The 115,343-nt window shown below is 57.3% G+C and carries 93 protein-coding genes, 1 tRNA gene and 1 pseudogene (1 of these 95 running past the window's edge); 36 read left to right on the forward strand and 59 right to left on the reverse strand.

All coding sequences use genetic code 11. The annotated features are described in order from the left end of the window. Together ACWKV5_RS15480 and ACWKV5_RS15485 are read left to right on the forward strand one after the other, a co-directional pair. A partial coding sequence (locus tag ACWKV5_RS15480) for a transposase (RefSeq protein ID WP_483842175.1) occupies positions 1–124 on the forward strand: 124 nt, incomplete at its 5' end. A gap of 110 nt (positions 125–234) precedes the next feature. After that, a complete protein-coding gene (locus ACWKV5_RS15485) occupies positions 235–450 on the forward strand; it encodes a hypothetical protein (RefSeq protein ID WP_483841937.1) in 216 nt (71 codons plus the stop codon). Positions 451–559: 109 nt separating this feature from the next. Here ACWKV5_RS15485 and ACWKV5_RS15490 read toward each other — a convergent pair whose 3' ends face one another. The 6 genes from ACWKV5_RS15490 to ACWKV5_RS15515 form a co-directional block, all read right to left on the reverse strand. Then, positions 560–1,924 carry a reverse transcriptase domain-containing protein gene (locus ACWKV5_RS15490; protein WP_483841938.1) on the reverse strand — a complete coding sequence of 455 codons (1,365 nt, stop codon included), beginning with the start codon at positions 1,922–1,924 and terminating at the stop codon, positions 560–562. Then, positions 1,921–2,487 (reverse strand): SLATT domain-containing protein, encoded by a 567-nt coding sequence (locus tag ACWKV5_RS15495; protein ID WP_483841939.1) that lies wholly within the window; start codon positions 2,485–2,487, stop codon positions 1,921–1,923. The genes ACWKV5_RS15490 and ACWKV5_RS15495 overlap by 4 nt, the downstream gene beginning before the upstream one ends. A gap of 420 nt (positions 2,488–2,907) precedes the next feature. Then, positions 2,908–5,130 (reverse strand): hypothetical protein, encoded by a 2,223-nt coding sequence (locus ACWKV5_RS15500; protein ID WP_483841940.1) that lies wholly within the window; start codon positions 5,128–5,130, stop codon positions 2,908–2,910. Between the two features lies 1 nt (position 5,131). Continuing rightward, entirely contained in the window at positions 5,132–6,271 is a 1,140-nt protein-coding gene (locus ACWKV5_RS15505; protein WP_483841941.1) for an ATP-binding protein, read from the reverse strand. 510 nt (positions 6,272–6,781) lie between these two features. Beyond that, positions 6,782–7,984 (reverse strand): XRE family transcriptional regulator, encoded by a 1,203-nt coding sequence (locus ACWKV5_RS15510; RefSeq protein WP_483841942.1) that lies wholly within the window; start codon positions 7,982–7,984, stop codon positions 6,782–6,784. After that, positions 7,981–8,619, reverse strand: a complete 639-nt coding sequence (locus ACWKV5_RS15515; RefSeq protein ID WP_483841943.1) for a hypothetical protein — start codon at positions 8,617–8,619, stop codon at positions 7,981–7,983. The genes ACWKV5_RS15510 and ACWKV5_RS15515 overlap by 4 nt, the downstream gene beginning before the upstream one ends. Before the next feature lie 205 nt (positions 8,620–8,824). Between ACWKV5_RS15515 and ACWKV5_RS15520 the strand changes: the two genes are divergently transcribed. Continuing rightward, on the forward strand, positions 8,825–9,847 hold the full coding sequence (locus ACWKV5_RS15520; protein ID WP_483841944.1) for a hypothetical protein: 1,023 nt from the start codon (positions 8,825–8,827) through the stop codon (positions 9,845–9,847). Between the two features lie 129 nt (positions 9,848–9,976). Here ACWKV5_RS15520 and ACWKV5_RS15525 read toward each other — a convergent pair whose 3' ends face one another. The 4 genes from ACWKV5_RS15525 to ACWKV5_RS15540 form a co-directional block, all read right to left on the reverse strand. After that, complete coding sequence (locus ACWKV5_RS15525; RefSeq protein ID WP_483841945.1) at positions 9,977–11,503, reverse strand: RNA-directed DNA polymerase; 1,527 nt, start codon at positions 11,501–11,503, stop codon at positions 9,977–9,979. 519 nt (positions 11,504–12,022) lie between these two features. After that, complete coding sequence (locus tag ACWKV5_RS15530; protein WP_483841946.1) at positions 12,023–12,691, reverse strand: HNH endonuclease; 669 nt, start codon at positions 12,689–12,691, stop codon at positions 12,023–12,025. A 123-nt stretch (positions 12,692–12,814) separates the two neighbouring features. After that, positions 12,815–12,979 carry a hypothetical protein gene (locus tag ACWKV5_RS15535; protein WP_483841947.1) on the reverse strand — a complete coding sequence of 55 codons (165 nt, stop codon included), beginning with the start codon at positions 12,977–12,979 and terminating at the stop codon, positions 12,815–12,817. Between the two features lie 393 nt (positions 12,980–13,372). After that, positions 13,373–14,044, reverse strand: coding sequence for a 3'-5' exonuclease (locus ACWKV5_RS15540; protein ID WP_483841948.1), 672 nt, complete (start codon positions 14,042–14,044; stop codon positions 13,373–13,375). A 190-nt stretch (positions 14,045–14,234) separates the two neighbouring features. Between ACWKV5_RS15540 and ACWKV5_RS15545 the strand changes: the two genes are divergently transcribed. Then, positions 14,235–15,062, forward strand: a complete 828-nt coding sequence (locus ACWKV5_RS15545) for a pentapeptide repeat-containing protein (RefSeq protein WP_483841949.1) — start codon at positions 14,235–14,237, stop codon at positions 15,060–15,062. Positions 15,063–15,292: 230 nt separating this feature from the next. Continuing rightward, positions 15,293–16,030 (forward strand): hypothetical protein, encoded by a 738-nt coding sequence (locus ACWKV5_RS15550; RefSeq protein ID WP_483841950.1) that lies wholly within the window; start codon positions 15,293–15,295, stop codon positions 16,028–16,030. Positions 16,031–16,196: 166 nt separating this feature from the next. Here the strand turns inward: ACWKV5_RS15550 and ACWKV5_RS15555 are convergent, their stop codons facing one another. From ACWKV5_RS15555 to ACWKV5_RS15565, 3 genes are all read right to left on the reverse strand, one after another. Next, positions 16,197–16,388, reverse strand: coding sequence for a DUF7693 family protein (locus tag ACWKV5_RS15555; protein ID WP_483841951.1), 192 nt, complete (start codon positions 16,386–16,388; stop codon positions 16,197–16,199). A gap of 97 nt (positions 16,389–16,485) precedes the next feature. Continuing rightward, complete coding sequence (locus ACWKV5_RS15560; protein ID WP_483841952.1) at positions 16,486–17,103, reverse strand: 3'-5' exonuclease; 618 nt, start codon at positions 17,101–17,103, stop codon at positions 16,486–16,488. Positions 17,104–17,281: 178 nt separating this feature from the next. Continuing rightward, positions 17,282–18,259, reverse strand: a complete 978-nt coding sequence (locus ACWKV5_RS15565; protein WP_483841953.1) for a ParA family protein — start codon at positions 18,257–18,259, stop codon at positions 17,282–17,284. 212 nt (positions 18,260–18,471) lie between these two features. Here ACWKV5_RS15565 and ACWKV5_RS15570 point away from each other — a divergent pair, with 212 nt between their 5' ends. The 4 genes from ACWKV5_RS15570 to ACWKV5_RS15585 are packed head-to-tail and all read left to right on the forward strand — an operon-like array spanning position 18,472 to position 25,301. Further along, positions 18,472–19,929 carry a DUF3375 domain-containing protein gene (locus ACWKV5_RS15570; protein WP_483841954.1) on the forward strand — a complete coding sequence of 486 codons (1,458 nt, stop codon included), beginning with the start codon at positions 18,472–18,474 and terminating at the stop codon, positions 19,927–19,929. Next, positions 19,926–20,723, forward strand: a complete 798-nt coding sequence (locus ACWKV5_RS15575; protein WP_483841955.1) for a DUF4194 domain-containing protein — start codon at positions 19,926–19,928, stop codon at positions 20,721–20,723. The genes ACWKV5_RS15570 and ACWKV5_RS15575 overlap by 4 nt, the downstream gene beginning before the upstream one ends. 1 nt (position 20,724) lies before the next feature. Then, complete coding sequence (locus ACWKV5_RS15580; protein WP_483841956.1) at positions 20,725–24,105, forward strand: ATP-binding protein; 3,381 nt, start codon at positions 20,725–20,727, stop codon at positions 24,103–24,105. Next, complete coding sequence (locus tag ACWKV5_RS15585; protein WP_483841957.1) at positions 24,105–25,301, forward strand: DUF3322 domain-containing protein; 1,197 nt, start codon at positions 24,105–24,107, stop codon at positions 25,299–25,301. Before ACWKV5_RS15580 ends, ACWKV5_RS15585 begins: the two co-directional genes overlap by 1 nt. 527 nt (positions 25,302–25,828) lie before the next feature. On the opposite strand, the gene ACWKV5_RS15590 is transcribed toward ACWKV5_RS15585, so the two are convergent. Next, positions 25,829–27,016, reverse strand: a complete 1,188-nt coding sequence (locus tag ACWKV5_RS15590; protein ID WP_483841958.1) for a phospholipase D family protein — start codon at positions 27,014–27,016, stop codon at positions 25,829–25,831. 458 nt (positions 27,017–27,474) lie between these two features. On the opposite strand from ACWKV5_RS15590, the gene ACWKV5_RS15595 reads away from it, so the two are divergent. After that, positions 27,475–29,532, forward strand: coding sequence for an AAA family ATPase (locus tag ACWKV5_RS15595; RefSeq protein WP_483841959.1), 2,058 nt, complete (start codon positions 27,475–27,477; stop codon positions 29,530–29,532). Continuing rightward, positions 29,529–30,389, forward strand: a complete 861-nt coding sequence (locus tag ACWKV5_RS15600) for an HNH endonuclease family protein (RefSeq protein WP_483841960.1) — start codon at positions 29,529–29,531, stop codon at positions 30,387–30,389. The genes ACWKV5_RS15595 and ACWKV5_RS15600 overlap by 4 nt, the downstream gene beginning before the upstream one ends. 36 nt (positions 30,390–30,425) lie before the next feature. On the opposite strand, the gene ACWKV5_RS15605 is transcribed toward ACWKV5_RS15600, so the two are convergent. Next, entirely contained in the window at positions 30,426–31,403 is a 978-nt protein-coding gene (locus ACWKV5_RS15605; protein WP_483841961.1) for a tyrosine-type recombinase/integrase, read from the reverse strand. A 197-nt stretch (positions 31,404–31,600) separates the two neighbouring features. Between ACWKV5_RS15605 and ACWKV5_RS15610 the strand changes: the two genes are divergently transcribed. After that, positions 31,601–32,671 carry a DNA-binding protein gene (locus ACWKV5_RS15610; protein WP_483841962.1) on the forward strand — a complete coding sequence of 357 codons (1,071 nt, stop codon included), beginning with the start codon at positions 31,601–31,603 and terminating at the stop codon, positions 32,669–32,671. A 405-nt stretch (positions 32,672–33,076) separates the two neighbouring features. Here ACWKV5_RS15610 and ACWKV5_RS15615 read toward each other — a convergent pair whose 3' ends face one another. Genes ACWKV5_RS15615 through ACWKV5_RS15625 form a run of 3 tightly spaced genes read right to left on the reverse strand, consistent with a single transcriptional unit; the run spans position 33,077 to position 38,680 of the window. Beyond that, positions 33,077–36,085, reverse strand: coding sequence for an AAA family ATPase (locus ACWKV5_RS15615; RefSeq protein ID WP_483841963.1), 3,009 nt, complete (start codon positions 36,083–36,085; stop codon positions 33,077–33,079). Further along, positions 36,082–36,681: an ABC-three component system middle component 1 gene (locus ACWKV5_RS15620; protein ID WP_483841964.1), complete on the reverse strand. Its 600-nt coding sequence runs from the start codon at positions 36,679–36,681 to the stop codon at positions 36,082–36,084. The genes ACWKV5_RS15615 and ACWKV5_RS15620 overlap by 4 nt, the downstream gene beginning before the upstream one ends. A gap of 1 nt (position 36,682) precedes the next feature. Next, entirely contained in the window at positions 36,683–38,680 is a 1,998-nt protein-coding gene (locus ACWKV5_RS15625; protein WP_483841965.1) for an ABC-three component system protein, read from the reverse strand. Between the two features lie 717 nt (positions 38,681–39,397). On the opposite strand from ACWKV5_RS15625, the gene ACWKV5_RS15630 reads away from it, so the two are divergent. Next, on the forward strand, positions 39,398–39,730 hold the full coding sequence (locus ACWKV5_RS15630) for a hypothetical protein (RefSeq protein WP_483841966.1): 333 nt from the start codon (positions 39,398–39,400) through the stop codon (positions 39,728–39,730). Beyond that, on the forward strand, positions 39,720–39,989 hold the full coding sequence (locus tag ACWKV5_RS15635; protein ID WP_483841967.1) for a hypothetical protein: 270 nt from the start codon (positions 39,720–39,722) through the stop codon (positions 39,987–39,989). Before ACWKV5_RS15630 ends, ACWKV5_RS15635 begins: the two co-directional genes overlap by 11 nt. 1,029 nt (positions 39,990–41,018) lie before the next feature. Here ACWKV5_RS15635 and ACWKV5_RS15640 read toward each other — a convergent pair. Continuing rightward, positions 41,019–41,396 (reverse strand): hypothetical protein, encoded by a 378-nt coding sequence (locus ACWKV5_RS15640; RefSeq protein ID WP_483841968.1) that lies wholly within the window; start codon positions 41,394–41,396, stop codon positions 41,019–41,021. After that, positions 41,396–41,758, reverse strand: a complete 363-nt coding sequence (locus ACWKV5_RS15645; RefSeq protein WP_483841969.1) for a KGG domain-containing protein — start codon at positions 41,756–41,758, stop codon at positions 41,396–41,398. Before ACWKV5_RS15645 ends, ACWKV5_RS15640 begins: the two co-directional genes overlap by 1 nt. 263 nt (positions 41,759–42,021) lie before the next feature. Between ACWKV5_RS15645 and ACWKV5_RS15650 the strand changes: the two genes are divergently transcribed. The 4 genes from ACWKV5_RS15650 to ACWKV5_RS15665 all read left to right on the forward strand — a co-directional run bounded on the left by ACWKV5_RS15650 (position 42,022) and on the right by ACWKV5_RS15665 (position 47,107). Continuing rightward, complete coding sequence (locus ACWKV5_RS15650) at positions 42,022–42,579, forward strand: ATP-dependent Clp protease proteolytic subunit (RefSeq protein WP_483841970.1); 558 nt, start codon at positions 42,022–42,024, stop codon at positions 42,577–42,579. A 105-nt stretch (positions 42,580–42,684) separates the two neighbouring features. Next, positions 42,685–44,847, forward strand: a complete 2,163-nt coding sequence (locus ACWKV5_RS15655; RefSeq protein WP_483841971.1) for an ATP-binding protein — start codon at positions 42,685–42,687, stop codon at positions 44,845–44,847. 165 nt (positions 44,848–45,012) lie between these two features. Beyond that, the gene (gene tcuC / locus ACWKV5_RS15660) at positions 45,013–46,305 is read left to right on the forward strand and encodes a tricarballylate/proton symporter TcuC (RefSeq protein ID WP_483841972.1); all 1,293 of its coding nucleotides are present in this window, start codon (positions 45,013–45,015) and stop codon (positions 46,303–46,305) included. A gap of 25 nt (positions 46,306–46,330) precedes the next feature. Further along, entirely contained in the window at positions 46,331–47,107 is a 777-nt protein-coding gene (locus ACWKV5_RS15665) for a substrate-binding domain-containing protein (protein WP_483841973.1), read from the forward strand. Here the strand turns inward: ACWKV5_RS15665 and ACWKV5_RS15670 are convergent. Together ACWKV5_RS15670 and ACWKV5_RS15675 are read right to left on the reverse strand one after the other, a co-directional pair. Continuing rightward, positions 47,097–48,002, reverse strand: coding sequence for a LysR family transcriptional regulator (locus tag ACWKV5_RS15670; protein WP_483841974.1), 906 nt, complete (start codon positions 48,000–48,002; stop codon positions 47,097–47,099). The genes ACWKV5_RS15665 and ACWKV5_RS15670 overlap by 11 nt on opposite strands. Before the next feature lie 87 nt (positions 48,003–48,089). Further along, entirely contained in the window at positions 48,090–48,731 is a 642-nt protein-coding gene (locus ACWKV5_RS15675) for a dTMP kinase (RefSeq protein ID WP_483841975.1), read from the reverse strand. 179 nt (positions 48,732–48,910) lie between these two features. On the opposite strand from ACWKV5_RS15675, the pseudogene ACWKV5_RS15680 reads away from it, so the two are divergent. From ACWKV5_RS15680 to ACWKV5_RS15700, 5 genes and pseudogenes are all read left to right on the forward strand, one after another. After that, positions 48,911–49,100, forward strand: a pseudogene (locus tag ACWKV5_RS15680) (hypothetical protein); the annotation flags it as partial. Between the two features lie 152 nt (positions 49,101–49,252). After that, entirely contained in the window at positions 49,253–49,909 is a 657-nt protein-coding gene (locus ACWKV5_RS15685) for an MliC family protein (RefSeq protein WP_483841976.1), read from the forward strand. A gap of 344 nt (positions 49,910–50,253) precedes the next feature. Continuing rightward, positions 50,254–52,854 (forward strand): bifunctional aconitate hydratase 2/2-methylisocitrate dehydratase, encoded by a 2,601-nt coding sequence (acnB, locus tag ACWKV5_RS15690; RefSeq protein ID WP_483841977.1) that lies wholly within the window; start codon positions 50,254–50,256, stop codon positions 52,852–52,854. A 281-nt stretch (positions 52,855–53,135) separates the two neighbouring features. After that, positions 53,136–53,396: a hypothetical protein gene (locus ACWKV5_RS15695; RefSeq protein WP_483842176.1), complete on the forward strand. Its 261-nt coding sequence runs from the start codon at positions 53,136–53,138 to the stop codon at positions 53,394–53,396. 24 nt (positions 53,397–53,420) lie between these two features. Continuing rightward, entirely contained in the window at positions 53,421–53,645 is a 225-nt protein-coding gene (locus ACWKV5_RS15700) for a hypothetical protein (RefSeq protein WP_483841978.1), read from the forward strand. Positions 53,646–53,866: 221 nt separating this feature from the next. Here the strand turns inward: ACWKV5_RS15700 and ACWKV5_RS15705 are convergent, their stop codons facing one another. The 3 genes from ACWKV5_RS15705 to ACWKV5_RS15715 form a co-directional block, all read right to left on the reverse strand. Further along, positions 53,867–54,094 (reverse strand): hypothetical protein, encoded by a 228-nt coding sequence (locus ACWKV5_RS15705; RefSeq protein WP_483841979.1) that lies wholly within the window; start codon positions 54,092–54,094, stop codon positions 53,867–53,869. 89 nt (positions 54,095–54,183) lie between these two features. Then, positions 54,184–54,342 carry a hypothetical protein gene (locus ACWKV5_RS15710; protein ID WP_483841980.1) on the reverse strand — a complete coding sequence of 53 codons (159 nt, stop codon included), beginning with the start codon at positions 54,340–54,342 and terminating at the stop codon, positions 54,184–54,186. Between the two features lie 198 nt (positions 54,343–54,540). Further along, a complete protein-coding gene (locus tag ACWKV5_RS15715) occupies positions 54,541–55,209 on the reverse strand; it encodes a DUF72 domain-containing protein (protein WP_483841981.1) in 669 nt (222 codons plus the stop codon). A gap of 262 nt (positions 55,210–55,471) precedes the next feature. Here ACWKV5_RS15715 and ACWKV5_RS15720 point away from each other — a divergent pair, with 262 nt between their 5' ends. After that, entirely contained in the window at positions 55,472–55,924 is a 453-nt protein-coding gene (locus tag ACWKV5_RS15720) for a short chain dehydrogenase (RefSeq protein WP_483841982.1), read from the forward strand. A gap of 39 nt (positions 55,925–55,963) precedes the next feature. Here ACWKV5_RS15720 and ACWKV5_RS15725 read toward each other — a convergent pair whose 3' ends face one another. The 5 genes from ACWKV5_RS15725 to ACWKV5_RS15745 all read right to left on the reverse strand — a co-directional run bounded on the left by ACWKV5_RS15725 (position 55,964) and on the right by ACWKV5_RS15745 (position 61,716). After that, positions 55,964–57,310: a glutamine synthetase family protein gene (locus ACWKV5_RS15725; protein WP_483842177.1), complete on the reverse strand. Its 1,347-nt coding sequence runs from the start codon at positions 57,308–57,310 to the stop codon at positions 55,964–55,966. 23 nt (positions 57,311–57,333) lie between these two features. Further along, entirely contained in the window at positions 57,334–57,891 is a 558-nt protein-coding gene (locus tag ACWKV5_RS15730) for a helix-turn-helix domain-containing protein (RefSeq protein ID WP_027923171.1), read from the reverse strand. 25 nt (positions 57,892–57,916) lie between these two features. Then, positions 57,917–59,206 carry an NAD(P)/FAD-dependent oxidoreductase gene (locus ACWKV5_RS15735; protein WP_483841983.1) on the reverse strand — a complete coding sequence of 430 codons (1,290 nt, stop codon included), beginning with the start codon at positions 59,204–59,206 and terminating at the stop codon, positions 57,917–57,919. Between the two features lie 220 nt (positions 59,207–59,426). After that, positions 59,427–60,611 carry a patatin-like phospholipase family protein gene (locus tag ACWKV5_RS15740; RefSeq protein WP_483841984.1) on the reverse strand — a complete coding sequence of 395 codons (1,185 nt, stop codon included), beginning with the start codon at positions 60,609–60,611 and terminating at the stop codon, positions 59,427–59,429. A gap of 25 nt (positions 60,612–60,636) precedes the next feature. Then, entirely contained in the window at positions 60,637–61,716 is a 1,080-nt protein-coding gene (locus tag ACWKV5_RS15745) for an AI-2E family transporter (protein WP_483841985.1), read from the reverse strand. Between the two features lie 202 nt (positions 61,717–61,918). Here ACWKV5_RS15745 and ACWKV5_RS15750 point away from each other — a divergent pair, with 202 nt between their 5' ends. Both ACWKV5_RS15750 and ACWKV5_RS15755 read left to right on the forward strand, forming a co-directional pair. Further along, positions 61,919–62,572 (forward strand): hydrolase, encoded by a 654-nt coding sequence (locus tag ACWKV5_RS15750; RefSeq protein WP_483841986.1) that lies wholly within the window; start codon positions 61,919–61,921, stop codon positions 62,570–62,572. A 54-nt stretch (positions 62,573–62,626) separates the two neighbouring features. Further along, positions 62,627–63,961, forward strand: a complete 1,335-nt coding sequence (locus ACWKV5_RS15755; protein WP_483841987.1) for an OprD family porin — start codon at positions 62,627–62,629, stop codon at positions 63,959–63,961. A gap of 9 nt (positions 63,962–63,970) precedes the next feature. Here ACWKV5_RS15755 and ACWKV5_RS15760 read toward each other — a convergent pair. From ACWKV5_RS15760 to fdnG, 7 genes are all read right to left on the reverse strand, one after another. Further along, positions 63,971–64,066: transfer RNA gene (locus ACWKV5_RS15760), tRNA-Sec, on the reverse strand. Positions 64,067–64,072: 6 nt separating this feature from the next. Further along, a complete protein-coding gene (gene selB / locus ACWKV5_RS15765) occupies positions 64,073–65,980 on the reverse strand; it encodes a selenocysteine-specific translation elongation factor (RefSeq protein WP_483842178.1) in 1,908 nt (635 codons plus the stop codon). Continuing rightward, entirely contained in the window at positions 65,977–67,407 is a 1,431-nt protein-coding gene (gene selA, locus ACWKV5_RS15770; protein ID WP_483841988.1) for an L-seryl-tRNA(Sec) selenium transferase, read from the reverse strand. Before selA ends, selB begins: the two co-directional genes overlap by 4 nt. Before the next feature lie 53 nt (positions 67,408–67,460). Continuing rightward, positions 67,461–68,387: a formate dehydrogenase accessory protein FdhE gene (fdhE, locus tag ACWKV5_RS15775; protein WP_483841989.1), complete on the reverse strand. Its 927-nt coding sequence runs from the start codon at positions 68,385–68,387 to the stop codon at positions 67,461–67,463. 4 nt (positions 68,388–68,391) lie between these two features. Further along, on the reverse strand, positions 68,392–69,045 hold the full coding sequence (locus ACWKV5_RS15780) for a formate dehydrogenase subunit gamma (protein ID WP_483841990.1): 654 nt from the start codon (positions 69,043–69,045) through the stop codon (positions 68,392–68,394). Next, entirely contained in the window at positions 69,042–69,977 is a 936-nt protein-coding gene (gene fdxH, locus ACWKV5_RS15785; RefSeq protein ID WP_483841991.1) for a formate dehydrogenase subunit beta, read from the reverse strand. The genes ACWKV5_RS15780 and fdxH overlap by 4 nt, the downstream gene beginning before the upstream one ends. Further along, a complete protein-coding gene (gene fdnG, locus ACWKV5_RS15790; RefSeq protein ID WP_483841992.1) occupies positions 69,978–73,043 on the reverse strand; it encodes a formate dehydrogenase-N subunit alpha in 3,066 nt (1,021 codons plus the stop codon). Between the two features lie 309 nt (positions 73,044–73,352). Here fdnG and ACWKV5_RS15795 point away from each other — a divergent pair, with 309 nt between their 5' ends. From ACWKV5_RS15795 to ACWKV5_RS15810, 4 genes are all read left to right on the forward strand, one after another. Continuing rightward, the gene (locus ACWKV5_RS15795) at positions 73,353–74,507 is read left to right on the forward strand and encodes a MalY/PatB family protein (RefSeq protein ID WP_483841993.1); all 1,155 of its coding nucleotides are present in this window, start codon (positions 73,353–73,355) and stop codon (positions 74,505–74,507) included. Positions 74,508–74,733: 226 nt separating this feature from the next. Further along, positions 74,734–75,591, forward strand: a complete 858-nt coding sequence (locus ACWKV5_RS15800) for an SDR family oxidoreductase (RefSeq protein WP_483841994.1) — start codon at positions 74,734–74,736, stop codon at positions 75,589–75,591. 186 nt (positions 75,592–75,777) lie between these two features. Beyond that, complete coding sequence (locus tag ACWKV5_RS15805) at positions 75,778–77,121, forward strand: cation:proton antiporter (protein WP_483841995.1); 1,344 nt, start codon at positions 75,778–75,780, stop codon at positions 77,119–77,121. 21 nt (positions 77,122–77,142) lie between these two features. Beyond that, positions 77,143–77,604, forward strand: a complete 462-nt coding sequence (locus tag ACWKV5_RS15810; RefSeq protein WP_483841996.1) for a hypothetical protein — start codon at positions 77,143–77,145, stop codon at positions 77,602–77,604. 54 nt (positions 77,605–77,658) lie between these two features. Here ACWKV5_RS15810 and ACWKV5_RS15815 read toward each other — a convergent pair whose 3' ends face one another. Then, the gene (locus ACWKV5_RS15815) at positions 77,659–78,882 is read right to left on the reverse strand and encodes a zinc-dependent alcohol dehydrogenase (RefSeq protein WP_483841997.1); all 1,224 of its coding nucleotides are present in this window, start codon (positions 78,880–78,882) and stop codon (positions 77,659–77,661) included. A 344-nt stretch (positions 78,883–79,226) separates the two neighbouring features. Between ACWKV5_RS15815 and ACWKV5_RS15820 the strand changes: the two genes are divergently transcribed. Then, positions 79,227–79,703: a PA2171 family ribosome-binding persister protein gene (locus tag ACWKV5_RS15820; RefSeq protein WP_477804704.1), complete on the forward strand. Its 477-nt coding sequence runs from the start codon at positions 79,227–79,229 to the stop codon at positions 79,701–79,703. Positions 79,704–79,772: 69 nt separating this feature from the next. On the opposite strand, the gene ACWKV5_RS15825 is transcribed toward ACWKV5_RS15820, so the two are convergent. After that, the gene (locus ACWKV5_RS15825) at positions 79,773–81,695 is read right to left on the reverse strand and encodes a hybrid sensor histidine kinase/response regulator (protein ID WP_483841998.1); all 1,923 of its coding nucleotides are present in this window, start codon (positions 81,693–81,695) and stop codon (positions 79,773–79,775) included. 147 nt (positions 81,696–81,842) lie between these two features. Between ACWKV5_RS15825 and ACWKV5_RS15830 the strand changes: the two genes are divergently transcribed. Further along, positions 81,843–82,595 carry a DJ-1/PfpI family protein gene (locus tag ACWKV5_RS15830; protein WP_483841999.1) on the forward strand — a complete coding sequence of 251 codons (753 nt, stop codon included), beginning with the start codon at positions 81,843–81,845 and terminating at the stop codon, positions 82,593–82,595. On the opposite strand, the gene ACWKV5_RS15835 is transcribed toward ACWKV5_RS15830, so the two are convergent. From ACWKV5_RS15835 to ACWKV5_RS15845, 3 genes are all read right to left on the reverse strand, one after another. Continuing rightward, on the reverse strand, positions 82,576–83,475 hold the full coding sequence (locus tag ACWKV5_RS15835; protein ID WP_483842000.1) for a zeta toxin family protein: 900 nt from the start codon (positions 83,473–83,475) through the stop codon (positions 82,576–82,578). The genes ACWKV5_RS15830 and ACWKV5_RS15835 overlap by 20 nt on opposite strands. Positions 83,476–83,603: 128 nt before the next feature. Further along, the gene (locus ACWKV5_RS15840; RefSeq protein ID WP_483842001.1) at positions 83,604–85,883 is read right to left on the reverse strand and encodes an ATP-dependent DNA helicase; all 2,280 of its coding nucleotides are present in this window, start codon (positions 85,881–85,883) and stop codon (positions 83,604–83,606) included. After that, entirely contained in the window at positions 85,880–87,547 is a 1,668-nt protein-coding gene (locus tag ACWKV5_RS15845; protein ID WP_483842002.1) for a VRR-NUC domain-containing protein, read from the reverse strand. The genes ACWKV5_RS15840 and ACWKV5_RS15845 overlap by 4 nt, the downstream gene beginning before the upstream one ends. A gap of 171 nt (positions 87,548–87,718) precedes the next feature. Between ACWKV5_RS15845 and ACWKV5_RS15850 the strand changes: the two genes are divergently transcribed. Continuing rightward, the gene (locus ACWKV5_RS15850; protein ID WP_483842003.1) at positions 87,719–87,943 is read left to right on the forward strand and encodes a YgdI/YgdR family lipoprotein; all 225 of its coding nucleotides are present in this window, start codon (positions 87,719–87,721) and stop codon (positions 87,941–87,943) included. 133 nt (positions 87,944–88,076) lie between these two features. Here ACWKV5_RS15850 and ACWKV5_RS15855 read toward each other — a convergent pair whose 3' ends face one another. The 12 genes from ACWKV5_RS15855 to ACWKV5_RS15910 all read right to left on the reverse strand — a co-directional run bounded on the left by ACWKV5_RS15855 (position 88,077) and on the right by ACWKV5_RS15910 (position 104,371). Further along, the gene (locus ACWKV5_RS15855) at positions 88,077–89,921 is read right to left on the reverse strand and encodes a polyurethane esterase (RefSeq protein WP_483842004.1); all 1,845 of its coding nucleotides are present in this window, start codon (positions 89,919–89,921) and stop codon (positions 88,077–88,079) included. 91 nt (positions 89,922–90,012) lie between these two features. Then, positions 90,013–93,060: an autotransporter domain-containing protein gene (locus ACWKV5_RS15860; RefSeq protein ID WP_483842005.1), complete on the reverse strand. Its 3,048-nt coding sequence runs from the start codon at positions 93,058–93,060 to the stop codon at positions 90,013–90,015. A 122-nt stretch (positions 93,061–93,182) separates the two neighbouring features. Continuing rightward, positions 93,183–94,547, reverse strand: coding sequence for a TolC family outer membrane protein (locus ACWKV5_RS15865; RefSeq protein ID WP_483842006.1), 1,365 nt, complete (start codon positions 94,545–94,547; stop codon positions 93,183–93,185). Between the two features lie 2 nt (positions 94,548–94,549). Then, complete coding sequence (locus ACWKV5_RS15870) at positions 94,550–95,899, reverse strand: HlyD family type I secretion periplasmic adaptor subunit (RefSeq protein WP_483842007.1); 1,350 nt, start codon at positions 95,897–95,899, stop codon at positions 94,550–94,552. Continuing rightward, positions 95,896–97,671: a type I secretion system permease/ATPase gene (locus ACWKV5_RS15875; protein ID WP_483842008.1), complete on the reverse strand. Its 1,776-nt coding sequence runs from the start codon at positions 97,669–97,671 to the stop codon at positions 95,896–95,898. Before ACWKV5_RS15875 ends, ACWKV5_RS15870 begins: the two co-directional genes overlap by 4 nt. Before the next feature lie 211 nt (positions 97,672–97,882). Beyond that, entirely contained in the window at positions 97,883–98,305 is a 423-nt protein-coding gene (locus ACWKV5_RS15880) for an AprI/Inh family metalloprotease inhibitor (RefSeq protein ID WP_483842009.1), read from the reverse strand. Between the two features lie 98 nt (positions 98,306–98,403). Then, complete coding sequence (locus ACWKV5_RS15885) at positions 98,404–99,834, reverse strand: serralysin family metalloprotease (RefSeq protein ID WP_483842010.1); 1,431 nt, start codon at positions 99,832–99,834, stop codon at positions 98,404–98,406. A 404-nt stretch (positions 99,835–100,238) separates the two neighbouring features. Next, positions 100,239–100,490 (reverse strand): hypothetical protein, encoded by a 252-nt coding sequence (locus ACWKV5_RS15890; protein ID WP_483842011.1) that lies wholly within the window; start codon positions 100,488–100,490, stop codon positions 100,239–100,241. A gap of 103 nt (positions 100,491–100,593) precedes the next feature. After that, positions 100,594–101,679, reverse strand: coding sequence for a polyamine ABC transporter substrate-binding protein (locus ACWKV5_RS15895; RefSeq protein WP_483842012.1), 1,086 nt, complete (start codon positions 101,677–101,679; stop codon positions 100,594–100,596). 47 nt (positions 101,680–101,726) lie between these two features. Next, complete coding sequence (locus tag ACWKV5_RS15900; RefSeq protein WP_483842013.1) at positions 101,727–102,068, reverse strand: cupin domain-containing protein; 342 nt, start codon at positions 102,066–102,068, stop codon at positions 101,727–101,729. A gap of 30 nt (positions 102,069–102,098) precedes the next feature. Beyond that, positions 102,099–103,505 (reverse strand): NAD(P)/FAD-dependent oxidoreductase, encoded by a 1,407-nt coding sequence (locus ACWKV5_RS15905; protein WP_483842014.1) that lies wholly within the window; start codon positions 103,503–103,505, stop codon positions 102,099–102,101. A gap of 50 nt (positions 103,506–103,555) precedes the next feature. Beyond that, positions 103,556–104,371 carry a helix-turn-helix domain-containing protein gene (locus tag ACWKV5_RS15910; protein ID WP_483842015.1) on the reverse strand — a complete coding sequence of 272 codons (816 nt, stop codon included), beginning with the start codon at positions 104,369–104,371 and terminating at the stop codon, positions 103,556–103,558. 264 nt (positions 104,372–104,635) lie between these two features. On the opposite strand from ACWKV5_RS15910, the gene ACWKV5_RS15915 reads away from it, so the two are divergent. After that, positions 104,636–104,911 (forward strand): DUF1652 domain-containing protein, encoded by a 276-nt coding sequence (locus ACWKV5_RS15915; RefSeq protein ID WP_483842016.1) that lies wholly within the window; start codon positions 104,636–104,638, stop codon positions 104,909–104,911. A 61-nt stretch (positions 104,912–104,972) separates the two neighbouring features. Here ACWKV5_RS15915 and ACWKV5_RS15920 read toward each other — a convergent pair whose 3' ends face one another. Beyond that, positions 104,973–107,447 (reverse strand): UvrD-helicase domain-containing protein, encoded by a 2,475-nt coding sequence (locus ACWKV5_RS15920; RefSeq protein WP_483842017.1) that lies wholly within the window; start codon positions 107,445–107,447, stop codon positions 104,973–104,975. A gap of 234 nt (positions 107,448–107,681) precedes the next feature. On the opposite strand from ACWKV5_RS15920, the gene ACWKV5_RS15925 reads away from it, so the two are divergent. Beyond that, a complete protein-coding gene (locus ACWKV5_RS15925; RefSeq protein WP_483842018.1) occupies positions 107,682–108,377 on the forward strand; it encodes a pirin family protein in 696 nt (231 codons plus the stop codon). Positions 108,378–108,439: 62 nt separating this feature from the next. On the opposite strand, the gene pgm is transcribed toward ACWKV5_RS15925, so the two are convergent. The 4 genes from pgm to ACWKV5_RS15945 all read right to left on the reverse strand — a co-directional run bounded on the left by pgm (position 108,440) and on the right by ACWKV5_RS15945 (position 114,706). Continuing rightward, positions 108,440–110,086: a phosphoglucomutase (alpha-D-glucose-1,6-bisphosphate-dependent) gene (gene pgm, locus ACWKV5_RS15930; RefSeq protein ID WP_483842019.1), complete on the reverse strand. Its 1,647-nt coding sequence runs from the start codon at positions 110,084–110,086 to the stop codon at positions 108,440–108,442. 110 nt (positions 110,087–110,196) lie between these two features. Further along, entirely contained in the window at positions 110,197–111,597 is a 1,401-nt protein-coding gene (locus tag ACWKV5_RS15935; protein ID WP_483842020.1) for an aminotransferase-like domain-containing protein, read from the reverse strand. Positions 111,598–111,664: 67 nt separating this feature from the next. After that, complete coding sequence (locus ACWKV5_RS15940; protein ID WP_483842021.1) at positions 111,665–113,125, reverse strand: hypothetical protein; 1,461 nt, start codon at positions 113,123–113,125, stop codon at positions 111,665–111,667. A 558-nt stretch (positions 113,126–113,683) separates the two neighbouring features. Then, the gene (locus tag ACWKV5_RS15945; RefSeq protein WP_483842022.1) at positions 113,684–114,706 is read right to left on the reverse strand and encodes a zinc-dependent alcohol dehydrogenase family protein; all 1,023 of its coding nucleotides are present in this window, start codon (positions 114,704–114,706) and stop codon (positions 113,684–113,686) included. A 267-nt stretch (positions 114,707–114,973) separates the two neighbouring features. Here ACWKV5_RS15945 and ACWKV5_RS15950 point away from each other — a divergent pair, with 267 nt between their 5' ends. Next, positions 114,974–115,343, forward strand: the 5' portion of a protein-coding gene (locus ACWKV5_RS15950) for a LysR family transcriptional regulator (protein WP_059182990.1). Its footprint extends 548 nt past the window's final position; 370 of the gene's 918 nt are visible here — the first part of the coding sequence; the start codon lies at positions 114,974–114,976; the stop codon falls past the right edge of the window.

Genomic DNA, 115,343 nt, shown 5'->3' on the forward strand with positions numbered 1-115,343 from the left:
GCACACAGGGCAGTTGGAAGGTATAAACAATCGAATAAAGGTCATCAAACGGATGGCGTACGGTTACCGGGATAGCGTATTCTTTTTCATGAAGATCAAGAGCGTCTTTCCCGGTAATCCGTGAAGAACCTTAAATCAGCCCGAGCCGGTAATTAAAACCTGTTCGTACAACTGAAACATTGACGAAACATTCCGGCCATATGATTCGCCCACCGAAATCTAGGAGGGTTGGAGATGAATCGGCCATCAAGAAGCATGCGCAAACTACTCGACTCCGTCGCCTCTAACAATGAGGCAGCGGCGCTCGATGTGATGCGCGCAGCAGAGCAGCTCCAGGACGAGGTGCTTCGTCAACGGTTACTCAACATGATTCACCGGCTCAACCAAGACGCCCATGATTTGCGAATGGCGCGTGACGAAATCCAAGGCGGAGCGATACAGCTCGCGTGATCGGTTTCGCAGGCGTTTTGAGTTCGTTCCTTCGGGCCAACGAGGCCCGGCTAGAATCTGTTTTCTGATGCAGGAAGCCAGGCCAGATGAGGTTGATTGCATAGGGTGGTCAGGAGGTTTGAGCGATATCCTCTTCAAGCTCCCGCACAGCCTTGCTGGCTTTGATTTCAAATCGGCGCTCCACCTCTGCGTCACTCAGCTTAAGCGCATCATCGCCGAGCCACATGGCAAGTTTCTCGCGCTTCTGGCTGATCGTGAGAGCATCGAGGTTCGGTATGTAGCCGTTATTGGCTTTCATGCCCCGCTGCAGCTCGTAGAAGGTCTTGATCAGAGACTTCGGATGGATCTCACCGCTTGGGCAAAAGCGGTCTGTGAGTTTCCTGACCGTGTGATTAATGGCACGCAGCTGGGAAGTTGTGGTGATCTGGCAGAAATAGGCAGCCCAGCCGAGGCGCTTACCTTTGAATATGCAGCCAGTAATCCTCAGGTTTAGCTTCCACTGGCAGTAGGCCAAGGCGCGCTCCTTATCAGCAGGACGTCGGGCTGTCGCGAGTTTGTGCCGGTATGCCGTGAAGATTTTGGCGATCGATGACTCGAATCTAAGAATGCTCTCGTGCCGAATAAGCACTTGGTCGCCCTCGATCTGGTAACCCAGAAAACTGAAGGGGTCGGTTAAGCTCTCTACCTTGGACTTCGATCCCGGTTCAAAGTCATGCGGATTGAGCTTCAATGCCTTCAATTCCGCGATGAGCTCATTAGCCGTAGAGCGCGCTACTCCTGTCGGCCCCAAGATCAGGATGTCGTCTACGTAACGCTTGTACCAAATCCCCGTCCGAGACTCGAAGAGGGTATCAATGCCTTGCAGCGCAATCTCCGCGAGCACATTAGAAATCGCGAGGCCTTGGGGAACGCCGACTGTAGGACGATCGGCTCCTTTACCTCCCCTGGATTCAGGCACCGTGGGCGTTGTGAGCGCGTCGGTAATCAGCTGTCTGAACTCGGGTTTCTGAATTTTTTTTCGCGTGGCGGCGGCGACCAATTCGTGAGGAATGGATGGGTAGAAGCTTTTAAGATCAATTTTGGCGTATTCGGCATACACACCGGAATTTAGCGCAGTTTTAAGGGAATCGATGACGGTCTGGGGGAGGGTGAGTTTCGCCATGGGAAAAACGTCAGATAGGCAATTGCACAACGCACGTAGGACGATTCTGTCTCTGGCAGTTGGAATGGATATCTGTCGAGGCGGCGACGAGGCCCCCTTGAGAATCAGTTTTTCCTTGTAGGCAGTGAAGCGATATTCACCCTTGTGAACCTTCTCAATGATGTGATCAAGCTCCGCGCTTAACTGCTTATCGAGGTTAGCCGGACGCATTCGGTCGAGGCCGATGGCCCCGGAGTTTTTGATTTTATCGGTGTAGATTTCCTGGAGACGCTTTCGGGTAAATACCTTTTTAAAGCTTCTCGCCGCGCTCATGGCTTGTTCCAGAAAGAGTAGAGGCCTGCCAGTACCGGGAGTGCATAGAGCAACGCTGTGATCAGTAATCGCATCGTCAGCCAAAATATGGCAGCAAAGTATTCAAAGCCTGTGGGCATTCGAGTGGTGAGGCCGCTGGCAAAAACGCGTGCGATCCGATCATCGATTTCCCGATGATTTTCCGATTCAGCCAACAGTTCGTCATATCTGGTGACCTGTGCCGGCGTTGGCGCAGGGGATGTGGCGGTCGGTGAGACATCAGGCAGTCCCCGATGGAGCTTCTGCAGCTCCAGATAGTTGGTGCGCATTAGCATTGCTCGGCCACGAAAGTCGCGGTTCGCAACCGCAAGCGAAATACCGAGCAGCGCAACCGAAAGGATCGTCGCCATGACATCTGTGTCTGGGCCAAGGATCGTGCTGTGTCTGATTGTCAGCACACCCAGCGCTGTGCTGAGGATCGCGTACCATACCAGCAAGAGTTGCGAGTGAAAGTCCAGCCACTCCAGACGCTTATGAGCCTGAATGCGTGCCTTGTAAGTGAACCAGACGCTGTCCTTATTCACGCACATCTCTCCATAGAAAAGGGTGAAGAGGCGGGGGGATTTGAGTACCGTTGAACATCCCGTAGGGATCAGTGGGCCGAAACCCAACAGCCGAAGCTGTTAATTATCAGAACCGCCCTCGTTTGCACGAGAGGAAATACCCACCCCTTCACGGCTGATTCTACAGTGCCGTCACCTAGCGTGGAAGCCACCCAATTGCTCGACCTTACCGTGACGAAGAATGCCTGCGTGCCGATACATGCATGCGCAAAGCTGATGGCCGAAAGTCGCGTCAGAGAGGGCAATCAACTGAACCCTCGGCATTGATCCGTACCGGTGGGACTACCTGGGGAGCTTGGGAGTACACTTTACGCAGGTCAGACCGGCGGCTGCTGATGTGGCAACCTCCGGTCGATCTCACGGGCTTTCTGCGTAAGCAGATTAGAAAGGAGAGGGTTCACCATCCAGTAGCAAAGCGAGGTCAGCTATCTGAGTCCCCAAAGCCTCTTTCAGCGTGGCTCTAAGTTTCTTGTCCACCTCTTTATGCAGTCGAATCTTCTCTATCGCCAAAGCGATTATAAACTCCATTGCCGCCTCGCCGCGCTCGTACGAGTAGCCCTTCGCCACGCGCAGAATGATATCCGCCATTGCTGTGCTGTAGATTTCGTGAGCGCTGTAATCCAACTCCGTGGGTAGAGCCGCCCTGAGAAAAGCCGCCTGGATGATTCCGTCGTCATATCTGGAGAACACATCCGGCGCCAGCAGCACCTGTTGCAGTTCCCCAGACTCCAGTCGTTTCGCGTCCTTGATTTTTGCGCCCTCCCGGGCATTCTGCAAAATCCAAAGGATGGTCAAAAAGATGTCTACAGTGGAAGCCTTTTTAACGTCCTCTTTTCCGTTCACGAACGCGAAGCCATCGGTAAGCTTCATCTCTTCTTTCGTGGAACTGCTTGGCCAGAAAGCCTGAGTGGACAGGCCCGAGGCTTCCTCGGCAGCCAACTGGTCGGCACGGTTGTTGATCAGGAGCAAGCTCTCGCCACCAAAGGCGACCAGCTTGTTGAGCATATCCTTTTCCCTAGCCCAGTGATTACTGCACACAGCGCTGCCGGCGGGGATCTCCATAAAGGCTTTGAAAACGTATCGACGTTCACCTTTTGGCGGTTGCGTTAGATTGGAGCTGAGGTCTTTCATCAGCTCGTAAGTTCGACCGAAAAGTGCGCCGACGATATATAGGCGGGTTCCTGATTTCTGTGCGCTGCGTAGCCGCCTGCTTATTCTTTGCAGAACGGTTCCACGCTCTGCTGCAGCTGCAACCACAATGACGGATCCATGAAGCTCTTCGTCCTGATTGAAGTCTTCTTCGCTGACCTTGGCGCAGCTTAGGCCTCGATCCGTTAGATATTTAAGGGCTTGGGTTGCGAGTTTCTCACTCGCTGAGTCTTTGTCATGGATGATCAGCTTGGTCGAGGCAGGTGACTCTTGGTCGAGACACTTTTTGAACCAGTCCTTGAAGCCATCAGTTTCGACCAGTTTTTCCTTATCTACGTGTACAGTGCGGCGTCTTTCGCCGCCCTGGATGGGCTTAACACATCTGAAAAGCCCCTTGCCTATGAAGGAGTCAAATTTCGTCTGAAGGCCATCCGGCAGATGATCCATGCTGATGTTTAACAGTCTTGTCTCAGTGTGTTCTGCGATGAAGCGCTCGCCGTGAATTCGTATGGTCTGCCGTGCTTCTGATGTTTCGGACTCAGCGAGCATTTCGAAATCCTGCGGACGTTCCAGAGTATGCACAATAGTGCAGCTTTCAGACTTCTCCAGGAACGACAAGACCGTGGCGACGCGTGATGGAGGCGCGCTGTTGACTCGAGTCCATTGCTCGGCCAATCCACAACTTGTTGAGGCTGAGATCAGACAAAGGGCAGCATTGCCGCCAGGCAAACGCCCATCCTTCAGCCCCTCGTGGGAATGGAAGGATTTGATGGTTTGGATGGTCGGGTTCCCAAATCGGGCTTGATAAAGTTGCATCGATAGGGCGATGGGTAAGAAAGCCATCGTGTCGAGGTAGATCGTATCTGGCTCACCCATCGTGCTTGTTGCAGCTTGCTTGAGCATCTTCAGTGAAGCAAATGCGAGAAAGTGCGCGTGCAAGGTCTCGGAGAGAAGGTTTTCAGCTCGAATGAAATAATTGGCAGAGCGGGAGGAGGGCTTCGAAAACAGAAAACCAGCCGGTGCTTTGGTCAATACTGAAGTGCATCTGACTAGCTTCTCCATGCCCGCCTTGACGAGTTTCGCGGTGCCGTTCTGCAGCAGTTTGGGAATGTTCTTCGGAGCACCGGAAATATTCTGGTACTTGGTGATGCTGCCATGGCCATCGTGATACGCAAATCCATAGCTCAGCGAAGATCTAGAATCGCGACGCTGTAAGGCGCTGGATAGTGGAGAAGCCCTATCCTGACACTGTTTCTGAATCTGTTCCTCAAAGCACTGCGGTATAAGAAAAATTAGGTGATCGGGCAGAATATAACCGGGTAGGCGCTTCTGCAGTGCATCCGTCACCTGGATATCCGTGATGGACTCAGGGCCAGTGAAGAACACCACAACCTGTGCAGGCTCTGCCTCAGATGAAGGCGCAAGAGATACTTCAAAATCGTAAAGGTCAGACATGTCAGTTCACCGGAATGCAGATGGTGAAGACAGTCCCTTCAGCGGCGTCCAGCTCTCCACCGCCGCTCCATTTTTTGGGGTTGTAGGCCACTTCTCCCTCGTTCCCTTGAAACGCCTGTGAGAGGCAAAGTCTGCCTGTGCGTAGGCGAACATAGGCTTGCAGCTTGTTGAAAGCCTGAACGGCATTATGCAGGCCCATACCTGATTCCTTCGACGGCTTGGTGGTGACGTGTTTTTTGAAGCAGTCGAGGGTGGCCTGAAGCTCCTCATCAAGTGTCAGCTTGTCCAGGGACTCAAGAGGTGCACCTTCTTTCATTGAAAGCCAACGTCGCGCGAGGCCAGGGCCGCTGTCGATGATGGAAATTTCCAGGAAGTCGAGCGCATCGACATTTTTGACCATGTGCCTGATAACGAAACGCGCAAATTCGGGTTCAGTGTGGGAGTAGTTCGTAATGTCCGTTTTGCTGATGCGACTTGCTTTGACAGTCATGCCCCGCAAGCCCTTTTTGTATTTGTCGCCTTTCAAATCGTATGACGCATGTTCGTCCGCGTTCGATATCAGCTCTTCAAGGACAGTACCCAGGGCGGTAAGGCCGCTGCGCATTAACGCATTGCGCTCATGCCTGGTGTGCATGACTGATGACAGGTCTTCGATCAAGGTTGAGAAGGTTGGCCATTTATGGACTTCAGGTTCTCTTTCCCCATAGTAGAAGGGCTTGATGTACTCCATCTGCGCGTGGTTGATGCTGAAGAGGTTGATGACCTTGGGGCGAGCCCCTTTGCCTCCTGACGTGTGTTTCAGATCACTTTCGAACATTGCTTCAATCAGTGGTCGAATGACAGTCAATGCTGCGCGACGGTCAATCGGATCATGGTTTTCCGATTCAATGTCTGAGCTCATCACCAGCGCTGCTAAACCAGCGGCCGTTTTTGCAAGCTGCGAAACGTGTTCGAAGGCGTTCTCGGTGTCTGCGTACAGATGCAATGTGCTTTTGTTCTGGGCTTTCGCCCAAGTGATCACGAGTTGCGCGAGAGATGCGTCGACCCCCAGGAGTCCTCCATGGCTCATGGAAACGGGCAACCGCAATTGCTGATCTGTATGACAAAGGGGGTAGAGCTCCTCTATGTCATACGTATTCATACTCCGAGTTATTTTCATCAACACCTCTGACATTCCATCGATTGGGTGCTGAGCCACGCTAGAAGCAAGGAGCACGGGGAGCTGTCACCAACGGAAACTTCCAAGCAAGAGCAGGGAATGAAACGTATACGGAGAGACAGGGACAATGACTTTACGTAACGATGCGGCCGCTTGGAAGGTGGCGAGTGCAAAATGTCGGTATTCGTGCATTGCTCCAAAGGAATCATGATGAGTTACGATCCGCGACACGGAAGTGCTGGGCTGATCGAGTCGGTACTGGCGAGCCTCTGCACAAAAGTGGCGTTAGCATCTGTTATGCAGAGCTCGGAGTGCAGGGAATGGGCCATTGCTGATACCAGAAGGCCAAAGCGAATCGACCATGATTGCAATGCTTCAATCGGGCCCGGAGGCCCTTTGCAGCTAAGGTATGGCCCTGCAGAAAAACACAAAGGGGAGGAGGCGAGCTGCATCCATCAGCACCTAGTGGCTTACCTGGGCTGAGCGAGCAGGTCATTTACCCCGATTGAAGGGGAGCACTACAGCACCGTCGTCAGACTTAGCCACCGAATCGCCGCTCACCATGGACTTAAGCTTCGCTAGATGGAAAACAGAAGCCTTCCCCGACAGATAACGCTCCGGCAAGCCCGCCAGCTTTTCGACATCATTTGCAGCCAAACCGATATAGCTCGATACCGACTCGATCGGCATAACCCCAGAAGACGACAACAACTCAATGGTGCGCTTGAGTAGCCGAGGTTGTTCAGGCGCGCGTGCATCATCACCTGGCTCGGATTTAGCTCCCCATCTGGCAGAGCGGCGCTTGAACAAAACAAGCTTTTCGTCAGCATCTATGATCTTGAGCGCTTCGAGGCGCATGATCATGGCCGCAACGGAGACGCCCCAGCGCTGCTTGAGCAACAGTAGGCTATCAAGTGTGACCGGAGTCCTCACATCGGCTGCAAACGATTCTGCTGGCAGTAGGAAAGCTCCGGCGAACCGGTGAGCCTGTGACTCCATCAACTTGTAGCGCTCGGGATCCGTTGAGCGGTCTATGCCTTTGTGAAGGATGAGGTGGCCGAGCTCGTGCGCCAAGTCAAATCGACTGCGAAAGCCATTACCTTTGTCGGCTGACAGAAGTATCAGTGGCCGTTGAAGTTCGTAGCTCCATGCAGAAAGGCCTTCAATCGGCGCGATACCCGTTTCCTCCCGTACTACGATAACGCCGGCACCCTCCACAGCCATTGCCAAATCAGGAATTGCACGACGGCCAAGACTCCAGAGGTCTCTGCATTCACTGGCAGCTTCCTCGATGTCGGAATTGGCGATTTGCTGAGGATCGGTGAACGACCTGACCGGAAGATTTACGTCCGGAAAGTCCACGAATTCGTTCATAGCCAAGACAATGTCCTGCGTCCATTCTAGCCGGGCTTCCAGCATCGCCCTCGCGGAGACGTGTGCAGACGCATTGCTTCGAAAAAGAGGCAACGACCCCTTCTTAGGAAGAGGGCGGGTAAACCATTCAGGGCTAACATTGATGACCTTGGAGAGGCTGTCTAGCGCCTCCGCTTCAGGCGCCTGCTGCCCTGACTTCCACTTGCTGATCGTGGCCGGAGATACACCGACCATGGCAGCGAGCTGTACTTGCGAAAGCGCGCGGGCAGCCAATGCTTGAATCAATCGACCTGGCTGGAAATCTGTAATGCCCCGGCTCATGTTTCTTCCTGTCCTCCGAGCTCGATGAAGCCCGCTTTGAGTTTTACTGTTGCGTTGTCGGCCTGTTTCGGAGCCGCATCATAGCGATCCAGGAACTGGCTCAAAGGTTCCCGAAACAGCCACCCGTCCATTTTCGGATTAGGTACTGCGATGTAAACCTGCAGTGGCTTCTCGGGATGTTGATGAAGTGAACCACTGAAGCGTGCGACGAAGAAAAACGCCCCCGAGGTCACATCCTGTGGCCCAAAAAGAGACGGTTGCACCAGTTGGCTAATGGCTTCATTTGCTTCAGCCAGCTCACGTCGGGTAGTGCTACGAGTGAGGCTATTCCAGTTCGTCGTACTCATGTTCAAGCGTGCAAATTTGAACATCCCTGCCACGCCCACGATCACGCGGTTGCCCTGGGAGGAAATCAGCTCAGCGTTGGATGCTTCCAGCAAATCACTGAAGCGCTCGTTCATCTGGATGTGCCGCATGTACCCCAGCGCAGTTTTCTGCTGCTTTTTACTGACCTCCTTCGTCAACCCAAAGGCTTGTAGCGCACCGGCGGCGAAGGCGTCTTCGACACCCATCACAAGGTCACGCGGAACGTTGGCGATTAGCAAAGCGGCGAGAGAATCCGGGTTTGGGGTCATTTACTCGTACTCAGGTTTCGGTGATCGAGATTATATACCTGAAAAATTTCGTGTGAATAGATGGTCGTGGTGTTTTAATAAAGTTCGGCGCCTTATTATTGGTTTTTCGCCTGCCGCTTGAATAAGGTCGTAGATGAGTCGTGCTTATTATTTAGCCTTGGCCGTCTGGGCATCACGAACCACGCATTTTCAGGACACGCGACTCATGCAAAAAAAGCCTCTATCGGTGACGGTCTGCAATCCCTACATTCCGGCGAATGAATATCGTCAAGGCGTGGTGGAAGCCTTGGAGTGCATCGGGCCATTTCTTACCAAGTCAGATTTTGAAGCCCTGGTGCAAAAAAAGCTCCGGCTTGAAGACCCTGAGCCTAGCGAAAAGCAGTACCTGCAGGCGGCAGTTGAGCTCACGGTATGCACCCACTACGCGCGCTTTTTCCCAGAGGGATTTGTGTACGAAGACAAGGTGATGCCGCCGCGGGACGTGGATTGCTCCTTCACGAGTGAAGGTTACAAATTTAACGTTGAGGTGAAGTGCGCTGACTACACCATGAAGCAACAGATTGATGAGAGCGGTGCTTTCATCATGAGGGCCGTGGGGCGGATGGACGACTATGGCGACACGGCCGCCATGCTGCAGGAAGTATTTGCGAGCGGTGGCAATCAGCTCCTAAAGGGCCTGCACATGGACAACAAGCTAAAAGCCTATCTGATGGACGCTCATGGCAAGTTCCCGGATGCATCACGTGAGAGTGAGTACAACGTGTTAGTCGTTGGCTGTGATGATCCGGTCGACATCATGCAGTGGGAGGGGTACCTCACCGGCGCTCAGGGGCTGTTTACAGATCAATCCTATGCACCAGCTGATGAGTACTCCAATGTCGACATGGTCGTCCTGACCAACCTTTACCACCGTCATAAGGCAGTGGATAAAAAGGACAAACTGACCTCTCATTGGTGGTTCGGTGAGTCATTTTCACTGTTGTACGCAAATCCAAGTTCTACCAAACCTGAATCAATGGCGCTGGCCTTCGCCAAAACCCTGCATTTCTACAACAACGACCTGGTGCAGTACCGGATGGAGGGTGATGTCCCCGAGCTCGATTTGCAGAGTCTAGCGATCCCGCATTTCGTGGGTAAGGTGTTGTTGGCTAACGGGCGTTACCTGTTTCAACCGGGTAAGCCAAGAAAGCTAGAGCCAGGTGAGGGAACGGTGCAAACCGAAACCTAACGGCCTGGCGATCTGGACTGGGACGTGGTTGATGGCAAGCTGACTCGCTTGCCATCAACCGTCCCTTGGCTTGAGATTTTGGTGATGTCGGGCTGATCATCCCATCAAGGTCGAGGCGATTGCTGGATCTCAGAAGCCCGGAGCGCCATCTTGCACCCATTTGCAGACCCAGCTATCCAGCTTGGTCAAAGACACACTGTTCTTCAGCAGTTGCAGACTCACTTTTCGTTCATCTTCAGACAGTCCGCTGAGCGCCAAGATGAAGGCTCTTCGATCCCAGGAAGCGGTACCGGATACCCTCTGCTTTGCTTCCTTCGACCACGCACGATTTCCTCTGGAGAGCTCAGCCGTAGTCGTGATGGCGATACCGCACCGCTGGACGTACTGCTTCAACGCTGGGGTATGTGCAGCAACATGCCGGGCAAGATACCAGCCGATCCAAACCCTTGCGCTTTGGCTTTCAAGATGGCCCTGAACGCATGCGTGGGATAGAGCGGGCGCCAACACCAGGTGATCCATCGAGGGCAGGGAATCAAAATAGAGTGCTACGTCATTGATCACCGGAAGGTAAAACTCGAGGTCTTCAGAGAGCAGGGGAGCGATCGTATAGTCTTGGGCATTCTTCGCCCGTCTGATGATGGCTCGCATCACACCGAGGTCGATCACGCCTGAATCTTTTGCGCGCGTCAAGGCCTCAGAGAGGCGCTCCCCAAGGCTGGTGTCATCGCTGTCGTCGTCGTCGTCTTCGTGTTCTTCCTCTACCTCCTGATACTCTCCATACTGATTGCCGGCCTCGATGCTGCGCATCAGATCAAGTTTCTCCAGTTGGTAGGCGTTCTGCAACTCCACATGGAGGAAGGTTGCTGAGTCCTGAATCTTGGTTTTCTCTGAGACCAAACCAAGCCGGTGCTGTTGGTGCAGGTACACCACCAGGTCTTCCAGGATGGTCTTCAGGTCTGCTTCGTCGTCGCTGAAGATTCGGTAATCATCCACGTAACGAACATGCTCAAGTCCCCTTTGTGCGATGAACTGATCGACGTCTATCAGCGCTGCTTCCGCTAGGATGATTGAGGCCGCAGGGCCCACAGGCAAACCTTGGGATGACTTGATATTTAGCCGCATCAGGAACGATTCGATTTCCTTAGCGAGGGCGGCGCCGGTGCCGATTTCCTCCAGCCCATTACGGATGCGGTGCAGGTAAATCTGATTGTAGAAATCGCTGATGTCTGTGGACAGCACGTAGCTGTGTTGGCTTGCCAGCCGCTCACAGTTTTCGCGATACGTGTCAAAGCCTGATCCTCGTGAGAAGAAACTGTTGTGACTGACCTCGATCCGGTAGGCACAGGACACTTCTGGCCCCATACGCGCCTGCTCGACCTTCTCGGCCACCAGGTAGACGAGTCCGGTATAGATCAGCGCATCGAGTGGTTCGAGCTGATGCACAACCCGACATCCGCCTCGTGCTTTGTGCCAGGGGAGTACGCGCGGCTGGCTGCTCAGAACGTCTTTGAGTGGCGTTGCCAGTAGGTAAGCTTTGATCTCGTCCCAACAATGCCAAACTGCAAGAAATTCAAATGGCTTAGGGAAGAAGTCAGTATCGTAGTATGCACCGATGTGCCGGCGGGCAAATTCAAGCGCGTCTTCCGTGAGCAACATTCTATTAACCTTGAGCTTCATTAGGTGGAGGTCATCTGCTGCTGAGCATATTCGGGATGCTCAGTGGTCACCAGCCTTTGCTGCGTATAGCGCCAAAAACGGACATCGTGCGATGCCCGCGAGGGTAGCCACGCTATCCGCTCCACAGGCAGCACCAAAAAACGAAAAAAGCCTAACAATGAGCGGCCTCAGTGCGTCCGCAGGAATTGGTCTGCCGACAGAGCCAAGAAAACCTTCATTGAGCCTTATCAAGGTCTGTGACTGGCCGTTTATTTCGTTCGCGTACCCGGTTAAACCAAGCCCATCGACTCTACCGTTTGTATAAGTCCTTTCGGTCACAACCGGGGACTTCAGTGTCGATAGTACGAAAGGGGCAGCATGGTTTTGGATTGCTGTAGAGGAATCCACATATCAACTGCTAGCCGGTTTTAGTGAACCCGGCATTTGGAGGTCAGAGATTTTTTGCCGCGAGATGCTGCTCGATATGAAGCGCCTTACCCTGTAAGACTCGCTCTAGGTTCAGCGCTCTTTCTTCTTCGCGTGTTGTTTTTTGGCAAACTTAGCTGCGTCACCACTATCAATAAAGTCGAACGCAAAATTTTGAGCGTCCAGCACATTCGAGAATCTCTTTCGTCCAGACACATGATTGATAATCAATTTATAGTTGTGTTGATCTGGCACGATTGCGACATTGAGCCCGCTGTGTTTGGTATTCAAAAAGTCGCTGCCACGTTTCCATTTCGTCGATGACATGAATCGCCTGTAACGCCCAAGACGTCGCCGCCCTTCAGCTGCCTCTCTCGTCCCAGTGAGGTTGTCGCAGCAATGCGTTCCGACCCCCATTTGCTCCCAGTGCTCATGTTGAATGTAGTGCACGTAGCGAATGGCGTTGTCGCACAATTCGCAGTTGCCGCTCAGGTCGCCTAGGTCTTCTTCTCCGACGTACTTCCACCCTGTATCTGGTCGTATTTCGCCATGGTGTCTTGCATGGCAGCCTCGACACAACGTTTCGCAATCAGACGTTTCGTATTCCCAGGGTTTGCGGGTGCTGATGTAGCGTTTATGGTGAATCTGCAGGACAACATCATCATCCCTTGATCGCCCGCACTCCACACATCTCCCATCATCGAGGGTGATGATCCGTTCTCTGAATGCTGACCAGAGTTTGTGTGCATAGAGATTTGCCATGGCGTACCTCCAGTCCTTGGATTACGTCTAGTTGTACTCAATACGATTTCGCCAGCGGTTTAGTGGCTACAGAGCCACACCCAGTCTTGCGCTGGATTGAGGGGGCTTTTGCGAGCATGCCTTTTACTCGGCAAGCGGAGGCCCATAAATATGTACCAATGCACCCAGTACCATAACGCTTGCAATGATCGCCATAAATAGAGGCGTTTGGGCCGCCTGAGGCCCCTGTACCAATCCAAAGCTTAAAGCACTTATCAGTACCGTTAACGCAACAGCAATTTTACCCATGAGTAACCTCCAGATTTGTAGTGGCTTAACGGGGTTGAAGTGCCACTAGTTTCTTCAGAGTAACTGAGCTGAATAGAGTTTTCACTACTCGAATGCGGTAAAAGCCGCCTGCAAAAGGCTCACCCTGGCCATGCAGGCAATTAGGTGGGGAGCAACATTTCCTAGAGCGTTCGGCTGAAGAACGGCGAGGTAGGTTTCCGATGATGGGGTCAACCTTAGAGAACTGGATGCGGTAAGGGAGAACATAGCCCTATTCAGTGGAAGCAGCAGTTGATCTCTAGGCTACCTTTAGGTTTGAGGTAAAAAGGGGAGGAGTTTGTGCAGTGCACCAGGTGATCAGTCGAACACAGTGCCTGTATTTTTTGCTATCGATCATTCGAGCCGTAGGCTCGGCTAAGCTAATAAGCCGAGCATCTCCTTGATGATGGATGCAACGTTCCTGGCATCGTCGATTCCTCGGTGATAGGTACCCAGCCAAACCAAACCCAACGACTCTACCGTTTGCTTAAGAGATTTAGGTCGATCGTCGTATAAGCCGGCATGCCATTTCCTGGTATTGAAATGTGGCAAGTCATCGAGCAGGGAAGGGCAGGCAGCAAAGCGAGCATCGCGCTCAAGCTGTCTTGCGTCATAGTCTCCCCAAGATGCCCACGCCGCGTTTGGATAACTCGCAGCAAATGTTCGTAGCTCTTCGCCAACCTCTTGATAGGTTCGGGCGCCGTCCACGTCTGCTTGTTGGAGGGAGGTGAGTTTTTTGCAGAAAGCCGTCAGGGTAGGGGTGATCTGAGGCCGAACGAAACGCTGGAACTCATCGACGATCTCAAGTGACTCCAAATCGATCACCACCAGGCCATTCTCAATCGTTTCCATCTGATCGGGGACGACTACAAGCTTTCTTGCTGACTCCGATTCGTCCACTTCATCGCAGGTTGCCTCAAGGTCTACGCAATAGAGGTAGCGGTATGGCGCGAGGAGGTTTTGGATGGTTTGTAAATGACGAAGCTTCGCTTCAATGCTCATGGCAAAGATGTCCGAAATTTGATCTGTCCAAGGTACATCGCTCAAGAGCATTCATACACGACGTTGCGGGCCTTGACGAAGGCTAGTTTTTTTTTCACTATGTGTCCGCGCCACCGACGTTGGCGTTCAGCCCTAGCTAGGTGAAGCCTCTGCGACGTCGTTCCAACACCTCTTATTGCCACCTTTAATGGTCAACAGACACTAGGGTTTAGCGTTGATCGTGAGAGGCTAGGCTATGAAGTTCCCTGACACTCCTTCGCTTGCTGCTTTTAAGTCAGATGCAGCTGTTCTGCATCGTGATTTACGCAGTGGCTGCCGCATTGCGCTTGACAGAGCAATTAGTGCTCAATTGATCAGTTCGGGCCCCGTGAAGCGTGATACCTGCCTGCGTATCGTTGCCAATGAGCATGGTCTGCCATACCCCAAAATTGCTGCTAGAGATCAGATGATTTCCCGGTATGCGGATCACTGTGCTTCTAAAGGGTTTTGGCGAAAACCGTATGTAGGCGAATTCCGAAGGGCACGATTCCTTTTGCAATTCGATGCGCTTGTCGAGTGTCTTCGTGACCAAGTTCCACTTGCATCTGCTGCAGATAAACGGGGCGTCGATTTCAGCGGATTTCATTTCAGCTCGTTGTTATTTAGCAGAATTCGTCGTGTCCTTAAGCGCTTAAAAGTCCCTGATTTCAGCTACCTGCAGGCGCCCGGAAGCCTCGTGCATTACGACTGGCTCCAGGACGTGAAACAGGCAAGTCACTGCAACTTCAGTGATGCAAAGTTCTACTGCATTACGGCTGATCCCGTGATTCAACCTAGTGCCTACGGATGGGAAACTGATTTTAGCTATGCAGATTTGCGAGGCGTCGACCTTCGAGGGGCGTACCTGCGAGGAGCTTGTTTTAAAGGGGCTAAGGTCGATGGCGCTGATCTGCGCAACGCAAATATTACTGATTGCATATTCACTGGTGTCACAGGGACATTTCTGAGCGGTGAAATCCTTTATCACAACTGGGATGTTGGCCCTCAGGGCGTCGTCCCTTGGTTACCAGACGACGAAGACTAAACCGCAACCTCTATATGTTGTTTCCCGCTCATACGCCTAGATGGAGTTGTGGTGAGCGGGGGCGGGCGAAGAAAAGTTTCGATTAAAGAACGCTTTGCAAGCCAATCATACAACGCTAGTACGAATATTAAGTATCACTTTGAAGTGATGCCCTATCCGTGTACCTGTTTTTTTCAATTCCGTCTTTTCGAGATGAGAGGGCAAGGATTGGATCGTCAGCTATTGGGTGAATGGCCATTGAAGTTAAGGGGAATAAGAAGATGGAAAAAATAATAGGGTTTTTCTTGGAGAAGATTTGGCCAGCCTTGGGCGCATCCGCTCAGGACGCGCGGGAGCTCATTCAGTCGAATTCATCCTTTTTCGCAACCATGAGAGATCGCAAGGGAATTTGCTCGAATGCCTGGCTATTCGGCATCTTCGTGGCGATTGGCTTGGGGGTACTAGGGCTACCAGCGTCTCGGTCTGCCGGCATTACTCCAAACCTTGAATTTGCGGTCGTGATGACAATGATGAACTTGCTCCTCGTTGCGTTCTACGGGGTTTGCTTCGCGATAGGATCTCGGCTACTCGGAAGTGACCGCGAGATGTTGGTCAGCGTTAACACCTTCTTTTACGTTTCGGGTTGGCTGGTGGTACTAAAGTTATTCGAAATGCCCGCATTGGGTGCACGATTTAAAGCGATGGCTCAGAGTTGTAGTGCTTTCAGCTATGACGAGGCGGTCACCTTGGCAATCCAGCAAAGCTCAATGGCCAAGACTTCAGATGATATAGTGCTGATCGGTTATATAATGTTCATCGGCTTTGCCATCGCCAAAATGCAGCGTTCAGTGCACGACTTCGGTTGGATTCGTGCGATCCTTTCAACAGTGATTGGTATGGCGCTGCTGAGTGCGATGGTCTCGTATGTTCAAGAGCCGATCATCTCGCACCTGATATGCAGCTATGTAAGTCATCCACTTAAGGGTTAATAAAGTCTAACATTTATCGGGCGAGCCACTTCAAATCTGGCTCGCCACGATGCGAATAAATGCTCGTGATATTTACGTTTTCAAGCTCCAAACAGATCGCCGGGATCGTTTCCGGCACGCTATCCAAGTTTGAGTGCCCCGAATCTGCGATCGGCGATCCGCCGTATTAGCAGTAGCCCAGGGCGTCACAGTCATTGAAGACTCTGAGCTGCCAGCCATCGATTTCTACGGGCATGAGGCCGTGATAGATCTCATTCCATGACTGGATGGAGCTTCGCATCATGATGCGTTTGCCGAGGGCGACGTTCGTCAGCACCTGGCAGACATCGAGGGCGGGGAGAGGAGAGGTTGTGTTCAAATCATTCTACGCTCGAGTCATCGCTTAACCGGCTATGCGGTGGTGTGCAGTGGATGGAGAGATCGCTCCTTCGGGCCAATGGGCCCGGCTCACATAATCAGCCGAGTATCTCCTTGATGATAGATGCAACGTTGTTGGCATCGTCGATTCCTCGGTGATATGTACCCTGCCAAACTAGGCCCATAGTCTCTACCGTTTGCTTAAGACCCTTCTCTTGATTGTCGTATAGGCCTTTATGCCATTTCCTCACGTTGAAGTGCTGCAGGCCGGCGAGCAGGGAAGGGCACGCAGCAAGCCCAGCATCGCGTTCAAGCTGCCTTGCATCATAGTCACCCCACGATGCCCAAGCTGCATTTGGGTGTCGCGCAATAAACGCTCCTAGCTCCTGGCCAACCTCCGCATAGGATGCTGCATTATCCACATTTGATTGTTGAATGGATGTCAGATTTTTGCAGAAATCGGTAAGGATGGGGTTGATTTGAGGACGGAAGAAACGCTGAAATTCATCGACCATCTCGAGTGTTTCCAGATCGATCACGACCAGGCCAATTTCGATCGTTTCCATCTGATCAGGGACAACTGCAAGCGGCCTTGGTGATTTCGACTCGCTTACCTTATCGCAGGTTGCCTCAAGGTCTACGCAATACAGATAACGGTATGGCGCGAGGAGGTTTTGGATAGCTTGGAGATGAAGGAGTTTTGCTTCAATGCTCATGGCAGGGTAAACCTTACTTGGAGTCTGTTCAGGTTACACCGTGCTATCTACCCGATGCAGCATTGGCGCAAGGGAAAAACTATAGAGCAGTAAGCAAGTTCGCTCTTCCATGCCTTTGGCGGGGCACCTCCCCGAGTAACACCCGCATCCACGCTCGCCCGTTACTATCATCGCAAGCTTATCCAGTCACGATATCCAGGAGGCCTTCAAGATTCATGGTTTTAACCTCATCCATCAGCTCGTCCACATTGAGCAAGGTGAAGTCGAGGAGTTCGACGATGTGAGTAAAAAGCTGGTGGTGATAGTGCTCCTGGACTTCGTCCCGCCAACCGCTCATGAAGTCTACGGGGATGTGCCTGCTATTGAAGGGGCTGGTTGGAATGAAAAACGGGCACACGATGTCGCTGTTGAGATCGAGGCCGCTTTTCGAAGCCGTTGCATGAAAATCCATGCTCATGAACCGAGGGCGGTGAAGAACCTGTAGCCTGGCCTTCAGTGCCCCTGAGTTGATCAGGCGCATTGTCGAGTCCATGTCGGTGAGACTTTCTACATTGGTTGGTACGATATAAATGTCGGGCCGAAACCGGTTGAGGAAACCATTTTCAATAGGAATGAGGTTATCCCCATCGACGTCAAGCGAATCCCTGACCAGCCCGCCACATACGTCGACGATCATCACCTCATTTGGAGCAGGGGTGTAGGCCAAAATTTCTTCAGGCTCGAAATCAGGGCACTTGATGTATAGGCTCTTCATCGAGTCGATAGAGTGACTCGCATACTTGCGATTTTCCGGGGTCGCGGCATAGTGAAAGCTGGTAGTGAGCCCGAAGGTGAGCTTTGAGATCGCTGCCAGGTTTTCTGCCACGGTGGTCTTGCCGACGCCGCCTTTCATGTTCGTGACAGCAATGACCACACCTTTATCCTCAGGGAAGGTCAACCGCGGCTTGTTGATCTCTCGAACCTTGGCCCTAACCCGTTCGGTCACCCAACCCATCAGGCAAGGATCGACAGGGTTGGTTCCATTCAGCCACCGGCTGATGGTTTCTGGGGCTGTACGCTTCCCGTCTTCGCGCAATGCCGTGACCTGATCAGCGAGAGCAACTCCGGTCAGGTTGAGGCACTTCATGGCTTGTTTCAGCAAATCTGCGTTTTTCATAACTTGACCCATAATCAATTCTTAAAGAATGATATTGACATTAAGTCAATGTGTGCTGGAATGCAAGGGAGGAAACGCAGGTTGTTGAGTGGCTCAATCCCTAAAATGTTGCACCTTGTTGGCTGATCTATGGCGTAGGCTGCCCAACCGTGAATTGCGACTCAAATCAATCCTGTAAAACGCGCTGCAAGACTGCCGGCTAGGGAGGTTCGATGAGTTTGTACGAGAAGCAAGCGCGTTATCGTCGTTTGCATAGTGAACAGTCCGCCTGGCGCTTGCTGCGTGCAGATTCGGCACCGATCATCCTGGCGTTCATCGACAGCCTGTTTGTTGACGAACAGGAGGTGTTGTTCGCACGGGCAAAAGCCGCCCTTGAGGCGGAGTTGCCGACCTGGCAGGAAGCGTATGGCATGCAAGACAACGCCAACTCGCACCTGCGCAACTGGATCCATGCCGGCTGGATGCGTGAGCATGATGACCACCTGACCCGTACTGACGCCTTTCATCAGGCACTGCGATTTGTCGAGGGTCTTGAGAGCAGGGATACCACGACATCAGCCACCCACCTACGCCGAGTCCAAGACGCTGTACGAGACCTAGCAGTCGCTCTCAACCCGAGTGCTGAAGAGCGTTTGCTCGTACTGCGTGAACGGTTGGCAGAACTGAATGAAGAAGTCTTGCGGCTGGAAGCAGGCATCGTGTCCGAGCTATCCAGTGCCGAACAGCGTGAGCGAGTACGCGGTGTCTACCAGATGGCCTCCGAGCTAACCGGTGATTTTCGCCGTGTTGAGGATGACATCCGTCAACTTGACCAGAGCATCCGTGTTCAGATGATCGAATCGGAAGGCGGTCGTGGCCTGGTCATCCAGAACCTTCTGGATAATGAAGATGCACTTTTGCAGACAGACGCTGGTCAGGCGTTTGACGGCTTCTTCAGACTCCTCTGCGACGAGAACCGGAGCGTAGAATTCCGCGAGCAAATCCGGTCGATTTTGGATCGTCCGATTGCCAGATCCCACCTGAATGCACAAGAAATCCGTTTTCTCACACATCTGGTGCGTGAGCTGAGTCGCGAAAGTCAGCGGGTAATTTCGGTACGTCGCCGCACCCAGGAAAGCCTCAGGGCGTTTGTCGAAGCTGGTGCTCAGAGCGAACGCAGGGCAGTCGAGCAGGTGTTGCGCCAACTGGAAAAACTGGCCGTCACCTTTAAGGATCAAGACATTGGCCCACGCACCTCACTGAAGGTACATGTAGCCAGCGGGCCATTCTCGGTTAGCTCGCCATCGAGCATTCGACTGATGCAACCGCAAGCCAGCCTGGATACCAGCAAGGTGGTTCCGCAAAGTAACCAGACCACTGTGAGTGACACCATTCTTGAGTGTCTGGAGGCTGTGAAGATTCAGGAGGTGGCCGAAGCCATGCGCGACCTGCTCAAAAGCCAAGGGCCGATGAGTCTGGCCCAGATCGCCGAGTTGCGCCCTATTCAGGGCGGGCTTGAGGAGTTGGTCGCCCTTGTCCGCATCGCCAAAGCAATTGAAGCGGTTTCCCTCGAGGGCGTAGAGCATCTGGTGGTCGCTGACCGACAAGGCCAGACCATACGTGCCAAAATTCCGGTGCTACTCCTGAGCGCCGACCTGTTCCCGGAGAATTTAGAGAGCCTCCCCCTATGAACCGTGAAGCCCCAAACAACGATGCTTTGGCACCGTCGCTCTTCGACACTTACCGCCAGGTGGCAGTCCCGGCCCTGGCCACTACAGAACACCCGGAAGATGGACTGGCGGAGCAGGAGGAGCCCGGCGAACTTGACGAGGTGGCCGTCCAACGTGAATCAGAGGTTGTCCACGGCATCATGCCAGCGGAGGCTCGCCGGGCCCTGAGGCTACTGTTGAACACGGGTGTTGTGCGGGCGGAAAAGAAACGCCTGGCTTTTGAAGCGCTGTGCCAGCACCAAGCACTCATCGCCGCTCATCTGACCAACATGTTGCTGTGTATGACGCTAGACCAGAAAGCAGGCATTGCTATCCTGCTCGAGCAGGACTTGAGTGAATCCGAGTTCGAGGATCTGACAGACGAGGATGGCTCAAGCCTGGTTGGAAAACGCACCATGCCGCTTTACGACACCTTGGTGCTGCTGGTGTTGCGCAAGTACTACCAAGAGCGGGAAGTCATTGGTGAGAACAAGGTGATGATCGATATCGACACCATTGCCGAACTCATGACCCCTTTCTTGAAGCTGACCAACAGCAGCGCTCTTGAGCGCAAGACCCTCAATGGCTCTATAGCCAAGCTGCGCGAAAAGCGCCTGCTGGCGAATGTGCGCGGCGACGGTGACCGATTGGAAATCACCCCGGTCATTCGGTACGTGGTCAATGCCGACTTCCTGAATACCCTCCTAAGCGAGTACCAGCAGCTGGCTGACCAGGGAAGTGTGATGGATCAACAAGAGTTAGAAGACGATGTCTGACATGACCAATACCAGCTTCGGCGATCTATTCTCTACAGGACAGATCCGCCTGGCGGAGATCTCGGTTTACAACTGGGGTTCCTTCCACGGGTTGCACACGGCAGTGATCGACCCTGAAGGCACCCTGATCACCGGTGATAACGGTGCGGGTAAGTCGACGCTCATCGATGCGCACATGGCGCTGCTCAACCGACCTGGGCAAACGTCATTCAACATCGCAGCCTCGCAAGGTGATCGTTCAGATCGCAACCTGATGTCCTATATTCGCGGTAATTACGGGACAGCCCACGACGGTTCCCAAACCCTCAACCTGATGAAGCGCGATGGCGCCACCATGACCGCGTTGCGTGCCCTGTACCGGGCCGACGACGGCTCCTTGATCACGTTGGTGTCCATGTTCTGGATTCGCCAGGCCGGCGCCTCCATGACAGACCTCAAGCGTTTCTACCTGGTGGGTAAGCGGAATGTCAGTCTGGAAGTGCTCCTGCAGCAGTTTGGTTCCAACAACGTGCGCCAGCTCAAGCAGTATGTCGATGACGACCCAATGCTTCAGCACTTTGACAACAGTTTTTCTGCCTACCAAGAGTATTTCACCCGGCTGCTACGCATGGAAAACTCTAATGCGCCGGCGCTGCTGCAGCGTGCATTGGGTCTGAAGAAGATTGATGACCTGACAGCGCTGATCCGTGAACTGGTGCTGGAGCCCAGCAAAGTTCGCGATCTGGCTACTGGGGTTGTCAAGGAATTCGACGATCTGATCGCCGTCCACAATGAGCTGGATACAGCCAAGCAGCAAAAGGAGGTGCTGAGCATCCTGCCAGACCATAACCGGAACTATGAGAGTTCTTTGGAGGAGCAAGGGCAGGTCAATTCAGAGGCCGCTGGGTTGACTGCATTCTTCGGCGAGCAGGGCAACCGACTCTGGGAACTGCGCTGTGAAGATCTGGATCGCTCGCTGGATGACCTGACGTCGGACGGTAAGCGTTTGGCTGAGTCGGTGTCGCAGACTGAGGAACGTGTAATCTCACTTTTACACGCCTACCAGCAGCAGGGCGGTGATCGCCTTGATAGCCTGCGGCGTGAGGTTGAGGATGCGGAGAAGGGCTACCAGACCACGACCAATAAGGCCCATGACTATCAGAAGGACACTCGAGCTCTTGCGCTTGCTGAAACGCTTACGGCGAGCGCCGTGCGGGACAACATCGCTTCGGCCAAAGCTGTCCTGGTTGATTTACCCGCTCAGATTGACGACGCGAAAAATGCTTTCGGCGAGTCGCGTGGCGTTCTCTCGGGCATTACCCAGCTGATAAAGAGCCTGCAGGCCCAGATCAGTGAAATCGAGAAGCGGCCCAACTCCAACATTGACGCCGCCTTTCAGCGCCTGCGGGACGAGATGGTTGAGAGCCTGCAACTCAACAAGGATGGCGTCGTATTCATCGGTGAGCTGCTCGATGTGCGCAGTACCGAAGCGCCGTGGCGCGGGGCTATTGAGCGGGCGCTTGGGGGCCACCGGACAACGTTGCTGGTGCCCGAAGACAAGTTCCGCATGGTTACGGGCTGGGTAAACAGCCGGCACACCGGCCTGCATGTTCGCGTCCAGGTTGTCAGCATAACCGAGCGTAACCCGGAGTTCCTCGGCGACGGATTCCTGCGCAAACTGGAATGGAAAGAACACCCGTATCGTGACTGGCTAAAGCGCCATCTGGCGCGTTTCGACCTGCACTGTGTGGATTCCGCAGAAGTGCTCAATGATACCCCTTACTCCATGACCCGCGAGGGCCTGGTACAGATGGAGAAGGGGCGTTTTGAGAAGAAGGACGGGACACGCGTCGACGATAAAAAGAACTGGTACCTCGGATTCAACAACCTCAGCCGGCTGGCAGCACTGCAGGAAGAGGGGGAACGCCTGCGGGATGGGCTCGATTCCGCCCGATCCGATGAAGCTGTGAAACGTCAGGAAATGGACAACTTGGTGGCCTCTGAGGCCATCTGGAAGCGTGTGGCTCAAACCCTGTGGGATCAAATCGACGTTACTTTGGCCAAGCAACACCTGGACACCCTCAAGAACGACCTTGCGGCCCTCAATGCTCCAGACAGCGATCTGAGTAAGGCCAAAGCGCTGCTTGAACAGGCTAAAAAAGAGCTCCAGGAAATCCGCACTGCGCAAAACCAAAATGCCAGAGAGGTAGGTGGGCTCGAGTTGGAAATCCGGCAGGCCAACAAAAGTCGTCAAGTTGCAGCCCAGGCTGCCAGTGCAGGCTTGGTAGATACGGTGCGCAGCTCACTGGCCCTGCGTGTTGGCATTCTTACCTTGGAACATCTGGATAAACTCCATCAACTGGAGAAAACCCAGCGAGAGTTCCTGGATGATGCATTGAACTCGATTAACAAACGAGCGAATCACTACAACGGTCGCATGATCGCGATCATCAACAGCTTCAAGACAAAGTGGCCGTTGGTTGCCAATGACTGGTTGACGACTATCGAGGGTCGCCAGGATTACATCGACTACCTCGACAAGCTTAATAACGAGGGCCTGCCGGATCTGGTTGAACGCTTCCAGCAGCGGTTAAACAACAATACCACCCAGTCCCTGGGCCGCATGCAACGGGCCATTGATGACGAGCGTGAGGACATTCAAGATCGAATCGCCACCATCAACGAAGTGCTGGAGCGTACTGAGTTCAACCACGGCACGTTTCTGCTGCTGAAACATGAGGATGAGCACTACGCGCATGTCAAAGAATTCACAGCCCTGTTGGGCTCGGTGCTTAAACATGCCTCAAGCGTTGATCACGAGGCTCGATTCCTAGAGCTTTGCAGTCTGATCAGCAAGCTAGAAAAGGCTACCAATTCAGCCACCGCCATTAACCTGGAAAGTCAACGCCTCCTCGATTCGCGCTATCGCATGACGTTCTATGCCAACGAAATCGTGAAGGAAACCGGCGCCGTGCGTGATGTGCTTCGCTCATCTTCAGGCAAGTCCGGTGGGGAGAAGGAATCGTTTGCCGGCATCATCGTGGCCGCAAGCTTGGCCTATGTGTTGACCCCGGATGGTGCTCCGCACCCGATGTACTGCACCGTTTTCCTGGATGAAGCCTTTTCCAACACTGCCGATAAGGTGAGTCGCCGCGTGCTGCGGGTGTTCCGTGAGCTTAAAATTCACGTCAACTTGATTACACCCTACAAGAACCTGAACCTGGCTCGTGATTCAGCCCGCTCTCTGATCATCGCCGAGCGTAAGATCGATGGCCATGAAAGTCGCCTGAGCCAGATCACTTGGGATCAACTCGACCAGCAAAGCGCTGAACGCCGGGAAGCCAAGCAAACTCAATTGGCCGGGGTCGCTGAAGGCCTGGGCATTCAGATGGAGCAACGCTAATGCGCAGTTGGGGGCGTTTGCCGACCGAGGTCATGCGCGAGGTCGAGCGCCTTGAGTGGAATAACGCAACCAATCTACGGGGGCGCCTGCAGGGCACGCGGCGCTTTCCGATCAGCTTGCCGCTTAAGCCACCAGCGGCTGGCGATGCATTGATGGACATTGACCACTTCCACAACTGGGTCAACGCCTGGCGGCAATGGAGCAAGCCAAGTCAGGTTAAGTGGGTAACCCGCAGGTATCGAGTGGTGGGAGATGTCGAGGTACCGGAGCGGCTTGATCTTTCGAATGTTAAGGAGTTGATTGAAGCCATCGGGCCGGCAGCCGTCCAGCGTTCTCAGATCTGGGCGGCACTCATGGAACCCCTTCTGGCAGTGGATCGAAATCTGTATGACACCCTCATTCGCCAGATTCTTGTAGTCGAGCAAATGAGTCATCGTGCTGCCCAGCAGATGGCGAAGGTGCTGCCACAGTTGCGTCAGGGTATGGGGGATGGGTGTTACCTGCGGGGGGTGCCTGTACAAGGGATTGATACCAAATTTCTGGAAACGCACACACCTCTGCTGACCACCTTGCTTGATGTCATCCACAATGGGGCACTGTGTGAAGCCGGTGGGCTGGAGGCCTGGCTCGGCTGCCTGCAAACCCCGAGCAACTGGCTCTATATTCGACCCTTGTGTCCAGAACTTAGGCAGCAAATGGGTGGCTTCTCAGTATTACAGATTCCCCTCGAAGAGTTTTTGGCGCGACCATTACCTGGTCGCAGGGTGTTGGTCGTGGAGAACACCAAGCCCGGCTACGCCTTGCCCGAACTTCCAGACACGGTCGCCATCTTTGGCGGTGGCCGGAACACCCAATGGCGTATGGCTCCATGGCTCGCCGAGCGGGATGTAGCATATTGGGGAGACATCGACAGCTGGGGGCTGACTATCCTTGCTCACGCCAGGCAGGCACTGCCAGGGATTACGGCCTTGATGATGGATCACGAGACCTTAATGGCGCACATGGAGTTTTCCGTGGAGGAGCCGCGCTCAACGAACCTTCCTGCTGTGGGTTTACTGTCGGAGGAGCGCCTGCTGTTTGAGTCGCTTATCAAATCTGCGCAAAGCATTATCCGTTTGGAACAAGAGTACCTTGCCCAGAATTATGTTTTGTCCAAGGTATACAGCTGGGCGAATTGCTGCACCACGAAATCGTAATAGTCGTCTCCAACGCAACCCGGTTTGAGTCCGGAAAGGCTCGTTATTTCGCCGGCATCGGCGCTTGGCTTTGAAAGCACCTAGAAACGGATACAGGCCCGAAGGCCTGTCTTGTTGTTGGCATATGCCATGGACTATTGAGCAAAAGCAAACCGATATCAGATGGATATAGCATATCCAAAGTCGATCTCACTCGCTGGCACTCCACCAGGCATCCCCCAATTCTCTGGCTCTAGCTCGACCAGCAGTATCAGCGGGGCATGCTCTGAAATTCTGAGCTGCGCAGCGATCCTTTTACTGATCAACTGATACAGCTGGCGCTTAGAGTGGGCAACTCGATCCGATCGGACGTCCGGCACCAATTCAATCGTAGTCCGAGGCGCGCGCATCTGCAGAACTGTCTAAGCGGGCCAGAGAAATACTTTTTGGCCGTCACTCATGAACCAAACGAGCACTCTCCTGACGAGTGCCTGCGTTACAGTTCTCCGCAACGGGAATGGCCCACATTTGGGATCAGCAAGGCGCAGTCATTTTTTCTTAGCATGATAGAATATTGCGTCCAGCATGGCTGCCCTAGCACGCCAAGCCTTAGCCTCGTTACCGCTGCTGGGCATGGGTGACTTCCACCAAGGCGCTTCCTGTATACGCTCCACGACTTCTGGCCAATAGCGGTCATAGTCGAGCTTGTCAGCTCGTACCATGCCTACATCTCGCGCTAATTGCCCTCTGTTTTGCGCATCAACACACAAGAAAACATCGGGGCGCTTCATGGAAAGCAGGCGAGTCGCCGTACCCAGCCCATGCCTGCCGGATGGAAAGCCCTTGATGAACTCCCTGATGAAGGTGTCGTAGTGATCTTTAGTCACCGCCCCTTTGAGGGGAATAGCGTCTAGGGCTATGGAAAAGGCTGGGGCGCTGGCATTCATCAAGCTGTAGAACTTGCCCGCTCCTGTCATTGATCCAAACCATTCTGGGTGATCGATGGCGGTGCTCCTGAGTCCAGCAATTCCAAGGCGCGCCTGAAATGGGATGTCATTGAAGTGCTGCGCACTGATGAAGTGACTGGCGACCTGATCCAACATGGCCAGGCGATCTTCGAAACCGTGGATTTTGTCCTTCTGAATCGCAGCGTAGAAACTCGGCCAATCCATCGTCATCACCGGCGACTCAACCTCGGGCTTGGAGGCAGGAACCCCTCCGTAGGTACCTTCAAGTTTTTCCCTGAGCCGCGCCTTGATTTTCCAGATCCTGCGGTAGCTATCGGCGTCCTCCTGGACAATGCACCTGCCTCCGTAGCTCCCAATGATGTCCAAAACATCATGCAGCAGTTCAGGCGTTCCGTCCTTATAGGTGAGGAGGGTGGTCAACTCCGTGTTTTTGTTGATTGCTCCTGCCGTGAGGTTGGCACTGCCAATCAAAATCTCCCAGCTGTCGTCTGTCCAGAAAGCAAACACTTTGGGGTGGAAGACCCCCTGAGGTTGCAGAACGAATCTGACTTGGTTGGACTCCACAAATTCGTCAAGAACATCGGGGTGGGTCTGGTAGAAATGTGTGCCAATCACCCCGGTAGCTATTTTGGACTTTGCCTTCACCAACTCCGTGAAAACGTCCGTTCTGGCAGACGCCCATGCAGTGCCGAAGCTGATATGGCCGTAACTCCTGATCAGTCTCAGCAGATTGGATTTGAGAGCTGTGTTGGTAGAGATCAGTTTCACTGGGCGGCATTCCGAATGGAGACTGCACATCATATATTCGTTCGCCCTAACAGCGGGGCTCGCTAGTAGAAGAGGCTTTGATGTATGCGAATCCATTTTAGGCAACGGACGTTACAGGTGGAATCAACGAGCCGTAACCGCGGAGCCGGTGAACACCTGGCTCCGGTTTAGCACTGCGTCAAATAAAGCTATCCGGTGAGAAAGGTAGGTATGCCTTGAGAGTCGAGGTCGCGACGACCACCTAGACCGTTACAACGACCAAGCTGCGGCTGCAGCACTCTGAAAAAGTTCGGCAAGCGTTAGCAATTGAGCTAAGCGCCACGTCAAGATCGCGCTTTGGCTGCCGACAGTCCTGGAACGGGCGCCGAACAGTAGTGGCGATAATCAACCTTCAGGTTGCGGCCTTCTGAGAAGTGCGGCTGAATAGACGACTTTTACGAAACTGCACGGAGCCAAGGATGACCCCTACCGAAAGATCACCATGTCCTGATTTTCTGCTTAGCTACCAGGCCGACTTTCCGCTGGATGAGCTTTTGGCTCGGTACGAAGGGGTGTCGACTAAGTCCGGGCGGGGTATGCCAGTAGTATTGGAGCGTCATCGTCGGGAAATTGTGGATCTTCTAAGCGATGCATTTCGCGCTAGTTGCTGCTATTGCGAGACTGCTACGGACAAGGGGGAAATTGAGCGCTTCCGTCCCAGACGCATAGGTGGACGGGGAGCCTACGCAAGCGAGCAGCCATATGCTCACCTAGCGTTCGACTGGCGCAATTTGTATTGGGCATGCCCCACCTGTAACCGTTACAAGGCTGACCGGTTCCCCGTCGATGGTGAGCATGCTCCGCCGAACCTCAGCTACGACGAGATCGTGCATTGGGAGAAACCTCTGATCATCGACCCATGCCGTGATGATCCTGATTCGCACCTGCGCTTCGTTGAGGGTGGGCTGGTCTTGCCACTCAGTCCTATCGGCGAGCAGACGATCAAATTGTTTGCTCTCAATCGTGAGCAACTAGTCAATGCACGCGCCGACCAAGCAAAACTTTTCAGCTTTTCCACAGATAATGAACGTGTATCGCGAGCTGCTGGTGGTGGTGGAGCACATCGTGCGGTTTGGCGTCAGTTGCTCGACATCCATAGACCCACCTACGAGTTTCCTGCGAGAACGGATCGGCCACTCTCTAAAACGCCTTTAGTAAATACTGAAACCGGCGAAGGCATTGACACCTATCGGAGTTTTGCGCAGTACGTGTCACGGATTCAGATAACGAACTTTGGGCCAGTCGCGCACCTCGATCTAGACCTGAGCCGCTCCGAGTCTCCTCGAGCGCCGTGCTTTGCGCTGCTTGGAGAAAATGGGGTTGGAAAAAGTACTGTTTTACGCGCCCTGGCGCTTTGTCTCGCTGGAAAGAGTTACGCAGGACGCATGAGGCTGTCGAGCAATGACCTCCTCTCCGAAGGCGCATTGCAAGGGGGCGTGTCGGTTTCTATCGTCGGCGCCGAGCACGATGTGTCGATAACGCTGGGCCGTGACCAGCCGTTGATGTTCAGTGAAAAGGGTTCGAGGTCGCTGGTGTTGGCCTACGGGGCCACTCGGCTCCTACCGCGTGGAAGTCATAAGCCCAAGGCTGGTAAAGCTCACGCAAAAATCGACAACCTATTTGATCCCTTCCTTCCTTTGAGCCATCCGGCTGAGTGGTTGGAGCAGTTGTCTTCACACCGTCTCGATGAGGTCAATTCGGTGCTCTCGAGTCTTATGCCGCAGGAGCACCACGTGCAGGTCGTACAGGATCGAAGGGGCGGAAGCGTTCGCCTCTCAATCGGAGGATCTCAAGCGAGGCTCATCGGGGAGCTGAGTGATGGTTACCAATCCATGCTTGGAATGGCAGTGGAGATAATGAAGGTGCTATTCCGCTCAGAGACCTCCATCGAATCGGCCGAAGGCGTCGTAATAATCGACGAACTGGGAAATCATTTTCATCCCGCGTGGAGACTTCAGTGCCTAAGCGCTTTACGCCAAGCTTTCCCAAGGGCCCAATTCATATACAGCACTCATGACCCGCTGTGCCTGAGAGGACTCTACGACGGGGAGGTCGCTGTCTTGATGCGCGATAAGACTGGCGCGATCTACGCTCTCGATGATCTGCCCTCCGTTGCAGGCCTGCGTGTGGATCAGCTACTTGCCTCGGAGCATTTCGGTTTGCGTAGCACGGTTGATCCGCATATGGATCTCATCATCCAGCGCTATGAGCTTCTCATAAAGAAACGCAAGCGAACCAAGGCAGAACAGGCCGAGCTTGACTCCCTCATCGAACGTCTGACGGATGCCCGATACCTGGGTTCTACGCGTCGCGAGCGACTGGCGCTGCAACTCCTTGACGCCGATGAAGAAGATGAGCCTCCTGCGCATAAAACAACGAGCGCTCGGGAGCTCTCTGACGCCACGGTGGCGCGGCTAAAGAGTTTGATGGCCAAGGTGACAAAACCTACTCCGGCTGATGAGGGGGAAGGTAGATGATCAAATTGGAGCGCCCCAACGGAAGCATCCCTGATGGTCTGTTGGTAGCAGGCCTTCGCGAGCGCAGAGAAAACCGCAAGGCACTAGCTGCCGGTGTTGATTTGAGCTTTGAGACGTATAGAGCCAAATCAGTGCGTCAAAGGCTCGCCGAGATATTTGGTCGCAAATGTGTTTTTTGCGAATCATCTCTGCTCGGCACTCAGCCTGGCGACATCGAGCACTACCGCCCCAAAGGTAAAATCGCGAATGATGTCGAGCTGCCTTTCAAGCCCAAGCCAGCGAAACGATCAAAGAGGGGGGCTGCTAATAACGCACCGGTGCACGATGGCTACTGGTGGTTGGCTGCTGAGTGGAGCAACCTACTGATCTCCTGCGCAGATTGTAATCGCCCAAGAGAGCAAGAAGACTATGACAACCGGAGACGAGTGATCGGCAAGTCAAATTTCTTCCCAGTTGCGGCACACAGCGCCCGAGCGCAGCGGGCGGGAGCACTGAAGGGCGAAGTCCCCTTATTGCTGAACCCCTGCTTGGACGATCCAGACGATCACCTGGTATTTCGCGATGACGGAGCTGTCGAGCCCGTAGAAATGAATGGTGAGGTCTGTAAGAAGGGTGAAGCAAGCATTCATTACCTCGGTTTGGCTCGAGCGGAGTTGCTGCAAGCCAGAGCACGCCATCGCCGGAGCGTGATGGGCTGCATACGAAACATCAAGCGCTCTCTAGAGAGAGGTGACGACCCTGGCGAAGATCTCACCGATCTAATGGTCATGTTGAACCCTGGCGAGCCTTACGTAGCTTTCTCCCGCACCCTCGTTAAACTTCATTTGGAGCCTCACCTGAAGACGCTTGGGCTTTAGGCGCGCGTAGGGCCGGGCGAGGTCGCATTCATCAACTCACCGGTTTTCTGGGCGTTGCTCCAATTGGGCAACGCTTGCATCGGCCCGAGACGCTGCGTTTGCGGCCAGGCCGCCAAACGACATGCCCGAGTCCACATATCGAAGCGCCGACTTCATATCCTTCCAGCCCACATAGCTCATCAGCCCCTTGATGTCCCACCCATTGGCGGACGCCCAAGTCGCAAAGCCTCGCCGCATTGAGTGACTGCTAAAGAGCTCGGCTGGCAATCCTGCCTCTTTGAAAATGCGACGGAGTACGGGTATCAGGCTATGCGGTTGCATGGCTTTGCCTGACAGATTGCCCCAGCGATCAATCCGCTGGAACACCGGGCCTTTAACGATCCCGGCAACCGTTATCCAATTGATATAGGCCTCCACGGGGCAAAGCATGGTGAGGGCCGGCGTCTGGAACGTGGTTCCTTCATGCTGGCGATCACCCTTGGTGTAGGGCAGGAAAAAGGTAATGCCTTCACCACTTATAGCTTGGGTATCCTCGACTGTTAGCCTAGCCAACTCATCGCCACGAAAGCCACGCCAAAACCCAATCAAGATAATCGCCACCGAGCGACGATGACGCACCAGCGATTTGTAATCTCTGCGTTCAATCGCAGCTGCAGCTTCCCATTCAAGCCATGTGACCGCTTGCTCCAGATGCTTCAGCAGCAGTGGGGCGGCCTGTTTAACTTTTGCAGGATGCACGACCCTGATGCCCTTGATCATCTGGCGAACGTCAGGGGTCTTGGTCGGATCAGGGAAACCCTGAGTGATGTGCCATTGCGCAAGGGCTGCCAAGCGCTGCTTCAGTGTGTTGATGGAGAGCTTGTCGGCGTACTCCGCCAGATAGCGAACGACGCCCACGCCGGTCGTGGGCAGGTACCCGCCCCAAGTCACCTCGAAGTGCTCAATCGCTGCACGGTAGCTTTTTCGGGTGTTCTCCCGGGTGCCGGCGCTGAGGTACCGATCTGCCTTTTCCATCGTACTTTGCCTTCAAAATCGGGGCCTTTCTGCCTTCCTGCGTTTTGCGGGGGCTTTCTGAGTGCCGTAAAGGGTCAAGAAGCCATAAAGCACTATTATGGGCTTCTAGCTAATCCAGATCAAACGACGTAAACTTTCAATTTGGTGTTATGTAAATACATGACATGTAACACAGTACGAAATCGTAGGAGACCCCCATGGCCCGAGGCGGAATCAATAAGGCTGTTGTGCAAGAAGCACGTCAGGCACTGCTGGCCAGGGGAGCCAACCCCAGCATCGATGCGGTGCGCGTTGAACTCGGAAATACGGGCTCCAAAACAACGATTTCTCGGTATCTGAAAGAGCTTGAGCCCTCTAGTCCAGAGCCCGTGGCATCACGGGAACGTATGGGCGACATGCTCAACGGCATGGTGCAAACGCTGCTGGATCAGCTTATGGAGGAGGGACAGGAGGTTATCTCCCAGGCGACCGCGGCTTTTAACGTGAAGCGGGCTGCGCTGGAAAATCAGCTCATCGAGCTCAGATCCGAGCTGGCTACCGCTCAACGTAATTCGGCCACCCAACAGGCCGCGATAGAGGCGCAGAACGCTGAATTTGCAATCACCCATTCCTCACTGCAGGCTGAGCTGACCCGTAACGCGGGACTCAGTCAGCGCTGTACCCTCCTTGAGTCGCTGGTCGCAGAGAAGGACAAACACATCCAATCGCTAGAGGAAAAGCACGTTCAGGCGCGTGGGGCGCTCGAGCACTATCGGGAAGCGGTGAAAGAACAGCGGGATCAGGATCAGCGCAAGCACGAGTCTCAACTGCATGAATTGCAAGTTGAGCAGCGCAAGTTGCGGGAGACCATCGCCGTGAAACAGGACGATTTGACGCGTCTGAATCGTGACAATGAACGCCTGCTCGGTGAAGCCAGGCAGCTAACCAAAGGCCTCCACACTCAGGAGGCCTTGGTACAGTCTCTCAACACTCAAATTCAGGCACTGCGCGAGGGTGAGGCCAAGTCCGCAGGGGTGGCCGAGCACCTCATGGGGCAGATCTCGGCTCTGCGTGAAGAGGTTAAGGGACTCCACAAGGCCGCCACGTTAGCCGAGCTGCGTGAGCAAGAAACCGCGATGCTGTCGGGGGCTGTACAGAAAGAGAATGAGCAACTGCGGCAGGCTAGGATCGATGAACCGGGCTTGGAGGAGGGTGGCGATGTCGCCTCAGGTGTAGAGGATAAGCAAATTGCCGGGCACGCCAAGCCTCCGAAACGACCTAGGAGATAGAGCATGGATCAGATTACAGGGAACCCACGTAACCATGATGAAAGCACATTAGGTTGGAAATTCGCTCATCAGCGGCTATCCCAAATGCTCATACAAAGGGGCGAACCGTTCGAGACCCTTACTCCGATTAGGAAGCTGGATGCTCCCGGCACAATGTATCAACGGATGTCAGTCTCTTCGGCACTTCCAAGAGCAGGAAGAGGTTGAAAGAGCATGATCTCCCTGATCGGTTTGGATGCTTTCCTTGGCACCAAGGGGGTCTGATAAGGTTTCCACTCTCTAGGCAGTACGACAGCGGGCCCGTTAGCACCTTAGAACATACTTCATCCATGGCTAGTGATGGATAGGTTTGAGTTACGAAGGCGATCACGCCCGGAGAGCCCAGGCGTAATCTTTAGGGCATAGCTACTCGCTTACCATCGCATGACTTCTGCCAGGCCACGGCGTCTCCGACGCGGTCACTCCATCAGGGGTGGGAACAAGTGACCATATGCGCGCTTCGATCCCATCATTCTGCAGTTTGCGCATGAAGTAGCGGGCCTGAAGGGCATCGTGGGTGGCGATGACGACCTGGAAACCATGATCGATGATGTAATCGCGAAGTACATCGAAGACAGACGCCGCGTGCACCAGGTCGTGATGCTGTGTGGGGTCGTCAAGGAGGAGTCCACGCCAAGGCGACCACTGATGTTCCAACGCCATTGATAGTAGGAATGTCAATTGAAGATCCGTCAGTTGGGCTTCACTGGCTATCGAAGGTACTGGGGCTAAGCCCCCGTGGAGCGGCACAGACACCTGGGCATGTGATTTTAGATGGCGGCTTCGGAAACTCAGGTTCGTCCCGGTGAACCGTTGTTCTCTGACCACGCGCTTGAGTAGTGCTTGCCACCGAGGCATAACTGCTTGGACGTGTTTCTGGACGTTCGCGATTTCGGAGGAAAGGAACTGATTAAGCGACTCCATCGCTGCAGATAGCTGCGACAGACGCTGCATGCCCGTCCGCTTCGACTCCACTTGTTGATGAAGGTGAGTCGAAAAGTCGTCTTCTGAGCGCTCGCCGCGCCGCCGATCCAGAAGGCCCTGTGCGAGACGAGCCTGCTCTATTTTGCTCCAGGCGCCGATCTCTATTTTGATAGTCTGGAGTGCCTCTGAGTGCCTGGTAAGCTCTGTGCTGGTGGACTGCATCTGAGTCTCATGACTGCTCGCAACCTCGACAGTGGGATCGCCCGCGAATGAGAGCTGACGCCAGGACGCTCTGATCGTAGCCAATCGAGCTTGGGCCTCGGACAGCTGAGTCTCCAGATCAGTTGCCGTATTCGTGGCATCTGTCAGCTGAGCCTGCTGACGATCCAGGGCGAGCTGCTCGGAAGTCACCTTAGCGCCTAGCTCGACTAGCTGATTGGCATTCCGGTTCTGCGCAGTGGACAGCTCTGCCAAGGATCGCGCTGGCGGGGCGTCGGCGGTGATCGCTGCCAACGCCGCAGTGGCTTGCTCCAGCCTGGTGCTGGCTTCCGACCGGGCCTGCCGCGTGGCGTCTACTGCACGAACAGCTGCGTCGTATGCGTTCGTGGATTGCTCAAAAACCTCTGAGGTTGCTGGCGATGCGAGGTTGCTTTGTTTCTCGTCCAGCTGCATCTTCGCAGCAGCATTAGCACCAACGCGAAGCCGGATGGACTCTTTCGCCAAGGGCACAGTATCGCCGCCTAGAAGAATGTTGGAGCTGATCTCGGCGATATCCACTTTCAGGGATGCCTGCTGTGACTCCAGTTGAGTGATCCTGTTCTTGCATGCACTCAATTCTGTTTCGGCGCCCGTTACCGCTTCTATACAGTCGCGCAGAATATCAGCAGCCTTTTTCAAACGCCGTTCAGCTTCGATGACATTGGGGTCAATAGCCGCCAGCGCCTTGGCGACACGCTCATGTAATGCGACCGCGCCATGCTCTTCGCCACATAATGGGCAATCACCTCGATCGCTTGGTAAGTGGGCCGCGATGGATGCAACGGCTTGGCGTATCGAGTCAGCCGCCGAGGTCAGATTTTCGTGATGGCTCTTAGCGGCCTGATCTTCCACTTCGGCGGCAGCCCTGGCGAACAGCGCAACGCGAAGCTGTTCGTTGAGGATTTCCTGATGTACCTCCTCACCGCTGATGGTGTCGGTAACCTCCGCAACGTGCTGAAGGGTCAACTCCCAGTGACCCAAGAGTTCCTGAGCTGTGAGAAGATCGGCGTCAATCTGTAGCAGCGTCTTGCGCTGTCCATTAATCAGGTCGTGTTGGACACGGATCTGCTCATGCCCCTCATGCACTCTGCGCGCCGTAGAAGCTTCCAACTCAGTGTCGGCGAGGGCATTGTCAGCGGACTTAAGCACCTGCTGGCGTTGTTCGACCGCCTCTTTCGCCTTGGTCTCATTCACGTACCGGTTGAGCTGCTGGGCAATCGTATCGCGCTCAGTTTCTGCTGTGACCAAATCTCGTTGAAGCTGCTCAAGAGTTGCCACGGCCAACGAGCGATTTTCTTTCTTCTGATCCAGCTCCCGCGTCGCGGAGATGAATTCCGCACCGAGCTGCTCTGAACGAGCTTGTTCAGATACAAACCGGCCTATAAGGCCGTCGACCTCAGCCAATGCCATGATCTGCTCACGAATTCGGTCAAACTTGACTTGCACCAATTGCTCCAACGCATCATGCACCGTTTCCAACCCATCTTGGCCCAGTGGCGGTACGAGCAGGCCAGCGGGCAGTTGGTCGAAGCTTTGCGCCTGGTGCGCAATGTCCGATATCGATTCGGCAATGCTTTCCCTGCTGCGAAGCGCCCCTTGGGTCTGCGCAGCCGCCTGATCTCGATCAAGGCTCAAGCTCTGCCATTCAGCAAACTCGGCTTCGAGCGATTCCAGTGAGGCTTTCGCGTGCTTAAGCTGCTCTGTGAGCGCTCGGCGGATGCTGCCAAGGGCAGAGCTTACCTGGCTGCCATCTTTACCAATTGGCAACCGCTCCAGCTGGGAACCAGCGACTTTGGGATCTGCCTTGACCAGCCATTCACCCTCACGCTGATCAAGTAGGTGGGTAAGCCTGAGCAGAAAGGGGATGTCTTCAGAGGCTGTCCCTGGAAAAAGAGGGCTCAGATCGCCCGATGTCTCAACGTCTCCGATGTTGGTAACTTGCGCGCAGGCTTGCAGATCACCGAAATCAAGGCTCACTCGAGCCATGGATTGAGAGTCTCGGATAATCGGGACAAGATTTCCGTCCAGGCGAGAGATCTTGCCAGTCAGTGCGAACTCGATGGCTTCAAAGATCGCCGTCTTCCCGGTGCCATTGGGGGCCAGGAGAATGGTTGCCCCGCGGCTGAGCTCAATCGTAGTTTCAGCGCCAAACCGGCGGATGTTCGAGAGCGTGATGGACTTTAAATGCTTCATTGCTCGTCCTCTTCGCCGAACGCCGAAACCTTGAGGGCTTCAGCGATCTCACTACCCGACTTTCCAGACAGCAACAGGTCTCGCCATGTATCGCAATGCGGCTCAACCCAGGCATGCGCCAGGACAAGGGCGCTGAGGGACGCTGACAATGGATCACTAATGCTGTCTGAGCTACCAGGAGTCGAAAGTGTCGCAAGGAAGCTACGGTCGAGAAAGGAACCGGCATCTTCGTCCTCTCTGACGACTACCTTTCTGCAGAAACGGTCGTCCGTCTCGAGACGAGCAGCATCCTCAGACGCGACACCCTCAATGAGCATGAACATGTAGAGGTCAGCAGTTTGCGGCTCTGGAAGCATGTCACGGACATCCGCAGCCCACCGAAACGCCCCCTGGATTTTTGCCACATCGTAGGGAAAGGCTGCGATCAAGACAGTCCGCCAGCCCGCATTCTCCTGATTGACCCGTTTGAGCTGCACCCCAGCGGTAGCGATCTCAGCCAATGGCGGTGGCAATTCCACCCAATCGGCATAGGAAACGTCATAGCGACCTTCGGCACGGTTAGAGATGGCTTCAACCATCTCCGAGATTGTTAGCATTTCAGATTCCTTTCGTATTCGTATCGATGGCTGACTGGCGGGCGAGCAGTCGATCTTGCAATTGTTTACTAAAGTGTTGCCGCACCGTAGCTAGCGTACCGTAGCGCAATTGATTGAATACTCCTGAGCGGGTCACGAGCAGATGTGGTCGACGTTCTGCCGCCATACTGGTGGCCGTCTCTGCATCGTCAGCCATTCCGATATTCAACAGCTCTGAGGGAGGAGTGCTCACGCCTGACAGAATCACGACCGGGGCAGGGGACGGGCCGATAACGTTGATCAACGGATCGTCAGATAGCTCACGGACTTCGGGCGCTCCACTTGCGGGGCCAGACCAGTACCTGAGAGCGATGCTCAACACCCCTCCAAAATCCGGGAAGTGCTTCCAGGCGGTGCCGGTGCCACCAACCCCCACCGCAACCAGCAACAATAATTCCACCGCGGTGACCAATAGGTCTACGGTGCGAGGGCCGAGGCGAAGCGCATGCGTGGCATTTTTTCCCTCCGTTTCCGGGTACAGAAGCTGTTCTAGAAATTGACGGCGGCTCTCGGGGTTGTTGGTAAAGCCGTCCAACCACTCCAGCCAGATCGTTTCCATGGCATCAGCAAGCGCAGGGTCTTTTACGGCCGCAAGCTTTGCAGAGACGCTTTGAATGAGTCGTTGCCACACCAGGTCGTCCATGGCGTTCGCGAGCGCCGCAGCTTCCGCTCGAGCAGCGCCCTGGGTCTTGAACTCGTGATCCAAGATGCAGACAAGCCGCTCAGCGTTTTCTATCCAGGGAAGATCTCTGAGGTCACTCTCGGCGCAACCGAGAGTATGTCCAACTTCATAGCCAACGCTGCTGCGCCAGATCGGTTCGCCCAGCATCAGGCCTTGACTGCCGTGGGGAAGGTGCAGCGCCATACGCAATATTGCTGATGGAAGCGTAAGGGTTGCTCCGGCGGGAGGTGCGTATGGTGCATACACTCTGAGCCTCCGGTTCCCGGGGGAGCTACTCCACATGTGATCTACCAGTCCCTGTGCTGATAGGGGGACGAGCGCACCCAGATCATGGGTGCCAGAAAAAGACCATGTCTTGCCGGCAGGCTGAATTTCATCCCCTAAGAGGTATTGAGCCCATGTTTCAATATCAGGGCGAAGCTCATCTCTAAGCTCGCGGATGATCGCATGACACCCCAAGGCCGAAACGTCAGAGGTCTCTGCGGTGATTACCGAGATTAGCCGTTCGAGCGTTCGTTCTGGATTCGTGAAATGCCTGCCCAGTGATTGGACTGAGCGCTGCTCCAATGTCGCGTCATTCCCAACGCAGACAACCGTGACACGCTTCAGGGTGTCGATGATCTGCGTCCAATTCTCGAAGCCGCACCACGTTGTGAGCCAGAGGTGAGCCCGCGTTGTCGGGCCGTCAACTCGGTGAGCCAGATCTTTGGGATTGAGTCCGTCCTGGCGGCACAGCTTACACAACTCGTCCAGATGGTTAACGGTTAGATCGTCTTTGATTTTCAGATTCGCCCCTACAAGCGTCAGCTGGAATCGACGCTCGGGCAATTGGGCAAATGTGCCGGCGCGGGCATGCTTAGCCAAGCTCGCAAACGCCGAATCGAGGACGGAAAAGCTACCCTTGGCTGCGTCAATCCCAGCGGGTTCTACCGAAGCGGAATCGTCTGGATCAGGAAAGTCCGAGGAACTGGAAGCAGGTTCCACGAACTTCTTTTTACGAGCGGCTCGATACTTTGCAAGCTTGGGTAGATACTCCTGCAGATCAGGGTCTTTGGTGCAGAAATCCGTCGTCTGACGCTTGATTTGAAGATGCTCGAAAGAGTCTCGTGAATGGACAACAACGACATCGTCCCACTCTTCGATACCACCAGTTTCGGCACCAACTTCCAGCGGAGCGACACGTCCGTCGAGGAACTTCTCCAGCATGTCCGCCACGCGCTGAGCAATGACTAGCTTCTCGTAGAGCGACTTCTGCTCAAGCCGAAACCGTCTGATCATACTGACATCCCTTTACTTCATCATCGTGTTGGCCAGATCCGCTGGCAGTTCGCCACATCTTACCACTTGGGCAGCTAGGGTCGTGCGTAACGCGGCTGCCTATCTGACACAACGCGCAATCATTCAACGCCATGCGTAGCCTTGATTTAGCCGGAGTTTGCGTGGCGCGGAGATTCTAACTATTCAGCTTTTCGCCGGTCACTGTCCATGGCCAGCACAGGTAGCAGGGATTGAGTCGAGGTTTGTAGAGGACTAGAAACCGGGGCAGGGCGACGATGTACCAGTGCCGGCGTCATCCTGACTCCATCCTCTCACTACCACCACCACGGCATGATCAGGCAAGCGGAGCGCGCAGGCGTGAGGATCAAGCCCACCGGGTCGAGACGGCGGTGCTAGCCGATGGCTAGGTTTACGACAGCCGACCTAAAGTGGCACGCACATTTATCACATAAATTGCCGGATCTGTTCAGCACCTAGGCAGGGCAAAGCGGTGCTTTCTGTCAATTTATGCTAAATATTGAAGGGAGGCCTAGCAATGCCTGAGATGCCATTCTGCCGGCTATCGGCCGCGCCTATGTGTATTAGGCATAGTACCGCCACGAACCATCAGGGGGCACTTCAACCTTTACACTATTGGTAAATATCGGTTTTTTGATCAGACAAACGGTCAAACTTAGTCAGCTAAAATGCAACCGACCGGCAGGTGGAGGCCAGTTCATGAATGCCCCGAACCGCTTTGAAGCGATCCGCCTCGCTCAGCAGCGTATAAGTGAGCTGGAGCAGGAAATATGCGTCCTTCAGAAAGGTGAGAGCACCACGCCTGACTCTGATTTCTCGGAAAAGCTCGCCAAGCTGATGAAGAAATACAAGCTAAGTTCGGAGGAGGTCATTGCGCTCCTGCTGGTTAGAGGGGATCTGGATCAACGAGCCCTGAGCCTTGAGACCGTGTTGAAGCTTCGTTACATCCTAGGTCTCAAGGACGTGGAGGCTTCCCACAGCTCGGAAAAGCCTTTTCGGGTGAGAGGCTGGGTGAATGTCAATGTCGACTAAGCGCAATAAAGCCCTGAATGGGCTTGTGAAAGAGGGCTTTTTTGATGTTGAAAGCGTGGCGCGCTTGTTCGATATCAATAATGTAATTGGTAAAGAATACGCAGACGCGTGTGCAGAATTGTCAGAACCCAGGGTTGCAAGTATGGTGCGTTTCTTGGCTGATCTGGACATCTTGGCGAAGCAGCATGGCGCCTCGCCGAGGGAAATCATAGTGTTACTAGATCCTGACTATTTTCAACGAAAGGGTAACTCTGTATAGGAGGATGCGGTCAATTTCCGAAATCACACAGAATTAACTGAACTAAATATTCATTTAGTTGAGTTAGGGTCGGAGTTACATCAGAAAGAAGGGTAGTTTTGTATTTGTTACATTGGGGTGCAACGCGCGCAGGTCATTTGCCCCGGATTTCGCAGTCGGGCGATTCTCGTTTACCAAACCGAACAGCATCAAGGTAGACCGGAATCGCAACTAGGCTGGAGCATGATCGGATCGGCAAAGTGTCAGAATTTTCGGATATCTGGCAGGCTGAGGTGACAAATTTGCGCTTCGCCAGGCTGGCCGGTAAGCCGGATTTCAAACATAGGTTATGATTTAAGGCTTCATGGCTATCCTTTATGAAGCAGCTGTCGCTGTGCGAAATTCGTTGCCTGATGACAGCGTCGTCCAGCGGTAGCGTAATGAGGTGGCTTGCTGTGGTTCGTGGGATAAAGTGATGCAATCGCCCCAAAATCGCTTCCAAATGCAATGAGGTGGGAATTTCTTCCAATTAGACGATTTAGACCCTTGGTCAGAAATCCGATCGCAAACCGCAGATCGTGTTTTGATTTAAAAGTGAACGGGGATATTCCTTGCCTATGACTCATGGTTCGCTGCGCTCTTAAGGCTCTGTCTAGAGCGCTTGAGACCGTCATCGCAATCTGGGGCGCTTGAACGAGTGCCAAGTTCCCGGCAAACCGCACCAAGAAGCAATTTCGTACCATTTGCATCACTGGACAGAATCGCGAAACGGGTCTACAGGACGGACGGTCAATTCGACCAGTAAAATGGGTCGTAATAGGTGCTAAATGCCGCTTAGGTGAGTTTACTTCCGAAATTAGGGTCGGAATGGCTTCCGCGGACTAAGGGCTTGAGGTGGATTGAGGGCTGCGAAATCTGCGTGCAACCGGGCTAATCGTGAAATACGTTGTTACGTGTAATGTATATTATGTTAAATCATGTATCTGCGTGGATCTTCTCCAATGGCCCTCCCAGATCAATCCTGAACCGGATGAACCTTGCCGCTGAAACTTAGAAGCCATAGGAGTTGTAGATGAGCGTCACCGGTATCAACACGGCAAAACCAACCAGCGAACATCTAATACTCCCGACGGCTTCGCCAGCCCATGATGAAGCCGACTGACAGGCCAATAAACAACGCGGCGCCCCGGTAACCAGATCAGCGTGTCGCAAAGCCTTAGCGCGTACCGAACATCCAGCTTCACCGTCCAGACGACTAAAACCGCCAGCAATACGATAATCACGATGGCCAGCCTTTTTTGCCTGGCGCTTGATCAGTGTGGCCAGCACGATATGAAAGCTGGGGGTTGTTGCGAACTGAGCTCGCGCAGCCAGAAGAGCCGATTCAATCAAGCCCCGAAAATTCGGGGCTTGATAATCACCCAGCATCAGGATTGACGCCCTCCGCCACCGCTGTTTTCACCTTCTTTGCGTCCCGCTTCAGAGGTTTTGTCCTGGTCATCGGCAAAGTCGCCGCCGCGACCGCTCTGGCCACCGCCAGTGGACTGATCAGCTTCGTTTGATTGCCGCCCACCCGATGCCTGGCCGCCCTTTTGCCCGGGCTTATTCATGCTTTCCTTGTCGTCGGCGAATTCGCCTCCGCGATTGGTACCTTGCCCTCCTCCGGACATACGATCAGCATCGCGTGATTGTTGACCTCCTGAAGCCTGACCGCCTTTCTTGCCTGCTTCAGAAGCCTTATCTCGGTCATTAGAAAAATTGCCGGGATTGTTGTTTCCGGTATTGGCCATTTCTATTCACCTCTACTCGTTAATACGAACATTTGCTCGTTTAATTCGGAGGACGCAGAAAATTGAAAGTTTGGACGAAAATCGAGTTTGGCGACCAGTGGTTTTTCGACGTTAGTTCCCTGAAAAATAGAGACTTTCGACTAGCGGAACGGGTAATCAAAGAGGGCTTTTAAAGTCGTTTTTTTCGCTAAGAAATGGCCAATATGAACTAAGCTAACTAGCTCATAAGCAGCTTTACAAACGACGGATTTCGGAAGTCAGTCATGACCGAACATATCGTGCACTTTCACTGCCAGATCGACCAGGCAACGACTGAGCGTTTCAGAGATTGCTGTCTTGAAGCCATTGATCAAGGCGCCACGTCCTTGCTGCTGAACCTGTCCACTTCTGGCGGTAGTACAAATTTCGGCTTCACGCTCTATACCTTTCTAAAGTCACTGCCTGTTCCGCTATGTGCAATTAATGCCGGGAACATCGAGTCGATGGGCATCATCATGTTTCTGGCCGCAGCCCGCCGGATCACGTCACCCCACTCGCGATTTCTTATCCACCCGATGAACTGGTATTTCAGTCAGAAATCCGTCGATCACCAACGCCTGCGCGAATATCTATCGAGCCTCGACAATGACCTCGCGCGTTACGTCCAGATTTTCACGCTGGAAACCACTGACGCACAGACCAAGCTCGACATTTTCCATTGCTTGTCAGCAGAGGAAAAAGTCATCGCTGCGCACGAGTCCCTGGCCTACGGCATTGCGCACGAGATGAAGCAAATGGTGTTTGCCGACGATGTGAAACACTGGAAGGTCAGTGGCGGATGATCGTGCCAACCGTCCTCTATAACACCGCTCTATTGCGCTCATTCAAACCGATTGAACCTAGCTGAAACCCAAGCCTCGGATATTGAAACCACCTTGGGTGAGCCTATGAAAATAGAGGATACGTTACTGCGCCAGCGCAAGGTGCTCGCCAGGTTTGGCGAGCTCGCGTTGGCGTCGGATGACCTGGAACAAATCCTCGACGAGGCATGTCGATTAGTCGGTGAGGCGCTTGAAACCAATCTCGCCAAATTCATGCTGCTCGAAGAAGACGGCATCACGTTCTTCGTGAGAAATGGTGTGGGCTGGGCACCCGATGTGGTCGGCAAGGTGCGGGTGAAAGCATGCGAAGGCAGTCCCGAAATCTTCTCGCTCAACACCAACGCGCCCGTCATCTCGACGGATATTTCAACGGAATCACGGTTTCGGTATCACGATTTTCAAAAGAACAATGGGGTAAACGCTTTCGTCAACGTTCTCGTCCACGGCGCCAACGGAGAACGTCCTTTCGGAATATTTGAGGTGGACAGTCGAAGTCCTCGTCAGTTTACGCAGAGCGATATCGACTTCCTCCGTGGGTATAGCAATCTGCTTGGTGCGGCGTTGAAGCGCTTCAAAACCCTGGACGCTATGCGCTCGACAGAAAAGCGCCTGCGTGAGAGCGAAAGGCATTACCGCATTGCAGCTGAGCTCAATCCACTTTGGCCTTGGACTGCCGACAAGGGCGGTAACCTGATTTCTATCGATCCGCGCTGGCACGAATACACCGGTCTGTCGCTCGAGCAGACATTGGAACGTCAATGGACCTATGCCGCGTATAAGGCAGATCAGGTATCAATCGCTGCACTCTGGGATCAATCTCTGGGCACCCTGCAGCCTTTCGATCTGCAAGTCCGATTTCGAAAACACACGGGCGATTACCGTTGGTTTAGAGTCCGTGCGCTGTGCAGTCTCGACAGCGCCGGAAAATCCGAACAATGGTACGGCACCATTGAGGACATAGAAGACCGGGTGCAACTGGAGAGTGCGTTGCGTGACTGGAACGACTTACTTGAAGAGCGCATTGGAGAGCGTACCCAACAACTGGAAGAGGAGCAGCGAGAGCGCGCCGTAACGGAATCCAAGTTGAGACAAAGCCAAAAAATGGAAGCGGTCGGGCAGCTTACCGGCGGAATTGCCCACGACTTCAACAATCTGTTGGCAGGGATCATCGGTAGCCTGGAACTGATGCAACGGCGGATTGATGCGGGTCGCTACGACGATTTGACCCGATACAATTCAGTGGCCTTGACCTCGGCATCTCGAGCGGCGGCATTGACTCAACGACTGCTTGCGTTCTCCAGGCAGCAATCACTTGAGCCTGAACTCCTTGATCCTCGAAAAGTAATTGCAGATCTTGAAGAAATGATTCGGCGTTCAGTGGGGCCGAGCATCATAGTCGAGTGCTCATTCAGAACGACCGACCGTATCAGGTGTGACCTTAACCAACTGGAAAACGCGCTGCTTAATCTGGCAATCAATGCACGGGATGCAATGCCCAATGGAGGCAGGCTCGACCTTCAGGTTGATCGATGCGTTATCGATCAAGCCTCTTCATCCGACAAAATGATGCCGCCCGGCTCATATGTGAGCATTTCCGCCACGGATACCGGTACAGGGATCAGTCCTGACATTTTGTCGCGTATCTTCGACCCGTTTTTCACGACCAAGAAGTTGGGCGAAGGTACCGGGCTGGGTCTCTCAATGATATATGGCTTCACTCAGCAATCCGGTGGTCAGGTCAGAGTCCACAGCAGCCTGGGTATTGGCACCACCGTGACGCTGTTTTTTCCGGTAGATGATTCGCTGCCAGATGACCCGAAAGTAGCTCCTGGCGACACTCAGCAACTGGTGCCATCGGGGCAGAACGAAACTATTTTGCTGGTGGACGACGAAGCGGCTATCCGGCAAATGGCGTCGGAGCTCTTGTCAGACATTGGCTATCGCGTCATTGAGGCAGTGGACAGCGTTTCTGCCATCAAACAGGCGGAGAAGCTGGAACACCTTGAGTTGCTGCTGACCGATGTAGGTTTACCGGGATTGATGAACGGGATCAGTCTGGCAGCAGAACTCAAGAAAAAATACCCGCTGCTCAAAGTGCTTTTCATTACCGGATTTGCTGGCGGCTCGCGACTTGTCTCAGTCGACAGGACAACCCGATTGCTGACCAAACCCTTCAGTCTTAATGAACTCACTTCGCGAGTGTATTCATTGCTCAGGCCCGACGTTTAATCGAACCTCTCCGACTCGATAGATCCGTATTGATCCGTTTCATGCATTAATGAATGCCAACAATGCACTTATCATATCGATCGTCCTGCTCCAGCATTCACGCCAATAAGAACCGTGCGCCGCGTCCAGGTAGCGCACGTCATAAAAGCGGTGGAGTACAGACCAATGAAAACATCAAATCCTTCCGGGCGTTCACGCGCCAGTGCGATTTTCCGGGTCACCTCGGGCAACTTCCTCGAACAGTTCGACTTTTTCCTTTTCGGCTTTTACGCCACCCAAATTGCGGCTGTGTTCTTCCCTGCCAGTAGTGAGTTTGCCTCCCTGATGATGACCTTCGCGGTGTTTGGCGCAGGCTTCCTGATGCGTCCGTTGGGCGCGGTGGTACTCGGTGCCTACATCGACGATGTGGGTCGGCGCAAAGGCTTGATCGTGACGCTGTCGATTATGGCCAGCGGCACGATTCTCATTGTGTTGGTGCCCGGTTACGAAACCATTGGGCTATTTGCACCGGCCCTCGTGCTGATCGGTCGCTTGCTGCAAGGTTTCTCGGCCGGTGCGGAAATGGGCGGCGTCTCGGTGTACCTTTCGGAGATCGCCACTGCGGGCAACAAAGGCTTCTTCACCAGTTGGCAGTCGGCCAGCCAGCAAGTGGCAATTATCGTCGCGGCGGCTTTGGGCTACGGGCTGAATCAGTGGATGGCGCCCGCAATGATTGCCGATTGGGGCTGGCGGATTCCGTTTTTCGTCGGTTGCATGATCGTGCCGTTCATTTTTTTCCTGCGCCGTAACCTCGAAGAAACCGAGGAATTCGCAGCGCGCAAACATCGGCCGAGTATGGGCGATGTGTTCCGCACCCTCGCGCAGAACTGGGTCATCGTGTTCGCCGGGATGATGATGGTCGCCCTCACCACCACGGCTTTTTACCTGATCACCGTGTACGCGCCAACTTTCGGCAAAACCGTGCTGCACCTGAGTACATCCGATGCGTTATTGGTGACCTTGCTGGTGGGTGTTTCGAACTTCTTCTGGTTACCCATTGGGGGCGCGTTGTCTGACCGCATCGGTCGGCGTCCGGTGCTGATCGCCATGGCGCTGCTGACCCTCGCCACGGCCTACCCGGCGCTGACTTATCTGGTGAACGCACCGAGCTTCGTCAACATGCTGCTGGTCTTGCTGTGGTTGTCGTTCATTTACGGTTTGTACAACGGCGCGATGATTGCGGCACTCACCGAAATCATGCCGGTTGAAGTTCGGGTCGCCGGTTTCTCGCTGGCCTACAGCCTGGCTACGGCGGTGTTTGGCGGCTTCACCCCGGCGATGTCGACCTTCCTGATCCAGTACACCGGCGATAAGGCCGCACCCGGTTACTGGATGAGTTTCGCCGCACTCTGTGCCTTGTGCGCGACGCTGTATCTCTACCGCCGCTCCACCGGCCGCCTGCAACCGGCGATGTCTTGAACCTGCCCTTTGTGAGAACACGACCATGAACAAGCTATTCAGTTTCGCCGCCCTCGGCCTGGTGGCCAGCCTCGGCCTGAGCACCGTCGCCCAGGCAGAAGAGATCCGCGTGATGACCTCCGGTGGTTTCACCGCTGCCTACAAAGTTCTCGGGCCGAAATTCGCCGCGTCCACCGGCAACACGCTGGACACCGCCCTTGGTCCATCGATGGGCAAGGCACCGGAAGCAATCCCCAATCGTCTGGCCCGCGGTGAAAAGGCTGACGTGGTGATCATGGTCGGCTACGCCCTCGATGACCTGATCAAGCAAGGCAAAGTTGATCCCGCTTCTCGGGTGGAACTGGCGGATTCGCGGATCGGCCTGGTGGTGCGCGAAGGCGCTCCGAAACCGGATATCAGCTCTGTCGAGGGCCTGAAAAAAACGTTGCTGGACGCTAAATCCGTGGCCTATTCCGACAGCGCCAGCGGCGTGTACATCGAGGATCAGTTGTTCAAGCGCCTGGGCATTGAAGAGCAACTCAAACCCAAATCGAAGATGATCCCGAAAATTCCGGTGGGTTCGGTGGTTGCCACCGGCGACTACCAACTGGGCTTCCAGCAGGTCAGCGAATTGCTGCCCGTGCCCGGCGTAAGTTTTGTGGCAAAGATTCCAGAGTCGGTGCAATCGGTCACGCGTTTCGCCGCCGGCATTCCCGTGGGCGCGCAACACCCGGCTGAAGCCAAGGCGTTGCTGGAGTACCTGGCCGCCTCGGCCGCTCAACCGGATGTAAAGGCCACCGGGCTGGATTCAGTCAGTCGCTGACCTGGACTTTCATTTCCACCACCAGCCGTTCCAGTTCCAACGCCGCCGGGGTCAGTGTGCGACCCCGGCGTTTGATCAAACCGACACTGCGCATCACTTGCGGATCAGTCAGCGGTATCTGTGTCAGGATCGGGTGATCAGCCGTCGGCATCGCCATCAGCGGCACCGCCGCTACCCCCAACCCCGCTTCCACCAAGCCGATCATCGTCGTCACATGCCGGGTTTCACAGATGCTCTGCCGTTGCGGCACAATTCCGGTCAGCGCCTGATCCAGCAAAAAGCGATTGCCCGAGGTCTTGTCCAGCGAGATGTAATCCTGCTGATAGAACTCGTCCCACGTCACGCTGGTGCGACCCGCCAAAGGATGATCGCGCCGACAGGCCACGACATAACCTTCCTGCACCAACGGCTCGAACTCGACTTCGGCCTCAAGCGTACCCATAAAGCTCAGACCGAAATCCGCTTCGCCATTGATTACGGCGCTGAGGACGTCGTGGGCGCTTGAGTCGAGCACTTTGACTTTGATCCGCGGGAACTGCCGGTGGTAATGGGCGATCACGCGCGGCATGAAGTAATACGCTGCCGAGGGCACGCAGGCCACCGTGACATGGCCGAGCCGGGTCGAGGCGACTTCGCTGATTCCCAGCAGCGCCACATCCAGATCGTCCAGCAAGCGCTCGACGCTGGGCATGAACCCGCGCCCGGCCTGAGTCAGGCTGACCTTACGGGTGGTGCGTTCGAACAATCGTACGCCGAGGGCGTCTTCAAGTTTTTCGATACGCCGGCTCAGGGCAGGCTGAGAGATACGCACGGCGTCGGCGGCTTTGCGAAAGCTGCCCTGCTCGACCACGGCGCGAAAAGCTTGCAGGTCATTGAGGTCGAAGTTGATGGCCATGGTGCACACTTGGGATCAGACAGATTGATCAGCTTATCCTATGAATGCATAAAATTAATGCGCGATGTAACTACATCTACGGCAATCTCAACCGGCGCAGCGAACCTCACCTACAGGACATCGAAGAACCCCATAGATCTCGGATACCACCTGCATCGTTGCCTCTTCGATCGTTCCTTCATTACGGCATAAAACCCAGCCGTGATCTGCAATCGCCTGCTCGAATGCCTGGGTACACGCGACATGTTCTTCCAGCTTATGGATCACCGTGCTGCTCACCCCACGCCGTCGTGCCGTTGCCCTTGCCCATGAAATTTCAGGGTGGGTGACAACCCCGACATGCAGGTCTGGCACTTGCACGTTTCGATCAATGTTCAACTGCAGAATCTCTGCAAACGGGACTATCCGGCGAAACGCGGCATCAGACGGGTACCAGCGATCGATCAAGATGATGCTGTCTTGTGGTTGTTTAGCCAGCACGTGCAGGGAAATCCAGGCGCGACTATCAGCCAGGCGCTCACAAACCTCCAACTCCAACTCGCGGCTGGGATTTCGGGCGAGCTTATTAACGAGGGTCATTGTTTCACCCCGATAGGGATCGCTTTTTTGCTCGGAAAGCCGGATCACCTTTTTGTTGTCGGCCCTCAGTACTTTCGTAACGGCCTCCAACAGTGTGGTTTTTCCGGCTCCCTTGGGCCCATCCAGGGAAACAAACAGCGGACGATTCATTCTTCAAATATCGATTGATGTACGGTTTTTTTTGCCCGGATCGTGCGCTGGAAACGCTTGGCGCGATTGCGCGAATCGAGTGGAGGGCCCTTATGAACAGACAGTGATGAATACTCTAACTTAGTTTTACGCTTCGAATGGCGAGCTATTCTATATCCGGGGACACCCTGAAAAGGAGACGCCAGCATGGCGCGACATTCGCCGTTATCGCGGTGGTACCTCGGGACAAGGTCAGCGTCACGGCTCACGGCGAAAAACTGGCGATAGTCGACGACAGGCCTGGAGCCCTATGACTGCCTGTCGCCGGACTTGATGGACACCATGGCGACGCATGTCGCAAGACAGAAAGGCTTGCTTCCTGCCATCTGATAGATCGACGTCGCGATTTTTACAGACTGCGGACGCGCTCACTTGCGATTACGGTCGTTTTTTTTCAGCCATCCCAGCGTGCCAGAAAGGGGCCCGACAAAACCCGCTTGGGGTTATAGTCCCCTACGGAAAATGATCTGAGTGACGTCAACATGAAAACGCTCACGGCCCTTTTCACCTGCCTGCTCGCCAGCATCAGCGCGGTGACATTCTCCTGCGCCAATGCCGCATCGCCTCCGCGAACCTACAAGACCAGCTTCGACTGCGCCACCGCCAGAGCCCCCGTAGAAAAACTCATCTGCCGCGATCCGCAACTGGCGCAGATGGATCTTGAGCTCATGCGGCTTTATCGCCTCGCGCTCACCGATGAACGCTCCGTACCACCTCCCGACAAAGTCATCATTGACCAGCAGTTCTGGATCGACGCCCGCAACCAGTGCGGCTCCGGGCCTGAGGCCAAGGCCTGTACGATCCGCAGTTATGCCCAGCGTGCCTACCAACTGCGCCAAGGCTCGGCCATTGTTCGAACCAAGGATCCAGACCGGCTGACCGAAGGCCCCCAGGCGTTTCGTTGTGCCGGGTTTAATGCACCGATTGCCGCGACTTTCTTTACGACGCAACCGGGTGTCGTGTACCTGAAGTGGGCGAACACCTCGGTCACCCTCAGTCAGGTGCAAAGCTATTCAGGCACCCAATACACCGGCAAGGATGTCCTCGGGAACTACAGCTTTCGGCAAAACGAAAACGGGGTGTTTTTCCAGAAACCTGGCTCTGGCGAGATGAACTGTACGGCCGAGCCGGTCGGCTGAAGGCTCTGGCGGTATCAGGTCGCCCTCTGTCGCTCCAACCGCTCTGGGACCACGATCCTGCTCGCTTGAACAGGCGACCGTACATCGCGTGCGTTTAAGTGACACCTCAAATGTGTCGACAATACTGTTGATGCGGCCCGCATAAATCATTATATTCCGCCTCGATCACGAGATAGTGTCGACAATCAGTGTCGCCAGCTTCTCAGAACAGCTTTTGTAGGAGCCGTTGCTCCAGTGGTTACCGGTGGTCACCCTCGACCGCTGGGCGACGGCTCCTACTTTTATTTTTCGAACAAAACCCGGGCAGCTTTTCGCCCAACACGCGGTATGACAGGAGAAACCCAGTGCTTGAGACCTACGTACAACAATTACAAGCACGTGCCGAGCAAGGGCTTCCACCCTTGGCGCTGAATGCCGAACAAACGGCAGGCCTGGTTGAACTGCTGAAAAATCCTCCAGCGGGCGAAGAAGCTTTCCTCGTTGACCTGATCACCAATCGCGTTCCACCTGGCGTGGACGAAGCAGCCTATGTCAAGGCCGGCTTCCTGTCCGCCCTCGCCAAAGGCGAAGCCAAATCCCCTCTGATCGACAAGAAGCGCGCTGTAGAACTGCTCGGCACCATGCAGGGCGGCTACAACATCGTGACCCTGGTCAACCTGCTGGACGACGCCGAACTGGCACCCGTAGCGGCCGAAGAACTCAAGCACACCCTGCTGATGTTCGACGCCTTCCACGACGTCGCTGAACGCGCCAAGAACGGTAACGTTCACGCACAAGGCGTGCTGCAATCCTGGGCTGATGGCGAGTGGTTCAAAAACCGCCCTGTTCTGGCCGACAAGATCAGCCTGCGCGTGTTCAAGGTCACCGGCGAAACCAACACCGACGACCTGTCCCCTGCCCCGGACGCCTGGTCCCGCCCGGACATCCCGCTGCACGCCCTGGCCATGCTGAAAATGGCGCGCGACGGCATCGTGCCGGACGAACAAGGCGTCACCGGCCCGATGAAGCAGATCGAGGAAATGCGCGGTCAAGGCTTCCCGATTGCCTACGTCGGTGACGTGGTCGGTACCGGTTCGTCGCGTAAATCCGCCACCAACTCGGTGCTGTGGTTCTTCGGCGACGACGTGCCGTTCGTGCCGAACAAGCGCGCTGGCGGTTTCTGCTTCGGCAACAAGATCGCCCCGATCTTCTACAACACCATGGAAGATGCCGGCGCCCTGCCGATCGAATTCGATGTGTCCAATATGCACATGGGCGACGTGATCGACCTGTATCCGCATGCTGGCAAAGTCTGCAAGCACGGTACTGACGACGTCATCACTACCTTCGAAATGAAGACCCCTGTGCTGTTGGACGAAGTCCGTGCTGGCGGTCGTATCCCGCTGATCATCGGCCGGGGCCTGACCGAAAAGGCGCGTGCCGAGCTGGGGCTGGCGCCTTCGGATCTGTTCAAGAAACCTGAAGCGCCGGCTGAAAGCACCAAAGGTTTCACCCTGGCGCAGAAAATGGTCGGCAAAGCGTGCGGCGTGACAGGCGTTCGTCCGGGCACCTACTGCGAGCCGAAAATGACCACCGTCGGCTCCCAGGACACCACCGGTCCGATGACCCGTGATGAACTGAAAGACCTGGCGTGCCTGGGCTTCTCGACAGATCTGGTGATGCAGTCCTTCTGCCACACCGCGGCTTACCCCAAGCCTGTCGATGTCACGACTCACCACACCCTGCCGGACTTCATGCGCAACCGCGGCGGCGTGTCGCTCAAGCCGGGTGACGGCATCATCCACAGCTGGCTGAACCGCATGCTGCTGCCGGACACCGTCGGCACCGGTGGTGACTCGCACACCCGTTTCCCGATCGGTATTTCGTTCCCGGCCGGTTCCGGTCTGATCGCGTTCGCCGCGGCCACCGGCGTCATGCCGCTGGACATGCCGGAATCGGTTCTGGTGCGTTTCAAAGGCCAGATGCAACCGGGCATCACCCTGCGTGACCTGGTCCATTCGATTCCTTACTACGCGATCAAGGCCGGTCTGCTGACCGTGGAAAAGAAAGGCAAGGTCAACGCGTTCTCCGGCCGCATCCTGGAAATCGAAGGCCTGGACAACCTGACCGTCGAGCAAGCGTTCGAGCTGTCTGACGCGTCCGCTGAGCGTTCGGCTGCCGGCTGCACCATCAAGCTCCCGGAAAAAGCCATTGCCGAATACCTGACCTCGAACATCACCCTGCTGCGCTGGATGATCGGCGAAGGCTACGGCGATGCGCGCACCCTGGAACGTCGTGCTCAAGCGATGGAAGCCTGGCTGGCCAACCCTGAGCTGCTGGTGGCTGACAAAGACGCCGAGTACGCCGAAATCATCGAGATTGATCTGGCTGAGATCACTCAACCGATTCTGTGCGCACCGAACGACCCGGATGACGCCCGTCTGTTGTCGACCGCTGAAGGCCAGAAGATCGACGAAGTGTTCATCGGTTCGTGCATGACCAACATCGGTCACTTCCGCGCCGCCGGCAAATTGCTGGAGCAGGTCGACGGTCAGCTACCGACTCGTCTGTGGCTGTCGCCGCCGACCAAAATGGACGCGCATCAGCTGACTGAAGAAGGTTACTACGGCATCTACAACAAGGCCGGCGCTCGTATGGAAATGCCGGGCTGCTCGCTGTGCATGGGTAACCAGGCTCGCGTAGAACCGAATTCGACTGTTGTGTCGACGTCGACCCGTAACTTCCCGAACCGTCTGGGTGACGGCGCGAACGTCTACCTGGCTTCGGCCGAGCTGGCGTCCGTGGCTTCCATCCTGGGTCGCCTGCCGACCGTCGAGGAGTACATGGAATACGCGGGCAAGATCGACAGCATGGCGGCCGATGTCTACCGCTACCTGTCCTTCGACCAGATCGCCGAGTTCCGTGAAGCTGCTGCGAACGCCAACATTCCGGTGGTTCAAGCGTAACGTTACAAAGCAATAGAAAACGCCGCCCATCGTGAGATGAGCGGCGTTTTTTTATGCCCAAGAGTTCCGCCAGCCCCCCCTGTGGGAGCGAGCCTGCTCGCGAATGCGGTGGATCAATCAACGATGATGTCGACTGACACACCGCTTTCGCGAGCAGGCTCGCTCCCACAGTGTTCTTCGGTGTGCTGGCGATCCGTGCCATGCCACTCGTCAGCGCCTCAGCACCTTCCCCCACCCGGATCTTCCAACGTTTTATACCCCCTCGCAGGAAGACCCGGATGATGAACAGAACAATCACCACCCTCGCCATCGCCAGCCTGTTGTCGACGGGCTCGTTTTTCGCCATGGCCGCCGAGAAGGCAGACATTCCGCCCACTGCCATTCCCGGCGTCAACCAGGCCCAAGGCGCGGAATCCAATGAGCAGAAAGCCGACAAAAAGGGCGAGGAAGCCTCGGGCTCAAACTCCGGCGCCGAATCGCAGGAAACGGAAAAAGACGCCGCTACGTCGAGCGGTTCGAAGGGCGACGAAAAAACCGAGTGAACGCAGTCAACGGAGGTACACGACATGCACAACGATGACGATGTGAACAAAGCATCCAACGCCCCTCCCACTGATGTGTCGGGCAAACCCGTCAACGTGGTCGAAAGGGACCTGCACGACACCTCAAGTGAAACCGAGGGCATTGATGAAGCCATTACGCCCTCTTCCACCCGCGCCAAGGAGCAGGACGCTGAAAAGCTCAGGGATAAAATCGCGGAAATAGAACGCACGGTGGCGGACGGTAATTAAAAGGGACCGCCCATTTCTACCCGTTAAGGGTGGGGTCTTATGTCGTGCGGATTGTCCATAATCGGCACAGTCAGGCCGGTGTACAAGCAACCGGCCCGGTTGCTTCTCTTCGCCCTCCATTTCCTCGATCATCAGGGCCGTAGGGGCAGACATTTGGTGTCGTGGGCGGTCACCCTCCTTCACTGAAAAGTCTGCCCCTGTTTTTTTATGCGCTTCGCCACTCAACGTCTGTCGTCAGACAGCGGAGTCGGCTCGTCCGCCTCCGGCATGTCCCTGTCCGGGTCTTCCCAATCATCGGGACGCTGGTCGTCGGGGCTTGTCAGCGGATCGTATCGACCCGGATCGGCAGGGTTGGCCATCGGGTCGTCGGTGCCTGGCTCCGGCCTGGATGGAACCGCGTCCTGCACCGGGTTCTGGTCTTGTTGCTGGAAAGTCGAATCGTCGGACATACCCACCTCGCCGCTCAGGGTCCGGAATCTCCGGGCCGTAAAGATTGGAAGTGGACCGCGTTGCAGCGTGCGTTCGAACAGACCAGCGGCTAGCCCTCGGCGCCAGTGGCCCGATCGGTTGCGTCCTTGGCGGCGCAGCACAGCAAGATGTCAGACACGCGCATGATCGGCAGCGGGTCGGTCTGCCGACGTTCTTTGAGCCATTGGCGGCTGCGTCCAATATCCAGCTGCAGATTCAACAACATCATCAGGCTCAGCAACTCCTGGGAAACCCGCCCCTGGCCGCATTCAGGACAATGAAACTCCTGCCCGACGCCTGCGCAAAGTGTTCGTGCAAAAGGATTTTCACAGATCAAACAAGACATAGTCGGTCTCCACCCAATGAAAAGTAGAGAGCCGCGCGCGCTGAAAGGTGTTCAGCGTGGCCGACGAACGGTGCTGCGCGCTCAGCGCAGCAACGCCGAGAGCGTCAGCGCGTTGCCCAATGCAGCACCACTGGCGGTGTTGTCGAACATGCACCACGTCGCTTCGCTATCGGTAGTGGCTGTCTGAAGATTGAGTGCCAGGCTCTGCAGCGTGGGCAATTCGTAGGGGCTGAAGTAAGTTCGGGGCGACCCGTGCAGTCGCCAATACTTCAATCCCGGCCAGCCCCCCGGCAGCGCGTCATGGCTGATGCGCGATGGATCAACTGCCGCCCGGGCAATTCGGTGGTGGATCAACAGCGGCTCGGCATCGAGCCAGGATTCATGCCGAGGCTCCAGCACCACGTGGCCGGCATACTGACGCCTGAGTTCAATGAAAAAACTCTCAGCCACTGAATGATCAAACGCCAATGAAGGTGGCAACTGCACCAGCAAGCAGCCCAATCGATCATTCAAGCCTGAACACTGCGAGATAAACTCATCGAGTTCCCACCCACAATCCTGCAAGCGCCGTTCGTGGGTGATCCGCCTGGGCACCTTGACGCAGAAACGAAAGCCTTCGGGCACTGAGTCAGCCCAACGAGCGTAGGTTTCCCGGCGGTGCGGACGATAAAACGAGCTATTGATCTCGACGCTGTTCAGTCTCGAGGCATAGCGTTGCAGGTGCGTGCCCTCAACCGGGAATGTCGACACATACTCGCGCCCCAGACTCCAACCTGCACACCCGATGAAAATCCTCTGGCTGTTCAATATTGCTGGCTCATTTGATCAGTCTCCACGCCCGGAAAATCGCCCATGCGGCGGTCTTGTCCAGAATTGAAATGCTCGGGTTTGTAGAGTTCGAATTGTTTTGCGAATGGCCGATGAGCAGCGCAGCGCGCCTTTCGATCAATCCGATGGAACCTAAGGATTCGGCCCGTTCTCTATCGCAGGACCAGCAGAAGGAGAAGTCACCATGATCGACCCATTAACCGGCATGAGGCCAGGCGAGCGTTACAACGTCGAGAGCCTCGAGCGCACACCGCATTTCCCCGGCTTCTTTCTCGATGGAAAGTATTACCTCGGGCCTGAGTTGCAGACGGCGGTCGGCTGGCTTGAAGGGCAGCAATTTCTGTATGACCAACTCGATCCGACGGGCGAGCCGGTGTATCCCGGGCGTGTCGCCGGCATCATTGAAGACCTGACGTTGATCCTCGGCGATGGCGCACGCCTGAAACTGAGCGAGATGGCGTACGACGCCCCCAGATACCTGCCCACCGAAATGACCGATGACATTCTGAACACGTACCCGTTGGCAACCGTCAGGCCAGTCAGACCTTCGCCGCTGCTGGTCATCGGTGCGGCGCTGTTAGTTAGCGGATGTCTGCTCGCGTTCAATCGTTTGGGTAGCCGACGCTCTGCCCGTTAGATTCACGGGCAATCGCTGTGATTGCCCGCGATCCCCGGTTTACAGATACCAGCGATATTCCCGCGCGCTGATTTCCTGCATGAACGCCAGGTGGTCCTGACGTTTGTTCTCGCAATACACGTCCACAAACTCCGCGCCCAATCCTTCACGCAGTCGCGGTTGATGCTGCATCGCGCGCACGGCTTCGAGCATTTCCTTAGGAAAGTCGACGCCACTGTTGCGGTCTTCGTTCAGCGGCAGAATCGGTTCCTTGCCGGACTCCAGCCCATGTTCCAATCCGACCAGAATCGCCGCCAACACCAGATACGGATTGGCATCGGCACCGGCCAGGCGATGTTCGATGCGCAAGTTCTTCGAGTCCGATTCCGGAATGCGCAGACACGCATCGCGGTCTTCAAACCCCCAGCTCGCTTGGGTGGCGATGTTGGTCGTACCACCCAAACGTCGATAGGCGTTCTGGTTCGGGGCGAAAACCGGCATGCAATGAGGCAACAGTTCCAGGCAGCCGGCCACAGCGTGACGCAATGATTGCTGCTGGTTGGCTGCCAGAATGTTGTTGCCGGCCGCATCGTAAAGGCTGACATGCACATGCATGCCGCTGCCCGGATGCTGCAAGTAAGGCTTGGCCATGAAACTCGCTCGATAACCATGCTTGAGCGCCACGCCACGGCTGCTGCGACAGAACAGCGCCGCCCAATCTGCAGCGCGCAAGCCGTCGTCGAGGTGACCGAAATTGATTTCGAACTGACCCGGCCCGAGTTCGGCCGTGATCACCGTGCTGTCGATGCCTTGAGCGCGCGAGGCTTCGACCATGTCGTCGAGTACCGGCGCAAAGCGTGACAATCGTTCGATGTGCATGTTGGGCTGGTCGTCGGCGTCGTCGGTCAGGTCATCTCGGGGAAACTGCGGCAGCCCGTCGCGCAGTTTTTTATCGAACAGGTAGAACTCCAGTTCGAATGCCACCACCGGATGAATGCCTTTGCCGGCGAGCCTGTCGAGGACCTGCGCGAGCACCTGGCGCGGTTCGAACACGATGGGCTTTGCTGTGCCGTCCGAGGTGATCAGCATTTGCCCAAGCGGTTGCGCTTCCCAGGTCACGGGCTTGAGAGTGCCCGGCACTAGCCGACGCACGGCGTCCGGGTCACCATCGTTGAAGCAGTAATCACCAATCTTGAACAATCCGCCTTGCACGCCCAGCAGCACGCAATTCTGCGGCAGTTTCAGCGCCGTGCCGGCCGCGACCTTTTCCAGCATGTCCACCGGGTAGCGCTTGCCGTAGAAATGCCCGGGAATATCGAGGGAAATCAGGTCGACATAACGCACCTCAGGGTAGCGTTGGCGAAAGGCACGCACCTCGGCCAGCAGGTCAGAGCAGGTAGCATCCATCATTGTGGGTCCTTTGCTTGTTATCAGGTGTAAACCCAGAGCACTCGCGTGAGTTGCCCGGTGAGGTTGCCGTAGCGGCAACGGGTATGGCTGTCGAACTGAAAACTGTCGCCAGCGACCAAAGTCACAGGTTCTTCGTCGTCGCCCAGCCACAGCGTCAGCTCGCCTTCGAGCACGTAGCCGCCCTGCTCCGAGCTGTCACTCATGTGCCGGTCGCCGCTGCTGGCTCCGGCTTCCAGATGACTTTCGAGCATGGAAAATGACGCGCGCATTTTTGGTGAAACCAGAATGTCGGTAATGCCGTTGGCGTAGTACAGCGTGCGACGTTCGTCAGGCCGCGTGACCCAGGGCAACTCCTTGGGTTTCGGCAGGCTGTAGAAGTACGTGGTCGGTACGCCCAGGGTTTCGCTGATCGCCGTCAGGTCGGCCACGGTGGGTCGCGACAGGCCGCGTTCGACCTGCGAAAGAAAACCGACGGAGCGGCCGATTTTGTCGGCCAGTTCCTTCAAGGTGTATTTCTTGTGCTTGCGCAAATCGTGAATCAGGATCGCCAACGCAGCGATTTCTTCTTGCTTGTTCATGCCTGGGATTCCGCTAGATGACTCATCAGATACTGTCGCGCAGTCGATACCAGGCTTTGCCGATGGCTTCCAGCGGTGCCGCGAGGTATTTGCCGCCGGGAAAACTGCCGTTGTCCAGACCTTGATACAAGGACAATTCATCGTCCTTGCCCAGAATGGCGTCGGACACCGCACGGGCGGCGGCCAGTGTCGGCAGCACGCCATGCCCGGAATAGCCTTGCAGCCAGTAGCGATCACCCGACCGGCCAACGTCGGGCGTTCGTTTAAGAGTCAGGTCGATGTGTCCGCCCCAGGCGAACTCCAGTTCCACGCCTTTGAGCTGCGGAAACACCCGTTCCAGGTACGGTCGTGTGGCCCCGGCGATGTCCTTGGGCATGCCACCCAGATAGGTGCAGCCACCGCCGAACAGCAGGCGGTTGTCGGGGGTGCGACGGAAATAGTCGAGGACAAACTGATTGTCGGTAACGCAGACATTGCTCGGCAGCAGCGCAGTGGCTTGCTCGGGCGTCAGGGGCGCGGTCGCCACTTGATACGTCCCGACGGGCAACACGCAACTGGCCAGTTGCGGGTCGAGCCGGTCCAGATAGGCGTTACAGGCCAGCACCAGCACATCGGCGCGAATCGACCCGCGCTCAGTGTTCACCACGAAACGGCCAGCCTCCTCTCGATAACTCAATGCTTTGCTTTGTTCATGAATGCGCCCGCCCGCACGTTCGATGGCGGCGGCCAGGCCGATGGCCAGTTTCAGCGGGTTCAAATGAGCGCCTTCAGGGTCGTACAACCCTGCCTGATAGCGCTCGCTGGCGATCCATTCCGGTAACTGTTCACGGCTGATGAGCTGCAAACCGTGGTGGCCCCACTTGTGACTGGCCTCGCGCTGCCACTCGGTCAGCAGGCCGACACGTCGTGGCATGACCGAGGTCCACAAATGGCCGGCGCGATAATCACAATCGAAGCCGTGGCGAGCGGGTAATTCACGCAGTTCCTGCGCCGCCCAGCGCATGCCGTCCCACAACCGCCGTGCGCGCTCATAACCCAGCGCGGCTTCCAGCGGCGGCATGTCACACGACCAACCGAGAATGGCCTGACCACCATTGCGCCCCGAGGCGGCCCACGCCACGCGACTGGCTTCCAGCAGTGTCACGCGTTTGCCGGCCAGCGCCAGGCGCAACGCCGTGTGCAGCCCACTGAACCCGGCGCCGATGATCAGGATGTCGGTATCGTGTTCACCGGAAAGTGCGGGCCGGGTGGTCAGGCGATCAGCGCAACTGTGGGCGTAGTAGCTGGCGACATGCTGCGTGGACTGCTGGAACATACAAGCCCTCATGAAATTATGTTTTTATAATTTCATGAAAAACTACAGGATTAATTTCATATGGGCAACCAGCAAGTCTTTCAGTGCCTTGGCTGGCCCCTTCGCGAGCAGGCTCGCTCCCACATTGGATTTCCTTTAGTCGCCTATTTTGTGGATGACACAGATCACCTGTGGGAGCGAGCCTGCTCGCGAAGGGGCCATTCCAGACCAACAGAAATCCTCAGGTATCGGGCGACTTATGCCACGGATACCCCTTGGCACTGAGCTCAAACGCGTAATCAAACAACCGCTTCATGTACTCGCCATCGAACTGACGATTGCGCAGGTGAAGAAAATCCGCCCCGATGTACGCCAGATTGAAATCCGCCCCGTCCTGCTGGGCGATTCGGTAAATCCGCTCCAGGTCGCTGATGCCTTGCATCTGGATCAACGCGCTGATGGCGCGACCGCCAATGCTCAACGTGCGACGTTTGGTCCCCGACCACTGCGGCTCCATTTTGCCGTTGCGAATCACGTAGAAATGCCGATCGCGGCGCAAACGCGCGCCGGTCACACTGTTCAGTGCCATGACGGTGCCCGGGGGATAAAGGAATACCTGTGTGATGACGCCGCCATCGACGTGCATTTCCTGGAACGGTTGGCCGTTTACCTCCACGTCGATCATGACGGGAGAAACGGCCCCCGGAATGCTCATCGACGCGATCAGGATCCGCCGGAACAGGTCGAGCGCTCCCGGTGCGCCGCTGGCGGCAATGGCGCCCATGTTCCAGGTCACAGGCCGGCCCGCATCGAGATCGGTGGTGCCGATCATCAGCAGCCGCCCGTTGGCGTATTGCGCCGCAATCGCCGCCAGTATGTCCGCAGAAATGCACTGCGCGACCAGCCGCGCCAATGGCTTACTGTCGGCAATGCCGTCGCTGGCAAGCCGGGTCAGCACACTGCGTGAATGGAAAACGTCCTTGGGTCCGATGGCGCTGCAAATGCGCAGGATGATGTCGTCGTACTGAGGCCCCAGGTACGCGAACGGGGCCACCAGGGCCCCGGCGCTGATGCCCGTGACGACTTTGAAAGAGGGACGCGAACCATGCAGCGTCCATCCCGCGATGATCCCCGCCGCAAAAGTGCCGGCGTCCCCACCCCCGGAAATCGCCAGCATGTTGGCCAGTGGCAGGGTGTCATTCGGCTCCCCTGCCCTGGCCAGCGCTTCGGCCTCTCGCAGATTGGACTGGTGCACATCCCGAATCAGCGGCGCGAGGTCCCGGTCCAGCCAGTAACGTGCCTCGGGAATGCCGGGGACGACCGCCAGTTCCGTCAAGCTCGGCGGCACGGCATCCCGGCGTTGCAGACACGCCTGGCGCAACATGTTCCACGTTGACCCACCAGGTCCGGGCTGGAATGGTTTCAACACGCCTCCTCATGACCTGAGGACGTCAGGCACCCTCCGGTCGATCCTGAACCCACTGCCAGAATAATTGGTAACCCACCGCCAGCACGACCGGCCCGATGAACAGCCCGAGGATGCCGCTGGTGACCATGCCGCCCAATGCGCCAATCAACACGACCGGCATCGGCACATCCACCCCCCGTCCCAGCAACAGTGGTTTGAGGACGTTGTCCACCAGGCCCGCCACGAACACAAAGACCGAGAAGATAATGGTCCGCGTGTTGGGTCCTTCGGTGGCCATGACATAGACGATCACCGGCAGCGTAATCAGCGTGGCCGGTAACTGCATGATGCCCAGCAGCAACACGCCGATGGCCAGCAGACCGGCGCCGGGGATGCCTTTGAGTACGAAGCCGATACCCACCAGCAGCATCTGGATGAACGCGATACCGACCACCCCGAGCGCAACGGCGCGAATGGTCGCCGTGCACAACTCGGCAATCTGCGCCCCCTTGTCCGGACCGCTAACACGCGACGCGATATCCACTGCGCAACGGCCGCCGGCTTCACCATGAGCCATGAAAATACCGGCGATGATCAAGGCGACGATGAACATCAGCAAACCTGCCCCGACGCCAGCGATTTTGGCCAACAAGCCCAGCGTGACGCCTTTTATTTGCGGCAGGTATTTCACCATCAGATCGGGCAGATCGGTCGAGGCCTGCAGCCATACCGCCGAGATGGATTTACCCACCAGCGGCCAACCGGCGACCGTATCGGGCGGAGGCGGGATCTGGAAGCTGCCCTCCTTCACCAGATCGACGACCTTGGCCACCGACTCTGCAATCGAGGTGCCCAACAGATAGACCGGCACCACCAGAATCGCGATGGCAATCACCACCAGTACGGTTGCAGCGCGTCCTTCGCTACGCCCCATCGACCCCATGAGTCGCAGTTGCAATGGATAGAGGGTGATCGCGAGGATGACCGACCACAGCATCAGGTCGCGAAACGGTCGGAAAATCTCGAAGCAGAACAGCACCAGAACGACAATCAACCCGGCACGAATCAGGACATCGAGCATGCTGCGGGTCAACGATTTCTCGGACAGAGGTGTGGGCACCATGGATGCCTCCTTGCTGATAGCTACAAAGAACGGTTGGGGAGCGGTTAGGGCAGCATAGACGGTGATTTCACAGTGCGACATCCACATTGTGCTCTGTATCGCTGTGCTGCAAAAAAAACCGCAAAAACAGCACATGGACTCAATATTCGCTGCTCAATCCACGTAACCATGGCCTCCTCACTCACCCCGTAAGGACCTCACCATGGCCATTGCAAAAGCAGTCCCCGGCAAAACCCTGCTGACCCCGACCGACCACACGCTGATCATGATTGACCACCAATCGCAGATGTCCTTTGCGACCAAGTCGATCGACGCCGTGACCCTGCGCAACAACGCCGCGCTCGTGGCCAAGGCGGCCCGTGGGTTCAAGGTCTCGACCATTCTCACCACCGTGGCCGAGAAGAGCTTTTCCGGGCCGATCTTCGACGAAATCAAATCGGTGTTTCCGGAACACAACGTGATCGACCGTACCAGCATGAACACCTGGGAAGACGAGCGCATCGCCGTTGAAGTCAACAAATTCGGCAAGCAGAAAATCGTCCTGGCCGGCCTCTGGACGTCCGTGTGCATCGTCGGCCCGGCGCTGTCGGCCATCGACCAGGGTTTCGAGGTGTACGTGATCGCCGATGCCTGCGGCGACGTCACCACCGAAGCCCACGAAATGGCCATGCAACGCATGATCCAGATCGGCGCTCGCCCCATGACCTCTCTGCAATACCTGCTCGAATTGCAGCGTGACTGGGCGCGCAGCGAAACTTATGACGAAACCGTAAAAACCTCGATCGCCAACGGCGGTGCCTACGGTCTGGGCCTGATCTATGCCAAGAGCATGTTCGGTGCCTCTGAAGCTCACTAAGCTAAAATCAGCGACTCCGTCCTCGCGGAGTCGCTGCCCGGTGGTGATTGATCGATGACGTTTTCCAAGCGCAAACCCGGCCTGCCCTTCTGGTTATCGGTGATAGTCGCCGGCACGACCGCAACGGCGCAGGCGGATGACACGGCGCAAACCGGGCAAGGGTTCCTCGACGGTGCGACGCTGAATGTGCTCAACCGCAACTTCTACCTCAACAGTGATTACCGCTCCCCTTCGCCGTCCGGCAAAAGCTACAAGGCGGAATGGGCGCAAGGGTTCATTGGCGCTTTCGAGTCTGGATTTACCCCCGGCATCCTGGGATTCGGCCTCGACAGCCACGCCTTCCTGGGCGTGAAACTCGACAGTGGCAAAGGCCGTTCCGGCACCGGGTTGCTGCCGGTGGACAGTGATGGCCGCAGTGAGGACGACTATTCCAGCGCTGGCGGCGCGCTGAAAATCAAGGCCTCCAAAACCACCGTGGCCTACGGTGAAATGATGGTTGAAACACCGGTGTTCGACACCGCCGACAAACGCCTGCAACCGGAATACGCCACCGGTTTTCTGCTGAACAGCCGCGAAATCGATGGCATGAATGTGCAGGCCGGTCACTTCACGGCGTTCAAGAATCAGGACAGTTCATCAAGCAAAGGCAATTTTTCCGGTTACGGCGCCAACACCGACGCCGGCGGCATTTCGTTTGTCGGCGCCGACCTGTTCACCCAAAGCCCTGTCGGCGGCGCAGTCTATGCCTCAACGCTGACCGATACCTGGCACCAGTACTACGGCAATCTTCACTTCAAGCAGCCGGGCGTGTTCGTCGACGCCAACCTCTACCACACGCGGGACACGGGAGAGGCATTGGCCGGCGCCATCGACAACACCGCGTTCAGCCTCTCAGGCAAATACTCCGTCGATGCCCACGGCTTTACCCTGGCCTATCAGAAAGTCAACGGTGACACCCCGTTCGATTTCGTCGGTGGTGACTCCATCTACCTGGCCAACTCGATCAAGTACGCTGACTTCAACGGCGCCCACGAACAATCCTGGCAAGTGCGCTACGACCTCGACCTGAGCACCTTCGGCGTCCCCGGCCTGGCCTTCATGACGCGTTACGTCAAAGGCACACAGATCGACGGCACCCATGCGCCCCAGGGCGGCGCCTACAACCCGTTCGATGAGGCGACCGGCACTTTCGTACCGCAACAAGGCGACGGCGGACGGCATTGGGAGCGCGACATCGATTTGCGCTACATCGTGCAATCGGGGGCGGCCAAGGACTTGTCGCTGCAACTGTCCCATGTATCGCACCGCGCCAACGCGGCTCAGGCCGGCGATGACATTGACCGGGTGTATGTGGTGATCCAGTACCCATTGAACTTCGGGCCTTTCTGATCGGGAAATTGGCGGAAGGCAGCCGGAGTCGAACCTGCCCGGGAACGGATGCCGTCCCCAACCGGGTTTGAAGCCCGGCCGCGCCACCGGGCGCGATTGCCTTCCTTGAACTCAGTGTTTGTCTGTCTGGGCCAAGGCACTGTCGAGACGGATCTGGCGTTTGTCGCCCATGCGTCGGGTCAGGCCGATGCGGTCAAAGTACTCCATGATCTGAATGCTGCGCTTGCGGCCCAGGCCGACCGTATCGCGAAACGCCGCGACTTGAATCACCGGGTCGTGCTCGGCCAACTGCAACAGCATAGCCGCCAATCGCCGGATCATCGCGTCGGTGTAGAACAGGTCCCGGACCACTTGATGCAGCAACCCCAGCCGCGCCATTTTGCGCAGCAGCAGGCGCACGCTTGCCTCGTCACCGCCCAGTTTTCGCACCCATGGCGGATCGAAACCGGCCTGTTCGAATAGCGGTTGCAAGCGCTGCCACTGGGCTTCGTCCTCTTCGCTCAAGCGTACTTGATGACCGGGTAAATGCAGCCAGGGTCCGCTGGTGGCGATGGCGCCGCTGGCGAGTAAATCGTCGAGCAGGCGGAGGAAGGTCGGGCGCTCCAGCGTGGTGGCGGTGAAACGACGCAGGCGATCACGGTCAGGGCCCATTTGATCCGGCTCGAGTGCGTGAAAGCGTGCGAGGTGCTCCAGCAACGGGGCCTTCAGGGCTTCCCAACGGGCCGAACTAAACAGCAGTGGCCCCTGGCGGGTCTCGATCAAACGCACGTCATCGGGCAAAACCCAGGTCGCGCGCGGTCGGTTGAACTGGCGCTCCAGTAGCCGTGGATCGAGGCCGCTGTCGCTGTTGGCCAACAAGGCCGGCAGGAGTTCTTCCAGCGAATGGCGGGTGGCGAGCGCCTGAAGCTGCGCCAGTCGTTCGGGGCTGCGACGGTGTCGGGTCGGGGCAAACGGATCAAGCACCCGACCGCCGCCAAGGGTGCGTTGTGCGCTCTGATCCCGCAGGATCAACGGATCGTCCTTCACCGCATGGACTGGGGCATTCAGCAGGATCTGCGCGAACATCCGCCCGCCCGGTGCCAGGCTCGTACCTTCCAACAACGCCACTCGCCCCGTCACGTCCTGAGTGCCGAGGTGAACATGCACTGGTTGAAAGTGCTCGAAGGCTTTGGCTTCGCTGGGCAACAAACGCAACTCGATGTCCAGTCGTTGGGTCGGGGCATACAGCCACTCGGCGAGCAACCATTGACCACGGTGGATGTGCTCCAGAGCCAAGCGTTCGGCACTCAGGTTCAGTGCGACGCGTTGGCCGGCAAACGCCGTGTCCGCCGCCTGGTTTTGCGCGTGCAAACCGCGCACACGCACAGGTTTGCCCAATGGGCTCAACACCAGCGTGTCGCCCACCGTTACTTGCCCGGACAGCGCCGTACCCGTCACCACGATACCGGCACCGGCGACGCTGAAGGCGCGATCAATCGCCAGTCGAAAACCACCGTCGGTACTGCGTTGATGCACGTCACGCTGTGCGTCGAGCAATGCCTGGCGCAGTGTCTCGACACCTTCCCCGGTCACACTCGACAGCGCGAGTTGCGGCGCATCGGCAAAAGGTCCGGGCGCCAGCAACGTGGTCATTTGTTCATGGACGGCATGCACCCTGTCCGGCTCGACCCGGTCGCACTTGGTGATCGCCACCAGCGCCCGGGGAATGCCCAGCAGTTCAACAATCGCCAGGTGTTCGCGGGTCTGCGGCATGACGCCGTCATCCGCCGCGACCACCAGCAACACCAGATCAATGCCCTGCGCCCCGGCCAGCATGTTGTGGGTGAAACGTTCGTGACCGGGCACGTCGATGAACCCGGTCAATTCGGCGCCCGGTTCCAGCGCGGCATACAGGTAGCCGAGGTCGATGGTCATGCCGCGTTCGCGCTCTTCCCGGCGACGGTCACCGGCCTGCCCGGTCAACGCCTGCAACAGCGCAGTCTTGCCGTGATCGATGTGCCCTGCGGTGCCGACGATCACCCTGCCCGCCCCTCGACGGCCAACTGATCGAGTTGTTGCAGCCATGCGGTTTCGTCGTCAAGTTGGCGCAGATCCAGCCACAGCGCGTCGTCATCGAGACGGCCCAACACCGGAATGGCCAACTGACGGAACGCGGCTTCCAGCCCCAGCAGTTGCCGACCGCGCAGACGTTTGGAGACGTTAGGCCGCAGGCATAACGCAGCGCTCGGCAAGCGCGCCACCGGTTGGCTGCCGCTGCCGATCATGCCCAGCGCCGGCAGCGCACTGACGCTCCAGCCGTCACCTACGGCGTGGGCCAGCGAAGGTTGCAACCGTTCGGCCTGGGCGAGGATATCGGCTTGCGGGCGAGTCAGCAGACGCAGGCTCGGCAGACGTTCGGCCAGACGATCTGGATCGCGGTACAAACCCAGCACCGCTTCGAGCGCGGCCAGGGTCAGTTTGTCGACCCGCAGCGCACGCTTGAGTGGGTTTTTCTTGATCTTCGCAATCAAGTCCTTGCGCCCGACAATCAACCCCGCCTGCGGGCCACCCAACAATTTGTCGCCACTGAAGGTGACGATGTCCGCGCCATCGAGCAGCGCCTGGCGCACCGTCGGCTCGGCGGGCAGGCCCCAGCGAGTCAGGTCCAGAAGACTGCCGCTGCCGAGGTCTTCGAGCAGCGGCAAACCATGGTTGTGCGCCAATTGCGCGAGCTCGGCGGTCGGCACCCGTGCGGTGAATCCTTCGATGGCGTAATTGCTCGCATGCACGCGCATCACCAGGCCACTGCGCGGGCCGATGGCTGCCTCGTAATCACGGGCATGGGTGCGGTTGGTGGTGCCGACTTCATGCAGCCGCACCCCGGCCCGCGCCATGATGTCGGGAATGCGGAACGCGCCGCCGATTTCAATCAGCTCGCCCCGGGAAATGATCCCTTCCTTGCGTGCGCCCAGACTGTTGAGCGTCAGCAATACGGCCGCCGCGTTGTTGTTGACCACGGTCACCGCTTCGGCGCCGGTGAGTTCGCGGATCAGGCCTTCGATCAGGTCATCACGGTCACCCCGCATGCCGCTGTGCAGGTCAAATTCAAGATTGAGCGGATAACGCGCGGCCATTTGTACGGCTTCGATGGCGACTTCCGGGAGCAACGCCCGGCCGAGGTTGGTGTGCAGCACCGTGCCAGTGAGGTTGAACACCCGGCGCACATGGCTTTGGTGCTGCCGGGCCAGACGCTCACCCGCCCGCCCTGCCAAAACCTGCGGGCTGATTTCCACGGCATCGAATTGCCCGTTCAGGACCGGTTCGCGCAAGTCATCGAGCAATTGCCGCAAGCTCGCCAGCAGCGCGTCCCGTCCATAGCGTTCGGCCAACGGCTGGCATGCGGGATGGCGCAGCAGACTGTCGATGGAAGGCAGCCGCAAGGTTTGACCGGCGGAAGGTGAAGGCATCAGGCGCTCCTGGAAACGATTGACCGTCGCGCCTGAGTGTAGCCGTTGAGTGTTTAGTCGCCGCCGGGTGCCAGCAGCAGATTCGGCGCCGGACGCAGGTAGCCCTCCTGTTCCAGGCGCATGTCGAGCATCAGGCTGCTCAAGTCCGCCGACAGCGCTTCGGCCTCGGCGTCGTTTTCCAGGTACAGCTGTTTTAGGTAACTGCGACAACCCGGACAGGTCTCGGCGCGTAGCGGCGCCTGATTGGCGGCGTAGCGATCGTCATCGAGGCTGACGTATTCCAGGCCTTTGCTCTGTTCGCAATACACGCATTTGACCCGCACCACATGCCATTCGCAGGCACACAGGGAACAGACCAAATAACGCAACCCGTTGTGCTTGCCACGGTGGCGAATCACCCCGGCCATCGCCGGCGAACCGCAGGCCGGGCATTGATTGAGGCTGTCGCCGGGTTTCAGCGCGAGGTCCGGGGTGCTCAGCAGCCAGTGACTCCAGGCTGCTTGCAACGCGGCACCGAGAAACGGCACCAGCGCGGCGGGCAGCAGCGTGAACTGACCGCTGACCAACGCCACCGCCCAGGCTTTGCGTTGTCCGGCGTCGGTACTGCGCAACGTCGCCAGGGCTTTTGCTACCGCCGGTTGCGGCGCTGGCGGGTAGTGCTGCAACAAGGCGTCGAGGTACGGCAACCAATGACCTTCGCGCACCAGCGTATCGGCGGCCAACGGTGGCAGCCCGTGCGCCTGGCAGACTTTGATTCGTTCGGGATCAGGCAAGGTGGTCACCGGCGGATCGTCGATCAAACGCTGCTGCACATGACACAAACCGGCGATCAGGCGCAGGTAATCGGCCAGCGGATGGCCCTCGGCCAAATGCTCCAGCCGTAAGGCGCGCAAGGTGAACAGGTTGTGCGGCGGCAGGTACAGAAACGGCGGTGAACTCGCCGCCGCTTCAATCTCTCCAGGTTCAAGAATCGTCGCCAAGTGCTTATCCTTTTTTGCTGATCGGCGGGTCGGGATGTTCGTCGCGGGTCACTTCGCGGTACCAGAGTTCATGGTGTTTTTTCGCCCAGGCGCGGCTGACCCAGCCATGCACCATGGCGCTGATCGAGCCCTTGATCCAGATACCGGCGTAGATGTGGATGATGATACTGAGCACCAGTACAAATCCGGCCAACGCATGCAGCAGCATGGCCCAGCGAATCGCCGTGATGCCGAAATAAACGCTGAAATACGCGCGCCAGATCACCAGCCCGGTCAACAACAGCGCAAGCATGCAGGCCAACAAGGTCCAGAACAGCAGCTTCTGTCCGGGGTTGTATTTGCCAATGGGCGGCACGCCCTCCTCCTCGTTTTGAATCACCCTGTCGATCCGCTTGAGCCACAAGCCGTCATTGCGGATGAAAAAGTTGGCCCGCCAGAAGCGAAACACCAGCCCGAGGAACAGCACGAACATCACCACGCCCATAAACGGATGCAGGATTCGCGTCCACGGGCCACCGCCAAACAGATTGCTGAGCCAGAACAGCGCCGGATGAAACAACGCCAGCCCGGACAGTGCCGCCATGAAAAACAGGATCGCCACCAGCCAGTGATTGGTGCGCTGGCCAGCGGTGTAGCGCAGGATCTGTTTGCGGATCATGGTCTGTCCTCCCCGCGCGGATCAAAGGTATGCACCGATGGGTCGACTTCGTGCACCGCGTTGTCCTTGAGCGGCGGCAACTCATCCTCTTCCACCACCTGCGGGCCGATGCGCACGTAGTGGAAGAACCCGGCCAGCACCGCCAGGCCCATCGCGAGCAAGCCCAAGGGTTTGCTCATGCCTTTCCACAAGCCCACCAATGGGCTGATCTCCGGGTCTTTCGCCAGCCCGGCGTACAGCAGCGGCGTGTCGGCGTGGTGCAGCACGTACATCACGTGGGTGCCGCCAACACCGGCCGGGTCGTACAGGCCGGCGTTTTCGAAGCCACGGCTTTTCAGATCGACGATCCGTTCGGCCGCGTGTTCCTTCATGTCTTCCTTGGTGCCGAAGACGATGGCGCCCGTTGGGCAGGTTTTCACGCAGGCCGGTTCCAGTCCGACTTCAACCCGGTCCGAACACAAGGTGCATTTGTACGCCTTGTGATCCTTTTGCGAGATCCGTGGAATGTTGAACGGGCAACCGGTGATGCAATAGCCGCAGCCGATGCAATGGTCCTGGTTGAAATCGACAATGCCGTTGGCGTGCTTGATGATCGCGCCGGGGCTGGGGCATGCCGCCAGGCAACCCGGTTCGGCGCAGTGCATGCAGCCGTCCTTGCGGATCAGCCATTCGAGATTGCCGGCGTCGGTTTCGTGCTCGGTGAAACGCATCAGGGTCCAGGTTTCTGCGCTGAGGTCCTGCGGGTTGTCGTAGGTGCCGAGGTTGTGACCGACGTCGTCGCGCAGCTCGTTCCATTCCGAACAAGCCACCTGACACGCCTTGCAGCCGATGCACTTGGTGGTGTCGATCAGCTTGGCCACTTCCTCCTGATTGCGCACCGAAGGCGGGACAGTCGTGGTGGCCGAACGGGCAATGATGTCTTGGCTGGCCATTTAGACTTTCTCCACGTTGACCAGGAATGACTTGGATTCCGGGGTCTGTGTGTTGCCATCGCCGAGGAACGGCACCAGGGTGTTGGTTAGGTATCCGTGACGCGTAAGTCCGGTAAAACCCCAGTGCAGCGGGATGCCGATCTGGTGCACCACTTGATTGTTGACCTGCAGCGGACGAATCCGCTTGGTCACCACCGCCACCGCTTCAATATGCCCGCGCTTGCTGCTGACCCGCACACGGTCGCCGGCGACGATGCCTTTTTCCTTGGCCAGCACTTCGCCAATTTCGACGAACTGCTCCGGTTGGGCAATGGCGTTGAGCTTGCAGTGCTTGCTCCAGAAGTGGAAATGCTCGGTCAAGCGGTAACTGGTGGCCGCGTACGGGTAGTCCTTGGCCACACCGAGGGAATCCCACACCGAATCGAAGATCCGCGCCGCCGGGTTGCTGGTGGCTTGTTTGTTGGTCGGGTGCAGCGGGTTGATACCGATCGGCGTTTCGAACGGCTCGTAGTGCTCGGGGAACGGGCCTTCGTTCATCTTGTCGACGGCGAAGAACCGTGCCACGCCTTCGGGGTTCATGATGAACGGATTCATCCCCGCTTCCGGTGGCACGTCGGCCTTGTAGTCGGGCACATCGGTGCCGCCCCAGGCCTTGCCGTTCCACCACACCAGGCGTTTTTTCGGGTCCCAAGGCTTGCCTTGCGGATCGGCCGAGGCGCGGTTGTAGAGAATCCGCCGGTTCGCCGGCCACGCCCAGGCCCAGCCTTGGTGCTGGTGCATGCCATACGGATCGCTGTTGTCGCGCCGGGCCATCTGGTTGCCGGTTTCGGTCCAGCTGCCACAGAAAATCCAGCAGCCGGACGCGGTGCTGCCGTCGTCCTTGAGCTGACTGAACGCGGCCAGTTGCACATTGCCCTTGATCGCTGCGCCCGTGGCGTCGGTGAAGTCGGTGGTGGCGTAGCCGTTTATTTCCTTGGCCAGTTCCTCCGGCGAGGGCTCGTCGGGAATCTTGTACTGCCACGACAATTTGAGGATCGGATCGGGATAGGCGCCACCCTTCGCTTCATAGCGCTGACGCAGGCGCAGGAACAGTTCGGCCATGATCCGAATGTCGGTTTGCGCTTCGCCCGGCCCGTCCGCACCCTTCCAGTGCCATTGCAGCCAGCGGCTGCTGTTGACCAGCGAGCCGTCTTCCTCGGCAAAACAGGTGGTGGGCAGGCGGATCACTTCGGTCTGGATGTCGGCACTTTTCACATCGTTGTACGGCCCGACATTGCGCCAGAATTCCGAGGTCTCGGTGGACAGCGGGTCCATCACCACCAGCCATTTCAACTTGGCCAGCGCCGCCATCACCCGATTCTTGTCAGGCAACGCCGCGATGGGGTTGAAGCCCTGGCACATGTAGCCATTGACCTTGCCCTGGCCCATCAGGTCGAACACTTTGAGGATGTCGTAGTTGGGAATGTCCAGTTTCGGCAGGTAGTCGTAGGCCCAATTGTTCTCGACCGTGGCGTTACCGCCGTACCAGGCTTTCATCAGGCTGACGTGGAACTTGCTGTAGTTCTGCCAGTAGGACAACTGCCCCGGACGCAACGGTTTTTGCGTGCGTTTAGTGATGTAGGCGGCGTAGTCCTGCTCGGCGTCGGTCGGCAAGGTGAGGTAACCCGGCAGCGAGTTGGACAGCAACCCAAGGTCGGTCAGGCCCTGAATGTTGGAGTGCCCGCGCAAGGCGTTCACGCCCCCGCCGGGCATGCCGACGTTGCCCAGCAGCAATTGCACCATTGCCGCGCTGCGGATGATCTGCGAGCCGATCGAGTGCTGGGTCCAGCCCAATGCATAGAGGATGGTCATGGTCTTGCCTGGCACCGAGCAGGTCGCGATCTCATCCCAGATCTTCTGCATGGCATCGACCGGCATCCCGCAAATCTGGCTCGCCAGGTCGATGTTGTAGCGGCTGTAATGCTGCTTCATCAGTTGATAGACGCAGCGCGGATCTTGCAGGGTCGGGTCGACCTTGACGAAGCCGTCTTCACCGAGTTCGTAACCCCAGCCGGATTTATCGGTGTAGCTGCGCTTGGCCACGTCGTAACCGCTGAAAATCCCGTCCTCGAAGCCATAACCGGCTTTGACGATGAACGACACGTCGGTGTAGTTGCGCACGTATTCGTGCTGGATCTTGTCCTCGGTCAGCAGGTAGTTGATCAGCCCGCCCATGAAGGCGATGTCGGTGCCGGTGCGAATCGGCGCGTAATAGTCGGCCACCGAGGCTGTGCGGGTGAATCGCGGGTCGACCACGATCAGCCGCGCCTTGTTGTGCGCCTTGGCTTCCGTCACCCATTTGAAACCGCACGGGTGCGCTTCTGCTGCGTTGCCGCCCATCACCAGAACCAGATTCGCGTTGGCGATATCGGTCCAGGTATTGGTCATGGCACCACGGCCGTACGTCGGGGCAAGACTTGCCACCGTCGGGCCGTGTCAGACACGCGCCTGGTTATCAAACCCCAGCATGCCGAGACTGCGAATGACCTTGTGGGTGATGTAGCCCGCTTCGTTGGACGCTGCCGAGGCGGCGAGGAAACCGGTGGTCAGCCAGCGATTCACCGTTTGGCCTTGCGCGTTCTTCTCGATGAAGTTGGCATCGCGGTCGGCCTTCATCAGGTCGGCGACACGATCCAGCGCTTCATCCCAGGAGATGCGCGTCCACTCGCTGCTGCCGGGCTTGCGTACCTGCGGGTATTGCAGGCGGCCGGGGCTGTGAATGAAGTCCAGCAGGCCCGCGCCTTTGGGGCAAAGGGTGCCGCGGTTGACCGGGTGGTCGGCGTCACCTTCGATGTGGATGATGCTTTGCGCGACATTCTTGGCTGTATCGCCCTGGCTGTACATGATCAAGCCGCAACCGACCGAGCAATACGGGCAGGTGTTGCGGGTTTCATGAGTGGCGGCAAGCTTGAAGTGGCGCACCTGCTCGGCAAAGGCCAGCGTGGGAGCCATGCCCAACGCGCCCAGGCTCGAGCCCGCAAGGCCGATACCAGCGACCTTGAAGAACTGACGACGGCTGAGGTCCATCGTGCACTCCTGATCAGGTGGAAATCCGGGACTTTGCCGGACTTTTCAATCAATCACGGTGGCGGCAGCCGGGCTGCCGACACTTGAAACTCTAGACAACCCCGACGCGCCCGGTGTGAAAACCGACCGTCGGGCACGCCGGGATATCAACCAAACCACAAAACCTGTGGGAGCGAGCCTGCTCGCGAAGACGACGTATCAGTCGACATCGTGGGTGCCTGACACGGCGCTTTCGCGAGCAGGCTCGCTCCCACAGGGCTTGGCGATTATCATGGTCGCCATTCCAATCCTGCTTTCACGAGACCGCGCATGACTTTCGATTTTGATCAGGTGTTCGACCGCCATAACACCGGTAGCACCAAATGGAGCCGCTACCCGGCCGACGTGCTGCCGATGTGGGTGGCCGACATGGATTTTGCCGCGCCGCCGATGATCATCCGGGCCCTGCAAAAACGCCTGGAACACCCGATGGTCGGCTACAGCGTGGCCCCGGATGACCTGCGCGACGCCATCGTCGCCGACCTCTGGAACAAATACGCCTGGCGCGTCGAGCCGCAAGAGCTGATCTTTCTGCCGGGGGTTGAATCGGGTTTCAACATGGCCCTGAAAGCGCTGGTCCAGCCGCCACAGAACGTCGTGGTGCAGGTGCCCAACTATCCGCCACTGCGCCACGCGCCGGGTCATTGGGGCCTGAACAAGGTCGAGCTGAATTTCGATGAGCAGGCTGACGGCACTTACACCACACCGCTCGCCACCCTCAGTCAGTCGCTACAAGGTGGCGGCGCGCTGCTGCTGAGCAACCCGCACAACCCGCTGGGCAAAGCCTTCCCGCGCGAAGAGCTGCAAGCGATTGCCGACATATGCCTGGAACAGGGTGCCTGGATCATCTCGGATGAAATCCACGCCGAGCTGTGCTTCGACGGGCGCAAGCATGTACCGATGGCGACCCTGAGCGCGGACATCGCCCGGCGCACGATCACACTGATGTCGGCGAGCAAGGCCTACAACATCGCCGGCCTGAAAACCTCGTTCATGATCATTCAGGACCGTGCCCTGCGCGAGAAGGTCAACCACGCCCGTTGCGGCATGGTCGACAGCGTCAACCCGCTGGGCCTGGAAGCCACCCGCGTCGCCTACAGCGAAGCCGGGCCGTGGCTGGCGGAGCTGAGCGCGTACCTGCAAAGCAACCGCGATTACCTGGTCGACGCCGTTCGCACGCGCCTGCCTGGCGTCACCATGAACGTGCCGCAAAGCACCTATCTGGCGTGGCTCGATTGCTCGATGCTGGGACTGGACAACCCGCAGCAGTTCTTCCTCGAGGAAGCCAAAGTCGGTTTGAGCCCTGGCCTGGATTTCGGTGATGACGCCGGGCAGTTCGTACGTCTGAACTTCGGCTGCCCACGGGCGTTGCTCGAAGAAGGCATTGCGCGGATGGAGCGCAGCTTGCGCAATCGCAAGGCCTGATCCTCTCTCAACTTCACCACATCCCCCTGTGGGAGCGAGCCTGCTCGCGAAAGCGTCATTCCAGTCGACATTGATGTTGGCTGACATACCGTCTTCGCGAGCAGGCTCGCTCCCACAGGGATTTGTGGGGCATTTGGAATTATCGGTACCTGAAATCCAACCGAACTCAAGACAAAACCCAACGGTCAACCCTTTGACCCGATTGCCTTGAACCCGGAGATTGAAGATGACTGACTATCCAAAACCACCCTTCCCCAAACAAGCCCAAGCCGTCCCCGGTTCCCAGCGCAAGATGGACCCCGTCCCTGACTGTGGCGAGCAGTCCTATAAAGGCTCGGGCCGGTTGCAGGGCAAGATCGCCTTGATCACTGGCGCCGACAGCGGCATCGGTCGCGCGGTGGCCATTGCCTTCGCCCGTGAAGGCGCGGATGTCGCCATTGCCTACCTGAATGAACACGAAGACGCTCAGGAAACTGCCAACTGGGTGGAACAGGCTGGTCGGCAAACCCTGCTGCTGCCCGGCGACATCGCGCACAAAACCGAATGCCAGGCCTTGGTCGACAAGACCGTCGAGCGCTTCGGGCGCATCGATATTCTGGTCAACAACGCTGCGTTCCAGATGAGCCACGACAGCATCGAGGACATCACGGACGAAGAATGGGTGATGACTTTCGATGTGAACATCACCGCCATGTTCAGAATCTGCAAGGCGGCGTTGAAGCACATGAAGGCCGGCAGTTCGATCATCAACACCAGTTCGGTCAACTCAGACCTGCCCAAACCCACTCTTCTCGCCTACGCCACCACCAAGGGCGCAATTGCCAATTTCACCGGTGGACTGGCGCAGATGCTCGGGCCGAAAAACATCCGGGTGAACAGCGTGGCACCGGGGCCGATCTGGACGCCGCTGATTGTCTCGACCATGCCCGATGACGAAGTGCAGAACTTTGGTTCAGAGACCCCATTGGGGCGGCCAGGGCAACCGGTTGAAGTCGCGCCGATTTACGTGTTGCTGGCGTCGGACGAGGCCAGTTACATCACCGGCCAACGCTATGGCATCACGGGCGGCAAGCCGATCCTGTGAACCTGTAGCAGCAGCCTTCGACGGCTGCTACATGGGTCGGCGGGGTGTGGGCTTGCTGGTTTTAGTGACTATTCTGGTGGAAATGATTCTGGTGTGGTTCAACCTGCTGTCGCCTGAATACTGCGCGCGACGGTTGGTTGATTGCATCAGCCCCGGCATCGCACTTCCTTCCCTGCGGGTTAAGACATGAGCTTCATTCTATGGGTGGCGGTGCTGGGTGCCGTGCTGCTGACACTGGCGCTGACGTCGTCGTACCTGCGCTGGATGCCGGTGACCACATCGGCGGTTTGCCTGGTGCTGGGCGCGGCCATCGGCCCGGGCGCACTGGGTTTGTTGAAGCTCAACACCAATGACGCCGCTGACTGGATGGAGCACCTGACGGAAGTCGCGGTGCTCTTTTCGTTGTTTGTCTGCGGTCTGAAACTGCGCCTGCCGCTCAAGGACAAGACCTGGCGAATCGCTTTCGGGCTGGCCGGGCCGGTCATGGTCTTGACCATTGGCGGCGTGTGCTTGCTGTTGCACTACGGCTTCGGCGTGTCGTGGGGCGCCTCGGTCCTGATTGGCTCGATTCTGGCACCGACCGACCCGGTGCTGGCTGCCCTGGTACAGGTCAACGACGCACGTGATGACGACCGGGTGCGCTTCGGCCTGTCGGGTGAGGCAGGGCTCAACGATGGCATCGCGTTTCCGTTCGTGATCCTTGGATTGCTGTTGTTGCAACACGACGGCGATCCCGGCTGGCTGGGTCACTGGGCGCTGAAAAGCCTGCTCTGGGCCGTCCCCGCCGGTTTGCTCACGGGTTACTGGATGGGACGCGGCATCGGGCGTGTGACGCTGACGCTGCGAATCCAGAATGATGACAGTACGCTGTCCCCAAATGATTACCTCGCCCTTGCCTTGATTGCCCTGGCCTATGTCGGGGCCGAAGCTATTCATGCCTATGGTTTTCTCTCGGTGTTCGCCGCCGGTCTCGGCTTGCGTCAGGCAGAGGTCAGCACCACGGGCGAATCGCAGGAGCCCGCCGAGCATCTGGTCCAGCCCGTAGTGGGTCATCAGAATGTCGAGCCGCAACATGCGATGCGTGGCAACACTGAGCACCTGGAAGACGGCCAGGTTGCGGCGGGCATCATGATGAGTGACATGCTCGCCTTCGGTAGCCTCGTGGAGCGGGCCATGGAAGTGTTTCTGGTGACGCTGCTGGGCGTGGTGCTGATTGCCCATTGGGATTGGCGTGCCCTGCCCATCGGCGGCGTGCTGTTTTGCCTGATCCGGCCGCTGAGTGTGGCCGCCATGCCTTGGGGCCGTTTGCTTGACTGGCGGCAGCGAGCCTTGATCGGTTGGTTCGGCATTCGCGGCATCGGCAGCCTTTATTACCTGTTTTATGCGTTGAACCACGGGCTCGGTCAGTCGGTTGCGTCGCTGTGCACTGATCTGACCTTGTCGGTGGTGGCGTTGAGTATCCTGATTCACGGGATCACCACCCAGCCGACCCTCGCCCGTTACGAACGACTGAAAAAACAGATTATTTGATTTTTTCTCTGCATCTCATCAATGGATTTATCGAATTTTCGCCTGCAAAAAATTGAAATCCCTTTTTCTCCCGGCAGTCACATATTCAATCCCGCTGTGTTTGTGTCGCGGGATCCGACAGGTTCGGTTCCACTGTGGCAACGACGCCTATTCAAAGGAACCCTGGAAAAGAAAAAGGTGCCGGTCATGATCGAATGTTCCTCCCCCGATGAAATCAAAGCCTGCCGGGCATTTGCCCTGGAACGTAACCGTCAGATGTTCGAAGAGGCCCAGGACTTGAGCCGATGTGCATTCGAAATGCTCGATGGCGGCGATCTGGATGTGGAGCTGTTTGATCGCTATCGCGCATTGCGCCGCAAAGCTGATCTGAAGTTTCAGGAAGCGATCGAGCATCTGCGCTTGCTCAACGAGGATTTCCCGCCGATTCCACTGTCCGTCAGCAATTCTCATCATCTGCGCCAGCAGCTTGAACACCGAGCCTGAGCGTAAAAAAGAAGCCCGGCGATTGCCGGGTTTCTTTTTGCCTGCTGGCCGCCGCTACATCACCGGCACCGCCTCGCTTTCAAAATTTTCGGTCAACGGGACATCGCTGGAACCCGGCGTCAAAATCACCTTGCGGCACTGTTCCTGTTTCTTGTCGAAAAGCTTGTAGCCCTCCGCCGCCTGCTCCAGGGACATCCGATGGGTGATGATCGCCTCCGGTTGCAAGCGTCCGGTCTCAATGTGCCCGAGCAGTTCCGGCAAATAGCGCTGCACGTGAGTCTGGCCCATCTTGAACGTCAGGCCCTTGTCGAAGGCATCTCCGAACAGAAACCCATGGATAAACCCTGAATAAACACCCGGAACGCTGACCACACCTCCGCGCCGTACCGCGGCAATACACTGGCGTAGCGCCTTGCCGCTGCTGCCCTCGAGTTTCAGGGTGGCGAGCACAGTTTCGGTGGTACTGCCCTTGGCTTCAAACCCCACCGCATCGATCACCGCATCCACCCCGCGACTGCCCGCTGTTTGCCGAATGATCGTATCGGCCGGGTCATCATCGTCATCAAAGTTGATCGGAATCACGCCATAGGTGCGTTGCGCGTAGGCCAACCGGTAGTCGTGGTGATCGACCATGAAAATCTGCTCGGCGCCGAGCATTTTGGCGCACGCCGCGCTCAATAACCCCACGGGGCCTGCGCCATAAATCGCAAGGCTCGAACCTGGCCCAATACCGGCATTGAGCACGGCCTGCCACGCCGTGGGCAGAATGTCCGAAAGAAACAACACCTTCTCGTCCGCCAGTGTTCCCGGCACTTTGAACGGCCCGACATTGGCTTTAGGTACTCTGACCAGTTCAGCCTGGCCACCGGGAATCCCACCGTACAAACGACTGAAGCCAAACAACGCCGCCGCTGGAGGGATTGCCTTTTTATTGATGATTGCGCCTCTGCCCGCATTGGTGGTTTCGCAGCTGGCGTACAACTCCATCTGGCAGAAGAAGCAGTCACCGCAGGCGATCACGAACGGGATAACTACCCGATCGCCACGCTGTACGGCCGTGACGGCGGAGCCGGTTTCCTCGACGATGCCCATGAATTCGTGGCCGAAGATATCGCCATGCTCCACGGTCGGAATCTTGCCGCGATACAGGTGCAGATCCGATCCACAGATGGCTGTGGCGGTCACCCGCAAGATGATGTCGTCAGCGGCTTCGATGACGGGATCTGGAACGGTTTCTACCTTGACGTCGTGGGCACCGTGGTACGTCATTGCTCGCATGGCTACATCCTCGCGGGTGATTGAAAAGTCTCGGCTGTCTGTATTAAGGGAGCTGGCTTCAGAGGCGAGTTCAGTTGCATGAGTGGCGAATCTGATCGACGGTAAAACGCTGTGGTGTCGCGTTCACAAAGTTGCTGGCGTGGCACTGCGAACTGCATGAGCCAAATGACGGACTCATGCAGCCTGCATGAGCGCAGTTAGCCATCAAGGCATGTAACTATTTGATATTACGAGTGATATAGCCCAGTCAAAAATCGGCACGACTCCTGCTCTATCCCCTCAAGCGACTATCGGCCATTGAGACCGTGCGCGCTCATCCCCGTGACGACTTGAGAGACTTGACCATGAACGCCATCGATCTGTTGAAAGCTGACCATGAACGTGTGAAAGGCATCCTGAGCCAATTGAGCGAATCCACTGAGCGCGGCGTTAAAAAGCGCACAGAGTTGCTGGCCAAGCTGGAGATGGAAATCAGCATTCATACGCGACTTGAGGAGGAAGTCCTGTACCCGGCGTATAAAAAGGCCGGCGGCAAGGAGCAGGACGTGATGTATTACGAAGCCAAGGAAGAGCACCGCACCGTGGACTCGCTGGTGCTGCCGGATCTGAAAGTCACCGACCCGTCCACTCCGGAGTTTGCCGGTCGGGTCAAAGTGGTCAAGGAGCTGTTGGAACACCACATCGAAGAGGAAGAAACCGAGATGTTCCCGCAGGCGAAAAAGCTGCTGGGCAAAGCGACGCTGGAAGAGTTGGGCGCGCAAATGGAGACGCTGAAGGCTCAGTACAAAAAAGAACTGAGTGACGGCAATCTCGCCGCTTGAACATTCACTTAAACTTGACGCTGTATCTGTGGCGAGGGAGCTTGCTCCCTCGCCACACGTTAGCCTTTGTCATTTCATCGCCTGGGCAATGATTTCAATCAGGTTGAGCTGAGTGAACGGTTTGGACAACCGCGGCAGTTCGACCGCAAACCCCTCCAGGCGCTCGGCATACCCCGTGGCAAGGACTATCGGCAGTTCCGGCTGCATGACCCGGATCGCATGTGCCAGTTGTGCGCCATTCATTTGCGGCATGGCCATGTCGGTAATGACCAGATCGATACCCGGCGTGCTCGCGAACAGCTCCAACGCTTGGGCACCGGATGTCGCACTGATCACCCGGTGGCCGAGGTCTTCGAGCAACAGGCCGGTGCTCGTCAGCACCAGGCTGTCGTCGTCCACGACCAGGACGCACAACCTGTACTCGGGGGCCACTGCCTCGTCTTCGGCAACTTTGGGAATGACCGAAGCCATCGTGGCAGCGGGTATCCACAGTTCGGCCCGGGTGCCACTGCCCGCCTGGCTCTTGAGAATGAATCGCCCGCCCAGTTGTTCGATAAATCCATGAACCATCGACAACCCCAGGCCGGTGCCTTTGCCGACGCCTTTGGTGGTGAAGAACGGGTCCATCGCTGACGCCAGGGTGATTGCATCCATGCCTTCGCCGGTATCGGAGACGCTCATGCAAACATATTGGCCCGGCGCCAGGGACAACGCCGAATGATCGTGAACCTCTTCCGTCTGGGCGCTGATCACGATTTTGCCGCCATGGGGCATGGCATCGCGGGCGTTGGTGGCAAGGTTTAGGACAGCCAGTTCGAGCTGGTTATTGTCCGCCATGACCGGCACCAGTCCCGGCGAAAAACGGGTTTCGAGTTGTACCGACGGCCCTAAAGAACTGCGCAACAAACCGCTGATGCCTTCAATCAATCCGGGAATTTCCACGGATTCGGATTTGAGCTCCTGGCGTCTGGCAAACGCCAGCATCCGCTGGGTCAACGACACACCGCGCAAGGCCCCTTGAGTGGCGTTGTCGATCAGCCGCATGACCTTCGGATCATTCGCGACGCGCTTGCGCACGATTTCGAGGTTGCCGAGGATCACCGTCAACAGGTTGTTGAAGTCGTGGGCTATCCCGCCGCTGAGTTGGCCGATGGCCTGCATTTTCTGCGCCTGGAACAACGCCTCGCGGGTTCGCTCAAGGTCTTGTTGGGCGAGGGTCGCCTCTGTGATATCGCGGGTTATCTTGGCAAACCCCAGCAGCGTGCCGGTTTCACCCCAGATCGGGTCCACCACGACGTGAGCGTAAAACCGTGTACCGTCCTTGCGTACGCGCCAGGCCTTGTTCTCGAAGCGTCCCTCTCGCGTGGCGGTTTCCAAGGCCCGTTGCGGTTCACCGGCTTCGCGGTCTTCAGGGGTATAAAAGATAGAGAAGTGCTGGCCGATGACTTCTTCGGGACGGTAACCCTTTATGCGCTGGGCGCCCGGATTCCAGTTGGTCAAACGCCCGTCCGGGGCCAGCATGTAGATGGCGTAATCCGTGACGCTTTGCACCAGTAACCGGAACTGCTGCTCGCTTTGCTTGAGGGTTTCCTCGGCCATTTTACGGTCGGTGAGATCCCGGGTAATTTTGGCGAACCCCAGCAACTTGCCGGTCGGATCGATAATCGGGTCGATCACCACGTGCGACCAGAAATGCGTGCCGTCCTTGCGCACACGCCAGCCTTCGCCTTCGAAACGGCCTTCATTAATGGCCGTGTCCAGTGCGCGCTGGGGCAAACCGGCACGTCGATCTTCTTCTGTATAGAACCGCGAGAAGTGCTGGCCGAGAATCTCCGCTTCCTCGTAGCCTTTGAAACGCCGGGCGCCGGAGTTCCAGCTGGTGATGATGCCGTCGGGATCGATCATGTAGATCGCGTAGTCCACCACAGCATCAATCAGCAGGCGAAAGCGCATCTCCTCGATGGAATTGGTTTTGGACGGCACATCACTCATCAATCACACCCGCGACTTTCATTTTTATGGAGTATGAGGCAAACCGTGGGTTTGGAAAGCCGCAACTCGCTTGTTCAGTGGAGTCCAGGCAACAGACCACCTATGCTCGACGCCAACTGCCATTTCCGGCAGATAAAAGGCGCTTCCATGATTCTGATGCTATTGCCGACCTGCGACTACGACCCGACCGAGAGCAGCGTGCCCTGGCAAGCGATGCGCAGTGCCGGCATCGAAGTGCGTTTTGCCACACCACAGGGTTTGCCCGCCTACGCCGATTCGCGTCTGGTGGACATTGGCTTTGGTCCGCTCAACCCGCTGCTGATGACACGCAAGCCCGACCTGGCCAGCTACAGACAGATGACGGAAGACGCCTCATTTCGCCAACCCTCGTCCTATGACGCTGTCGACCCGAGCGAGTTCGATGGATTGTTGATTCCAGGCGGCCATGCCAAAGGCATGCGCAACTTGCTGGAATCTGCTGAGGCACAGCGGATCGCCCTGCACTTTTTTAACGCAGACAAACCGGTGGCGGCGGTGTGTCACGGCGTTCTATTGCTGGCCCGTACCGTCAACCCCGATACCGGGCTTTCCGTATTACGGGGTCGCAAGGTCACCGCGCTGGTGGCCAACACCATGGAACTGCCTGCCTGGGCAATCACCGCGCCCTGGCTTGGGCGTTACTACCGAACCTACCCGCAGACGGTCGAGGCAGAAGTCACCGCGGCGCTTTCCAGCCCCGCAGATTTCCTGCGGGGCCCCTTGCTCGCCGTACGTGATTCGGCGGACCAGCCACAACGAGGCTTTGCCGTGCGCGATGGCCAGTTACTGACCGCACGCTGGCCGGGAGACTGCCATCGCTTTGCCGCCGAATGGGTGCGCCTTATCGGTTCACGTATTTGACGATATAGGCATGCAGGTCGTTGTAGACGAAATCAGGCACCAGCGTGGGGTGTGCCTGGGTTTTGAGCAGCGCCAGATGACACTCCTTCAGCATCTCGTCGCGCTCCCTCATGGTGTAGATATGGTTACTGATGATGCAGGCATAGGCGCTGCACGCGGTCGGTGCCTCTGGGGGAATGACTTCGTTGGCGATCGTTGCGTAGGTCTTCTGGAAACGCGATACCCGCTCTTTCAACCCGCCGAGACCCCGTTCATACACCGTGATCTGTGAGCCGCTGACCGCTTTGGAGGCTGTTTCAAAGGCCAGGATGATCGCCTGCGCGTTACTCATGCTGGCTTGCAGCGCTGTGCACGTGACAAACCTTTCCAGTTCTCTATTTTCCAGGCTGTTCAGGGCTCTTTTGATGCTCGACAGGTGAGCGAACGCTTGATTGCAGCCCACGATATGCGTCTCGAACTGATAACCGGCGGCGGTTGCCAGGGGTGGAAAAGCCGCGAAATCGAGGCTGTCGAACGCACATTCCATGATGATGTTGTATTTGAGGGTGAAGGCTTCGGTGAAAATCTTGGTGCTGACTTCCCGGACAAAGGCTTCCGTATGCTTATACGCATGCAGGACTCCACGCTTGATCATCTCGGCGTACTGGGGGTGTTTTTGTCGGTATTCGGGTAAGTAAAGGCGAACATACTGCTCATAGCGCTTGGAGGGCAGTAGGGTTTTTTCCAGCAGATAGGTTTTTCCCGAGCCTTGGAGCCCGGCAACGATGAGGACTTTTGGAATGGCCTGGGCGGTGATGCCACGAAACAACGTCGCTTTGATTTCATTGAATGCGGCAGTGACCTGCTCCGGGGTGTAGGCGTATTGCGGCGTGACTGACATACCTTGATTTCCTTATCAAAGATTCGCTGGGAAGTGATTGCCTGCCCTTTGAATAAAGCGCTGATTCGGTGTTTGTTCAAATCAGCGTGTCTTTCAGGATATGTCACTGTTTTTAAAGGCGAATATTCCTACTTGCTAACGCGAAAATGCGTCGGTTCAACCGACCACCAACGTGGCAATAACTGTTTAACCTTGCTCTCGCCAAACCGGTCATCGATGAGCATCACCACCCCTTGGTCTTGCTGGGTACGGATCACCCGCCCGGCGGCCTGCACCACTTTCTGCACGCCTGGAAACAGGTAGGTGTAGTCATAACCGGCACCGAAAATGGCGGCCATACGGTGTTTAATCTGTTCGTTGACCGGGTTGAGTTGTGCCAGACCCAGTGTGGCGATGAACGCGCCGATCAAGCGTGCGCCCGGCAAATCGATGCCCTCACCAAACGCGCCGCCCAACACCGCGAAGCCGATGCCCTGGCTGTGCGCGGTGAACTGGTCGAGAAAGTCCTGGCGCTGCGCTTCACCCATTCCCCGGGATTGTGACCACAGCGTGATATGCGGATGACGCTCGGCCAGCACCTGCAAGACTTGCTGCAAGTAATCGAAGCTGCTGAAGAACGCCAGGTAGTTGCCGGGGCGTTCGCCGAACTGCCGGGCGATGAGTTCGACAATCGGCTCAAGCGATGCCTGCCGGTGGACGAAGCGTGTGGAGATCTGGCTGACGATGTGCACCTGCAACTGGTCGGCGTGAAACGGTGATTCCACGTCGATCCAGACCGTGTTCGCCGGGGTGCCCAGCAGGTCCGCGTAGTAACGCCGCGGGCTCAGCGTCGCCGAAAACAGCACGGTGCTGCGCGCGGCGGTCAGGCGTGGACGGACAAAACCGGCCGGCACCACGTTGCGCAAGCACAGTTGCGACAGCGGGCGCTGGCGGTCGAGGTCGCGCTTGCTGATGTCGAACAGGAACTGTTCATCAAAAAGCTCGGCGACCCGACAGAATTGCAGCATCTCGAAGTAGAAACTTTGCAGTGTGCTGTCCAGCCCCTGCGGGTGATCGTTCAGGTAGTCACCGATGCTCGCGCTGCACGAAAACAAGGCCTGGAGCAGTTTTTCCGGCGCCTTGTCGTACGCCTGATAAGCACCGGGTTGCTGGTTATGCAGGGCGTTCCATTCGCGGTTGACCCGCTGCAAGGACTTTTTAAGCGCTTCAGGCGCGGTTTTGCGCACACCGTTGAGCGTCGACTGGTCGAGACTGGCGCTGTACATCTGCCGGCCGCGTTCCACCAGGTTGTGGGCCTCGTCGACCAGCACCGCGACGGTCCAGTTGTTGGCTTGGGCGAGCCCGAACAGCAGCGCACTGAAATCGAAGTAATAGTTGTAGTCAGCGACCACCACATCGGCCCAACGGGCCATTTCCTGGCTCAGGTAATAAGGGCAGATCTCATGTGCCAGCGCCACCTCGCGCAAGGCCGCCTGATTCAACAGGCTCAGTGTGCTGGCGGCCTGCCGAGCGGCGGGCAAACGATCATAGAACCCCCGCGCCAACGGGCAGGAATCACCGTGACAGGCTTTGTCCGGATGCTCGCAGGCCTTGTCCCGGGCGATCATCTCCAACACCCGAAGTGGCGGCGCATCGGCGCTTTGCAGGATCACCTGCGCCGCATCCAGCGCGAGCTTTCGCCCCGGCGTCTTGGCGGTGAGAAAGAACACCTTGTCGAGTTTCTGCGGCACCAGAGCCTTGAGCATCGGAAACAGCGTGCCCACGGTTTTACCAATGCCGGTCGGTGCCTGCGCCATCAGGCAACGCCCGGTACTGACGGCTTTGAACACTGATTCGGCCAAATGACGCTGACCCGGGCGAAAGCCCGCATGGGGAAACGCCAGTTGCTGCGCCGCCTGATTGCGTGCGTCACGGTGGGCCATTTCCTGCTCGGCCCAGTGCAGAAACAGCGCGCAATGATGTTCGAAGAACTGCTGCAGTTGCGCCGCACTGAACGCCTCGACCAGACAGGTTTCCTTTTCGCTGACGATGTCGAAATACACCAGCGCCAGGTTGATCTGCGCCAGGTCCAGCTTGCGACACATCAACCAGCCATAGATCTTCGCCTGCGCCCAGTGCAGCTGACGGTGGTTGGCTGGTTGCTTGCTCAGGTCGCCGCGATAGGTTTTTACTTCTTCCAGGCAGTTTTGCGCGGGGTCATAGCCATCCGCCCTGCCCTTGACCCGCAAGGTTTTGTACTCGCCTTCGAGGGCCACTTCACTTTGATAACCGTCACTGCGCCGGGACGCGACCGTGCTGTGCCCGACGATGCCTTCCAGCGCCGTCGGTGAGGGGGTGAACCGCAGGTCCAGGTCGCCGACCTTGGCGGTGAATTCACACAGGGCCCGTACCGCAATGCTGTAGCTCAAGCGCTCTGCTCCGCCCATTGCACGTAGCAGACCGCGATGGGCATCTGATGCTCATGACAGAATTCCAGCCAGCGCAATTGGTTATCTTGCAGGCGATCGCCCGGGCCTTTGACTTCGATCATGCGGTAGGTTTTCTGCTGCGGCCAGAACTGGATCAGGTCGGGCATGCCGGCGCGGTTGGCCTTGATGTCCAGCAGCAAGCGGCTGAACCAGTGCTTGAGGTGTTCCGCCGGCAGGCAATCGAGCGCCTGATCCAGCAACGTTTCATTCAGGACGCCCCAAAACACGAACGGTGACTGCACGCCCCACTTGGCGGCAAAACGCTCTCGAATCGTCTGCCGGTAGCGACCGTCATCGAGCTCGGTCAGGCATGCCTCGAACAGCTCGGCACGACGCGCGCAAAAGTCTTCATTCAACAGGTCGACCGGCCCACGCTGGAACGGGTGAAAGAACGCCCCCGGCAGCGGCGCGAAAATGGCCGGCCAGCACAACAACCCGAACAGCGAATTGATCAGGCTGTTCTCGACGTAATGCACCGGTGCCTGTTCCTCCTCCAGATGCGCCTGTACGTAATATTCCACCGACAGCGCCAGATCGGTTCTGGGCAAATGCAGGTCCAGGCGTTGCATGGGCCTTGGGGCGGCTCGCTTGAGCGCCGGACCGCCGAGTTTGCGCCGCAGCCTGGGCAGCACACGCAGTAAATGCTGATGCTCGGTGGCACTTTCCGGCAACTGCTGCGCATGGTTCGCCAGGTCCAGGGCGAGCTGATACTCACCACAGCGCTCCAGCACACGAATCAGCCGCACCCGTGCGCCGGGATAGGCGCAGTCGCGGTAAATCGTCAGCGCACTGGAGAAGTCGGCGATACGCTCACAGTGCTGGCCGATCTGGAACAGCAACTTGCCACGACGACGCTGCAACCACGGATTGCCAAGTGTCAGCCCGTTGACCTGCTCGACGATGGGCGCCAGTGGCTCACCTGCTTCGAAATGCTGCTGGCACTGATGGAGGAACAGGCAGGCGTCCACGTCCTCACGGCTGCGCAAGCCCCGGGATTCGGCACTGAATTCGACTTTTTCATAGGTAAAGATCCCGAGGTCGGCCAGCACGAACTCGGACCAGTCCTGATAAAGGTTGCCGAAGAACATCAGTCGAAACCGGTCACACAGGTCCATGATCGTCAGGGTGAACAGCCGGTCGTTCAATGCCGGGCACCATTGGGCAAAGCATTTTGGTTCTGGAAACTGCTCGCTCAGCAGCGGCAGCCAATCACTTTTCTTGCCTTTTGGCTGATCAATCGCAGCCCCAAGGCAGTGAACAATCTCGGCCTTGAGCAACACGTCGAACAGTTCCTCGATGTGCAACGGCGACACATCAGAGATCCAGCCTGCCGCCAGCAAAGGTTCGGCTGCGCTGACGATGTCACCCATTTCGACGTAACTCAGTTTGCCAGCCCTGAAATGCACGCCCTTGCGCATCACCATCCTGACCAGCAGCGCCCGCGACTCCTTGGGCAGGCGGGTGAAGGCACGGATGAACGCTTGTTCTTCTACACTTAATACATCGGCATAACGATGTTCAAGCCAGTCAAGCACTTGCATGAAGTTGTTGAGGTAATAGAACGGGTCGTCGAGGGGATTTGCAGTCACAGGGAAAAGCGCCATGGCAAGCGAGTACTGGTTATGCGTACAGATAACAGCTACCCGCCGTGCGGTGCAAACGGAAAAAGATAAGCGGCGGCGTTATTCGGTCATTTTCGGGTGGCCATCGAACTTTCTGCCAAACGATGGCACCAACCGGCATAGAGGTTTTTTTCAGCATTGAGAGAGGTGGACATGAACATCAAATCCCTGGGTTTACCGCTGGCCGCAGCGGCCTTGTTGGTGCTGGCCGGTTGCTCGACGCCAACGGTGGTAACCCTGCAGAACGGCACCCAGTACTTGACCAAAGACATGCCGAAAACCAAGACCAAGGACGGTTTCTATGAGTTCGAGGATATTTCCGGGACGAAAGTGAAGGTCAATGCCAAGGATGTGGCCACGGTACGCGAGGAAGACTGAGGACCGCGTTATCGTTCTTCGTCGGAACGCCGCCCGGAGCCTGCTCGCTCCCACACTGGATTTGCGCCGTTCACAAATCCCCTGTGGGAGCGAGCCTGCTCGCGAAGGGGCCCTAACCGGCGCCCCAAAACCATCAGGCAATCACAATCCCTGTTCCAGCCAGACTGTCCAGCCCAACCCCCACCAACGTCACCGAATCCCCACCAAACGTCAGCACGGTGTCATGCCCGACCATGGTGGCATGCGCGCGAAAGTCATCACTCCCCTGAACCCCGAGAAACACCAGTTTGTCCTGCGCCTGATACCCCAGCACCCGATCCTGACCAAACGAACCGCTGAACAGGAACGTATCGACCCCGCCACCCGATTCCATCACGTCATTCCCGGCCCCGCCAACAAACACATCGTTGCCCTTTCCGCCGATCAAATGGTCATTGCCGTCCAGGCCAAACAACCAGTCGCCCGTCGCTTGAGCCTTGAGCGTATCCGCCCCGGCACCACCCTTCACCGATGAGGCGTACGCGGTCAAATTGTTGCCGACCGTCAGGCCATTCGCCGTCACGCTGTGCGTCACGTCATCCTTGAACAGCCCCCAGAGAAATCCCGGTTCCTTGCTGACAATGCTGCCGATGTCACGGGTAATGCTGATGCCGCCATTGGCGTCGCGAAGGTACAGGGTGCCAGCGCCGTCATTGGCAAACTCGACGGCTTTCACCGACTGCTGCAACTCCAGCACATTGTTGCCCTTGCCGCCCAACAGGATGTTGTAGCCACCGCCATCACGGAACGTATCGTTACCGTCACGCCCCTCCAGGTAGTCGTTGCCTTTGCCGCCCTGAATCAGGTCGTTGGCGTCGCTGCCGATGATGAACGTGCTGCCCTTGTGGGTTTCAGCGTTGCGGTTAAGGTCCTGCACCCAGGTGTTGGCCCGTGCCGGGTCGGACAGATTGGCGACGATGATCGTCGAGTCCTTGCTGGTGAGGTCGTAGAATTTCGATTCGATCACCCGGTTCATGCCGTCGCCGTACGCCGTGGGCAGATGCGAGATCCAGGTCGGAATGTTGAGGATGGAATACGGCAGCACATTCCACGCCGTCGACGCGTAGTGATCGTTGAAGCTGACGATGTTATCGGTCGCCGACTCCTTTGGCGCATCGTGCACGCCCACCGACGACAGGTTGAACGATGAACCGTCGAGCGCACGAAACACCGGATCGTTTTCATAGCCGACGTTGAGCACTTTGTCGGTGGTGCTTTGAGTGGGCGACGCGTAGGCGATGTAATTGGAATCCTTGAAGAAGCCGCCCCACTTGTTCGTGCTCAAGTCGGCCAGGCTGTTGACCGCCAACCCACCGAGGCTATGGCCGCTGACCAGGACGTTTTGACCCGACAGGCCATTCGCCTGGGCAAACGCCACAACGTCGCCGAGCAGGTTGCCGAAAGCTTCGCCGACGTAGTTTTTCGCGTAATCCTTGGGGCCCAGTGCTGCCAACAGATCGTTGATCACGTCGCCAATCGAGTCGCCGATCAGGGTTTCCCGCGGACCGCTGGTGCCGCGAAAGGCGATGCCGATTTCGGTCAGGTGTCCCTGGGCGTCGTACTTGCCGAGGATCTCGACTTGCGCCGTGGTGTAGCCGGCCTTCTCGCCGAAGAAGGTTCCGTGCGCATCGACCTTGCCGTCATAGCCCAGTTGCGAGGCAGTGATGGGTGTCCAGCCGGCTTTTTGCACGGCATCCAGTGCGGCTTTTTCCGAATCGGGATTCCAGGGGATGCCGGGAATGACGCCCTGGGAATCGGTGCCACCGAGCAGCGTGGTGACCAGTGTCGCGGGCAAGCCCAGGCCAAAACCGTTGTGTTGATAGCCGGTGGCAAAGCCGTTGTCGAGGTTGTGATAGGAATACAGCGTGATCGCCATGGCGTCGGTAAACAACGCTTTGGAATCCGTTGTACTGAGGTTTTTGTAGTCGTACACACCCATTGGTATTGCCTCTCTTTTGTTGGAATTGTCAGAGATGGCTCACAACCAGGACGCCTCGATCACGAAGCGCCCCGGAGCCTTTAGTGCTTGATCAGAACTGCCAGTCCAGCCTCAGGCCCACACCGTGGTCTTTCTCGTTGGAACCGATCAGCCCGTTGTAATCCAGGCTCACGCGAACATCCTGCGCCACCGCCAAACCGGCACGGGCGCCGATCACGGCGGCGTTGCGATCCAGCGACACGCTTTGCACGCTGAACGCGGTATTGCCGTTGGCAAACGCCAGGTGATCCTCAGACTGAGTGCTGCTCAGGTTGTGTTGCCAGCCCAGCGTGCCGGAGAGCTCCAGCTGCTGTTTGTCCGACAGCGCAAGCACTTTGCTCGCCCGCAGGCCCAGGGTTGAAAGCACGGCATCACGGTTGTCTTCACCACCCTTTAGCGCAGCGGCATCGCCTTTTTCGGTAAAGCTGTCGCTGTTCAGGTGCACGTAGGCCAGGTTGGCGAACGGCTCCAGCGCCAACGGTTGCACGTCCAGGCGATACGCCGCTTCGGTGAACAGTTGCGCGGTGGTCGCATCGCGTTTGGATTTCTGTTTGCCGCTGACGTCGCCGAATTGCAGGTCACGTTTCACATCGATGCGATGCCAGCTGTAGGCGCCGCCGACGCTCAAGCGCAGGGCGTCGATTTCATGGCCCAGGTACGCGCCCAGGTGATAGCTGTCGACCGAGGCCGACGAATGTGTGCCATCGCCCATGCTCAACGAGCTGTCGCTGTAACCGGTGACGAAACCCAGTCGCGTGTTGTCAGTGATCAGACCGTCGACCCCGGCCAGCAAACCGCCGATGGAGCTATTGGAACTGGCGTTGTCATGCCCGCCATCGCTCTTGCCCCAGGCGCCGAGCACTTTGAGCCAGGCGTTGCTGCGGTCATCGGTGGGTGCGGCGGCGTTGAACAGGTCACGCTCACGCAGGCGTTCGCCAACGGCATCGCGCAGGTAACGGCTGTCGTTGATCAGCAGCGTGCCGATGGCCGGATGAATCTCGCCGGACAATTGCTGGAAGGCTTGCTGAGCCACGGCGGCGGTGGGCGACAGCAGCAAGGTTTCGTACAGTGCGTTGCCTGCGCCGAGCTGCTCGGCAGCCGCGGCGACCGCACGTTGGTTCGGCGTCTGGCCGACGCTGCTGAACGAGGTGGCGTTGCGTTCTACCGCCAGTTGAATGCCAGTGGCCGAGTAATCAAGGGTGCCCCCGAGGAACAGGTAGTTCGGCACCACCGCCCCGAAGCGCCCTTCTATCCCGCCGGCCGCTTGCAGAATGTTGTATTGATGGCCGAGCAGGGATTTCACTTCGCGGGTGGTCAGCAACGTCGGGCTGTTTTCCAGGGACAGGCTGACCGTGGCGTTGTCGATGACGGCTTTGCCGCCGGCGACGATCTCGTCACTGCTAGTCGGTGACAATTCCACGGCGTACGTCGAGCCGCGCTCGAATGTCACGTCGCCCGCCACTTGCAAGGTCCCGATGGAATTGCCCGGCGCCACGGTGCCGCCGCTTTTGGCGCTCAACCCGCCGATGCGACCGTTACCGCCGAGAATCCCGCTGTCATTGACGGTGACCGTCGACGCCAGCGAACCGTTGATGGCCAACCGGCCCTGGTTGACCAGCGTCGGGCCGGCGTAGGTATTGGCGCCGGTCAGGACCAGCGTGCCGATGCCCTGCTTGGTCAGGCCTCCATGGCCAGAAATGTCGTTGCGCCAGATGTCGAGTCCGCAGTGCACGTCCGTGCACACACGTTCGGTCGGTTTACCGGCGTCGATGATCGCGCCGATGCCTGGCAAATCGGCCACAAACTGGCTGGAGCCGTAGGCGCCCTGAATGCGGAACTCTTCGGGAATGTCCTGCTCGGTGACGAACATCCCCGGGCCATCGATGCCTTTGCGCAGGTTGATCATGCCCCAGCCGTACAACGCGTCGACACCCGGTGCCCCGAGGTCGGTGGCCGTGGTGCGCAGTACGCTGGCGACCTGTGCGCCGGTCATGTACGGGAAGCGTTCCATCAGCACCGCCATGGAGCCTGCAACATGCGGCGCGGCCATTGAAGTGCCGTTGTAGTTGGCGTAACCGGTGGTGAGGTTATCGGCGCTGGTGCCGCCGATGATCGAGCTGTAGATTTTGCTACCGGGCGCCGACACGCAAAAACTGGCGGTGTAGCCGCAGCGCGACGAGAAGGTACTGATGTTGTAGAGGTCCGGGCTGGTGAGGTCCGGGTTCTTCTGCAACGCCGCGACGGTCACCCAGTTCGGCGCGATATCCGGGACGAAATAGCCGAGGCCAGCGATGGCGTCCGGGTTGTTCAGGTTGTAGTCGTTGCCGGCCGCGAAGATCGTGACGATGCCGCTGCGGGCGGCGGCGATTGCGCCGTCATAGGCACCGCCCGGTTTGGTCCCGAGCAGTGGCTGGATCTCGTTGAACTGCAACTGCGCATCCTGCACGGTGAAGTGTGGGTACGCCGGGTTGCGTCCGCCGAGGTCGAAGCGATCGGTGATGCCGATGCCCCAGCTGTTGTTGATGATCCGCGCGCCGCTGGCGATCAAGGCATCCCAACCGGCCTTGTACACCGCGCCGTCGTTGCCACGAATGATGCCGTCCTCCGGGCCCGGGTCGCCGTTATCGGCGCTGATGATTTGCGCGTTGTACGCCACGCCGTGCATAGATCCGCCATCGCGGCTGCCGGCAGCGATCCCGCCAACGTGGGTGCCGTGGGAACCGAGCTTGCCGTCGTAGCCAACCGTGGGCGCGCCGTCATAGCGAAACGCATCCCCGGCTTTGACCGGGATGTACGGGTCGGTGTATTCGCGGATTCCGCTGGTGACCAGAGTGACGACTTTATTGGCGCCGGAGAACTCCGGGTGTTGGGCGTAGACCGGTTGGTCGAAGATCCCCAGTTTCACACCTTTGCCGCTATAGCCGGCGGCGTAGGCGTCTTGGGCATTGATCGCGCCCACGCCCCAATCGGCATTGAATTCGGCGCTGCGCCAGCTGTTGGGGTCGCCGGTGCGGCCGCTTTCCACGTAGGGCGCGGCGTACGCCTGACCGAGTGTCGCCAGCGCGCAGAGCACGGCCAATATGTTGTGCTTGTTATTCATCCAGCTACCGTCCTTAGTTGTGTTGCCAAAATCCCTTTTTGCCTCGAAAGGCCTCTACAAATTCACACGTCCTGTTCCTGTGTAGTAGCTGGCGCACCTTCGGCAGCTGCAACACGTTCAACTTACTGAGTCTTTGGGCCCTGGCCGAACGCTTCGTCTACCTTGGCAAGGTCCTGCTCGCTCAAGGTTCCGGCGTAGAAGTGCAGCTTGGTCCAGGCCATCAAGTAGTCATAGCGTGCCTGTGCCAGATCACGGCGGGTGGTAAATAGTTGTTGTTCTGCGTTCAGTGCGTCCAGGTTGACGCGTTCACCGCCCAAAATGCTTTGCTTGGTCGACACCACCAGCGCTTCGGCTGACACCAGGGCTTTTTGATAGGCGCGCAACTTGTTCACGCCCGACAGGCAGGCGCTGAACTGTCGGCGCAGCTCGATCATGGTTTCGCGGGTCTTGCCGTCCAGTTCGTACTCGGCCTGTTCCATGGTGCGGCTGGCCTGACGGGTGGACGCCGACACCCCGCCACCGGCATACAGCGGCACGTTGACTTCGATACCGATGGTGTTGGTGTCGTAACGCTGGTTATAGGTGTTGCCGCTTTCCGATTCGTTCTGGCGCACCGAGGCGTAGGCACTGACTTTCGGCAGATGCCCGGCACGGTTGCGTTCAACTTCGTAACGCGCGACGTCCACCGCATGGCGCTGAGAGGCCAGGTTCGGGTTATTGGCTACGGCCATCTCGTGCCAGGTGTCGTAATTGGCCGGTTGCAGGCTGAAGGTCTGGAAGTTCTGGTCCAGCGGCGCCAGGTCGGCGATGTCGATCGTCGGTACGCCAATCAGCGCGCCCAGTTCACGCAAGGACGCGTCCTGCTCGTTGCGAGCCTCGATTTCCTCGGCGGTCGCCAGCTCGTAACGGGACTCGGACTCAAGGGTATCGGTGCGCGTGCCCTCGCCTTGGCGAAACATCTGCTCGTTCTGCTGGAACTGTTGCTCGAAGGCTTTCTTCTTGGCCAGCGCGATGTCGATCTGATCCTGAGCGAACAGCGCCTTGGTGTAGTTCTCCAGCACCCGCACCAGCAGTTCCTGACTTTTGCCGCGAAAGGCTTCATCGGCAAACAACGACTGCGCCACGCCTTTGCGGTACGCCGCGTAGGCTTCGTAATCGATCAAAGGCTGTTGCAGGGTCAGGGTCGAGCCGTAACTGCTGTAGTTGCGGTCATCGGTCTGGTTTTGGCCGCGGTCATTGAGGTACGTGGCCTTGGATGAGTTACGCCCCTTGTTGTAGTTGTAACCCACCTTCGGCAGCAAGCCGGCCCGGCCAATGATGCGGTTTTCCATGCCCGCATCGCGTTCCTTGAGCGCACCGAGGAACACCGGATCATTGCGCAACGCTTGCTCGTAAATGTCGAACGGCCCCATGGCCATCACACTGTTGCACGTCAGCAACGCCAGGGTCGCTGCGAGCAGGGAAAGCTTATTCATACAGCCGAACATCCTTATTCCTCGGTCAACGCGGAGCCTGCCCGGTCGAGCAGCGGTTTGAACAAATAGTTGAGGAGTGAACGTTCACCGGTACGCACGAACATTTCCGCCGGCATGCCCGGCTTGATCACCAGGCCATTGAGCTTTTCCATGGCCTGATCGCTGACGCTGCTGCGCAGCACGTAGTACGGAGCGCCGGTTTTCTCGTCGACCATCTGGTCGGCGGAAATCAGGCTGACTTCGCCGGGCACACGCGGCGTGCGGCTCTGGTTGAACGCGGTGAACAGGATGTCCACCGGCAAGTGAGTGCCGACTTTGTCGATCAGGTTGATCGGCAGATGCCCTTCCACTTCCAGGCGAGTGCCCTGCGGCACGATTTCCAGCAAAGTATCGCCTTGGCGCACCACCGCGCCTTCGGTATGCACTCCGAGGTTGACCGCGATGCCATCAGCCGTGGCGACGATTTCACTGTGTTGCAGGTTGAAACCGGCGGAAGTCAGTTGTTCCTTGAGGGTCACGCTCTTGAGTTGCGCGTCGGCCAGTTGGGTACGGACCTCTTTTTGATATTCCTCGATGTGCTGTTGCAGCTTGAGCTTCGCTTCGAGGATGCCCTGCTCCACCCGCCCACTTTCGCCGGTGTTCTCGGCCAATTGCTGCTGCACTTGCGACAGTTGACGCTGGTATTCCATCAAGCGGTTGCGCGGAATGTAGCCGTTGTCCGCCAAGGGCTGAAGGTTGCTCAGTTGTTGTTGCAACGAGTTGGCCTGGGCCGTCAGGTCGGTGCGCGCACGACGCATGCCGGCCAATTGCGCGCTGGCGCCTTCCATGTTGGCGCGCAGCCCGCCCTGTTCGCGGAAGAACGCCTCGCGACGGCTACTGAACAATTGCCGCTGGCCTTCAAGCACCAACGCCAGTCGCGGGTCGGCATCCTTGCTCAACTCGGCCGGGAAATTCACTTGTTTGAGGTTGTCCCGTTCACTTTCCCAGCGCGCGACACTGGCCCAGGCCATGCGGTACTGCGCCTGCAGCGAATCGACGTCGGCCGCGACCTGAGTCTGGTCGAGCTGGAACAGCGGCTGGCCGAGCTTCACCACTTGACCCTCACGGACCAGAATCCGGCTGACCACGCCGGGGCTCATCGATTGCACGGCTTTGCGTTTACCCGACACCACGACCGTACCTTGCACCGGAATGCCTTGATCGAGCGGCGCGAGGCTGGCCCAGGTGAAGAAACTGCCGGCGCCGACGATGGCCAGAATCCAGCCCATGCGCGCGAAGAATCGCGCATCGCGTTCGGGGCGTTCGGCGATGTAATCGTGTTCCATCGTGGCTTCGCTTTCAGAGTTCATGCGTGCGCTGCTCATACACCCGAATTCCTTGTCGTGGGCTGATACTGCCGGCTCATGCTGAGCCCGCCCGGTGCCTGCGCGGCTTTTTCACGGTGTTGTTCCTGAGCGCCGGACAGTGCCTTGAGCACGTCCTGGCTCGGGCCGAAGGCCTGCAAGCGCCCTTCGTTGAGCACCAGCAATTTATCGGCCTGGGCCAAGGCCGAAGACCGATGGGTGACCAGGATCACGCTGGTGCCTTGGGCTTTCATGTGCGCGATGGCACTGGCCAGCGCGGCTTCGCCCACGGTGTCGAGGTTGGAGTTGGGTTCGTCCAGCACCACCAGGCTCGGGTTGCCGTACAACGCACGGGCCAATGCCACGCGTTGTTTCTGGCCACCGGACAAGCCGCTGCCGTCTTCGCCGAGCACCGTGTCGTAGCCTTGCGGCATGCGCAGGATCAGTTCATGCACGCCAGCCTGTTGCGCAGCCTCGACGACTTTCTGCGGATCTGTTTCGCGAAACCGGGCGATGTTTTCGGCGATGCTGCCGCTGAACAATTCGATGTCTTGCGGCAGATACCCGATGTAGGGCCCGAGGTCGTCGCGGTTCCAGCGATGAATGTCCGCGCCGTCGAGCCGAACCGTGCCGCCGAGGGTCGGCCAGACGCCAACGAGTACCCGGGCCAGTGTCGATTTGCCTGAGCCAGAGGCACCGAGCACGCCCATCACCTCACCTGCACCGAGGTTGAAGTTGACCATGTGCAGTGTCGCAGTGCGTTGGCCAGGCGGGCCGGCGCTGACTTGTTCGAAAGTGATCTGCCCTTTCGGTGCCGGCAACGCCATGGCTTCGTCAGTCGGTGGAAAGGCTTGCAGCAACGCATCCAGGCGACGGTAGGCCAGCTTTGCGCCGCTCCACTGTTTCCAGACCGCTATCAGCTGATCGATGGGACTCAGGACGCGGCCCATCAGGATCGAACCGGCGATCATCATCCCTGCAGTCATCTCGCCCTTGATCACCAGCAACGCACCCAGTCCCAGGACCAGGGATTGCAAGCACAGACGCAAGGTCTTGCTCACGGAACTGATGACTGCACCGGTGTCGCTGGCCTGATTCTGCAAACTGAGAAAGCGCGAATGCACTTGAAACCAGCGTTTGCGCAACACACCCAGCATGCCCATCGCCTGGATGGTCTCGGCGTTGTGCAAGTGGCTGGTGGCCAACTGGCTGGACTTCTGGGAAAAACCGGCGGCTTCGCCCAAGGGCTTTTTGGTCATCGTTTCGTTGAGGAACGCGAGGCCGATCAGGACCACAGCGCCCACCGTCGCGAAAACACCCAGCCAGACGTTGAACAAATAGATCACGAACAGATAGACCGGAAACCACGGCGCGTCGAAGAAGGCAAACAGCGCGGGGCCGGTGACAAACTGGCGGATGTGCGTCAGGTCCCCCAGCGACTGCCCGGCATTGCCCTCGCCTTTGAGCAGGTTGCGCTCGAACGCGGCTTGATACACCCGCAGGTTGAAGCGTCGTTCCAGTTGGCTGCCGATACGGATCACGATGAAGCTGCGCACGATCTCAAGCAAACCGATGAAGGCAAAGAAGCCGACCACCATCAGCGACAACATGGCCAAGGTCGTTTCGTTCTGCGAAGACAACACACGGTCATAGACTTGCAGCATATAAATCGACGGGACCAGCATCAGTACGTTGATCAATGCGGTAAAACAACCGACGCTGATCAAGATACTTTTATAGTCGCCCAGTGCTTTGAATAACGGAGCGGTGGCTGGGGCCTTAGCCATCTTCATTGATTTTTCCCGAGATGATATTCCCCGCCCTGATCTGGCGAGGCTTTAATTAACTGTGTGCGCGCGGTTCCAGGCATTCTTTATCGGCAATCGCTTACACATTAACAACCCACTTCCATGCTCGATAAAGAGTTGGCGTTTTGTTTTGCTACTTATGACTACAACAGCGAGCTCTATATTTAAATCTGCACAGTTCCGCCAACTATTTGCTCTAACGCGCAGCGCGCTCAAGCGTGATGATCAGACCTGACTTCAAATTGCCTTGATAAAGCCCATCATGCTGTCGGCTGAAAAAGAAAATTCTTGAGCCTTCCTTGCCGGTGATCGCAATCCCGTCCGGCTCTGTGAACCAGCCAATGGCCGACGCTTGGAGCCAGGCCCCAAGGCACTCGGCGCCCTCGCCCAGGGTCTGATTGGGTTGAAGGTCAATCAGGCAAACGTTCGATGGTTTGTCCTGCAAAGTGCGGGACTCGGACGCATCCTCTTTGGCCATCAAAGTCGCTTGCCATTGTCCGGCGAGTTCTGAGGGGTCGGCTAATTTCAGGCTGCTTGCCATGGCTACATCTCCGAGAAACATCATCAGCGTCGCCAATAGCCACGCGGTCATTCTGTAGGTAAAGGCGTCAGGGGCCATAGGGCGTTTCACTCCGGCGCGTAGCCTTACGCACTGCGCGCATCGATGCAAGGACAGAGCGCGGCGCAACGTGCACCGCGCTCCTTTTCAGCCTTGTATCAGGCTACGACGTCCGAGAACGCCGCCTGGCCTACGGTGCTGACGAGGAAATCCGCCACGCCATGCCCGGAGAAGTCCACCGACAACAGGCTGCTGCCGCCCGAAGTGGTCAACACGGCATCGCCGACCGTACCGGTGAACGAACTCACGAAGTGCAGGCCCGCGCCTTTGGTGATACCGGTCAGGTCGATCTTGTCCAGGCCGCTGACAAAGTCGAGGATCTGATCGGCAACACCAGGTTTGGAGTCACTGCTGGCGGCGAACACAAACGTGTCCGAGCCGGCACCGCCCCACAGTTTGTCCGCACCGCCGGCACCGTAGAGGATGTCGTTGCCGGCACCGCCCTTCAGCTCGTTGGACACGCCATTGCCGATCAGCAGGTCGTTGCCCGAACCGCCGATCGCGTTCTCGATGATCGCGCCCTTGGCAATGGAAACGTTGCCCACCAGGCCGCCAACATCGGAGAACGAGGCCTCATTGAGGTTGATCTTCTGGTTCTGGGTGAAGCCGGAGAAGTCCAGGGTGTCCTTGCCGCCCGCATCCCACACCGAAAACACGACCTTGTCCGACGACGAAGACGCGCTCAGGAAGTCGCGACCGGCGTTGGAGTTGAAGCCGTAGGTGGTATCACCGGTACGTGTGGTGGTGTTGGCACCGTAGAGTTTCTGGATGGCGGCAATGTCGTCCATCAGCGGGCCGGACGAATACGCTTCGACACCACCCTTGCTGAAGTTCTGGTTGGTATTGCTTTCACTCCAGTAGCTCATGACGCTGTAACCGCGGGTGTCTTGCCCGTAGGTGGCGTCGTTGTAAGTCGGCGCGCCTTCACCGGCGTTGTAGTCGCCAGGATGGGCCAGGCCCAGAGTGTGGCCGATTTCATGGGTCAGGGTTTGACGACCGTAGTTGTTCAGGTCCGGGGTCTTGTTCGGCGTGTAGCTGCTGTTGGTCAGGTACCAGGAAGTCCCGTCGTAACCCGCGCCCGTGCCCGGCAGATAAGCGAATGCCGCTGCACCGTCCTGGCCACCGCTGTAGTTGCCGAAGGTCATGTGACCGTCGCCGCCCGTGGACTTCTCGGTGAAGGTGACGTTGGCAACATCGGCCCAGGATTGCATGGCAAGCACTGCCTGGGCTTTTTGCTGAGTGCTGAACTGACTGAAGCCGGTAATCCCGTGTTTGTTCATGGTGCTCGACGACGCCGAGGTCAGGAACGTGTAGGTCAGTTCGATTTTGCCGCTGCCGTCCTTGTCCTGGTAGGCAGCACCGTCGCGCAGCAATTGGGTCGCTGCCTGGTCGACGGAGTATGAAGGTTTGCCATTGACCGTGAGATTGCCGCCGCGGTCATATTGATGGCTGAAGCTGTCGATCTGGCTGTAGGCCGAACTCGGTGCAGCCAATGCTTGATCAATAGCGCTTTTTTCTACTTTCGACATAAACACACTTCCTTGTTTAGCTATGGAACAGTTTTTGTCAGATAACGACAATCTCTGGCGAGATCGTCCTATCACTCGCCCAATGAAGGCGAAAGAAAACTGACACAATTCGAAATGAAACGTCTAGTGTTTTTTTGACGTCAAATTGTGCTGTTCCAGCAAATGCCCGGAAACAATGCCTGAGGTGTCGAAAGTTTGTTTTTGCGTATGTGCGTTTGCGCAAATTGTCTGACGATTTGATATTTAAATATTAAATAGGGGTAAGTTTGTTTTTTGTCTACAGCGTCTCAATTTATTGGACTTATTAATATGAGTGCCAGCGCATTGATATCAATCCAGGCGTGAACGCAAATAACAGTGACGAGGAAGCTTGCCTTCCCCGCCATTGCACGGCAAATCAGCCGTCAAGCTTCAATTCCGGAGAAAATCGTCTCCCTGCTATCGAGCACCCCCAACTGCTGGAGAATATCGTTGATAGCCCCCCACGTTCCGACGTCTTCGGCTGTCGACTTGTTGTCCAGCGTACGACGAAGGCTCTGCAACACATTCAGTCGCCCTAACGCTACGTCATCGGAAGTGGTGTCTTTTACGATAATTTTTCCGGCTGCGACGTTAATTTCATCTTCGATAAACGCTTTGAATGCTGACTTTTTCATTGGGTGCTCTCCTGCAGGCTCCATGCCTACGGGCTTCACTCTACGATCTGCTTCGACCGTCATCTACTGTCAGAAATTACAGGTATGAGTCAGCAAAGGGCGATCAACTCCCCGTCCGAATCTTGTTCCAAACCCGCGTACGCACCCGGTCAATGTTCAGTGGCATCGCTTCCAGCGCGAACAGTTTGCCCATCATCTCGGCGCTCGGATAAATCTTGGTGTCGTTCTTGATCGTTGGGTCGACCAGGCTGTCGGCCTGTTGGTTGCCGTTGGCGTAGTGCACGTAGTTGCTGACACCGGCCATGACGTCCGGGCGCAGCAGGTAGTTCATGAAGGCGTAGCCGGCCTTCTCGTCCGGTGCGTCGGCGGGCATGGCAACCATGTCGAACCAGATGGCGGCGCCTTCCTTGGGAATCGAGTAGCCGATGTCGATGCCATTGTTGGCTTCCTTGGCGCGGTTCTCGGCTTGCAGGATGTCGCCGGAGAAGCCGACGGCCACGCAGATATCACCGTTGGCCAGGTCGCTGGTGTACTTGGATGAATGGAAGTAGCTGACATACGGCCGGACCTTGAGCAGCAGCGCTTCGGCCTTTTTGTAGTCTTCCGGGTTTTTACTGTGGTGCGGCAGACCCAGGTAGTTCAGGGCGGCGGGCAACAATTCCGGGCCGTTGTCGAGGATGGCAACGCCGCACTTCTGCAGCTTTTGCATGTTCTCGGGTTTGAAGATCAGGTCCCAGGAATCCACGGGCGCGTTGTCGCCCAGTACGGCCTTGACCTTGGCGATGTTGTAGCCGATGCCGGTGCTGCCCCACAGGTACGGAAAGCCATGTTCGTTGCCCGGATCGTTGGCTTGCAACGCCGTGAGCAACACCGGGTTGAGGTTCTTCCAGTTTGGCAATTGAGCCTTGTCGAGTTTCTTCAGCGCACCCCCTTCAATCTGCCGCGCCATGAAGTGGTTGGACGGGAACACCACGTCGTAGCCGGATTTGCCAGTCATCAACTTGCCGTCGAGGGTTTCGTTACTGTCGTAGACGTCGTAGGTAAAGGCGATACCGGTTTCTTTCTGGAAATTTTTCGTGGTGTCCGGGGCGATGTAGTCCGACCAGTTGTAGATTTTGACCGTCTCGGCCGCGTGGCCAAGGGTTGCGACGAGTGCGAGTGGCGCCAGTGTCAGAGTCTTTCGGATCATGAGTCGATTCCTGTAGGGGCTTTTGTTATTGGCAGGCAATCAGAAGATCAAAAAATCAAAACGTAGGTCTTGCGCACGGTTTCCTGGATATCCCAGATGCCGAGGCTGTTGGCCGGCAACATCAGTGCATCGCCGGCTTCTATGTGGAGGGTTTCACCGTCGTCCGGGGTGAAGGTGCAGCGGCCCTGGATGAAGTGGCAAAATTCCTGGGCGACGATCTGCCGCCGCCAGCGTCCGGGCGTGCATTCCCAGACACCGGTTTCGACGCCATCGTCGCGTTCGACGCTGGTGGTCGAGGTCACGGCCACCGGTGCTCCCAGTGGCACGGCCACCGGGTTGGACTCTTCGAGTTTCAGGGTGACGGTGTTCTTGAATTGCGTGATGCTCATGGGCGTACCTGTCGATGGATAAATCGCTGTTTAATGCATGAAACCTTCCATGAACCCCGCGACCCCGCTGGCCAGTTTTCGGCGCCAAGGCGAGGTGGCCGGGTTGGCCAGGGTCTGGTCCTCGTGGACGAAGCTGCGAATGATCGCGTTGTAACCGAGCCAACGGCAGGGTTCAGGCTCCCAGGCCTTGAGCGAGTCGAGCCCGCCCTGCGGCATGACCCATGGCTGGTGGACCAATTCGGTATCGCGCTCGAGAATCAGATCGGCGAGGGTTCTGCCACCCAGGTTGCTGGCCCCGACACCCTCCCCGCCATAACCGCCGGACAAGGCGATGCCGCTGGTGTGATCACAGAGCATGTGCGGCTTGAAGCGTCGCGACATGCCCAGGTTGCCGCCCCAGGCGTGGGTGATCCGCACATTCTTCAGCTGCGGGAAGAGCTCGCCGAACAGATAGCGCCGTAGCTCCACTTCGTTGGTGGTCAGGTCGAAGTCATGGCGCAGCTTGCCGGCAAACTGGTAGCCGCCCCGCGCACCGAAAACCAAACGGTTGTCGGCGGTACGCTGGCCGTAGGTCACCTGACGACTGCTTTCGCTGAAGGCCTGGCCGCGATTCAGGCCGATTTCGTCCCAGGTCGCAGCGGACAGCGGCTCGGTAGCAACGATCAGGCTTTGCACCGGCAGTTGATAGCGACCCAGCGGCGGCAACGTCGTTGCGTAACCTTCTACCGCCGGGACGATCCAGCGACAGCGAACCGACGCCTTGGCTGTACGCAAACTACCCGACTGCCACTGCGTGACCGGGCTGTTTTCATAGATCTTGACCCCCATGTTCTCCACCGTGCGTGCCAAACCTCGCACCAACTTTGCCGGGTGAATGGTCGCGACGTGCGGTGCATAGATACCGCCATAAGGCTTCGCAACTCTGATCTGTTGCGCCAGTTGTTCGGGGCTGAGCCAGCGGTAGTCACTTTCAGTCAGGCCCTGACGGTAGAGATCGTCCAGATAGCGCCGCAGGCTGGCTTCCTGCTCGGGATAGCGAGCGGCGCAGTAAAGCACCCCGCCTTTGCGGTAATCGCAGGCGATGCCTTCACGTTCGATGACAAGTTCTACTTCATCAGGGATGCTGTGCAGCAGGTCGAATGAAGCTCGACGTTGTTCGGGGGACAGGCCAGCGAGTAGACGGTCCTCACCGAGGATATTGCCCATCAGCCAGCCGCCGTTACGGCCCGAGGCGCCAAAACCGGCGGTTTGCGCTTCGACAATGGCAATGTTCAGGCCCGGCGCCAGGCGCTTGAGGTAATACGCGGTCCAAAGCCCGGTATACCCGGCGCCGATGATGGCCACATCGACGTCCAGATCGTGTTCCAGCGCCGCACGCGCCGCTAACGGCTCGTCGAGTTGATCCATCCATAAACTGATAGTGCGCCACGCCGACATGCAAGACTCCGCCACTCAAACTTCGATGGCGTCGATCCTAGTGCGTGGACTCAGCGGCTGTCTTGCGCGCGGGCACGCAAGGAAATTTGTTTGGCATAGGCCTTGGGCGACAGTCCGGTGTGCTGGCGAAAACAGTTGTAAAACGCCGACAGCGAATTGAATCCCGCGGCAAACGCCAGTTCGTCGATACGCAGCGGTGGCGTCGCGGTGTCCAGCGTGCCGAGCAGATGTTGCAGGCGCGCCTGGTTCACGTAGCGGTAGAAACTCTGGCCCAGCACTTGATTCAACAGATAGGAAATTTGATTGCGACTGTAACCGCACTCCTTCGCCACCCGTTGCAGGTCGAGTTCGGGGTCCAGATAGGGCTGCTGGCGCTGGAAATACTGCTGTAAGTCATCGGCCATGAAACTCAACTGGCGCGGGGACAGCCCGAGTCGACTGACGGCTGGGCGCAGGGTTTTAGTCGCGGTACTGGACGGTTGCTCGTGGACCAGCGTGGCGTACTCGTTGACCCGCCAGATCAGCCCGTCACGAACCGTGATCGCCTCGCTGGTATGGAAAGACACCAACCCTTCGCCGCCACGCAACGTCATTCGGTACTGGATAAACGCGGTATTGCCGTCCAGGCGAATACGGTCCGAGTGTTCCAGCGCTTCGTCTGGGTTGCGCGGCATGCTGACGCGCACGTACTCGCGCAGCTCGTCGAGCCCCATCACGCGGTTCTGGAAGAAATCGTGGTACTGGATGTCAGGGTGATAAAGCGCCATGACACCGTCCAGGTCGCGGTGCTTCCAGCACAAGTGGTAGCGCATGACCGTCTCGCCCGTGGCCCGGGTTTGCTGCGGCCCATCATCATCGGGGTGCATAAAGGTCTCGACGGGAAAACACCGAGCTTGCCGAAGTTCTGCAGCGGGTTCAATGGCTGAAATACTGGCCCGGCAAGCCCCCGTGCGTGCGAGGACATGACCTCGATCATGAAAACCCGACTAACCGCCCAACGGCCTGAAAAAAATCACATGGTTTTCACATACCGATGCTACTTTTAAAGGCAGTCACCGGTTGAGCCATTGAAGGCTCTTCCCTCCTAACATGAGCTAAAGGAAGCGCTCGATGAAGAAGGCGGGCAACATATGAATAAAGGGTCTTTCAGCAAAGTCACGTTTCCAAACGCCTGCCAGCTGATGCGCTGGCATTTTCATCCCATGGGATTTGAGGCGAGCATGGACGCACCGGGCAGCATGATCGCCCGGCTGTTTGATCGCGCCAGTGGCGAGACCATGATTGCCATTGCCGGTATCCCTTGTGCAACCGTCATGAATGCGGCGGATGTCGAGCGAATCATTGAAGCCGTCGAGGATGAACTTGAGGCATTCGTTCCACCTGAGGCCCTCAGAAGCTATGCCTGAAGGCTGGTCACCCACTAAAAAGCCCACTTGATGTGGGCTTTTTAGTGGGCGTTGAACAGGGTTACGCCAGTTTCTGCCCGGCCCGATGATCGGCGAAAAACGCTTTGTCGCTGCCGATCCGGTCTGACGCCTTGGGCATGTTCGCCGCCGATTTATCCTGACCGTCGACATACCAGTAGCAATGACTGACCGCCCGGGTAATGCCGACGTAAGCCAATCGCAGGATCTCGTCCTTTTGCGCGCTGTCATAGGGCTCGCTGTCGCCGGCCTTGCCGAGTCCCGCCATCCGGTACACCTGGTTCTTGTACGGTGAGCTGGTCAGATGCTGACAATCGCCGAGCAGGAACACCGCGTCAGCCTGCAAGCCTTTAGCGCTGTGATAGGTCAGTTGTTTCAGTCGTCGCGCTTCATAAGGCAAGCTCGAATCAACATTAATTACAGGCTGAATATGCTGCTCAATCAATAACTTATCGCTGCTTTTTCGATAAAGCATCAAGATTGAATCACCCTTTCGGTAATGCTCTATCAGACGCTGGGCCATGCCCTGATCGTCCCGGTCCAGAACGTTCACCGGCAACAGCGTTTTAGGCTCGCCGCTGGCTTTGGCTTTCTTGCCGGCAATGGCCGGAGCCGCGCGGACGATATGCTCGGCGGCGTCGATGATGTGCTGATGACTGCGATAGTTGTCGCTGAGCATCACTTTGGTGGCGCTTGGCGACGGGAACTCCTTGTTGAATTCCATGAAGTACGACGGCGAACTGCCGCGCCAGCCGTAAATGGACTGCCAGTCATCCCCCACACACAGCAGAGATGAGCATTGCGCCCCTCGCCCAACGTGCATCGCCGGGCCTCGACTGCGGATCTCGGTCAGGCTGGCGCGAATCCAGGAGACGATTTGTGGCGACACGTCCTGAAATTCGTCGATCATCAGGTGTGAAAGTGGCCGCAGCAGTTCATCGCTGAGCAGCTTGAGGTTTTCCGGGGAGTGCTCGCTGAACAAGGCGAACATCCGATTGTAGGTCATCACCGGTGGCTTCTGATCGAGCAGATGATCTTCCAGCGCTCGCCAGAACAGGCTCAAGGCTTCGAAGAAGAACCGGTCGGGGTCGTCCTTGGCGAAACTCATCTGGCCAACGGCGTTCGGAACATCCAGGCCGAGGTTTTCTATAAATCCGGCTGCTGCGACAAAACAGTCGAGCAACGGCGCGGAAGCCAGTTCACCTTTGACCTTGTAATCAAAGCCCGGCCCGGCGCTGGCATCACCTGCCAGCGAAGCCAAAACGCGCTTTGACGACTCGTAACTATCCAGCCATATCAATGGCTTACGACAGAAAGCTTGAAACAGGGTGCGCTTTACCGCCCATTCCGCCCGCACGCTCAGCTTCGCATTCGGACGGCAGACCTGCGGGTTTTCCCGCGGATCAAACCCCAGTACGACCCACGCATCGAGGCTTGGGATGTAGCCGTGGCAATGGAACGTAGCGCCATTGATATCGAAGGATTGCCGATTGGGTTCGATGCCCTTGATCGGCCAGGCACCCGCGCGAAACCACAGGTCTTCAATGGCGTCGCAGAGTTCTTCATCGCGCTTGGCAGCCAGCTCGGTCACCGCCACGCGTTTTTGTACATCGGGATGGTCGCGCTCCAGCTCCTTGAGCTGCAAGGCATGCCGGGACAATGGCTTGATCAGCTCGCGAAAGCGTTCATCGCGGGTATGCAGTTGGTGATAACAGGCGTTGAGCTGCTGTCGCTGAGCGTCATTGATTCGCAGGTCGAAAGGATTGCTGTCGATGTCTTCGTCGGCGTTTTGTACGCGGTTGCTGAGGTTTTCGAAAGCCTGCAGGCGCTCGAACCCCGGAAGGCTGCGAACCATCGGCAGAATTCGTGAGTGGAAGGTGCGCACCAGATCACGCGCATCCTTGAGGCTCAGCGGCCGGCCCCACACGGCGAACAGTTCGATCAGCTTGTTAATGAAGTCCTTGCGTGATTCTCGGGTAAAGGTCACGACGGTCATCGAATCCAGTTCGAAGCCCAGGTAGTGGGTCAGCAACAAGATACGCAGCACCAGCGTAGTCGACTTGCCGGCGCCCGCCCCGGCAATCACCGACGTCGACGGCGTGTCGCTGAAGATCATCTTCCACTGCGCAACGCTTGGCTGGGCATGGGGTGGCAGCAGCCGGGCCACATCGGCCTTCATGCGCTTCTTCAGTTCAGCGCTCAATGGCAGGCGCCAATCGTCAAACAGATTGTCATCGACATTGGGCGGCCGATGCTCGGTCGATCGCGAATCACGGATCAGCAGCACTTGCCGGCCTTGCTCCAGCCCTTCGTCCTTGCCTTCCTTAAAGCCGTACTCAAACCCCGCGCTGTGACCGCTGCGAAAACCGTCAGCTTGCCCGTGCAGCCAGGAAGCTCGGTGTTGCGCACGCAGTCGGGTCAAGCCATGACCGAAGAACCGGGCGGCCAGGCGCTTGAGTAACGGCATCTCGGCCAGGGGACGAAGTTCGGGCGGAAGATCGGGGGTGTGTTGCGGCACGCGGGCTGACTCCAGGGTGTGAGGCTGTTGCGGCTATGGTGTCTGCATTTGCCCATGAGTTCTAGTGAAATGCTTACAGGTCATTGGCTTATGCGATGAAGTGAAGGCTGGATGAGAACGTTTCGAGGTTATATAACATCGAGAATTTCGATGGTAATGCAGCATTTTTTACGCTTTTTATCGATCAGTGCCTGATAGATGATGCTCGCCATTAACCCCTTTCAGGAGACGATCATGCTCGAACTCAGACCCTTCAACTCCCTGGGCGGCGCCCATCATGGCTGGTTGGATGCTCATCACCACTTTTCGTTCGCCGAGTACCATGACCCCAAGCGCATGAACTGGGGCAATCTGCGGGTCTGGAACGATGACGTGATTGCTTCCGGCACCGGGTTTCCAAAACACCCGCACCGGGACATGGAAATCATTACCTACGTCCGTGAAGGCGCGATTACTCACGAAGACAACCTGGGCAACAAGGGCCGCACCGAAGCTGGCGACGTTCAGGTCATGAGTGCCGGCACCGGCATCGCCCACAGCGAGTACAACCTGGAAGCGACGCCGACCAAGATCTTCCAGATCTGGATCATCCCCAACGAATCCGGACTTGCTCCGTCCTGGGGCGCCAAACCGTTCCCCAAAGGCGATCGTGAAGGCTTCGTGACGTTGGCCAGCGGCAAGTCCGGCGATGATCAGAGCCTGCGCATCCGTGCTGACGCGCGGTTGGTGGCGGCGAACCTGAAGGCCGGCGAAACGGCCGAGTATCCTCTGGACAGCGGTCGTCGCGCCTACCTGGTTCCGGCCACGGGTGTGATTGAAGTCAATGGCTTACGCGCACAAGCTCGAGACGGAGTTGCGGTGGTCGATGAGCAGGTGTTGCGAGTGACGGCAATCGAGGACAGTGAAATCGTCCTGGTTGACCTCGCGTGATTCGGTAAACACCGGGCAAAAAAAGGGGCGACCATAATGGTCGCCCCTTTTTACTGCCTGGATTACTTGGCGGCGATTGCGCCATCCACCAGCGTTTGAGCTTCGGCCACCAACTGCTTGAGGTGGTCATCGCTCACAAAGCTTTCAGCGTAGATCTTGTAGATGTCTTCAGTGCCCGACGGACGTGCCGCGAACCAGCCATTTTCGGTCATGACCTTCAAGCCGCCAATCGCCTGGTCATTGCCCGGCGCATGGCTGAGGATGCTCTGGATTGCTTCGCCCGCCAGTTGAGTCGAGGTGACCTGATCCGGCGACAGCTTGCTCAGCAAGGCTTTCTGCTCAGGGTTGGCCTTGGCATCCACACGCACCGAGAACGGCTCGCCGAGTTCATCGGTCAACGCGCGATAGGCCTGGCTTGGATCGCGGCCGGTGCGAGCGGTCATTTCTGCGGCCAACAATGCCGGGATCAAGCCATCCTTGTCAGTGCTCCAGACGCCGCCGTCCTTGCGCAGGAACGAGGCACCGGCGCTTTCTTCACCGCCAAAGCCCAGGGAACCGTCGAACAAACCGTCGGCAAACCATTTGAAACCCACCGGCACTTCATACAAACGACGGCCCAGACGCTTGGCCACGCGATCAATCAAGCCGCTGCTGACCACGGTTTTGCCCACGGCAGCGTCGGCGCGCCATTGCGGACGGTTCTGAAACAGGTAATCGATCGATACCGCGAGGTAGTTGTTAGGTGCCAACAAACCACCGGACGGCGTAACGATGCCGTGGCGGTCGTGATCCGGGTCGCAGCCAAACGCAACGTCGTAGCGATCTTTCAGACCGATCAAGCCTTGCATCGCGTGGGTGGACGATGGGTCCATGCGGATCTGACCGTCCCAGTCGACGGTCATGAAGCGGAAGGTCGGATCGACCTGTGTGTTGACCACGTCGAGGTCCAGACGGTAATGCTCGGCAATCGCCGACCAGTAGCGCACCCCTGCTCCGCCCAATGGATCAACGCCCAGACGCAGCTTGGCATCACGGATGGCGTCGAAGTCGATCACGTTGATCAAATCGGCCACGTAGGTGTTGAGGTAATCGTGACGATGGGTCGTGCTGGCTTTCAGCGCCTGCTCATAGCTGATGCGTTTGACGCCAGCGAGTTTGGCGGCCAGCAATTCGTTGGCCTTGGCTTCGATCCACTTGGTGATGTGGGTATCGGCCGGACCACCGTTGGTAGGGTTGTACTTGTAACCACCGCTTTGCGGCGGGTTGTGCGACGGCGTGATGACGATACCGTCCGCCAGACCGGAAGTACGGCCACGGTTGTAGCAAAGGATCGCGTGGGAAATGGCCGGGGTCGGCGTGTATTCGTCCCCTTCGGCAATCATCACGGTGACGCCGTTGGCAGCCAACACTTCCAGGGCGCTGGCACCCGCTGGCGTAGACAAGGCGTGAGTGTCGATCCCGACGAACAGCGGTCCGTCAATGCCTTGGGCTTCTCGGTACAGGCAGATCGCCTGGCTGATCGCCAGGACGTGCCACTCGTTGAAACTCAGGTCGAACGAGCTGCCCCGGTGACCGGAAGTGCCAAAGGCTACACGCTGGGTTGAGATGGCGGCGTCAGGCTGCCCAGTGTAATAGGCCGTTACCAGTCGCGGGATATCGACCAACAATTCTGCCGGTGCCGGTTTGCCCGCAAAAGGACTGAGTGTCATGCAAAACCTCTGAAATTGAGTGGTTCAGGAATTGAAGGCAGTTTACTGGCAGTTCGACCGCAACGCGATGTTATAGATCCATGAGGGCCGAGGATGTTGTCCCGCGTCGCTCAATCGATCGCTTCCAGACGCAAGGCATCCCCCAGCAAGCCCAGTGCACCGCCGAGGTCATGCTCGCCACCGAAGGTATGGCTCAGCCGCAAATGTTGCGCATGCAGCCCGCGCAAGCTGAATAATTCCCCGGGCGCCACCACCACCTGCTGCTTTAGCAGACGGTGGAACACGCCGCGTACATTGACCGGACGCAACGAGCGCACCCAGACCGTTGCGCCGCCCTGGGGATCGACGAAGTGCAACGCGTCTGCCAGTCGCTCCTCCAGCAATTGGGTCATCTGCACTTTGCGCTCCTTGAGCAGCCGGCGCAGCACCAACAAGTGCTGATCGATGCGCCCATTGTTGTACAGGCGTGCGATGGCTTTCTGGCGGATCGGCGACAAACGGAACGAGCGCAGCAGAAAGTGCCGCTGAAGTTCGCCCCGCAGTTGCCGCGAAAGCAGGTAGCCGTAAGGCGCTTCAGGCCCGATGACCTTCTCGAATGTGGAAAATACGATCAGCCGGTCCGGGTCTAGCAAATCGCGGAACCGTGGGCCATCGGGTTCAAATTCGAGTTCGCCGTAACAGTCGTTCTCCAGCACCCAACAGCCGTGCCGTGCCAGCAACTGCGCGGTTGAAAGCCTGTTGCTTGCACCGGCCACACTGCCGCGCGGCATGTTCAGGCCGGATGACAGCATCACCAGCCTCACGGGTTCGGTTTCCAGCAGCGCTTGCAGATGGTCGAGGTCCAGGCCGCCATCCGCTTGCAAAGACAACTCGATGACCTGCACGTCGCTATCCTGAAACAACCGCAAAATAGTCCAGTCGCAGGGCGACTCCACCACGACCACGGCGTCTTTGAGGCAAAGCACCGCGATCAATATTTCCAGCACGCCACGCAGGTCGGCGCCAATGTAGACGTCGTCGGCATGCCAACAGCGTGCCGGGGATGAGGTATAGCGAGCCGCCAGGGCTGCGCGCAGCTCCCTTTCGCCACAGGGTTGAGACGCCGGTTGCGGCTGGCGCGGATACTGGCGCAACAGTTCTCTCTCAAGCAGCAACAGCGGGCTGTCCAACGGCTGCAGCAGCGCGGGCTCATCGGCGCTCAACACCAGCATTCCCGGACGCCTGGCGTTCACATAGACCGTCTCCAGCAAGTCATTGCCGATGCACGCTGGCCGTATAAACGACACGGGCAATGCGTAATAACCGGATTTGGCCACCGAATAGACGCGCCCTTCTTTTTCCAGAAGCGAATACGCGTACTGAATCGTCGAGATCGACACGCTCAGGCGCTCCGCCAACTGCCGTAACGAAGGGAGTCGCACGCGGGTGTCGCTGACCGGTTCGCTGATCAGATGGGTCAGGTAGCGGTACACCGCCTGATAAGCGAAGTCGGTTTCTCGGGGGCCTTTCATGGGCAAGGACCGAACACGCTGGGCGCAGCCCGATGCATTCGGGTGGGCGTTATAAAATGACGCACTTTCAACGCCCCATTGACCGTTCGCCCGTCACGGCGTCAATGGCCATTGCATTGGCTTGCAGCCCCGCGTCCATTGTCACGCCGCCGGCCACCGGCCCCATGCGATACAGCGTACCGATCAGGCTGACAGGCAATCCGCTGACGTCGACCATCCATTGCAACACCTGTTCGGGCGCAGGCTTGCCCTGCATTGCGCGATGCAGTTCGGGTAGCGCCACGAGCATCCCGGGATGGCACTGGCGCAGAAAACGTTCAAGCGATGCGCCGTTCTCGACAAAGGGCGCGAACAGCAAGCACACCAGTTGAGCTTCGTTCAGGCCGAGTTTCTTTTGCGCCTCGGCTGCCGCCAGTTCGCGTTGGTCTGACGGGGTTGCCGGAGCGCCGAACGTCTGCAACGCCAACTCGCACACATGCTCCGGGAGTTGCTTGCGGCGCATCATCACCAAAACCCGCTGCAGGTAATCGGCAATGCCGGCTTCATAGGTCCGACCCTGTACGAAGCTGGCTTGCAACCCCCGCAGGTGGGCGCAAATCGCCGGGCTCACGTATTCGTTATCGCTGAGCTGGGGCGCCCACCCATCCGGTTGAAACTTGAGGAACTCCGTGAGCAGCGGCCAGCGCTCCTCCAGGTTGCTCACCAGCATGTCGTGAATGTCGATGAATGTCGCGCGGCGACACGCCTCAAAACGTTCTGCGGGACGCCACGCCGGCTGTTCATGACCGACATAAAACTCACGAAAGCAATCGCTGCCCAGTTCATCGAGCCGCGCGAAGAGCTGCTCATAGCCGGTTTGAGGCTGATCCGGCAGGGTGAAACCGGCCTTGACCGCTGCACGGTTCAATCCATCCATGAACTGTTTTTGCTGGCGCGGTGAATCGCTGCTGAGCAAGGCATCGACGCCGCGGTCCCAACGGGCAATCTGGCCATGGAATTCGCCGGATGTCAGGTAGCCGTCATCCCACAGGTCGAGGGGGTCGTCCCAGGTTCGGCGGTGGCCGACCATCAACAGGTTCAGGCGATTTGACTCGTGACCGGCTTCAGAGACCGCCGCCGCATGATTGAACGGCAAGACCTCGCGGTTATCGACCATCAGTACCTCAACCCGAGGATCATCATAGAGAAATAACGCACTGCAGCTGCGATGGATGTTTTCAAGCGCCGCCGAAGAGGCGCCGTTCGAGCGCAAGGTCGCCACCCGCAGCTGGAATGTCGCCGGCGCCCGGCCGGCAATGCTCAACTGCGCGGCACGCAGCAGCGCAAGGGTGTAACAACTGTCGCGGGTCCCGGACTGGATCGTCAGCACCTTGAACTCGCCAATACGTTCCATGCCCCCGGCGGCGACCACCACGCGCTGAATCATCAGCTGCAACGCCGTTCGCTCGGCTCGTGAAAAGAAACTCAGTAGTCGCTGCAGTACTTGCTGATAAACATAGTTCATTGCCTGATCATGGGTATTGGTCATCATTGTTTACCTGTTACTCATAGGTTCGATGTCACGCAAACAACGCTATGCATTGCGCAATCGGTTGCTGTCATGATGAAAGTGTTGTGCCTGATATCAAATGCTAACACTTAGTTTTTAGTCATTATTTGAAATGATTCGAACTGACCGTTAATCCTTCTGTCAGCCATAGCCCGCCAGCCCAAGCAGCGCGGGCGCCTGGCGCTGGCTCGAGGCGTCCTAGGAAATATCTGACAGCGTCCCACAGACAAGTAGCACGACAAATAAAGAAAGAAGTTACCTGTGTTTTTTCGGCAACTGACCGATAACTCATTAATTGTTGAGTTTGTATTGCTGGAGCGCATTGAAAAGTATCTGCCCGATACCTGGCCATAGCTCATTCCTTGAGATGAAAGTAATCATTCAATTATCGGGGCTTATATGATGATTAGAAGATACAGATTGAGGGCAAAAACCAGTTCAGTTGCTGAACTGACCCGTCACGAATTGACGGGAGCCTCATATTTTCGGAGGGAAAACGAAAAAGTCCGTGCAGGCACGGACTTTTTTTGGGGCGTTTTACACAGGTTCGACCTGGAGGGCCACCCGTTCGCGGCATGGACATTCGTCCATGTAGCGGTGTGCTTCGACAAACTCGGAAAACGGGAAGACCCGAGTCTTGAGCGGCAGCAGGACGCGGTCAGCGGTCATCTGGTTGATGTCACGCAACGCACGTTGCAATGCGACCTCGTCCTGGATGATGCCCAATTCCGGCTTGCCGGTGAAGTTGCCGATACAGTGCACAAAGAACTGAATGTTCTTCTGGAACGCTGCACAGGCCGGGAACGGCGTCTGGTTGCCGCCTTGCAGGCCGTACAACACCAGGCTGCCACGTGGCGCGAGCACATCGCCCAGCAGTGACATCTGTGGCCCGCCCAACCCGTCGAACACCACATCCACACCGCGGTTATCGGTGATTTTGTTGATCCGCATCAGCAGATCTTCTTCTTCGGTGACGATGACTTTCTCGGCACCCAGTGCCAACAGGTTGTCGCGTTCTTCCGCCGTTTTGGTGGCGGCAATCACACGTACACCCAAGGCTTTGCCCAGTTGTACGAACGAAGGTCCGGCACAATGGCTGGCGTCAGTCACCAGTACGAACTGCCCGGGTTTGATCCGTGCCAGATCGACATAAGCAAAGTAAGCGATCAACAACGGCGTGTAATGCACGGCCGCTTCGATCGGATTCAGCACGTCCGGATACCGGGTCAGTGCCGAGCGCGGCAGAACAATCTGCTCGCCGTACACGGGATAGTCGTTCGGGCTTTGGGACGGGAAGCTGGCGACCTTGTCACCGACTGCCAGGTCATCGACACCCTCGCCGAGCGCCGTCACGACGCCGGACATTTCCTGGCCAAGGCCGGCAGGCAGACGAGCGTGAGACGACGCCAGGTTCTGGCGCCAAAGCGTGTCATACCAGCTGATGCCAATCGCCTCGACGCGCACCTGCACTTCGCCCGGAGCAGGAAGTGCGGCCGCATGCTCTTCGCATTTGAGCACCTCGGCTGGACCAAACTTGTGAAAACGGATCGTGCGGGACATCGCAAACCTCGTCAAAGTAACCTCTAATGCCATGAACTCTATCTGGGCTTTCTACCCAAGACTATCAGTGGCTATTAATAGTCGACATGCCTGTCATTGATTCCGCAGCACCGGCGACATCATCAAATGTCGTGAAAATCGAAGCGGTCTTTAAGGAAAACTGAATTACACGGTGCAGAGTAGCAGCCTTTCCCCGTAAGATTCATGCCGGCCATTGTTCTCATATGGCCGCTCTCGTCAAGCTTGATGACTCTGCCAGGACTCCAGATGAATCGTAATGACCTGCGTCGTGTCGACCTGAACCTGTTAATCGTTTTCGAAACATTGATGCACGAACGCAGCGTGACCCGCGCTGCAGAGAAGCTGTTTCTCGGCCAGCCGGCCATCAGTGCGGCGCTTTCACGCCTGCGCGGGCTGTTTGATGATCCGCTGTTCGTGCGCACCGGTCGCAGCATGGAGCCGTCCGCCCGGGCGATTGAAATCTTTGCCCTGCTCTCTCCCGCGCTGGACTCCATTTCCACGGCCGTCAGCCGTGCGGCGGAATTCGATCCGGCCACCAGCACGGCGGTATTCCGCATTGGCCTGTCGGACGATGTCGAGTTCGCCCTGCTGCCGATGCTGCTCAAGCGCCTGCGTG

Source organism: Pseudomonas oplopanacis (genome assembly GCF_057128725.1).

Excerpts from the sequence above, each read along its gene's own strand:
- ACWKV5_RS15485 (WP_483841937.1), top strand. The coding sequence starts at position 235 with ATGAATCGGCCATCAAGAAGCATGCGCAAACTACTCGACTCCGTCGCC.
- ACWKV5_RS15490 (WP_483841938.1), bottom strand. The coding sequence starts at position 1,924 with ATGAGCGCGGCGAGAAGCTTTAAAAAGGTATTTACCCGAAAGCGTCTC.
- ACWKV5_RS15500 (WP_483841940.1), bottom strand. The coding sequence starts at position 5,130 with ATGTCTGACCTTTACGATTTTGAAGTATCTCTTGCGCCTTCATCTGAG.
- ACWKV5_RS15505 (WP_483841941.1), bottom strand. The coding sequence starts at position 6,271 with ATGAATACGTATGACATAGAGGAGCTCTACCCCCTTTGTCATACAGAT.
- ACWKV5_RS15510 (WP_483841942.1), bottom strand. The coding sequence starts at position 7,984 with ATGAGCCGGGGCATTACAGATTTCCAGCCAGGTCGATTGATTCAAGCA.
- ACWKV5_RS15515 (WP_483841943.1), bottom strand. The coding sequence starts at position 8,619 with ATGACCCCAAACCCGGATTCTCTCGCCGCTTTGCTAATCGCCAACGTT.
- ACWKV5_RS15520 (WP_483841944.1), top strand. The coding sequence starts at position 8,825 with ATGCAAAAAAAGCCTCTATCGGTGACGGTCTGCAATCCCTACATTCCG.
- ACWKV5_RS15525 (WP_483841945.1), bottom strand. The coding sequence starts at position 11,503 with ATGTTGCTCACGGAAGACGCGCTTGAATTTGCCCGCCGGCACATCGGT.
- ACWKV5_RS15530 (WP_483841946.1), bottom strand. The coding sequence starts at position 12,691 with ATGGCAAATCTCTATGCACACAAACTCTGGTCAGCATTCAGAGAACGG.
- ACWKV5_RS15535 (WP_483841947.1), bottom strand. The coding sequence starts at position 12,979 with ATGGGTAAAATTGCTGTTGCGTTAACGGTACTGATAAGTGCTTTAAGC.
- ACWKV5_RS15545 (WP_483841949.1), top strand. The coding sequence starts at position 14,235 with ATGAAGTTCCCTGACACTCCTTCGCTTGCTGCTTTTAAGTCAGATGCA.
- ACWKV5_RS15550 (WP_483841950.1), top strand. The coding sequence starts at position 15,293 with ATGGCCATTGAAGTTAAGGGGAATAAGAAGATGGAAAAAATAATAGGG.
- ACWKV5_RS15560 (WP_483841952.1), bottom strand. The coding sequence starts at position 17,103 with ATGAGCATTGAAGCAAAACTCCTTCATCTCCAAGCTATCCAAAACCTC.
- ACWKV5_RS15565 (WP_483841953.1), bottom strand. The coding sequence starts at position 18,259 with ATGAAAAACGCAGATTTGCTGAAACAAGCCATGAAGTGCCTCAACCTG.
- ACWKV5_RS15570 (WP_483841954.1), top strand. The coding sequence starts at position 18,472 with ATGAGTTTGTACGAGAAGCAAGCGCGTTATCGTCGTTTGCATAGTGAA.
- ACWKV5_RS15575 (WP_483841955.1), top strand. The coding sequence starts at position 19,926 with ATGAACCGTGAAGCCCCAAACAACGATGCTTTGGCACCGTCGCTCTTC.
- ACWKV5_RS15580 (WP_483841956.1), top strand. The coding sequence starts at position 20,725 with ATGACCAATACCAGCTTCGGCGATCTATTCTCTACAGGACAGATCCGC.
- ACWKV5_RS15585 (WP_483841957.1), top strand. The coding sequence starts at position 24,105 with ATGCGCAGTTGGGGGCGTTTGCCGACCGAGGTCATGCGCGAGGTCGAG.
- ACWKV5_RS15595 (WP_483841959.1), top strand. The coding sequence starts at position 27,475 with ATGACCCCTACCGAAAGATCACCATGTCCTGATTTTCTGCTTAGCTAC.
- ACWKV5_RS15600 (WP_483841960.1), top strand. The coding sequence starts at position 29,529 with ATGATCAAATTGGAGCGCCCCAACGGAAGCATCCCTGATGGTCTGTTG.
- ACWKV5_RS15605 (WP_483841961.1), bottom strand. The coding sequence starts at position 31,403 with ATGGAAAAGGCAGATCGGTACCTCAGCGCCGGCACCCGGGAGAACACC.
- ACWKV5_RS15610 (WP_483841962.1), top strand. The coding sequence starts at position 31,601 with ATGGCCCGAGGCGGAATCAATAAGGCTGTTGTGCAAGAAGCACGTCAG.
- ACWKV5_RS15615 (WP_483841963.1), bottom strand. The coding sequence starts at position 36,085 with ATGAAGCATTTAAAGTCCATCACGCTCTCGAACATCCGCCGGTTTGGC.
- ACWKV5_RS15620 (WP_483841964.1), bottom strand. The coding sequence starts at position 36,681 with ATGCTAACAATCTCGGAGATGGTTGAAGCCATCTCTAACCGTGCCGAA.
- ACWKV5_RS15625 (WP_483841965.1), bottom strand. The coding sequence starts at position 38,680 with ATGATCAGACGGTTTCGGCTTGAGCAGAAGTCGCTCTACGAGAAGCTA.
- ACWKV5_RS15630 (WP_483841966.1), top strand. The coding sequence starts at position 39,398 with ATGAATGCCCCGAACCGCTTTGAAGCGATCCGCCTCGCTCAGCAGCGT.
- ACWKV5_RS15635 (WP_483841967.1), top strand. The coding sequence starts at position 39,720 with ATGTCGACTAAGCGCAATAAAGCCCTGAATGGGCTTGTGAAAGAGGGC.
- ACWKV5_RS15640 (WP_483841968.1), bottom strand. The coding sequence starts at position 41,396 with ATGCTGGGTGATTATCAAGCCCCGAATTTTCGGGGCTTGATTGAATCG.
- ACWKV5_RS15645 (WP_483841969.1), bottom strand. The coding sequence starts at position 41,758 with ATGGCCAATACCGGAAACAACAATCCCGGCAATTTTTCTAATGACCGA.
- ACWKV5_RS15650 (WP_483841970.1), top strand. The coding sequence starts at position 42,022 with ATGACCGAACATATCGTGCACTTTCACTGCCAGATCGACCAGGCAACG.
- ACWKV5_RS15655 (WP_483841971.1), top strand. The coding sequence starts at position 42,685 with ATGAAAATAGAGGATACGTTACTGCGCCAGCGCAAGGTGCTCGCCAGG.
- tcuC (WP_483841972.1), top strand. The coding sequence starts at position 45,013 with ATGAAAACATCAAATCCTTCCGGGCGTTCACGCGCCAGTGCGATTTTC.
- ACWKV5_RS15665 (WP_483841973.1), top strand. The coding sequence starts at position 46,331 with ATGAACAAGCTATTCAGTTTCGCCGCCCTCGGCCTGGTGGCCAGCCTC.
- ACWKV5_RS15670 (WP_483841974.1), bottom strand. The coding sequence starts at position 48,002 with ATGGCCATCAACTTCGACCTCAATGACCTGCAAGCTTTTCGCGCCGTG.
- ACWKV5_RS15675 (WP_483841975.1), bottom strand. The coding sequence starts at position 48,731 with ATGAATCGTCCGCTGTTTGTTTCCCTGGATGGGCCCAAGGGAGCCGGA.
- ACWKV5_RS15685 (WP_483841976.1), top strand. The coding sequence starts at position 49,253 with ATGAAAACGCTCACGGCCCTTTTCACCTGCCTGCTCGCCAGCATCAGC.
- ACWKV5_RS15695 (WP_483842176.1), top strand. The coding sequence starts at position 53,136 with ATGAACAGAACAATCACCACCCTCGCCATCGCCAGCCTGTTGTCGACG.
- ACWKV5_RS15700 (WP_483841978.1), top strand. The coding sequence starts at position 53,421 with ATGCACAACGATGACGATGTGAACAAAGCATCCAACGCCCCTCCCACT.
- ACWKV5_RS15705 (WP_483841979.1), bottom strand. The coding sequence starts at position 54,094 with ATGTCCGACGATTCGACTTTCCAGCAACAAGACCAGAACCCGGTGCAG.
- ACWKV5_RS15710 (WP_483841980.1), bottom strand. The coding sequence starts at position 54,342 with ATGATGTTGTTGAATCTGCAGCTGGATATTGGACGCAGCCGCCAATGG.
- ACWKV5_RS15720 (WP_483841982.1), top strand. The coding sequence starts at position 55,472 with ATGATCGACCCATTAACCGGCATGAGGCCAGGCGAGCGTTACAACGTC.
- ACWKV5_RS15725 (WP_483842177.1), bottom strand. The coding sequence starts at position 57,310 with ATGGATGCTACCTGCTCTGACCTGCTGGCCGAGGTGCGTGCCTTTCGC.
- ACWKV5_RS15730 (WP_027923171.1), bottom strand. The coding sequence starts at position 57,891 with ATGAACAAGCAAGAAGAAATCGCTGCGTTGGCGATCCTGATTCACGAT.
- ACWKV5_RS15735 (WP_483841983.1), bottom strand. The coding sequence starts at position 59,206 with ATGTTCCAGCAGTCCACGCAGCATGTCGCCAGCTACTACGCCCACAGT.
- ACWKV5_RS15745 (WP_483841985.1), bottom strand. The coding sequence starts at position 61,716 with ATGGTGCCCACACCTCTGTCCGAGAAATCGTTGACCCGCAGCATGCTC.
- ACWKV5_RS15750 (WP_483841986.1), top strand. The coding sequence starts at position 61,919 with ATGGCCATTGCAAAAGCAGTCCCCGGCAAAACCCTGCTGACCCCGACC.
- ACWKV5_RS15755 (WP_483841987.1), top strand. The coding sequence starts at position 62,627 with ATGACGTTTTCCAAGCGCAAACCCGGCCTGCCCTTCTGGTTATCGGTG.
- selA (WP_483841988.1), bottom strand. The coding sequence starts at position 67,407 with ATGCCTTCACCTTCCGCCGGTCAAACCTTGCGGCTGCCTTCCATCGAC.
- ACWKV5_RS15780 (WP_483841990.1), bottom strand. The coding sequence starts at position 69,045 with ATGATCCGCAAACAGATCCTGCGCTACACCGCTGGCCAGCGCACCAAT.
- fdxH (WP_483841991.1), bottom strand. The coding sequence starts at position 69,977 with ATGGCCAGCCAAGACATCATTGCCCGTTCGGCCACCACGACTGTCCCG.
- ACWKV5_RS15795 (WP_483841993.1), top strand. The coding sequence starts at position 73,353 with ATGACTTTCGATTTTGATCAGGTGTTCGACCGCCATAACACCGGTAGC.
- ACWKV5_RS15800 (WP_483841994.1), top strand. The coding sequence starts at position 74,734 with ATGACTGACTATCCAAAACCACCCTTCCCCAAACAAGCCCAAGCCGTC.
- ACWKV5_RS15805 (WP_483841995.1), top strand. The coding sequence starts at position 75,778 with ATGAGCTTCATTCTATGGGTGGCGGTGCTGGGTGCCGTGCTGCTGACA.
- ACWKV5_RS15810 (WP_483841996.1), top strand. The coding sequence starts at position 77,143 with ATGGATTTATCGAATTTTCGCCTGCAAAAAATTGAAATCCCTTTTTCT.
- ACWKV5_RS15815 (WP_483841997.1), bottom strand. The coding sequence starts at position 78,882 with ATGCGAGCAATGACGTACCACGGTGCCCACGACGTCAAGGTAGAAACC.
- ACWKV5_RS15820 (WP_477804704.1), top strand. The coding sequence starts at position 79,227 with ATGAACGCCATCGATCTGTTGAAAGCTGACCATGAACGTGTGAAAGGC.
- ACWKV5_RS15825 (WP_483841998.1), bottom strand. The coding sequence starts at position 81,695 with ATGAGTGATGTGCCGTCCAAAACCAATTCCATCGAGGAGATGCGCTTT.
- ACWKV5_RS15830 (WP_483841999.1), top strand. The coding sequence starts at position 81,843 with ATGATTCTGATGCTATTGCCGACCTGCGACTACGACCCGACCGAGAGC.
- ACWKV5_RS15835 (WP_483842000.1), bottom strand. The coding sequence starts at position 83,475 with ATGTCAGTCACGCCGCAATACGCCTACACCCCGGAGCAGGTCACTGCC.
- ACWKV5_RS15845 (WP_483842002.1), bottom strand. The coding sequence starts at position 87,547 with ATGGCGCTTTTCCCTGTGACTGCAAATCCCCTCGACGACCCGTTCTAT.
- ACWKV5_RS15850 (WP_483842003.1), top strand. The coding sequence starts at position 87,719 with ATGAACATCAAATCCCTGGGTTTACCGCTGGCCGCAGCGGCCTTGTTG.
- ACWKV5_RS15855 (WP_483842004.1), bottom strand. The coding sequence starts at position 89,921 with ATGGGTGTGTACGACTACAAAAACCTCAGTACAACGGATTCCAAAGCG.
- ACWKV5_RS15860 (WP_483842005.1), bottom strand. The coding sequence starts at position 93,060 with ATGAATAACAAGCACAACATATTGGCCGTGCTCTGCGCGCTGGCGACA.
- ACWKV5_RS15865 (WP_483842006.1), bottom strand. The coding sequence starts at position 94,547 with ATGTTCGGCTGTATGAATAAGCTTTCCCTGCTCGCAGCGACCCTGGCG.
- ACWKV5_RS15870 (WP_483842007.1), bottom strand. The coding sequence starts at position 95,899 with ATGAGCAGCGCACGCATGAACTCTGAAAGCGAAGCCACGATGGAACAC.
- ACWKV5_RS15875 (WP_483842008.1), bottom strand. The coding sequence starts at position 97,671 with ATGAAGATGGCTAAGGCCCCAGCCACCGCTCCGTTATTCAAAGCACTG.
- ACWKV5_RS15880 (WP_483842009.1), bottom strand. The coding sequence starts at position 98,305 with ATGGCCCCTGACGCCTTTACCTACAGAATGACCGCGTGGCTATTGGCG.
- ACWKV5_RS15885 (WP_483842010.1), bottom strand. The coding sequence starts at position 99,834 with ATGTCGAAAGTAGAAAAAAGCGCTATTGATCAAGCATTGGCTGCACCG.
- ACWKV5_RS15890 (WP_483842011.1), bottom strand. The coding sequence starts at position 100,490 with ATGAAAAAGTCAGCATTCAAAGCGTTTATCGAAGATGAAATTAACGTC.
- ACWKV5_RS15895 (WP_483842012.1), bottom strand. The coding sequence starts at position 101,679 with ATGATCCGAAAGACTCTGACACTGGCGCCACTCGCACTCGTCGCAACC.
- ACWKV5_RS15900 (WP_483842013.1), bottom strand. The coding sequence starts at position 102,068 with ATGAGCATCACGCAATTCAAGAACACCGTCACCCTGAAACTCGAAGAG.
- ACWKV5_RS15905 (WP_483842014.1), bottom strand. The coding sequence starts at position 103,505 with ATGTCGGCGTGGCGCACTATCAGTTTATGGATGGATCAACTCGACGAG.
- ACWKV5_RS15910 (WP_483842015.1), bottom strand. The coding sequence starts at position 104,371 with ATGCACCCCGATGATGATGGGCCGCAGCAAACCCGGGCCACGGGCGAG.
- ACWKV5_RS15915 (WP_483842016.1), top strand. The coding sequence starts at position 104,636 with ATGAATAAAGGGTCTTTCAGCAAAGTCACGTTTCCAAACGCCTGCCAG.
- ACWKV5_RS15925 (WP_483842018.1), top strand. The coding sequence starts at position 107,682 with ATGCTCGAACTCAGACCCTTCAACTCCCTGGGCGGCGCCCATCATGGC.
- pgm (WP_483842019.1), bottom strand. The coding sequence starts at position 110,086 with ATGACACTCAGTCCTTTTGCGGGCAAACCGGCACCGGCAGAATTGTTG.
- ACWKV5_RS15935 (WP_483842020.1), bottom strand. The coding sequence starts at position 111,597 with ATGAAAGGCCCCCGAGAAACCGACTTCGCTTATCAGGCGGTGTACCGC.
- ACWKV5_RS15940 (WP_483842021.1), bottom strand. The coding sequence starts at position 113,125 with ATGACCAATACCCATGATCAGGCAATGAACTATGTTTATCAGCAAGTA.
- ACWKV5_RS15945 (WP_483842022.1), bottom strand. The coding sequence starts at position 114,706 with ATGTCCCGCACGATCCGTTTTCACAAGTTTGGTCCAGCCGAGGTGCTC.